This window comes from Streptomyces sp. NBC_00887, assembly GCF_045207585.1.
The window spans coordinates 7,090,153-7,205,495 of the sequence record NZ_CP108788.1; the positions used below are offsets into that span (position 1 = coordinate 7,090,153).

A 115,343-nucleotide genomic window follows, 5' to 3' on the forward strand; every position below is an offset into this window, starting at 1 on the left:
CGTCCGCTCCCGTCGTCACCTCGCGGCGGCCTCCCCGGGTGCCGTCCGGATTGCGTGACCTGGCGGGCGGGCACCCCGATCCCGCCTGCCTTCCGGTGCTGACCCCGCCCACGAGGGTGGAGCCCGTGCCCGGATCGCACCGTGCCGCCCCGAGGCTCGCCGCACTCGAGGAGGCGGCCCACGACTGGTTCGCCCGCGACGGCGTGCCCACCGGTTCGGTGACGTTCGCCCACGGAGCGCTGGACTGCATCGCCCGGCTGCTCTCCACCGAGCTCAGGCCCGGAGACGCCGTGGCCGTGGAGGATCCCGGCTTCCACCACCTCCTCGACCTCGTCCCGGCACTCGCGCTGCGCATGCTGCCGGTCGCGGTCGACGACGAGGGCATCCGCCCCGAGGCGCTGCGGGCTGCCCTGCGCGCGGGGGCACGCGCGCTGGTGTGCAGCCCCCGCGCCCAGAGCCCGCTCGGCGGGCGCTTCACCGTAGGGCGCAGGGACGAACTCCTCTCCGTGCTAGGCGACTTCCCCGACGTGCTGGTCGTGGAGGACGATCACAACGCGGACATCGCCGGCGCGGCCGCGGTGAGTCTCACCTCCGGCGCACTGCCCCGCTGGGCGCAGGTGCGCACCGTGTCCAAGCACCTGGGCATCGATCTGCGCTGGGCAGCCCTCGCCTGCGACCCCGCCACCCTCGCGCGCCACGACGGCCGGATGCTGCTGACCTCCGGATGGGTCAGCCACATCCTGCAGGCGACCGTGGCGGATCTCCTGACCGACCCGGCGGTGACCCGGCTGGTGGCAGGGGCCGCCGACACGTACACCGCTCGCCGCGATGCCCTGGGCGCCGCGCTGGGGCAGCACGGCATCTCCTCCCACGGCGTGAGCGGCCTCAACGTGTGGGTGCCCGTCCGGGACGAGTCCGCCGTCGTCAACGGGCTGCGCACACGCGGCTGGTGGACCGCGGCGGGCACTCGTTTCCGTATCGCGTCCCCGCCCGGTGTGCGCGTCACCACCGCCACCCTGACCCCCGCCGAATCCCAGCTTCTCGCCCGCGACTTCGCGGACACCCTCGCGGAGTCACAAGCGGTGTACGGCGGTTAGGGCTGCCCGGTAGTGGCGGCGGCCGTCAGCGCAGCACCAGCCACAACTCCGCGCGTACGTCCATGTCGTCCAGGTCCGCCTCCAGCAGCTCCGCGCAGCGTGCGATGCGCTGGCGGACCGTGTTGCGGTGGATCCGCAGGGCCACGGCCGTCCGGTCCCAGCTGCCGTGCAGGCTCAGCCAGCACCGCAGCGTCTCGGCCAGGGGTGCGGTGAGCGGGGCCAGGAGGGTACGGGCGTGTGCCTCGGCGAGGTCGGCGGGGACCAGGGCCGCCAGGCCTCCGGAACCGGCACGGTGCGTGACCAGCGGGGAGCGGGTGGCCTCCGCGCGGCCCAGGGCGCGGGCCGCCTCGGTGTCGGCGGTGGGCAGGGCCGTGGCGGGGGAGGGGGCCGACGCGCCGAGGATCCAGCCCGGCTGCGCCGTCGCCCCGCGGCCACCGGTGAGCAGGACCCGTACCGTTTCGCCGTTCGCGTCGACCAGGGCGGAGCCCAGCGACGCACCGAGTGCTCCCGCGGTGAGCGGGTCGGGGGCCGTGCCGTCCGAGCGCCGGGCATGGACCACCGTCCAGGGTGCGCCGTCCTCCGAGAGGAGCGGCGCCACCTGCTCCGGGGGCGCCCCCAGCAGCATCCGTACGAGCGCCGCCGCACGGCCCGCCGCGTCCGCGCCCTGGTGCGGGGCGGTCAGCAGGGCGAGCAGGACGACGGCGATCCCGGCGACGGTGTGGTCGCCGGGATGGCGCCGACGGGTCGCCAGAGCCAGGGCCAGCCCCTGGCCGCCGCTGAGCGCGTAGGCGGCGAGCTGCGTGCCGTCCAGGGTGTCGGTCGCCGAAGCCGGGGAGGCCCGCCGGCCGGAGGAGACCACCCGGGACAGCTGGGCCAGGGCCGCACGCTCGTCCGGCGACTGCCGGCCGCCGGCCGTGTGCAGCTCCTCGCCCTCCCCGGTGAGCAGCACCACCCGGCCCTCCAGCTGTACGGCGAGCTGGTGGAGCACCGCCGGCACCGGGTCGGGTCGTGCGGCTGCCGTCGCCAGGGCCTGCTGGGCGCGGGTCACCCGGCGCAGCTCGCGGTGGCGGGCCTCCGCCATCAGCCGCCACACCGCCCGCGCGATCGCCGTGAAGGGGGTCTGAGGGGGCACTTCCAGCAGCGGCAGACCGTGCCGGTCGCATGCCTCCACCAGCGCCGCCGGCACCGTGTCGTGCACCGGTGCCACCCCGAAACCGAGCGCCGCCGCCCCCGCCTCCACCAGCCGGGCCACGTACGTGTCCGGGTCGGTGAGCAGCACCCCGGCACTCAGCAGAAGCTCGCCGCCGAGCAGATACGGATACGGGTCGGCCATCTCCGAGGTGTGCACCCACAGCAGATCCGCGTGGTCCGGACCGGCGATCCGGCGCAGCCCGAGTTCCTCCCTGGCCAGCAGTTCGGCCAGCGGGATGGGCGGGGTCGGCGGCCCGGCGGGGGAGTCCGGCATGGACGGTCCATCCATTCGAAGTGCTGGGAGTGGATAAAACGTACACTTCAGCGTCGGCTTCCGGCCACCTACCGTTCTCGACGCACGCCCCGTGTACCGAGACGAGACGGAGGAAGCCCATGGCTGTCGACTACGCAGTGATCGTCGTCTATCTGGCCGGCATGCTCGCCATGGGCTGGTGGGGCATGCGCCGCGCCAAGTCCAAGAGCGAGTTCCTGGTCGCCGGTCGGCGGCTCGGCCCCTGGATGTACTCCGGCACCATGGCGGCGATCGTCCTCGGCGGCGCCTCGACGATCGGCGGGGTCGGCCTCGGCTACCAGTACGGGCTCTCCGGCGCCTGGATGGTCTTCACCATCGGCCTCGGGCTGCTCGCCCTGTCCGTCTTCTTCTCGGCCCGCATCGCCCGGCTGAAGGTCTACACGGTCTCCGAGATGCTCGACCTGCGCTACGGCGGCAGGGCGGGGCTCATATCCGGCGTCGTCATGTGGTCCTACACGCTGATGCTCGCGGTCACCTCCACGATCGCGTACGCCACGATCTTCGACGTCCTCTTCGACCTCGACCGCACCCTCTCGATCATCCTCGGCGGCGCCATCGTCGTCGCGTACTCGACGCTCGGCGGCATGTGGTCGATCACGCTCACCGACATGGTGCAGTTCGTGGTCAAGACGATCGGCGTCCTGCTGCTGCTCCTGCCCATCGCGGTCATCAAGGCGGGTGGCTTCAGCGAGATGAAGGCCCAGCTGCCCACCGAGTACTTCGACCCGCTGGGCATCGGCGGCGAGACGGTCTTCACGTACGTCCTGATCTACACCTTCGGCATGCTGATCGGCCAGGACATCTGGCAGCGCGTGTTCACGGCCCGCAGCGACCGCACGGCACGCTGGGGCGGAACCGTCGCCGGTACCTACTGCCTGGTGTACGCGGTCGCCGGGGCCGTCATCGGCACGGCGGCCAAGGTCATGTACCCGAACCTGCCCAGCGCGGACGCCGCCTTCGCGACCATCGTCAAGGACGAACTGCCGGTCGGCGTACGCGGCCTGGTGCTGGCAGCCGCGCTCGCCGCGGTGATGTCGACGTCCTCCGGTGCGCTGATCGCCTGCGCGACCGTCGCCAACAACGACATCTGGTCGCGGCTGCGGGGAGCGGTCGGCACGGGGGACGGCGAGGAGCGTGACGAGGTGAAGGGCAACCGGGTCTTCATCCTGATCATGGGTATCGCCGTCATCGCCATCGCCATCGCGCTCAACAACGTCGTCGAGGCCCTGACCGTCGCCTACAACCTGCTCGTCGGCGGGCTCCTGGTGCCGATCCTGGGCGGCCTCCTGTGGCGCAGGGGCACGGCCGCGGGCGCGCTGGCCTCCGTCTGTGTGGGCGGCGTCGCGGTGATCGGGCTGATGGCGACGTACGGAATCCTCGCCAACGAGCCGGTCTACTACGGACTGCTCGCCTCGCTCGCCGTGTACGTGATCGTCTCGCCGGCGACGAAGCCGACGGACGCCGCGGTGCTCGTCGCCTGGCGCGAACGGCTGGCGGGCAGGAGTGCGGACGCCGAGCCGGCGCCCGCCCCGGAGCCGGCCACCACCTGAACCCCCTCGTCGTCCCCGATCGCCGGGCGGGCCCGAGCGCAATCCGGGCCCGCCCGGCGATCGAGGACGGAACCGTTGCCGTGGGGGCCGGCACACCGTCGCACCCCGCACACTGGATACCGTACGAAAACCGAAGGAAAGGCACTCCGACCATGAGCAGCAACGAATCGCCGCGCGGCCCCGTCGACTCCTCCCGCGTCCCGCGGTACGCCGGTCCCGCGACGTTCGCCAGGCTGCCGCGGCTCGACGAGGTCGGCACCACCGACATCGCCGTGGTCGGCGTGCCCTTCGACAGCGGCGTCTCCTACCGTCCCGGCGCGCGCTTCGGCGGCAACGCCATCCGCGAGGCCTCCCGCCTCCTGCGCCCCTACAACCCGGCGCAGGACGCCTCCCCGTTCGCCCTCGCCCAGGTCGCCGACGCCGGTGACATCGCCGCGAACCCGTTCGACATCAACGAGGCCGTCGACACGGTCGAGGCCGCCGCCGACGACCTGCTCTCCACCGGCGCCCGCCTGATGACCCTCGGCGGCGACCACACCATCGCGCTGCCCTTGCTGCGTTCCGTCGCCAAGAAGCACGGCCCCGTCGCCCTGCTCCACTTCGACGCGCACCTGGACACCTGGGACACCTACTTCGGCGCCGAGTACACCCACGGCACCCCGTTCCGCCGGGCCGTCGAGGAGGGCATCCTCGACACCGAGGCGCTCTCCCACGTCGGCACACGCGGCCCGCTGTACGGCAAGCAGGACCTCACCGACGACGAGAAGATGGGCTTCGGCATCGTCACCTCCGCCGACGTCATGCGGCGCGGCGTCGACGAGATCGCCGACCAGCTGCGCCAGCGCATCGGCGACCGGCCGCTCTACATCTCCATCGACATCGACGTCCTGGACCCGGCGCACGCCCCCGGCACCGGCACCCCCGAGGCCGGCGGCCTGACCTCGCGCGAACTCCTGGAGATCCTGCGCGGCCTCTCCTCCTGCAACCTGGTCTCCGCCGACCTGGTCGAGGTGGCCCCCGCGTACGACCACGCGGAGATCACCTCCGTCGCCGCCTCCCACACGGCGTACGAACTCACGACGATCATGGCCCGCCAGATCGCGGCGGCCAAGGGAGCACAGGGCAAGTGAGCCACGACCACGACGACCGGCCCGGGCTCACCCCCGCGCAGGCCGAAGCGGCCCTGAGCCCGCCGACCGGACGCAACGGCGGAGACCTCGTGATCGAGACCCTCCGGGGCCTCGGCGCCACCACCGTCTTCGGACTGCCCGGCCAGCACGCGCTCGGCATGTTCGACGCCCTGCGGCGCTCCTCCCTCGCGTACATCGGGCTGCGCGTCGAGAACAACGCGGGCTTCGCCGCCGACGCCTACGGCCGGATCACCGGCGAGGTCGCCCCGCTGCTCCTCTCCACCGGACCGGGCGCGCTGACCTCCCTCGCCGCACTCCAGGAAGCGGCGGCGGCGTCCGCACCCGTCCTGGCGGTCTCCAGCCAGATCCCGACCGCCGGGCTCGGCGGCGGACGCCACGGCTACCTGCACGAACTCCGCGACCAGAAGGCGTCGTTCCGCGACATCGTGAAGTCCGTGCACACCGTGCGCACGGCCTCGCAGATCCCGTCCGCGATCGCCGCCGCCTGGGAGTCCGCGCTCACCGCTCCGCACGGGCCTGTCTGGGTGGAGATCCCGCAGGACGTGCTGCTCGCCGAGACGGTCCTGCCGGTGGTCAGCGCACTCGACGCGACCCCGCGCGAGGTGTACCCGCGCCCCGAACTGACCGTCGCGGCAGCCCACCTGCTGTCGAACGCCGAGCGGCCCGCGATCATCGCGGGCGGCGGAGTCGTACGGTCCGACGCGACCGGCAAGCTGCGCGCGCTCGCGGAGAAGATCAACGCCCCCGTCGTCACCACGTTCGGCGGCAAGGGCGCCTTCCCCTGGGAGCACCCGCTCTCGCTCCGGTCCTGGCTGGAGGACCGGCACACCACGGACTTCCTGGAGTCCGCGGACGTGCTGCTGGTCGTCGGCTCCGGGCTCGGCGAACTCTCCTCGAACTACCACACGTTCGCTCCCCGCGGCCGGGTCATCCAGATCGAGGCCGACGCCGGGAAGCTGGAGTCCAACCACCCCGCGCTCGGCATCCACTCCGACGCCCGCGAGGCCCTCGACGACCTCCTGGACGCGGTGGAGGCCCGCGAGGACGGGACCGCGCCCGAGCGCGTCGCGACGGTGCTGGGGGCCGTCCACGACAGGATCGCCGCCCAGGACCTCACCCTGGAGCAGCAGGTGCTCGCCTCGGTCCGCGAGGCACTGCCCGACACCTCGCCCAGCTTCTGGGACATGACGATCCTCGCCTACTGGGCCTGGTCCGCCTTCGACGCCCGCCACCCCAACACGATGCACTCGGCGCAGGGCGCGGGCGGCCTCGGCTACGGCTTCCCGGCCGCGATCGGCGCAGCGGCGGCCGACCGTACGAAGCCCGTGCTGGCGGTCTCCGGCGACGGCGGCGCGATGTACTCGATCGCCGAGCTCGCCACCGCGCGGCAGTACGACCTGCCCGTCACCTGGCTGATCGTCGACGACGGCGGCTACGGCATCCTGCGCGAGTACATGACGGGCGCCTTCGGCGAGGCCACGGCGACGGAACTGACCCGGCCGGACTTCGTCGCCCTGGCCGAGTCCTTCGGCGTCCCCGCGGTCCTCACCACGCCGGAGTCCCTGGCAGCCGACCTGGGGAAGGCCCTGGCGAGCCCCGGCCCGTCGGTGGTCGTGCTCCCCGCCCTGCTGAGGATGTTCGAGCCGACACACCTGTGAGCACCTGCTGTCCGGGCACCCGGGTGAACCGTGCCCCGGGTGCCCGGACGGCCGTGCCTCCGGGCACCACGGGCGCCTACAGCGACTGGAGGGTCTTCTCGATCTCGGCCTTCTGGGCCTCGGCACCGAGCTGGAACTGCTCCCGCTGCCCGGCGTCGAGGGCGAACGGAGGTTCCTTCCGCGTCGGCAGGAGATCGGGGATCGACCGGAAGAGCACCGCCGCCTCCGCTCCGTTCCCCTTGTTGTGCGCAGTGATCAGGTACTTCCCGGCCCGCCACAGATGATCGTTGAGCACCTTCGAAGGTGATCTCAGGATGTCCTTCACCGTCGCGGGCCTGCCCAGCGAATGATGCGGTCCGTCGCTGTACCTCTGCAGCGCCGCAAGCGCGGCGTAGAGCTGTCCGCAGCGGAATGCCTCCGCGTGCCCGCTGTTCGCCATGGAGCCCTTGTCCCCTTCGTCACCCGTCGATCCTGAGTCCGTCGGCGAACATGACTACCCGGGTCACCCACCGGCCGAACCCGCCCGCCCCGGCGTGCGGAAGCCCGGCCGAAGGCGCCCCTCTCACCCCCGGGTGGTCCTAGGACCACCCGGGTACCGTCTCCGACCATGGGCCGAGAATTGTTGCAGCGGGATGAAATCCGCAGCTGACCGCGTTGGTGACGTGCGGTAGGTCAAGTGGGACAGCGGGGCGGACTGGAGGCACGGGGTGGCGGGCACGAAGGTGCAGGGCGCGGAGGAACAGGGCGCCGACCGACAGGGGTGGGGCCGGCGGCTGACCGGATACGCGTGGCGTTACCGGCGCAATGTCGTACTGGCGCTCGGGTCGTCGCTCGCCGGCATGGCCGTGATGGCCCTCGTCCCGCTGATCACCAAGGTGATCATCGACGACGTCGTCGGCGACCACACCCGTTCCCTCGGCGTCTGGACCGGCCTCCTCATCGGCGCCGCCGTCCTCGTCTACGCCGCCACCTTCGTCCGCCGCTACTACGGCGGCCGGCTCGCCCTCGACGTACAGCACGACCTGCGCACCGAGATGTACACCACGATCACCCGGCTCGACGGGAAGCGGCAGGACGAGCTGTCGACCGGGCAGGTCGTCGGGCGTGCCACCAGCGACCTGCAGCTGATCCAGGGGCTCCTCTTCATGCTCCCGATGACCATCGGGAACATCCTGCTCTTCATCATCTCCCTGGTGATCATGGCGTGGCTCTCGCTGCCCCTGACCCTCATCGCCCTCGCCGTCGCCCCCGCCCTCTGGTTCATCGCCCGCCGCTCCCGCACCCGTCTCTTCCCCGCCACCTGGTACGCGCAGAGCCAGGCCGCCGCAGTCGCCGGAGTGGTGGACGGGGCCGTGTCCGGAGTCAGGGTCGTCAAGGGATTCGGGCAGGAGGAACAGGAGACGGGCAAGCTCCGCGAGGTCAGCCGCAGGCTCTTCGCGGGCCGGCTGCGCACCATCAGGCTGAACTCCCGCTACACCCCCGCCCTCCAGGCCGTCCCCGCGTTCGGCCAGGTCGCCATGCTGGCACTCGGCGGCTGGCTCGCCACCCGCGGCGAGATCACCCTCGGCACGTTCGTCGCCTTCTCCACCTATCTCGCCCAGCTCGTCGGCCCCGTCCGGATGCTCGCCATGGTCCTGACCGTCGGCCAGCAGGCACGGGCCGGTGTGGAGCGCGTCCTGGAGCTGATCGACACCGAACCGTCCATGCAGGACGGCACGAAGGAACTCCCGGCCGACGCCCCCGCCCGCGTCGAGTTCGACGACGTGCGCTTCGGCTACGACGAGGAGCGCCCCGTACTCGACGGCTTCTCCCTGACCATCGAGCCCGGCGAGACGGTCGCCGTCGTCGGCGCCTCCGGCAGCGGCAAGTCCACCGTCTCGCTCCTGCTGCCGCGCTTCTACGACGTGACGCACGGCGCCGTCCTCGTCGGCGGCCACGACGTCCGCGAGCTGACCCAGAACTCTCTCCGGGCCGCCATCGGGCTCGTACCGGAGGACAGCTTCCTCTTCTCCGACACGATCCGCGCCAACATCGCGTACGGATTCCCGGGGGCCACCCAGGAGCGGATCGAGCAGGCCGCCCGCGCCGCCCAGGCCCACGGCTTCATCTCCGAGCTGCCCGAGGGGTACGACACCACGGTCGGCGAGCACGGGCTCACCCTCTCCGGCGGCCAGCGCCAGCGCGTCGCGCTCGCCCGCGCCATCCTCACCGACCCCCGGCTGCTCCTCCTCGACGACGCCACCTCCGCCGTCGACGCCCGGGTGGAGCACGAGATCCACGAGGCCCTGGCACAGGTCATGGCCGGTCGCACGACCCTGCTGATAGCGCACCGCCGCTCCACCCTCGGCCTCGCCGACCGCATCGCGGTCCTCGACCAGGGGCGGCTCGCGGACATCGGCACGCACGCGGAGCTGGAGCAGCGCTCCGCGCTCTACCGCAGGCTCCTCACCGACCCCGACGAACTGGGCGGCACCTCACCGGGCCACCGGCCGGTCATGACCGGGGCGCCCGAGGACGACGACCGCGCGCTCCAGGACGAACTGGAGGCCGAGTTCGACGCGGAGCGCGGCGTCACCCCCGAGCTGTGGATCCGCAAGGAGGAGCAGCGCGACACGGCCGCGGCCGGCATGCCCGCGACCCCCGAGCTCCTCGCCCAGGTCGCCGCGCTGCCGCCCGCCACGGACGCCCCGGGCATCGACGAGGCGAGCGCGGTCCGTCCCGAGGAGTCGTACGGGCTGCGCAGACTGCTGCGCGGCTTCGGGCTCCCGCTGCTGGTGAGCCTGGCACTGGTCGCCGTCGACGCGGGCATGGGCCTGCTCCTGCCCGTACTGATCCGGCACGGCATCGACGACGGCGTCACCAAGATGGCGCTCGGCGCGGTCTGGGCGGCGGCGGGCCTCGGCCTGCTCGCGGTCCTCGTGCAGTGGGCGGCCCAGATCGGCGAGACCCGGATGACCGGCCGTACGGGCGAACGCGTCCTGTACTCGCTCCGCCTCAAGATCTTCGCGCAGCTCCAGCGGCTCGGCCTCGACTACTACGAGCGCGAGCTGACCGGCCGGATCATGACCCGGATGACCACGGACGTGGACGCGCTGTCCACCTTCCTCCAGACCGGTCTGGTCACGGCCTTCGTCTCCGTCGTGACCTTCCTCGGCATCACCGTCGTCCTGCTCGTCCTCGACATCCAGCTGGCCCTGGTCGTCTTCGCGACGCTGCCGTTGCTGATCGTCGGCACGTTCTTCTTCCGTCGCAAGAGCGTCAAGGCGTACGAGCTCGCCCGGACGCGCATCAGTGTCGTCAACGCCGACCTCCAGGAGTCCGTCTCCGGCCTGCGGATCGTGCAGGCGTTCCGGCGCGAGCAGGACGGCGCCGAGCAGTTCGCGGCCCGCAGCGACCACTACCGCCAGGCCCGGGTGCGCGGCCAGTGGCTGATCTCCGTGTACTTCCCGTTCGTGCAGCTGCTCGCCTCCGTCGCGGCGGCCGCCGTGCTGATCGTCGGCGCGGGCCGCGTCGACAGCGGCACGCTGACCACGGGGGCGCTGGTCGCCTACCTCCTCTACATCGACCTGTTCTTCGCCCCCGTGCAGCAGCTGTCCCAGGTCTTCGACGGCTACCAGCAGGCCACGGTCTCCCTCGGCCGGATCCAGGAGCTCCTCCGGGAGCCCACCTCCACGGCCGACCACGAAGCGCCGCAGGACGTCGCCTCGCTGCGCGGCGAGATCGTTTTCGAGGACGTCTCCTTCGCCTACGGCTCCTTCGACGGCGGCAAGGGCGAGGAGGAGGCGCTCACCGGCATCGACCTGCGGATCCCGGCCGGTCAGACGGTCGCGTTCGTCGGCGAGACCGGAGCGGGGAAGTCCACGCTCGTCAAGCTCGTCGCCCGCTTCTACGACCCGACGAGCGGGCGGGTCACGGCGGACGGCACGGATCTGCGCGCACTCGACATGACCGCGTACCGGCACCGGCTCGGAGTCGTACCGCAGGAGGCCTACCTCTTCGCCGGCACGGTCCGCGACGCCATCGCCTACGGCCTGCCCGACGCCACCGACGCGCAGGTGGAGGCGGCGGCCAGGGGGGTCGGCGCGCACGACATGATCGCCACCCTGGAGGACGGCTACCTGCACGAGGTCGCCGAGCGCGGCCGCAACCTCTCGGCCGGCCAGCGCCAGCTGATCGCCCTCGCCCGCGCCGAGCTGGTCGACCCCGACATCCTCCTCCTCGACGAGGCGACCGCCTCCCTGGACCTCGCCAGCGAGGCACTGGTCAACCAGGCCACCGACCGGCTGACCGGCCGCCGCACCACGCTCGTGGTGGCACACCGGCTGACGACGGCCGCCCGCGCCGACCGGGTCGTGGTGATGGACCACGGCAGGGTCGCCGAGGACGGCACGCACGACGAACTGCTCGCCAGGGACGGGACGTACGCCCGGCTGTGGCGCACCTTCATAGGGGAGGACATAGGGGAGGACACCCCGGCGGGCGTGTGACACCGTCCGGCCGCTCCACCGATTCCGGAACCTTTCGGCCCGCCTCGGCGTCGTACGCACATACGTACAGGTGTCTGGTGAGGCTCGGAATGTTCGATGGAACAGACGGAACAGGTGGGGTGGACGGCGTGGTGGGACCGCTGAGGGCGTCGAGACCGTCGGGAGGACCCGCCGGGAGGCGCGTGGGGGTCCTCCTGTTCGTCCTGCCGCTGCTCGGAGCCGTCGGACTGGTACTCGGAACGTCGGGGGCGTCCCCGGCGCACGCGGCGTCGGCCTGTTCCGGACGGCTGGTCAAGACGGTGACGTTCTCCACCGGTTCACTGCGCGTCTACGAGAGCCGCGCCTACGCGTGCGCCGTCACCGTCGCCGACAAGCCGGGTGCGCGCCGCGACATGCGCGTGTCCCTGCAGCCGCGCGGCGGCCGGGCGGCCGTCGACAGCGGCAGGTTCACCAAGCTGGCCGGGCCGGTCACGGTCCACGCCCTCAACCGCTGCGTCCGTGCGTCCGGTTCCATCGCGGGCAAATCGGCATCCACGGGGTGGATCCTGTGCTGAGGTACAACTGGGTCTGGCGTTGCAGGTGTTACCCCGGCTAGGTTCGCGGCGACTGTCGTGAATCAAGGGGAGGGTGCATGCGCAAGGCGCTCAGAGGGGTTCTGTCGCTCGCGGTGCTCATAGGCACAGTGAGTGCGACCGGGGCCTCGGCCGGTGCGGCCACCGCCGCGGAACCGACCGCGAAGCAGAGCAGCGGCTCGACCAGCAGCAGCGAGGACATCAAGGACCGCATCCTGGCCATCCCGGGCATGAGTCTGATCCAGGAGAAGCCGTACCCCGGGTACCGCTTCTTCGTCCTCAACTACACCCAGCCGATCGACCACAAGAGGCCGTCCAAGGGCACGTTCCAGCAGCGCATCACCCTGCTGCACAAGGACACGAGCCGCCCGACGGTCTTCTTCACCAGCGGCTACAACGTCTCGACCAACCCCAGCCGCAGCGAGCCGACGCAGATCATCGACGGCAACCAGGTCTCGCTGGAGTACCGCTACTTCACCCCGTCCCGCCCCGCGCCGGCGGACTGGTCGAAGCTCGACATCTGGCAGGCCGCCAGTGACCAGCACCGTGTCTTCACCGCGCTGAAGAAGATCTACTCCGAGAACTGGCTGACCACCGGCGGCTCCAAGGGCGGCATGACCGCCACCTACTTCGAGCGCTTCTACCCGAAGGACATGGACGGCGTCGTCGCCTACGTCGCGCCCAACGACGTGGTCAACAACGAGGACTCGGCGTACGACCGCTTCCTCGCCCGCGTCGGGACCAAGGAGTGCCGCGACCGGCTCTCCGGCGTCCAGCGCGAGGCCCTCGTCCGCCGTGAGCCGCTGGAGAAGAAGTACGAGGCGTACGCCGCCGAGAACGGCTACACCTTCAACACCGTGGGATCGCTCGACAAGGCGTACGAAGCCGTCGTCATGGACTACGTCTGGGCGTTCTGGCAGTACAGCATGCTCGCCGACTGCGAGGCCATCCCGGCCGACGCCGCCAAGGCGACGGACCAGGAGATCTGGGACTCGATCGACGGCATCGCCGGCTTCTCGGCCTATGCCGACCAGGGCCTGGGGACGTACACGCCGTACTACTACCAGGCGGGCACGCAGCTGGGATCGCCCGACATCGAGCAGCCGTGGCTCGGCGGCCTGAGCCGTTACGGCTACCAGCCGCCGCGCAACTTCGTACCGCGCGACATCCCGATGAAGTTCCAGCCGTCGGCGATGCGGGACATCGACAGCTGGGTCAGGAACAACGCCCGGCACATGCTGTACGTCTACGGGGAGAACGACCCGTGGGGTGCCGAGCCCTTCCGCCTCGGCAGGGGCGCGCGTGACAGCTACGTCTACACCGTGCCGGGTGGCAACCACGGCTCCAAGGTCGCCGGTCTCGTCGCCGCCGAGAAGGCGAACGCCACCGCGGCCATCCTGCGCTGGGCCGGAGTGGCCCCCGCTGCCGTCGAGGCAGACCCGGCGAAGGCGAAGCCGCTCGCGAAGTTCGACGCGCGTCTGGACAAGCGGGACGCCGAGCTCGAGCGGGGCACACTGCGGCCGTAGTCCCTCGGGCGTGCCGGTCGGGCAGCGGTCCGACCGGCACGCCGACGTGGGCTGTGCGCACCGGGGTTCACACCCGGCGCGCGCAGCCCACCGGCGTTTCCCCGCCCAACTGCACGAAGAGATCCGTCGTGTCCGGGCACAGACCGCGCCGCTCCACCGCGGAGCCGACCTCGAACTCCGGTGGCCGCTCGCCCGATCCGTCGCAGGCCGTCTCCCTGACCTCGCCCTTGCGCGAGCCGTGGACACAGTCCCCGACGACGGTCAGGGGGCCTCCGCCCTGCCCCGGATCACCCGGATGCGGGGACTCCAGATTGCGCATGCACGCGTACCCGCCGGGCACGGCGGGCTCCTGGGACGGGCCGCTCGGCGAGATGTGCAGGACGAAATCGGTCGAGGGCGGGCAGGCCGGACCCTCCGACGGCCCGCCCGTGTACCGCGTCAGTACCCGCGCCGCAGCCTTCTCGCTGCGGCACGACACCTCACGGACCACGTCCCCGCGCGAACTGCAGTCCGCGGGCCCCAGGAACACCACCCCGTGGTCCGACGGCGCGGTACTGTCCCGCAGCCCGTCGGCCCCGGTCCCCGAGGCGCCGCCCACGGGCTGCTGGCAGGCCGCCAGGGACAGCGCCGCGAGTGCGGACAGCAGGACGCGCAGGACCCCCGGGACACGGTGCTCGTACATGGTCGCCCCCCCCGATACGTCCGTGAAGACGTACACCCAGCGTGACCCGCCGGAGCGGGCACACGCCAGGCGAGCGGGGGGCTTTGCGCTCTTCGGTGTCGGTACGCCTAGGGTGCGGCGTACGTCTGGTACGACAGTCCGTAGCCGACCGGGTACAGCGCCTGTGCCGGGACGTCCGCACGCTGCACCGGGACCGGCAGCCTGCCCCGGGGTTCTGCCCGCCCCGCGATCACCCGGACGGCGGCCCGGAGTTCGACGTCCGTCCAGGAGTACGCGGCGAGGCTCGCGGTGTAACCGGTGCCGGCCAGCTGGGCGATGTCGTACGGGTTGCGGATCGCGACGGTGATCACCGGTACCCCGGTCGCCGCGAGGGCCTGGACGAGGGTGCGCTGGGAGCTCGTCGCGGTGACGTTGTACGTCCCCACGACCACCGCGTCCTTGCCCTGCGCGGCGGCCACCGCTTCGGCGATCCTCGCCGGGGCGGGAGCGGTGCCGGTGGACAGCGCGGTGGCCGTGTACCCCAGCTCCTCGAACGCCGTGGCGAGCGTCGTGGTCGGTGGTCCGGTCGTGCCCGAGGGGGAGGCGGGGTCGGCGCCGACCACGAGCAGGTTCCGGTGGGAGCGGCGGGAGAGAGGCAGCAGCGAACCGGTGTTGGCGAGCAGCGTGGTCGTGTGCTCGGCGATCCGGTCGGCGGCGGCGAGATGGGTACGGATGCCCACGGTGCGGTCCACGCCCCGGTGGGTGACGTAGGGGTCCCGGAACAGGCCCAGCTTCGACTTCAGCCGCAGGATGCGCAGGATCGATTCCTCGATGCGGGCCTCGCTGATCTCACCGTTCCGCACGGCGTCGATGACGGCGTTCCACGCCACGGAGAGGTTCGGCGGGTTGAGCAGCTGGTCGACGCCTGCCTGAAGGGCGAGCACGGGGACGCGCTCGTCGCCGTACTTCGTGCGCACGCCCTGCATGCCGAGCGAGTCGGTGACCACGACACCGTCGTAGCCGAGTTCCTCGCGCAGGATGCCGGTGAGGATCGGCCGGGACAGGGTGGCCGGATCCTCCGACGGGTCCAGGGCGGGCACCACGATGTGGGCCGTCATGATCGAGTCGATGCCCGCGGCGACGGCCGCCCGGAACGGCGGGGCGTCGAGCTCCGCCCACTGTTCGCGGGTGTGGTGGATGTAGGGCAGCCCCGTGTGGCTGTCGGTGCTGGTGTCGCCGTGGCCGGGGAAGTGCTTGGCCGTGGAGGCGATTCCGGAGCTCTGGTAGCCCTTCACCTGTGCGGCGACCAGGCCGGCCACCGACTCCGGGTCGGAGCCGAAGGAGCGTACGCCGATGACCGGGTTGGCCGGGTTGACGTTGACGTCGGCGTCCGGCGCGTAGTTCTGGTTGATGCCGAGCGCGGCCAGTTCGGCTCCGGCGATCCGGCCGGCCGTGCGCGCGTCGGAGCGCGAGCCGCTCGCGCCCAGCGCCATCGCGCCGGGCATCAGGGTGGCGGGCTCGCCGACGCGGCAGACGATCCCGTGCTCCTGGTCCGTGGAGACGAGGAGCGGAAGGGGAGTGGGCCCGGCGAGCCCGGCGCGCTGGATGCCGTTGGACAGGTCGGCGATCTGGTGCGGGTCGCGGGTGTTGTGCGCCCACGCGAAGTAGATGATGCCGCCGACGTGGTACGTGGAGATCAGCTCGGCCGCGGTGCGCACGCCGATCTCGGCGAGGTTGGCGTCGATGTCCGCCTGGTCGGGAGCGGTGGCGGAGTGCCCGTACACCCGCATCACGAAGAGCTGGCCGACCTTCTCCTCCAGGCTCATCCGGGCGATGAGCCGCTTGAGGCGGCTGTCCGTGGAGGTGCCCGTGGATGCCTGGGCGGTCCCGGGAACGGCGGCGACGCCCGTCGCGGCCGCGGCGACGGTGGCCGCGGTGGCGGTGAGAAGAGTGCGTCTGGAGGTGCGGTGGTGCACGTGAGCTCCTTCCGGTGCTGAAAGAAACTTCCAAGAAGGTACGGATATATGGAAAGTAACTACCAGTCAAGAGGACCACCCGATAAAGGCAGTGACACGCGGGGGGACGGGTGGACATGCCCGGACATGGCCCACACCGTGCCGTGCGGCGGGGACGCGAGCCCGGCATGATCCGAACGAGAGGCCCTACGTCAGTCCCGCCCCCGCGCCGTGCCCCTGAAGTGCCGCCACCGCCGCGGTGATCGCCGGTCGCCGTGCCGCCTCCGTGCGCCACAGCGCGTACAGCCGCCGCACCGGTACAGGATCCAGCCGCACCTCCACCACGCCCGGCGGGAGCGGCCCCCGCCCCAGTCGCGGAATCATCGCCACGCCGAGCCCGGCGGCGACCAGGGCCAGCTGCGTGTGGTTCTCCTCGGCCCGGTGGCGGATGTCCGGCTCGTACCCCGCCGCCCGCAGCGTCCGTACGAGCCAGTCGTGGCACACCGTGCCGGGCGGCTGGCACACCCACCGCTCCTGGGCCAGCTCCTCGCGCCGCACCGCCGTCCGCCCGGTGAGCGCGTGCCCCTCCGGCACCAGCAGGTCGCACCGGTCGTCGCCGATGACCGCCTGCGCCACCCCTTCCGGCGCGGGCAGCGGCGCGATGTCCCAGTCGTGTGCCACGGCCAGATCGATCACGCCCTTCGCCACCAGGTCGACCGACAGGTGCGGATCGACCTCGGTGAGCCGGGCGTCCAGCGAGGGGTGCTCCTGCTGCAGCTGCGCCAGCACACCGGGCAGCAGACCCCGCGCCGCGGACGCGAACGCGCCGATCGACAGCCGCCCCGTCGGCAGCCCCCTGCGCTCCTCCAGCGTCGTCTCGGCCTGCTCCACGATGGCCAGCAACTGCTGTGCCGTAGCGGCGAGATGGAGCGCGTCCTCGGTGAGCGCCACCCCGCGCCCGCGCCGCTCGAGAAGAGTCGTCCGGGTCTCCCGCTCCAGCTTGGTGATCTGCTGGGAGACCGCCGAGGCCGTGTACCCGAGCGCCTCCGCCGCGCCCGCGACGGAGCCGTGGACGGAGATGGCGTGCAGGGCGCGCAGCCGGGACAGATCGAGCACGGGAGCCTCCCGGGAGAGCGAAGCATGAGCAGTGCTTAATCCAACCATGAAGAAATCCGCGCTGGTGCTACACGGTCCCCGCATCGGATCCTCGGTGCATGCGTCCCCTCCACATCGCCCTGGCCGCGCTCGTCGCCGCCGTCTGGGGCGTGAACTTCGTCGTCATCGAGGTCGGCCTCGCCCACTTCCCGCCCCTGCTCTTCTCCGCCCTGCGCTTCCTCGTCGCCGCACTGCCCGCCGTGTTCCTCGTCGGACGGCCCACCGTCGCGTGGAAGTGGATCATCGGCGTGGGCCTCGTCCTCGGGGTGGCCAAGTTCGGGCTGCTCTTCATCGGCATGGACCGCGGGATGCCCGCCGGGCTCTCCTCCCTCGTCCTCCAGGTCCAGGCGGTCTTCACCGCCCTGTTCGCGGCCCTGGCGCTCGGTGAACGGCCGGGCAGGGTAAGGGCGCTGGGGATGGGCGTGGCCCTCGCGGGCATCGGGGTCGCGGCCGTGGACGAGGGGGCGGGCGGGCCCGTGCTCGCCTTCGTCCTGGTCGTGGCGGCGGCGGCCTGCTGGGGCGTGTCGAACGTCCTCACCCGCAAGGCCGCCCCGTCGGACTCCCTCAACTTCATGGTGTGGGTGTCGACGGTGCCCGTGCTGCCGCTGCTCGGCCTGTCCCTGCTCATCGAGGGCCCGGACCGCGATGCCGAGGCCCTCGCGGCGCTCGACCGGAGCGGCGTCGGCATCATCGTCTACGTCGCCTGGATCACCACGGTCTTCGGCTTCGGGGCCTGGGGCTTCCTCCTCCGCCACCACCCGGCCTCGTCCGTGGCCCCGTTCACCCTGCTCGTACCGGTCTTCGGCATGTCCTCCGCCGCACTGTTCCTCGGCGAGTCGGTGAGCCCGCTGCGATGGTGCGCGGCGGCGCTGCTGGTCGGCGGAGTGGCACTGACGTCCCTGGCAGGGCGGCGCGCGGCCGCTCCGCAGGCGACGGAGGCGCAGCCGGCACCGGTCTGACCCCTACTGCTTCGGTGCGCCCAGCCGCAGCAGGTACTCCCGCCCACCGGCCAGCAGCCCGGGCAGCTCCGGTGCGCCGGGGTGCCAGCGCTTCTCGTACTCCCAGCAGACCCAGCTGTCGGCGTCCAGCGTGTCCAGGCAGGCCCTCAACGGCAGCACGCCGTCACCGAGGGCCAGCGGCGCGGTGTCCTCGGCCGACGCGATGTCCTTCACCTGTACGTATCCCAGGTGCGGGGCGAGTACCGCATGGCTGGCCACCGGCTCCTCGCCCGCCAGCCAGGTGTGCATGACGTCCCAGATCGCACCGATCCGACCGTGCCCGACGGTCCCCACCACACGGGCCACGTCGGCCCCGGCACGGTGCGAGTCGTGTGTCTCCAGGAGGATCCGTACACCCATGTCGGCGGCGTGCGGAGCCGCGGCGCCCAGCCGCCGGGCGGCGGTCGCGTCGGCCTCGGCGGGATCCTGGCCACCGCCGCCGGGGAACACACGGACGTTCGCCGCCCCCAGGTCGCGCGCCAGCTCCACCAGCCCGGCGAGCTCGGCCAGGACCGGTTCGTCGTCACCCGCGGCGGCGATCCGCACGTACCCGGCGAGGGTCAGGACCTCGACCCCGCCGTTCTTGAACTCCTCGACCACGGAGGCCCGTTCGAGCGGCGTGAGTCCCAGGTGAACGGGCTCCTCGGGGTGGGTGCGCAGCTCCACCCCCTGGTACCCGTGCCCGGCTGCGAGCCGGACCACCTCGGCCACGGGCAGCCCCGGCACTCCGAGAGTCGAAAAAGCGAGCTTCACGATGTAGTCCTTCCGTCGATGCCGGGCTGATCGGTACCCCCGTTCCCGCGAGGGAATCCTCACCCCACCCGCGGCGGCGCCGTCGAGCCGCGGACCATCAGTTCCGCCGAGATCGTCGCTATGCCGCCGGTCGGCGGCTTCTCCTTGCCCATCGCCAGCCGGCCGGCCCGTGCCCCGGCCTCGAACAGCGGCAGCCGTACGGTCGTCAGGGCCGGTACCGCGTCCACCGAGAACGGCAGATCGTCGAAACCGGCCACCGAGACGTCCTCGGGGATGCGGAGCCCGCGCTCGCGGATCGCCGCAGCGGCACCCAGTGCCACGGTGTCGTTGGCGGCCACGACGGCCGTCACATCCGGTTCCCTGCGCAGGAGTTCGAGGGTGGCTTCGTAGCCGGACCGGCGGTCGTACGGGCCGTGGACGGTGAGCCGCTCCTCGTCCCCGTACAGCTCCGCCGCCTTCATCGCCTCGCGGTGGCCCTCCAGGCGGTGCCGTGTGGTGGTGCGCTCCTGCGGCCCCGCGACGTACGCGATGCGCCGGTGGCCGAGCGAGACGAGGTACTCGGTGAGCCGCCGGCCGCCGCCCCGGTTGTCGAAGGCGAGCGAGGCCACTACCGCGTCGGTGTCCGGCAGCGGCGGCCGCCCGCAGAACACGATGCGGGTACCGGCGTCCGCGAGCTTCGCCAGCTTGACGGCCATCGCGGCCTGATGGGCGGGGTCCTCCAGGGCGCCACCGGTCAGGACGACGGCTGCGGCGCGCTGGCGCTGGAGCAGGGTCAGGTAGGTGAGTTCACGCTCGGGGGAACCGCCGGTGTTGCAGACGACGGCGAGCTTCTCGCCGCCCCCGCGGCCCGATCCGTCGCCGGGTCCGCCGATCTCGGTCTGCGCGGCCCCGGCCATGATCCCGAAGAAGGGGTCGGCGATGTCGTTGACCAGGATCCCGACCAGGTCGGACGTCGAGGCGGCGAGCGAACTGGCAGGGCCGTTCAGTACGTAGTCGAGGTCGTCGACCGCACGCAGGACCCGCTCCCGGGTGGACGCGGCCACCGGGTAGTTGCCGTTCAGCACGCGGGACACGGTCGCCGGGGACACCCGGGCGCGAGCCGCCACGTCCGCCAGGGTGACTGTCATCGCTCTCCTCCGAGGAGTTGTGGCGCGACCCCTCTTGTCCGGGCCGCTGTCGGCAGGCTAGCGTCATACCAAATAGAAAGCGCTTGCTACGGCTTTATGGAGGGAACTTCGTGACACGCAGGACAGTGCGCATCGCCATGAACGGCGTCACGGGTCGCATGGGATACCGGCAGCACCTGGTGCGCTCGATCCTCGCGATCCGCGAGCAGGGCGGCCTCGACCTCGGCGACGGCGAGGTGCTGTGGCCCGAGCCCGTCCTCGTCGGCCGCCGCGCCCACGCGCTGGAGGCACTCGCCGCACAGCACGGTCTGACCGAGTGGTCGACCGATCTGGACGCGGTACTCGCCGACGAATCGATCGACATCTACTTCGACGCCCAGGTCACCTCGGCCCGCGTCGAGGCGATCAAGAAGGCCATCGCGGCCGGCAAGCACATCTACACCGAGAAGCCCACCGCCACGGACGTCGAGGGCGCCCTGGACCTGGCCCGCCTCGCCCGCGACGCCGGGATCAAGCACGGCGTCGTCCAGGACAAGATCTTCCTGCCTGGCCTGCTGAAGCTGAAGCGCCTCATCGACGGCGGCTTCTTCGGCGAGATCCTCTCCGTGCGCGGAGAGTTCGGCTACTGGGTGTTCGAAGGCGACTGGCAGGAGGCCCAGCGGCCGTCCTGGAACTACCGCGCGGAGGACGGCGGCGGCATCGTCGTCGACATGTTCCCGCACTGGGAGTACGTGCTCCACGAGCTGTTCGGCCAGGTCACGAGCGTATCCGCGCACGTGCAGACACACATTCCGCAGCGCTGGGACGAGCAGGGCAAGCCCTACGCCGCCACCGCCGACGACGCCGCCTACGGCACCTTCCAGCTGGCGAGCGGCGCCGTCGCCCAGATCAACTCCTCCTGGACGGTCCGCGTCAACCGCGACGAACTCGTCGAGTTCCAGGTCGACGGCACCCACGGCTCCGCCGTCGCCGGACTGCGCAACTGCCGCGTCCAGCACCGCTCGGCCACCCCGAAGCCGGTCTGGAACCCCGACCTCCCGGTCACCGAACCGTTCCGCGACCAGTGGCAGGAAGTCCCCGACAACGCCGTCTTCGACAACGGCTTCAAGGCCCAGTGGGAGCTCTTCCTGCGCCACATCGTCCTCGACGAGCCCTACACCTGGGACCTGATGGCCGGTGCCCGCGGTGTCCAGCTCGCCGAGCTCGGCCTCAAGTCCTCCGCCGAGGGCCGCCGCTTCGACGTGCCGGAGCTGAACCTTTGAAACCTCCCCCTCGTGAACGAGGGGGATTCCTGGCTCACTTCGCCTGCGCCTAGCAGGTGGCAGGGCTTACAAGATCAGCACCAGCCGGGTTGAGACCAGCCCGGACGAGCATCACGCGGGCGGAGTTCTTGTCTCTGGGCGAGACAGCTCCGCACGCGGTGCACGTATACGTTCTCTCGGAAAGGGGTAGTGCGTGCTTGGCTCTCGCTCCGCACTGTGCGCAGTCCATCGTGGTGTGCGCGGGGTGGACCAGGTGCACGGCACGGCCGTGCTTGCGGCCCATCTCTATCAGGGCACGCTTGGTCGCGCCGATCGCGGCGTCCGCCGCCTTCCTCGCCAGGGTGGACTTCGCGAGGAACTTCGGCTTGAAATCCTCGACAGCGATCGCGTCATGGTCGGCCGCGACCTTCTTGGCCCACTTGCGAGAGGTGTCCTGCCGCTGGTCGGCGACCTTCTTGTACAGCTTGGAGCGGAGCTTCTTCGCGTGCCGGTAGCCCTTCGAGGCGGTGTGGCCCTTCCTCGGCTTACGCCGGGCCATCATCCGGTCGTAGCGGGTCAGCTTCTCCTGCGCCTTCCTGCCGTGCTGCGCATGAGGCAGGTCGTGTGCGTCGGATGTGGTGGCCGCGGTCTCCTTGACGCCCCAGTCGACGCCGATCACGCGCCCGGTGGCGGGCAACGGCTCGCTCTCGGCCGCGACGACGAAACTGGCGTACCACGCCCCGGTACTGTCCTGGTACACGCGCACGGACGTCGGGTCGGCCGGAAGGTCCCTCGACCACACCACGGTCACCACGATGCCGCCCGCCAGGTGCAGTCGGCCGTCCTTGATCCGAAAGCCGCGCCGCGTGTAGTTGAGACTCGGCAGAGCCTCACGCTTCTTCTTCGGCCCGGGCATCCCGGCACGCTGCCGCATCGGCAGCTTCGCCCTGATGTCCTTCAGCGCCTTCGCGCGGGACCTGCCGAAGTCCCGGATGACCTGCTGCTGAGGAACCGACGCCCCCTCACGCAGCCATCCCAGGGTGGCGCGGGCCTCGGTCAGCATCCTGTCGAGCTGCGCCGGACCGCACGTCACCTTCTCTCCGGCCGTCCTGTTGGTGATGTGGACCCTGCGGGACACAGCAACGCACTCGTTCCACACCCAACGGCACCGCGCCCACTCGCCTTCAAGTCCGGTGAGTCCGGTGGACGACACACGCAAGCGGAAGGTGTACCGGGCATGCCCGGACCCTTCCGCTGCCCCCCGCGCCCTCGTCATGGTCAAGACGCTAACCCCACCCACTGACAATCAACCGAAAGTACAGGTCACAGCACATGGGCAGTGAACTCCGCCGCTCCACGGCTCCGCCCCAAGAACCCATTCCTCCCCGGCCCGAATGCCAGGGCCTCCAGGGAGAAATCAAGTGACCATCCACCTCCCGCAGGGCCCGTACGAGCCGCGCACCACTCCGCTCGACCTCGCACCGGGCGGCGCGGCGCTCGCCTCCCGTACGGTCTTCTCGGCCGCCCACGTCGTCGCGGACCCGTACGCCGACGTGAGCCCCGACGCTCCCGCCGCCGTCGACTGGGACGCCACCCTCGCCTTCCGCCGCCACCTCTGGTCGCACGGCCTGGGCGTCGCCGAAGCGATGGACACCGCGCAGCGCGGCATGGGCCTGGACTGGGCGGGCGCGGCGGAACTGATCCGCCGGTCCTCCGCCGAGGCGAAGTCCGTCGGCGGCAGGATCGCCTGCGGTGTCGGCACCGACCAGCTCACCGGCCCCGCGACGCTCGAAGAGGTGCGTGCGGCGTACGAGGAGCAACTGGCCCTCGTCGAGGAGAGCGGCGCCCAGGCCATCCTGATGGCCTCCCGCGCCCTCGCCGCCACCGCGAAGGGCCCCGAGGACTACCTGGAGACGTACGCCCATCTCCTGCGCCAGGCCACGGAACCGGTCGTCCTGCACTGGCTCGGCCCGATGTTCGACCCCGCGCTGGAGGGCTACTGGGGCTCCCCTGACCTCGACGCCGCCACGGACACCTTCCTGAAGGTCATCGCGGAACACCCGGACAAGGTCGACGGCATCAAGATCTCGCTCCTGGACGCCGAGCGCGAGATCGACGTCAGGCGCCGCCTTCCCGGCGGGGTGCGCTGCTACACCGGCGACGACTTCAACTACCCCGAGCTGATCGCCGGGGACGACCGGGGCTTCAGCCACGCGCTGCTCGGCATCTTCGACCCGCTGGGCCCGCTCGCCGCCCATGCGGTACGGGTCCTGGACACCGGGGACGTCGAGGGCTTCCGCGCCCTCCTCGACCCGACGGTCGAGCTGTCCCGCCACCTCTTCGAGGCCCCGACCCGCTACTACAAGACGGGCGTGGTCTTCCTCGCCTGGCTGGCGGGCCACCAGGACCACTTCACGATGGTCGGCGGCCTGCAGTCCGCACGCTCGCTGCCGCACCTGGCGACCGCGTACGAACTCGCCGACCGGCTCGGCCTGTTCCCCGACCCGGAGCTGGCCGAGACCCGGATGCGCGCCTTGCTGGCCGTCCACGGAGGAGCACGATGAGCACCGCCCTTTCCCGCCTCTCCATCAACCAGGAGACCATCAAGCAGTGGTCCCTGCCCGAGCTCACCGAGGGTTGCGTCAAGGCGGGCATCGGACAGGTCGGCCTGTGGCGGGCGCCCGTACAGGAGTACGGGGTCGAGCGCGCCGCACAACTGGTGAAGGACGCGGGCCTCACCGTCACCAGCCTCTGCCGGGGCGGCTTCCTCACCGCGGTCGACCCCGCCGAGCAGGCCCGAGCCCTGGACGACAACCGGGCGGCGGTCGACGAGGCCGCGGCCCTGTCCACCGACACCCTGGTCCTGGTCTCCGGCGGACTTCCGGCCGGTGAGAAGGACCTGTACGCCGCCCGGGAGCGGATCGCCGACGCGCTGGGCGAGTTGGGCCCGTACGCGCAGGGGCGGGGGGTCCGTCTGGCGATCGAGCCGCTCCACCCGATGTTCGCCTCGGACCGCTGCGTCGTCTCCACCCTGTCCCAGGCCCTCGACCTCGCGGAGCGCTTCCCGGCCGAGCAGGTCGGCGTGGTCGTCGACGCGTACCACATCTGGTGGGACGACCAGGCTCCCGCGCAGATCGCCCGGGCGGGCGCGGGCGGCCGGATCCACTCCTTCCAGCTGGCCGACTGGATCACTCCGCTTCCGGCGGGCGTCCTGGTGGGGCGGGGCCAACTGGGCGACGGGTGCGTGGACTTCAGGGCCATGCGCCGGCAGGTCGAGGCCACCGGCTTCGACGGCCCGATCGAGGTCGAGATCTTCAACGAGGACCTGTGGGCGCGTGACGGCGCCGAGGTACTGGCAGAGGTCGCGTCCCGCTACCTGGAACATGCCTGCTGAGAGCCTGTCCGGCGGACATGGGTAAAGAGAACGTCAAGGCGTGCAACCTTTGCCCGCCTTCCCCGGTCGTACTCAGCGTCGGGACTTCCGGGGAGGGATCCGGGGGGATCGGGAAGACCCGACGGAGGGGGAAAGCGAGGGGGGTCCGGCCTGGTGGCCGGACCCCATTCCGCTTCTTCCGGAACGCCGGCGCCGAGGCGGGGCCCGCCGCCTGTCTGGCAGGATCGCCGGCATGGCGAAGGATTCACCGGTGACCTACAGGAGCGTCGGCGCGCTGCTCCACCAGACCGGCATGGTGTCCGCGGAGACGATGCACAGGGTCCTCGAAGGACTCGCCGCCTACGCGGACGACGCGCTGGCCCCCGCCGAAGTGGCCGGTGCCTTGGTGGAATTCGGTGCGGCGGTCTCGGTGCACGTCGACGACATCGACTCCATCTACGAGGACTACGCCCCCCTGCTGGCAGCCGCCGCCGAGGTCGCCGGCGGCAGAGTCACCGTCACCGACGTCCGGATCGTCAAGGGCGAAGGCGGATTCGAGGGTGGCCCCCGCTGTGATCTTCTGGAGTTCGAGAGGAACGGCACGCTCGTCTCCCTCGTGGCCGAGCACTTCTCGGAGGACTACTACGACCATGAGACGGCCTACCTGGCCATCAGGGAAACCGCCCATGACGACGACCCTCGGTCATGGCGCAACGTCGACTTCGCGCGGGAGCCGGGCTCCATCCACGACAACATCATCGTCCTGGCCACGCCCGCACAGGACGAAGCGCTCCACGAGCATCTGGGTCTGACGCTCTTCTGAGTGGGCGCGTGGCGGGTCCGCCCGGACGGTCAACGGGTCTTCCTGAACAGCGCGGTCCAGAGGAACTCCTCGCCGAAACAAGGGGAGTCCGCCGCTTCGTCCCGCATCCGGCGCAGTTCCACCTCCGTCAGTTCGGAGAAGATCCAGCGCAGCGATTCCGGCGTGTAGGCGAGCCCGCCCTGGAGTCCCGCCTCACGGTAGAAGTCCGCGTCGGGCAGCTCGGAGCCCATCGCACCCGAGGCGAAGCAACTGAGGGACAGGTGCCCACCGGGGGCGAGGACACGGTCCACGAACGCGAGGTAACTGACGCGGCGGTGGGGCGGCAGGTGGTGGAAGCACCCGGAGTCGTGGACGAGGTCGTACGGCCCGGCCGGTGCGTCCTCCGCGAAGGCGTCGCCGCGGTGGAAGCGGATGTCCGCCCCGGCCTCGCGGGCCCGCTCCCCGGCCCAGGCGATGGCCTCGGGCGACAGATCGACCGCGTCCACCTCGAATCCCCGCGAGGCGAGGTGCAGCGCGTTGCGCCCCGGCCCGCAGCCGAGGTCGAGCGCCCGGCCCGGGGCGATCAGGCCCCGGTCGAGGTACGAGACGAGGCTCTCGTCCGGCTTCGCCACGAAGAACGGCACGGGCTTCGACCGGTCCGCGTAGAACCCGTCCCACCATGAACCCGCCCCGCTGGTCCACCGGTCGGCCCCCGGTGCGAACAGGCTGTCCATGAGCTCCAGTACGTCGTCCACCGAGCGTATGTTCCGGTCCATCCGGACTCCCTTCCCGAGGCCCCAATTCTAGGCGGAGTCGTTGCATCACTCCAGGTCAAAGCCGCTTTATGGCGAGTCCGGGCGGGCGGCTGCGCGCCTCTCGCAAGGGGGTCGGGCGGTAGGGGTACGGAAGGCGCGGGAGTGCTCCGAGAGGCCCGCCTGCGGGCCTGGACGGGGCGCCGGACGGGGCGCCCGGAGGTCTTTCTCGACCGAATTCCCCGTTGCCGGGCCGACCGCGCCCGGCTCAGTCGAACAGGTCGACCAGCCCGTTCACCCAGATCGCCACGAAGGCGGCCACGAGGAGGAACGTCCCCGCACACCCCGCGACGCGGCGCACGCCGCCCGTATCCGGCTCCTCCTCCTCGCCGGTGAAGGTGTCCCAGTCGACGGCACGGCCCAGCGACTCCGCGCAGGCGGTACGGACAGCGGTCAACTGCGCTTCGGCGAAGGCGGATCCGGCCAGCGATTCATGCCCCCGCCAGGCCAGTGCGCGCATACGGCGGGCAGGCAGGTCGTACCGGTCCTCGAAGGCAGCGGTCTCCACCGGATCGCGGTCCTCCTCCAGGTACATCCACCGTCCGGCCTGCGCCGGTTCGCCGTACAGCCGGTAGATCTCCGCCAGACGCCGGCGCACCTCCGCACTCGCGGGGTAGGCCTGGACAAGCCCGCGAAGCCGCGTGCGTGCCATGGGTATGCGTCCGGCGGCGAAGTCGGCGTCCGCGCGCGCCAGGGTGTCGGTCAGTGCCATGCGCACATCATCGGCCACCGGGAGCGGTCCCCCGAACGGTCGCCCTTCCTGGGGCCGCCCGCAGGCCGCCCCCAGGAGGCGACCGGGCCCCGTCCGGCTGTCGGTGCCGACCGGTGACGTCGTCTATGTCCGACATGGCGGTCCGTGAAGGGGTCCCGGAGCGGATCCCGCATCGCCGAACACATATGACCTGAGTCACGATGGAGCGGGGCCCTCCCTCGGGAAGGCGCTGGGAGACGGCACTCCTGCCGCTGTACACGCGGACTGCGGGTAGTTCGCCACGGCCAGTTCCCTGACGGTGACCGCAGGCTCCGACGTGCCGTCCAGTGCGACCTCGAAGGCGAAGCACCCCGTCACAAATGTCTCGCCGGCGAGGAAGAACCTCGGCCCGACGCCCAGCAGTTCTGCCGTCACCATGAGATCAGGGCCCTGCCGCTCGATGCCGACCAGGCCGTGAGCCGGCTCTCCCCGTGGGAAAACCCGAGCGATCTCGCTGTCGTCCGGCATGCCGTCGGCCGCTGCCCCGGCGAGCCTTTCCTGCCGAGCCTCAGCAGCACTCCGCATATCGGCGCGGGCCTCTCCCTCGGCGCGGTCGTCCGCCGTGGCCGCCCAGACCCACAGTCCGATGAAGCACACAAGGAGCAGCACGAGCACAGCCAGGCAACCGTTGAACAGGCATCCCCCGGCCGTTCCACTGCGCACCCCGTCGCGTCTTCCCATCGCCCGAGCATGCCGGTGCCCCGACCGGCCAGGGGGCACGAGTCCAAGCCGTTACTCACTCCACCCCTGCCCGAGACCACTCGCCCCGAGTTCGAGGGGTTCAGGCAGGGCGCCGCCGCGGAGCGAAGCCTCGCGGAACACGGTCGAGCCCGCTCTGTCGGTGGCGGGCGATAGCCTCCCGAGGACTGCGGATACCGGATGAGCAGGTGGGGTTGTGCCCAGTAGGGGAGTTGACGCCAAGCGGGGCAGCCGCGACGGTGTGTGCGAAGTGACGGGTGTCCTGGAGCGGATCACCTACGCCAACGAGGAGAACGGGTACACGGTCGCGCGCGTCGACACCGGGCGCGGTGCCAACGACCTGCTCACCGTCGTCGGTTCGCTGCTCGGTGCGCAGCCCGGCGAATCACTGCGCATGGAGGGCCGTTGGGGCTCCCATCCGCAGTTCGGCAAGCAGTTCACCGTCGAGAACTACACGACGATCCTCCCCGCCACGATCCAGGGCATCCGCCGCTACCTCGGCTCCGGTCTGATCAAGGGCATCGGACCGGTGATGGCCGACCGCATCACCACTCACTTCGGCGTCGACACCCTGGACATCATCGAGCAGCAGCCCAAGAGGCTCGTCGAGGTGCCCGGCCTCGGCCCGAAGCGGACGAAGATGATCGCCGCGGCCTGGGAGGAACAGAAGGCGATCAAGGAGGTCATGGTCTTCCTGCAGACCGTGGGCGTCTCGACCTCCATCGCCGTCCGCATCTACAAGAAGTACGGGGACGCCTCGATCTCCGTCGTCAAGAACCAGCCCTACCGGCTGGCCGCCGACGTCTGGGGCATCGGCTTCCTCACCGCCGACCGCATCGCCCAGGCCGTCGGCATTCCGCACGACAGCCCGGAGCGGGTCAAGGCCGGGCTCCAGTACGCGCTGTCGCAGTCCACCGACCAGGGGCACTGCTTCCTGCCCGAGGAGCGGCTCATCGCGGACGGGGTGAAGCTCCTGCAGGTGGACACGGGGCTCGTCATCGAATGCCTCGCCGAGCTCGCCGAGGACCCGGAAGGCGTCGTACGGGAGAAGGTGCCGGGCCCCGAGGACGGGCTGCCCGTCACCGCTGTGTACCTGGTGCCCTTCCACCGTGCCGAGATCTCACTCGCCGCCCAGGTGCAGCGCCTGCTGCGTACACCGGAGGACCGGATGCCGGCCTTCCAGGACGTGGACTGGGAGAAGGCACTGTCCTGGCTCGCGCAGCGCACGGGGGCCACTCTGGCACGCGAGCAGGAGGCGGCCGTCCGGCTCGCGCTCAGCCGGAAGGTGGCCGTCCTCACCGGCGGTCCCGGCTGCGGCAAGTCGTTCACGGTCCGGTCCGTCGTCGAGCTGGCCCGCGCCAAGAACGCGAAGGTGCTGCTGGCCGCACCCACCGGGCGGGCGGCGAAGCGGCTCTCGGAGCTGACGGGTGCCGAGGCGTCCACCGTGCACCGGCTGCTGGAGCTGAAGCCGGGCGGGGACGCCGCGTACGACCGTGACCGGCCGCTGGACGCCGATCTGGTCGTCGTCGACGAGGCCTCGATGCTCGATCTGCTGCTGGCCAACAAACTCGTGAAGGCGGTGGCACCCGGTGCCCATCTCCTGCTGGTGGGCGATGTCGACCAGTTGCCCTCGGTCGGCGCGGGGGAGGTGCTGCGGGATCTGCTCGCCGAGGGCGGCCCGGTGCCGGCCGTCCGTCTGACCACGATCTTCCGTCAGGCCCAGCAGTCCGGCGTCGTCACCAACGCCCACCGGATCAATTCGGGAGTGCCCCCGCTGACCGAAGGGCTGAGCGACTTCTTCCTCTTCGTGGAGGACGAGACGGAGGACGCCGGGGTGCTCGCCGTGGACGTCGCGGCCCGCCGCATCCCCGCCAAGTTCGGCCTGAATCCCCGCCGTGACGTGCAGGTTCTCGCCCCGATGCACCGCGGCCCCGCGGGAGCGGGCCATCTCAACGGGCTGCTCCAGCAGGCCATCACGCCCGGCCGCCCCGATCTGCCCGAGAAGCGGTTCGGCGGCCGGGTCTTCCGGGTCGGCGACAAGGTCACCCAGATCCGCAACAACTACGACAAGGGGGAGAACGGCGTCTTCAACGGCACGGTCGGCGTGGTCACCGCCCTCGACATCGACGAGCAGAAGCTGACGGTCCTCACGGACGAGGACGAGGAGATTCCGTACGATTTCGATGAGCTCGACGAGCTCGCCCACGCCTACGCGATGACGATCCACCGCTCCCAGGGCAGCGAGTATCCGGCGGTCGTCATCCCCGTGACCACCAGTGCCTGGATGATGCTGCAGAGGAATCTGCTGTACACGGCGGTGACACGGGCCAAGAAGCTTGTCGTACTGGTCGGTTCACGCAAGGCCATCGGTCAGGCGGTCCGCACGGTTTCCGCAGGCAGACGCTGTACGGGGCTGGATTTCCGGCTCCGTGGTGCGCCGGTCGCAGACTTCGTCGAAAAATGATCGATCAAAACGGTGGGAAACATCACGGAGGCCTTCCGGAACCGGATTCCAGGGGGCAGGATGAGTAAGTTGGCGGCACTCAGTGCCGCCAGTAGGTCCAATGGACGACCCCGAGTGCACTCTCCTGAGCCAAATGGGGGAGGGTGGAGACAGTCAGGGCACCTCGAAGAAGAGGCACTACGTCGGTGAGGGATGACGTGAGCGACAACTCTGTAGTACTGCGGTACGGCGATGACGAGTACACCTACCCGGTGATCGACAGCACCGTCGGCGACAAGGGCTTCGACATCGGGAAGCTCCGGGCCAATACGGGCCTGGTCACGTTGGACAGTGGATACGGCAATACGGCCGCGTATAAATCCGCCATCACCTACCTCGACGGCGAGCAGGGCATTCTGCGCTACCGCGGATACCCGATCGAGCAGCTCGCGGAGAGCTCGTCGTTCATCGAGGTCGCCTACACGCTGATCAACGGTGAGCTTCCGAAGGTCGACGAGCTGTCGGCCTTCAAGAACGAGATCACCCAGCACACGCTGCTGCACGAGGACGTCAAGCGGTTCTTCGACGGCTTCCCGCGCGACGCCCACCCGATGGCGATGCTGTCCTCGGTCGTCAGCGCGCTGTCCACGTTCTACCAGGACAGCCACAACCCGTTCGACGAGGAGCAGCGCCACCTCTCGACGATCCGGCTGCTGGCCAAGCTCCCGACGATCGCGGCGTACGCGTACAAGAAGTCGATCGGTCACCCGTTCGTCTACCCGCGCAACGACCTCGGCTACGTCGAGAACTTCCTGCGCATGACCTTCTCGGTCCCCGCCCAGGAGTACGTGCCGGACCCGGTCGTCGTCTCGGCGCTGGAGAAGCTGCTCATCCTGCACGCGGACCACGAGCAGAACTGTTCGACCTCCACCGTGCGTCTGGTCGGCTCCTCGCAGGCGAACATGTTCGCCTCGATCTCCGCCGGCATCTCGGCCCTGTGGGGTCCGCTGCACGGTGGCGCCAACCAGTCGGTGCTGGAGATGCTCGAGGGCATCCAGGCCAACGGCGGCGACGTCGACTCCTTCATCCGCAAGGTGAAGAACAAGGAGGACGGCGTCCGGCTGATGGGCTTCGGCCACCGCGTCTACAAGTCCTTCGACCCCCGCGCCACGATCATCAAGGCCGCGGCGCACGACGTGCTCTCCTCGCTCGGCAAGTCCGACGAGCTGCTCGACATCGCGCTCAAGCTCGAGGAGCACGCGCTTTCCGACGAGTACTTCGTCTCGCGCAACCTCTACCCCAACGTGGACTTCTACACGGGTCTGATCTACCGGGCCATGGGCTTCCCGAGCGAGATGTTCACCGTGCTCTTCGCGATCGGCCGGCTCCCCGGCTGGATCGCCCAGTGGCACGAGATGATCAAGGAGCCGGGATCGCGTATCGGCCGCCCGCGCCAGATCTACACCGGCGAGGTCCTGCGCGACTTCGTCCCGGTCGAGAGTCGCTGAAGCCGGCTCCCGCACGAAACGCTTGTAGTACCCGGCCGCACCGGCCGACTGCCTTCGCCCCGCGTACCGCGCTCGCTGATCAGAGCGCGGTGTCCGGGGCGATTCGGCGTTCCGGGGGCTCCGCGGGGCTGCCGCGGTTGCGCCATGGGGTTGCCGCAGGGCGCTCCGAGGTGGCCGGGGCGGCACATGAGGTGGTCAGGGCGGCGCACGGGGTGGTCAGGGTGCGAGAAACGCCCCGCCGCCGATCCCCCCACGGGTCGACGGACAGGGCGCTTCCCATATCCCGGAGCGGATTCCCCCCACGGGATCCGGCCGGGCGTCTGCAGGGAGCCGAGGCTCCCGTTGTTTTGCTGGTGGTGCGTATTCAGTTCGGTCCTGCCGTGCGGTCTGCCGGGGTACGTACGAACGGGAGGGCCGCTCAAAGCTCCCCGGTGCACGTGCCCCGGCCAACGCTTGCCAGGAGCGTCCCCCAAGACACTCCACCGGACGTCCCCCAAGACATCCATGGCATCGCACTCTTAGACTCACCAACCCATCAGATGGTTACCCTCGAATCGGTGTGATCTAAGTCTCTTTGTGGAAATTACGTGAAGGAGCGCAACCGCAGACTGTTCGCCACGACGAAGACCGACGAAAACGCCATTGCCGCACCCGCGATCATGGGGCTGAGCAGCCCGAACGCAGCCAGAGGCAGCGCGGCAACGTTGTACCCGAAGGCCCAGAAGAGGTTGCTTCTGATGGTCGACAGCGTACGCCGTGACAGCCGGATGGCGTCAGCGGCCACCTTAATATCTCCACGAACGAGTGTGAGGTCGCTCGCCTCGATCGCCGCGTCCGTCCCGGTACCCATCGACAGACCCAGATCGGCCACGGCGAGCGCGGCGGCGTCGTTGACCCCGTCGCCGACCATGGCGACGGAACGGCCCTCGGCCTGGAGGCGCCGGACGAGCTCCACCTTGTCCTGCGGCATGACCTCCGCGTGGACCTCGTCGATCCCGACTGTGCGTGCCACGGCGTCCGCGACGGCACGGTTGTCGCCGGTCAGCAGAATCGGCCGGAGGCCCAGGGCGCGCAGCTCCGCGACGGCCGCCGCGCTGCTCTCCTTCACCGCGTCGGCCACCTCCAGGACGCCCCGCGCCTCGCCGTCCCAGGCGACGGCGACGGCCGTACGGCCCTGGCTCGCGGCCCCGGCCATGGCGTCGGCCAGCGGTGGTGTGAGCGCGATCCCGGCGTCGGCGAGCAGTCTCGGGCGGCCCGCCAGCACCTGGTGTCCTTCGACGGTGCCCCGTACCCCGAGGCCGGGGACGGCGGTGAAGGAATCGGGGGAGGGGAGGGGGGCCGCGGTGCGGCCGGTCGCACCGGCGGCGATGGCCTGGGCGATGGGATGTTCGGACGCGTGCTCGAGGGCGCCCGCAAGGCGGAGGACGTCCGTCTCGGTCGTGCCGGCGGCGGTGTGGACGCGCCCGAGGGTCATCCGGCCGGTGGTGACGGTGCCGGTCTTGTCGAGGACGATCGTGTCCACGCGGCGGGTGGTCTCCAGCACTTCCGGGCCCTTGATGAGGATCCCGAGCTGGGCGCCGCGCCCGGTGCCGACCATGAGGGCGGTGGGCGTGGCGAGTCCCAGGGCGCAGGGGCAGGCGATGATGAGGACGGCGACGGCCGCGGTGAACGACGCGGTGATGTCGTCGGTGGCGAGCAGCCAGGCGACGAGGGTGCCCAGGGCGATCAGCAGGACGACGGGGACGAAGACCGCCGAGATCCGGTCGGCGAGGCGCTGGGCCGCGGCCTTGCCGTTCTGGGCGTCCTCGACGAGCTCGGCGATCCGGGCCAGCTGGGTGTCGGCGCCGACGCGGGTGGCTTCGACGACGAGCCGTCCGGACACATTGAGCGTGGCTCCGGCCACGGAGTCGCCCGTGGCGGTGTCCACCGGCACGGACTCACCGGTGAGCATCGAGGCGTCGACGGCGGAGAAGCCCTCGACGACGGTGCCGTCCGTGGCGATCTTCTCGCCGGGACGGACGACGAAGCGGTCGCCCACGGCGAGCCGACCGACCGGGACGCGTACCTCCGTACCCCCGCGCAGGACTGTCGCGTCCTTCGCGCCCAGGTGCATCAGTGCGCGCAGGGCGGAGCCCGCCGCCCGCTTGGACCGTGCCTCAAGATAGCGGCCCAGCAGGATGAACCCGATGACCCCGGACGCCACCTCCAGATAGATCGTGGAGGCGGGGTCGGCGCGGGAGACCGTGGCATCGAACCCGTGCCGCATGTCCGGCATGCCCGCGTCGCCGAAGAACAGCGCCCATACCGACCAGCCGAACGCCGCCAGAGTGCCCACCGACACCAGGGTGTCCATCGTCGCGGCACCGTGCCGGAGGTTGGTCCAGGTGGCGCGGTGGAAGGGCAGGCCGCCCCAGACGACGACCGGGGCGGCGAGAGTGAGGGAGAGCCACTGCCAGTTGTCGAACTGGAGCGCGGGAACCATGGCCATCAGGACGACCGGCACGGCGAGCGTCGCCGACACCAGCAGGCGCTGGCGGAGCGCGGCGAGGGCTTCCGCGGCTGTTCGGTCGGCCGCGTCCTGGGAGCCTTCGCGCTCCCGGTCCGGCGCGCCGGATTCCCGGCCCTGCGCGGCGGCCGTCGCCTCCTCGTCGTGCGAGGTCTCCACGCCCTGCGAGGCTTCTCCGCCCTGCGAGGCTTCCCCGTCACGGGAGCCGGGGGTGGCCGGAGGCGGCTCGGGGGCCGGGCGGGGGACGGGCTGCGCCGTGTAGCCCGTCCTCTCGACCGTGGCGACGAGGTCGTCGAGCGCGGTTCCGGCGCCGAAGGAGACGCGGGCCTTCTCCGTCGCGTAGTTGACCGTGGCGGTGACACCGTCCATCCGGTTGAGCTTCTTCTCGACGCGGGCCGCACAGGAGGCGCAGGTCATCCCGCCGATCGTGAGCTCGGCCTCGGAGGTCTCCGCGGCCGGGGCCGCGGCTGCTGTGGTGCTGGCCATGTCCGGACTCCTGGGTGAAGCAGGTCGGGCCGCTCCCTACCAGTATCTGCCGCATCTGGTGAGGGAATCGGCCCGAGGGAGAATGGTGCGTGGTGCGGGTCCGGTGGAGGACCTGCTCCAAGGATGCCGCAGGCCGCTCGGGCCCCGGATCGCTCAGGCGAGGCCCACGAGCTCGTAGCCCGCCTCGTCGACGGCGGCACGCACCGCGTCCTCGGCCAGCGGGGCCCTGGATGCGACGGTCACCCGGCCGGTGGAGGCCTCGGCCTTCACCGAGCTGACCCCCTCGATCCCGGAGATCTCCTCGGAGACGGCCCCTTCGCAGTGACCGCAGGTCATGCCCTTCACCTCGTACACGGTGGTGACGCCGCCCACCTGGACGTCGGCCGCCCCGTCCTGGCAGGAACCGGTGGACGAGCAGCAGGAGCCGGCGGTCCGGGGGGTCTCGGTCTCGGCGGTCATGACGTTCTCCTCTTCGCGAGCACACATGGACGTGGCGTGAGGGGACACCGGAAGGCCGGTGCGCCCCACCCATCCGCCACTATACCCCTAGGGGGTATCAAGATCGCGCGATGCCGCCCCTGCGGGTCCCTCGCAGACCAGCGGATCCAGGTAGCGGTACATCACCGTCTTCAACTCCCTGATGTACGCCTCCCGTTCGTCTCCTTCGTGGGACATGATCAGGTCAAGTCCGGCCTTGAAGAGGATGAAGGACATGGCGGCGATACGGGTGACCTGGTCGGCCTGGAGCTCCGGGAGGTAGGAGCCGATGAGCTGCTCGACCCTGGTGGTCATCGTGGCGTGCAGGATGTCGTGCTCCTGGGTGATCACGCCGGGGATCTCGGAGCCGTGGGTGAGGACGGCGAAGGCCGGGTTCTCGCAGTTGAAGGCGATCAGCGGGTCGAGGATCGCGTCCAGTATCCGGTCGAGGGGGAGCTCGATGTGGCTGGGGACGAACGCGGCGCCGTACGTCTCCCGCCAGCGGTGCATGAGCCGGTCGCCGAGCTCGACGGCGATGGCCTCCTTGTTGGGGAAGAACTGGTAGAGCGTGCCGGGTGATACGCCGGCCTCGCGTGCGATGGCGTTCGTGCTGGCCCCGTTGTAGCCGCTGGTGCAGAAGACGCTCGCGGCGGCGTCGAGCAGCTGGGCGATGCGGGCCTCGCCGCGTGCCTGGCGGCGGCGCGGCCGGGTGGTCCCGGCTTCCTTGGCGCTCTGTGCGGGCGAGGTGGCTTCTCCGGCCCTGGCCTCCGACACGGTCAATCCCCAGCTTTCAAGACGCGGTTGACAAACACGAGCACCCGCTCGCATTCTTGGGAAACGCGAGCGTTGACTCGTGTTTGCCAGTGTAAGTGGCAACGACTGACCCGTGCTGCCTCGTGCTGCCCGGGTCTGGGTGAAGGGGACACCGCACCATGTCCGAAGTCAACAGATCGGAGCGTGTCGGGGGCTGGACCCGCTTCGTCACCGCACGGCCACGGCTGGCGCTGCTGGCCGCCCTGGTCATCACGGCGCTCGCCGTGTTCGCGGGAAGCGGTGTGGCCGACCGGATGGGCAGCGGCGGCTGGGAGGACCCCGACGCCGAGTCGACCTACACGACCCAGGTGCTGGAGCGCGAGTTCCCCGCTTCGCAGCCCAATCTGCTGCTGCTCGTCGACGGCGGGAGCGCCTCGGTCGACGATCCCGCGGTGGCCGCGGAGGCTGCCCGGATCACCGAGAGGCTGGCCGAGGAGGAGGGGATCACGGGCGTCGGCTCGTACTGGCAGAGCGCGTCCCCCGCTCTGCGCTCCGAGGACGGCCACGAAGCGATCGTCGCCGCGCGGATCGAGGGTGACGAGAAGGCCGCCGGTGAGATCCTCGACCGCATAGCTCCCGCCTTCCGCGGTGTGCACGGCCCGGTGGAGGTCTCCGTCGGCGGGCCCGTCGCGGTGCGGCACGAAATGCAGACGATCATCCAGGACGACCTGCTGCGGGCCGAGCTCATCGCCCTGCCGGTCACGCTGGTGCTGCTGGTCATGGTCTTCGGCAGCGCGATCGCCTCTCTGCTGCCGCTCGCTGTCGGAATCGTCGCAATCCTGGGAACCAACGCGGTGCTGCGAGGCATCACCGAGTTCACCGACGTCTCGGTATTCGCCCAGAACCTCACCACGGCTCTCGGCCTCGGACTGGCCATCGACTATGCCCTGTTCATCGTGCGCCGGTTCCGCGAGGAGCTGGCCACGGGGGCGGACACCCGTACGGCCATCGGCACCACGCTGCGCACGGCGGGGCGCACGGTGCTCTTCTCCGCGCTGACGGTGGCGGTGTCGCTGGCGGCGATGATGGTCTTCCCGCAGTACTTCCTGCGTTCCTTCGCCTATGCGGGCATCGCCGTGGTGCTGCTGGCCGCAGCCGCGGCGCTGATTCTGCTGCCGGCCGCGCTGATGCTGCTCGGGCCCCGGGTCAACTCGCTCGACCTTCGCCGTCTGCTGCGGCGCCGCGCCGGAGACGAGCAGGCCGGGCCGGACGCGGCAGACAGGGCGGGCGGGGTCCCCGGCGGCTCGGGCGCGGGATGGGGACGCTTCGCGCTCCTGGTGATGCGCAGAGCACCGGTCTTCGCCGTCGTCACCACGGTAGGGCTCGTACTCCTGGGGCTGCCGTTCCTCGGGGTGAAGTTCGGTACGGCGGACGACCGCCAACTGCCCACCAGCGCCGAGTCCCGTGTCGTACAGGAGCACATACGGGACGGCTTCCCCGGCAGTCCGGGCGGCGGCCTCGAAGTGCTCGCGGAAGGCGCGGCGACGCCCGCCCAGTACGCCGACTTCCGTACCAGGATCGCCGCGCTCCCCGGAGTGCAGCGTGTGGACGGCCCGGTCGCGGGAGACGGGTCCGCGTACTTCGCTGTGCTTCCCGACGGGGAGTCCGTCGGGCAGGGCGCCCAGCAGCTCGTCCAGGACCTCCGGGCCGAACCCGCCCCGTTCGATACCTCGGTGACCGGCACGGCGGCAGTCCTGGTCGACTCCAAGGACGCCATCGCCGACAGGCTGCCCTGGGCGGTGGGGATCATCGTCGTGGTGACCCTGCTTCTGGTCTTCCTGCTCACCGGCAGCGTGCTGATACCGATCCAGGCGGTGGTGCTCAACGCCCTGAGCCTGACCGCGATGTTCGGAGCGGTGGTCTGGGTCTTCCAGGACGGGAATCTGTCCGGCCTGCTCTCCTTCACCAGCACCGGTGACATAGAGACGACCCTGCCCGTGCTCATGTTCTGCGTCGCCTTCGGTCTCTCCATGGACTACGGCGTGTTCCTGCTCTCCCGGATCAAGGAGGAGTACGACCGCACCGGCGACCACGAGCACTCGGTGACGTTCGGACTGCGGCACACAGGCGGGCTGATCACCGCCGCCGCAGTCATCCTGGCGGTGGTGATGGTGGCCATCGGCACCTCGCGGGTGACCAACACCAAGATGCTCGGGCTCGGTATCGCGCTGGCCGTGCTGATGGACGCCATGGTGGTGCGCAGCCTCCTGGTGCCCGCGGTCATGAAGCTGATGGGCCGGGTCACCTGGTGGGCCCCCGCGCCGCTGCGCGCCTTCCACCGGAGGTTCGGGCTGAGCGAGGGGGAGTCCGCACGGACCCCGGCCGAGGACCCGGCCGCCGAGGAGATACCCGGGACATCCCGGGCCGGGGACGAGGAGCGGGACAAGGTCACCGTGGAAGCGTAGATTCGCCGGACCCAGCAGGTGGGGTACGAGCGAAAGGCGGGGCCGATGCGGGCAGTGGTGTTCGAGGAGTTCGAGCAGGAGGCCCGTGTCCAGGACCTCCCGGATCCCGCACCTCCCGCCGGGGGAGTCGTGGTCCGGGTCGGGGCCACCGGGCTGTGCCGGAGCGACTGGCACGGCTGGATGGGTCACGACCCGGACATCCTCCTCCCTCATGTCCCCGGCCACGAGCTGGCCGGGGTGGTCGAGGCGGTGGGCTCCGGTGTGGACAACTGGCGCCCGGGTGACCGGGTCACCGTTCCCTTCGTCTGTGCCTGCGGCCACTGCGCCGCCTGCGCGGCCGGCGCCCAGCAGGTCTGCGAGAGGCAGACCCAGCCGGGCTTCAGCCACTGGGGATCGTTCGCCGAGTTCGTGGCGCTGGAGCGGGCCGACGTCAATCTCGTCGCCGTGCCGGAGGGCATGCCGTTCGGCACGGCGGCGGGGCTCGGATGCCGGTTCGCCACGGCGTTCCGGGCCGTGGTCGGCCAAGGCCGGGTCTCACCGGGGGAGTGGGTCGCCGTGCACGGATGCGGCGGGGTCGGGCTGTCGGCCGTGATGATCGCGGTGGCGTGCGGGGCCAGGGTCGTGGCCGTCGACGTCTCGCCACACGCCCTCGAGCTGGCGCGGGCCTTCGGTGCGGCGGAGTGCGTGGACGCCTCCGCGTACCCCGTCGGCGCGGACGAGGCCGTACGCGAACTGACCGGCGGCGGTGCGCATCTGTCGCTCGATGCGCTGGGTTCCCCGGTCACCTGTGCGGCGTCGGTGCGGAGCCTGCGCAGGCAGGGCCGCCACGTCCAGGTCGGGCTGCTGCCGTCGGCCGCCGGAGACCCGGTCGTTCCCATGGCACGGGTCATCGGCCTGGAGCTGGAGATTCTCGGCAGCCACGGCATGGCCGCGCACGACTACCCGCCCATGATGGACATGGTCCGCGCAGGCACCCTGCGCCCCGACCTGCTGGTGACCTCCACCATCTCCCTGGACGCCGCCCCGGCGGCCCTGGCCGCCATGGGCGGAGCGCCGGGGGCGGGCGTGACGATCATCGAACCGGCACAGCGGGAGTGAGGTCTCAGCGGCCCCGGTTGCTGGGGCGGGAGGCGATCCAGGCGAGGACCGTGTCCACGTACCAGTAGGGCTTTCCGTGCTGGACATCGTCGGGCGGGGGAAGGAGTCCGTGTTTGCGGTACGAGCGGATGGTGTCGGGCTGGACCCGGATGTGCGCGGCAATGTCCTTGTACGACCAGAGCCTTCTGTCCGTCATGAATGACACCTCTCTGTACCTCCGTACTACGCACCGCGGCGGCGGGGACCGTCGGGGGAGCCCCGGTGCGCACGCTGACGTCCACTCAGTCTCTGCAGGGCCCAACGACGGGCCGACGGGCTGGGCAGGGGCCGTCGCGCGCCTGTGACGCAAACCCTGCGGAACGGAGATATACGTGACGAAGAAGTGACTGCCGTGACGGAGGGGATCGGAGGGAGCAGGAGGGATCAGGCGGAGGGCCGCGCGGGGCCACAACTGCGGAGGAACTCGCGGGTGCGGCGGGCGATGGGAAGGGGCTTGTCGGGTGGACACGGGTACATGTCCTGCTCGACGATCGCGAAGAGGTCGGTGCCCAGGGCGCGCGCGGCCTCCAGTACGGGCTCCAGTGCGGGCACCCCGCCCGGCGGCTCGCACATCACACCGCGCGCCACCGCCGGGCCGAACGGCACCTCGTTCGCCACGACATCGGCGAGGACCACCGGATCGACCTGCTTGAGGTGGAGGTAGCCGATCCGTTCGCCGTAGGTCTCGATGAGCTTGACGCTGTCCCCGCCGCAGTAGGCGTAGTGCCCGGTATCGAGGCAGAGCGAGACCAGTTCGGGGTCGGTGGCGTCGAGGAAGCGGTTGACGTTCTCCTCGCTGTCGATGTGCGTATCGGCGTGCGGGTGCACCACGATCCGCAGTCCGTAGCGGTCCCGCACCTCGCGGCCCAGTCGCTCCGTCTGGGTGGTGAGATCGCGCCACTGCGCCGCCGTGAGCATGCGGTCCTCCAGCACTGCGCCGCTCTTGTCGTCCCGCCAGAACGACGGGATGACCACCAGGTGTTCGGCGCCCATGGCCCGGGTGAGTGCCGCGATGCCGGCGACATGCTCCCAGGTCCGGTCCCAGACGTCGGGGCCGTGGTGCAATCCCGTGAAGACGGTTCCTGCGGAGACGGTGAGGCCGCGGCGGGCGGTCTCGTCCCTGAGCCGGGCCGGATCGGTCGGCAGATAGCCGTACGGGCCGAGCTCGATCCACTCGTAGCCCGCTTCGGAGACCTCGTCGAGGAACCGTTCCCAGGGCACCTGCTGCGGATCGTCGGGGAACCACACCCCCCATGAATCGGGTGCCGAGCCGATGCGGATACGAGCCGGAGCCGGTACGGAGGAGGTCATATCGCCCACCATTCAGCCCTCCGAGGGGAGTGTCAAGAGTTCGTCCGAATGTCCGGACAAAGTGTTGACAGGGTCCTTGGTGCGGGTTAGACCTGGGGGCAGCCGAAGGGATGCGTATGCCTGAGCCGTACGACGTGATCACCATGGGGCGGATCGGGGTGGACATCTACCCACTCCAGACCGGCGTACCGCTGACCAGGGTCGAGACCTTCGGGAAGTTCCTCGGCGGCTCACCGACCAATGTCGCCGTCGCCGCCGCCCGCCTGGGCAGGCGCACGGCCGTGGTCACCAGGACCGGCAAGGACGCCTTCGGCGACTACCTCCACCAGGCGCTCGGGGAATTCGGTGTGGACGACCGGTGGGTGACACCCGTCGCGGAGTATCCGACCCCGGTCACCTTCTGCGAGATCTTCCCGCCTGACGACTTCCCGCTCTACTTCTACCGGCAGCCCAAGGCGCCCGACCTCGAGATCCACGCGGAGGAACTCGACCTGGACGCGGTGCGTGCCGCGCGGGTCTTCTGGATGACCGGCACCGGGCTCTGCGCCGAGCCCAGCCGCACCGCGACCCTCACCGCACTCCGCGCCCGGAGCGAGGCACAGGCGGCGGAGGACGGTGCGGCACGGGCGGCCGGGACCCCGTGCGCCACGGTCTTCGACCTCGACTGGCGGCCCATGTTCTGGGACGGGTCACAGACGGCCGGGCACACCTCGACGGCACCCGCCCGCTACCGCGAAGCCCTTGCGCACGCCACGGTCGCCGTCGGCAACCTCGACGAGTGCGAGATCGCCACCGGCGAACGCGAACCGCATGCGGCCGCTCGCGCCCTGCTGGCAGCCGGGATCGAACTCGCCGTCGTCAAACAGGGCCCCGCCGGCGTCCTCGCCGTCCACCGCGACGGCACCACCGCTCAGATCCCGCCCCTCCCCGTGGACGTCGTCAACGGGCTCGGCGCCGGGGACGCGTTCGGCGGCGCCCTCTGCCACGGGCTGCTCGCCGGCTGGGAGACGGAACGCATCATGCGCTACGCGAACGCCGCAGGGGCCATCGTCGCGTCCCGCCTCGCCTGTTCGTCCGCGATGCCGTTCCCGTACGAGGTCGAACATGCCCTCGCCGCCGGAGCCGTCACCGGAGCCGTGACCGGAACGGGAGAACCGGGAACGCCCGGAGCACCTACAGAGACCGGAGCCACCGGAGCCGCCCCATGACACCGCCCGCCGCCTCCGTCGCCGATCTCGTCCGGCTGCGCACCCATCACCCCGAGGCCGTCGCCGAAGCAGCCGCCCGACGGGGCAGACGTCCCCTGGTCGGCGCCACGGGGCGCCTGATGATCATCGCAGCGGACCATCCCGCCCGCGGCGCCCTGGCCGTTGGCGAGGACGAACTCGCCATGGCCAACCGCTTCGACCTCCTGGAACGGCTCTGCCTCGCCCTCTCGCGACCGGGCGTCGACGGGGTCCTCGCCGGCGCCGACGTCCTCGACGACCTGCTGCTGCTCGGCGCCCTGGAGGACAGGGTCGTCATCGGCTCCATGAACCGCGGCGGACTCGCGGGGGCCGCCTTCGAGCTCGACGACCGCTTCACCGGCCACCGCCCCGTCGACCTCGCCAGGTACGGCTTCGACGCCGGCAAGCTGCTGCTGAGAATCGACTACGGCGACCCCGGCTCCCTGGACACCCTCCACACCGCCGCCCGTACCGTCGACGCGATGGCGGCCCACCGGTTGCCCGTCTTCGTCGAGCCGTTCCTCTGCCACCGCACCGAAGGCAGGCTCCGTACCGACCTGGGAGCGGCAGCCGTCACCACCTCCATCGCCATCGCCTCGGGGCTCGGTGGCACCTCCGCGTACACCTGGCTCAAGGTCCCCGTCACCGACAACCCCGACCACATGGCCAGGGTGATGGAGACCTCGACGCTCCCCGCGGTCCTGCTCGGCGGCGAGGTCAAGGGAGACCTGGACGGTGCGTACGAGAAATGGCGCGGGGCGCTGCGACTGCCGACGGTCCAGGGGCTGGTCGTCGGGCGCTCGCTGCTCTATCCGGCCGACGGGGACGTGGCGGGCGCCGTCGACACCGCCGTGGGACTTCTGTGAGCGACGGGCAGGGATACGGGTAGGGATGGAACATGACGACGCGTGAGGAGCAACAGCGGTACCACCTCCGGGCCGGCGACGCCGCGAGCGGCCCCTACGCCCTCCATATCGACCCGAAGCGGGCCGGATGGGACCGGTCGAGTCTGCGTGTGCTGGAGCTCGAGCCCGGTGGTGTTCATACCTTGGTAACCGGGGAGAGCGAGTGGGTCGTCCTGCCGTTGGCCGGTGGCTGTACGGTGCACACGGCGGATGACGTATTCGAACTCGCGGGCAGGGAAAGCGTGTTCCGTTCGGTGACGGATTTCGTCTATCTACCGCGTGACGCCCGCGCACAGATCGCCTCCGGCGCAGGAGGCCGCTTCGCCCTGGCAGGAGCGAAGTGCGAGCGACGACTCCCCGCTCGCTACGGCCCCGCGCCGGAGGTACCGGTCGAGCTCCGCGGCGCCGGGAACTGCTCGCGCCAGGTCAACAACTTCGCCGCCGCGGACACGTTCGAGTGCGACCGCCTCATCGCCGTCGAGGTCCTGACCCCCGGCGGCAACTGGTCCTCGTACCCGCCCCACAAGCACGACGAGCACCACCCCGGCGTCGAGTCCGAGCTCGAGGAGATCTACTACTTCGAGGTCGAGGGCAACGGGCTCGGCTACCACCGCGTGTCGCCGTCACGCGCAGGCGGTACGGACGTCCTCGCCGAGGTGGCCACCGGTGACGCCGTCCTCATTCCCGACGGCTGGCACGGTCCGTCCATCGCCCCGCCCGGCCGGACCCTCTACTACCTGAACGTGATGGCGGGCCCGGGGGAGCAGCGCGAGTGGCTGATCCGCGACCACCCCGGCCACAGCTGGATCCGCGAGACCTGGCCGGCCCAGCCCGTCGACCCCCGGCTTCCGCTCCACGGTCCGGAGGCCGCCAGGTGACCCCGGCTTCCGCTCCACGGTCCGGAGGCCGCCAAGTGACCCCACCACGCACTCCCGGCCCGGAGGCAAGCCGTTGACCATGTCGCACGCCACCCGCAGACTCACCACCGCACAGGCACTCGTCGCCTTCCTGGCCCGCCAGTACACCGAGCGCGACGGCCGCCGCCAGCGGCTGATCAGCGCCACCTGGGGCATCTTCGGCCACGGGAACGTCGCGGGCATCGGCCAGGCACTCGTCGAATCCGGCTCCGCGATGCCCTACTTCCAGGGCCGCAGCGAACAGGCCATGGCGCACGCCGCCGTCGGATACGCCCGCCAGTCGGGCCGGCTCTCCGCGCACGCCGTCACGACCTCCATCGGCCCCGGCGCCACCAACCTCGTCACGGGCGCAGCCCTCGCCACCGTCAATCACCTCCCGGTCCTGCTGCTGCCCGGCGACACCTTCGCGACCCGCCCCGCCGACCCCGTGCTGCAGCAGCTCGAGGTGCCGCACGCGGGCGACGTCTCGGTCAACGACTGCCTGCGCCCCGTCTCCCGCTACTTCGACCGGATCACCCGCCCCGAGGCGCTGATCCCGGCCGCCCTGCAGGCCATGCGGACCCTCGCCGACCCGGCGGACACCGGCGCCGTCACGCTGGCGCTGCCGCAGGACGTGCAGGCCGAGGCGTACGACTGGCCGGCGGAGTTCTTCGCCGAGCGCGTCTGGCACGTGCGCAGGCCCGCCCCCGACCTGGCCGAACTCGAACGGGCCGTCCGGGCCGTCCGCACCGCGCGCCGCCCCCTGATCGTCGCGGGCGGCGGCGTCCGCCACAGTGCGGCGCAGGAGACCCTCGCCGCCTTCGCCGCGGCCACCCGGATCCCCGTCGCCTCCACCCAGGCCGGCAAGGGCTCCCTGCGCCACGACCACCCCGCCGACGTGGGCGGCATCGGCCACACCGGCACCGCCACCGCCGACGACCTGGCCCGCGAGGCGGACCTCGTGATCGGCATCGGCACCCGCTACACGGACTTCACCACCGCGTCAGGCACCCTCTTCGCCGACCCGGCGGTCCGCTTCCTCAACCTCAACATCACCGGCTTCGACGCCCACAAGCTCGCCGCCCTCCCGCTCGTCGGAGACGCCCGGACCTCCCTCGAAGCCCTCGGCGCCGCGCTCGCCGCACGCGGCTACCACGTCGACGCCGCCTTCGAGACCGAGTACACCGACGCCAAGGACCGCTGGGAGCAGCGCGTCGACGCGGCCTTCACCGCCGCCGATCCGGACGCCCGCCCCACCCAGGCCCAGGTCCTCGGACTGCTCGACGCCCTCGTCACCGAGGACGACATCCTGATCAACGCGGCGGGCTCGCTCCCCGGCGACCTCCACAAGCTGTGGCGGACCCGCTCGCCGCAGCAGTACCACGTCGAGTACGGCTACTCCTGCATGGGATACGAGATCCCGGCCGCCCTCGGCGTCCAGCTCGCCGCCCCCGGCCGCCCCGTCTGGGCCCTGGTCGGCGACGGCACGTATCTGATGAACCCCACCGAGATCGTCACCGCCGTGCAGCAGGGCCTTCCCATCAAGCTCGTCATCCTGCAGAACCACGGGTACGCGTCGATCGGCGGCCTCTCCGAGTCCGTCGGCGGCGAACGCTTCGGTACGGCCTACCGGCACCGCGCCGCCGACGGCGGCTTCACCGGTACCCCGCTCCCCGTCGACCTCGCGGCCAACGCGGCCTCGCTCGGCATGCGCGTGCTGCGCGCGAAGTCCGTGAAGGACCTGCGCCGTGCCCTCGCCGAGGCACGCGGCGCGGACCGTCCCACTTGTGTCTACGTCGAGACCGAAACGCCAGACACAGTGTCGGGGCCCCCTCCCGCACAGGCGTGGTGGGATGTTCCTGTGGCCGAGACCGCGACCCGCCCGTCGGCGGTGGAGGCACGCAAGGAGTACGACCGGCAGACCGCTGCCCGACGCCGACACCTCTGAAGGAGACCCCGTCATGAAGACCGTCAACCACTGGATCGGTGGCAAGACCGTCGAGGGCACGTCGGGCAACTACGGGCCGGTCACCGACCCGGCGACCGGCGCCGTCACGACCCAGGTCGCACTCGCCTCGGCCGACGAGGTCGACGCCGCGGTCGCCGCCGCGAAGAGCGCGTACGAGACCTGGGGCACCTCCTCGCTCGCCGCCCGCACCGCCGTCCTCTTCCGCTACCGCGCCCTGCTGGACGCCCGCCGCGACGACATCGCCGCGCTGATCACCGCCGAGCACGGCAAGGTCCACTCCGACGCGCTTGGCGAGGTCGCCCGCGGCCTGGAGATCGTCGAGCTGGCCTGCGGCATCACGACCCAGCTCAAGGGCGAACTGTCCACCCAGGTCTCCAGCCGGGTCGACGTCTCCTCGATCCGCCAGTCGATCGGCGTCGTCGCGGGCATCACCCCGTTCAACTTCCCGGCGATGGTCCCGATGTGGATGTTCCCGCTGGCCATCGCCTGCGGCAACACCTTCGTCCTGAAGCCCAGCGAGAAGGACCCCTCGGCCGCCAACCTGCTGGCCGAACTGGCCGCCGAGGCGGGCCTGCCCGACGGCGTCCTGAACGTCCTGCACGGTGACAAGGTCGCCGTCGACGGCCTCCTGGCCCACCCCGACGTCGCCGCCGTCTCCTTCGTGGGCTCCACCCCCATCGCCCGCCACATCCACGCCACGGCCTCCGCGAACGGCAAGCGCGTCCAGGCGCTCGGCGGCGCGAAGAACCACATGCTGGTCCTCCCGGACGCGGACCTGGACGCCGCCGCCGACGCCGCGGTCTCCGCCGCGTACGGCTCCGCCGGTGAGCGCTGCATGGCCATCTCCGCCGTCGTCGCCGTGGGCTCCGTGGCCGACGACCTGGTGGCCCGGATCAAGGAGCGCGCCGAGAAGATCAAGATCGGCCCGGGCAACGACCCGACGTCCGAGATGGGCCCGCTGATCACCGCCGCCCACCGCGACAAGGTCGCCGGCTACGTCACCGGAGCCGCCGCCCAGGGCGCCGACGTCGTCCTCGACGGCACGGGCCACACGGTCGAGGGCTTCGAGGACGGTCACTGGATCGGCCTGTCCCTCCTCGACCACGTCTCCACGGACTCCGACGCCTACCGCGACGAGATCTTCGGCCCGGTCCTGTGCGTCCTGCGCGTCGACACGTACGAAGAGGGTGTCGCCCTCATGAACGCCTCGCCGTTCGGCAACGGCACCGCGATCTTCACCCGCGACGGCGGCGCGGCCCGCCGCTTCCAGCTGGAGATCGAGGCCGGCATGGTCGGCGTCAACGTCCCGATCCCGGTGCCGGTGGGCTACCACTCCTTCGGTGGCTGGAAGGACTCGCTCTTCGGCGACCACCACATCTACGGCAACGACGGCGTGCACTTCTACACCCGCGGCAAGGTCGTCACCACCCGCTGGCCCGACCCGGCCGACGCGCCGTCCGGCGTGGACCTCGGATTCCCCCGCAACCACTGAGACCCACACACCCGTTGCCCCGCCCGGACGCGCCGGGCGGGGTCCGGGAGCGTGGGGCCCGACGCGTGCGCGTGGAGGAAATCCGCTGGCGGGCCGGGAGCGCCGGATGCTGGGATGGCGGCATGACCGCATCGGCGACCGCCCGTGAACTGCCGGTTCCTCAGAACGAGATCCGCGCCCAGCACACCGACACCACACTGACCGTCTACCAGGCATACCCGCCCTCCATCGGCCTCCCGGCCGCCCGTGACGGACGTTTCCCCGCAGTCTGGAAGCGCGACCGCATGACGTGGATCAAGCCGAGCTTCCTGTGGATGATGTACCGCTGCGGCTGGGCCACGAAGGACGGTCAGGAGACGGTCCTGGCCGTCGAGATCACCCGCGACGGCCTCGACCGGGCGCTCGCCGACGCCGAACTGTCCCACTACGTGGCGGGCGTGCACGCCGACCACGCCACCTGGCGGCGCAACCTGCGCCGCGCACCGGCCCGCGTCCAGTGGGACCCCGAGCGCGACCTCCACCTCAATCCACTGCCGTACCGGTCCCTCCAGCTCGGCCTCTCCGGCGAGGTGTCGCGCCGTTACGCCGACGAGTGGACGGTCTCCATCCGGGACGTCACGCCGCTGGTCCGCGAGATCCACGGGCTGGTGCGGGCGGGACAGGACGACGCGGCGACCGCGCTGCTCCCCCGGGAGCTGCCCTACAGCCCCGGCACCGCCTCGCCGGTCCTCGGTTCACCTCCCTCCGCGAGCCAGAACGGGTAACCGCGTGGATGCCGGGCTTCAGCGGGTTCGGGCCCGTTTCCGCGTCGGCTTGCCTGTGCCGGACTCAGCAGCCGGTTCGTGCATCGCGGCGAGCCGCTGTGCGGCGAATGCCCGGTTGGTGATCGTCTGGCGTCGATGTGTGTCGGGCAGGTCCGGCATGGCCAGCAGCCTGTCGCATGCCCGCAGGGATCCGGTCAGGTCGCCCACCCAGTACGCAGTGATCGAAAACTCGAACAGCAGTCCCCACCGGTAGACCCACGGCTGCACGAACAGCAGGTCGTCCGGCGCCTTGTGGCCGAGCCCCGATCGGGCCATCGCGTGCGCGGATCGGTAGCGGCGCATCGAACGAAGCCGCGAGGCGAGCTCGTAGCAGGCTTCGAGACGTTGCGGACGGCTTTCCCAAGCTCGGGAGAAGGCGTCCATGGCCCCGGGCCAGTCGCCGGACCCGGCCTTGAGGACACCGACCTGGAGCAAGGCGTAATACACCTCCTCGGCCCAGCCGCCCATCTGGGCGCGGCGTTCGTACAGGGTGATCGCATCTTCGGTGTCGCCCATGTCGCGCCTGGTCTGTGCGAGGTAGAAGACCGTGCGCACGTTGTCGGGGTCTCGTTCGAGTTCGGCACTCAGCAGGCGTGCGTCTCGCTCGTACTTCTGGTGCCGAGATCCGCCGTCAGCATGATCCTCGATCACCAGCGCGTCCAGATTCTCCTGGTGGTCGGTTTCGCCGGTGGTCGGGTACTCGTGGGTGACGCCCTCGTAGCGCCACGGAATGTCGCCACGGAGGAGGTGCTTGAAGCGGTGCTCGGTTCTCCCTTCGTACCGCAGCATGTATGAGGTCGCGGTGAGAGGAGGCAGGGGGAACTCCTGGCGGATCACGTGGTCGGCATCGACGGTGAGCAGATAGTCGGCTTTGGCACGCGCATGCTGGATGTTCAGCGTCCGGTTGTGCCCGAAGTCGACCCAGGGCTCCTCGTGCAGTTCGCCGGGAATACCTGTGAGCGCCGTACGGATGAGCTGCTGAGTACCGTCCGTCGAGCCTGTGTCGGAGATGACCCAGGTGTCGATCAGGTCACGCAGGGGGGCCAGGCATCGTTCGATCACGGCTGCCTCATTTTTGACGATCATGCAAAGGCAGATTGACGGTTTCACGGCATCACCATTCCCGACGGATTTGTGCGCGTGACTCTATGCACCGCTCTGACCAGCCAATTTGCGGCACGCCGAGGGGTCGCCCCAAGAGCGTGGAGACGTGCGCCCATCGAGGGAATGCCGTGCCGCCAATATGCTGATATCCAAAAAATGTCTTCATTCTGTGCGCCTGCATGCCGAAAAAGTCAAGAGGGCGCGAACACGCGTCCCGACAATCACTCGATCCAGTTCAGAAAGAGCAGCGCATGCAGTCTGACCGCAGAACCAAATCGGATTTGGGGCCCCTCCCGCGGCGCAGAAGGCGGGTGGCAGGCGGCGCGATGGCGTCCTTGGCGCTCGTCCTGGTGGGGATGTCGAGCCCCGCACTGGCCGTGGCTGAGAATCTGGAGAACGCTCCTCGCCGCAGCGTCGTGAACCCCTCCGACAAGGACACGTGCAAGCCGAAGCCCCACAAGCCGAATGCCGGTGCGCACGAGCAGGGTGGGGACAGGTGCAGGCCGGGCGCGGTGGGTCCGACCGGTCCGACCGGTCCGACCGGTCCGACGGGTCCTCCTGGTGAGGACGGTACGGATGGCGTGACGGGTGCGACCGGTGCGCCCGGTGACACGGGTCCGACCGGTCCGACGGGTCCCCCCGGTGAGGACGGCACGGACGGCACGGACGGAGCCACCGGAGCCACCGGAGCTACTGGAGCCACCGGAGCCGCCGGCCCGTGTGTCGACATCGACTCCTACGCTCCCTCGAACACCGAGGACATGCACGCCGTTCTCATCGGTGGGGTCGCGTATGCCGGTCAGGCGACGACGACAGGGGGGACTCCTGCGTGGCAGGACCTCACGGACGCTCTGCCCGGAGGCCGACCCTCGAACTTCCCCGCGAACGCCTGTGCGATCTCGATCGAGGACCAGGGGAACGACTCGTACATCAAGGTGCTCACCCTGGACGGGCACGTGTGGCAGACACACGGAGACACGATGGGCCAGACCTTCGTCTGGGACGAACCGTGGGTGGACCTCCTGCCGCCTCCGGACCCGGGTGATCCCGACCTCGCGGCCCGGCAGAAAGAAACTGAGCGGAGCTGACCCGAACGTCGCCGTCAAGCCGGACAGGTCGCCCTGACTCTGTCGGGATTCCCACCCCGTGTGCCGTGTCCGACTTCGCCGGGCACGGCACACGGCCGGCCGGTGGTGCAACGGCGCTCAGGGCCGAGCGCCGAACTTCCAGGTGAGCATGGCGAACACGCCGTCCTCGCATGCCCCCGCCGACCGGTAGGTCGCCATCGCCGCGTCGTTGTCGCGCTCGACGCCGACCCACATGTCGTAACAGCCGCGCTCCCGGGCGACGGCCGCCAGTGCTTCGGTGAGCGCCCGGCCGATGCCCCGGCGGCGGTACGCGGCATCCACGGAGAGCTCGTACAGACACATCTCCGTGCCCTTGTCGGGGTGCAGCATCTCGATGCCGGAGACGAAGCCCGCCGGGACGCCGTCCACGTACGCGACCAGCATCAGGTGGCCGTGCGCGGCGAGGAAGCGGAAGGCCCACTCCTCGCGGGCGGGGCCGTCGTAGAGGTGCTGGGCCGCGAGGAGTTCGGCGACGGTGGTGGCGCGACGGATGTCCATGGGCGGGCCCTTCGTGACGGTGATGTACCACGTACGTAGTACGCGGCGGTCCTGCCGTACCTCTCAGGGATGCGGGGTACCTCACCCTGGCGGCACCTCAGGGCCGGGTGCGCGCCCTTTAGGGTCGAGTCATGGAGAAACCGACTTCCCCGTGGCGGCGGCTGCCCCGTACCCGAGGCCGGTGGGCCGCGGTCGTCGCCGCGCTCGCCGTGCTCGTGGGTGCCGGTACCTGGAGCGCCGTTGCCGATGACAGTGTGCCGTCCGTGCACCGCGAGGACCGGATGTTGCGGATGAACGGGGTGTCCGTCGACACCTCGTACTTCACGACCGGGGGTTCGCAGCGCAGGCCCGCCGTCGTCATCGGGCACGGCTTCGGCGGCAGCAAGAACGATGTGCGCGCCCAGGCCGAGAAGCTGGCCGCCGACGGGTACGCCGTCATGACGTGGTCGGCCCGCGGGTTCGGGAGGACCAGCGGGGAAATCACCCTCAACGCCCCCGACGGCGAGGTCAAGGACGTCTCGGGGCTCATCGACTGGCTGGCGGGCCGGCCGGAGGTGGAGCTCGACGCGAAGGGCGACCCGCGGGTCGGTGTCACCGGCGCCTCCTACGGGGGCGCGGTGTCGCTGCTCGCCGCCGGCTACGACAAGAGGGTCGACGCCATCGCCCCGATGATCACCTACTGGAACCTGGCCGACGCCCTCTTCCCGGACGGCGTGTTCAAGAAGCTCTGGGCCGGGATCTTCGTCACCACCGGCGGCGGCTGCCAGAAGTTCGAGAAGCAACTGTGCGACATGTACGAGCAGGTCGCCGTCAGCGGCACACCGGACGCGGCCGCGCGTGAGCTCCTGACGGAACGTTCCCCCGTCGCGGTGGCCGACCGCATCGACGTGCCCGCACTCATCGTGCAGGGCCAGAGCGACTCCCTGTTCCCGCTCGGCCAGGCCGACGCGATGGCCAAGGCCATCAGCGAGAACGGCGCGCCCGTGGCCGTCGACTGGATCTCGGGCGGACACGACGGCGGTGACATGGAGGGCGACCGCGTCGAGAACAGGATCGGCGCGTGGTTCGACCAGTACCTGAAGGACGACAAGGGTGCCGACACCGGCCCCGCCTTCCGTGTCACCCGCACCGGAGGAATCGACTCCACCGACGGGGCGGCCCTCAAGCGCGGCGCGGACGGCGACACCTACCCGGGCCTGGTCGGCGGCGGTGAGCAGATCGCCCTCGGCGAACGGCGGACCCAGACCTTCCGTAACCCCGCAGGGGCCAACCCGCCCTCCGTCTCGGCCCTTCCCGGCATCGGCGGCGGGCTCTCCCAGCTGTCCTCCCTCGGCGTCGGCCTCTCCCTCGACTTCCCCGGCCAGTACGCGCGCTTCGACTCCGCGCCACTGGACAAGTCCCTCCGCGTCACCGGCTCACCCACCGTCCGCGTGAACGTGAAGGCGGACCGGGGCGACGCCGTGCTGTTCGGCAAGGTGTACGACGTCTCGCCGGACGGGAAGCAGCAGGTGCTGCCCTCCCAGCTCGTCGCGCCCTACCGGATCGCCCCCGAGGAACAGGGGAAGCCCGTCGAGCTGACCCTGCCCGCCATCGACCACGAAGTCGACTCCGGGCACCGGCTCCGCCTCGTCCTCTCCGCGACCGACCTCGGCTACGCGTCACCCGCCGAGCCGGCCACGTACACCGTCTCCCTCGACGGGCCGCTGACCGTGCCCACCGCGCCCGCCGTCAGCACCGCGGCGGCCACCCTGCCCTGGTGGACGTGGGGACTGCCCGCCGCAGCCGTGGCGATCGCCGCCGTACTCCTGCTCACCGCACGCAGGCGCACGGCGACCCCCGCACCCGACCCGGCACTCGAGGGCGTACCGCTGCTGATCACGGACCTGTCCAAGAAGTACGCCAAGTCCTCCGACCGGTACGCCGTGCGCGACCTCGGCTTCCAGGTGGAGAAGGGCCAGGTCCTCGGCCTCCTCGGACCGAACGGCGCCGGGAAGACCACCACGCTGCGCATGCTGATGGGGCTCATCACGCCCGACGCCGGAGAGATCCGGGTCTTCGGGCACGCCATCCGGCCCGGCGCCCCCGTGCTGTCCCGGGTCGGCTCCTTCGTCGAGGGCGCCGGCTTCCTGCCGCACCTGTCGGGCCGCGCCAACCTGGAGCTGTACTGGCAGGCCACCGGACGGCCCGCCGAGGACTCGCACATCGACGACGCCCTGGAGATCGCCGGGCTCGGCGACGCCCTGGCCCACGCCGTGCGCACCTACTCGCAGGGCATGAGGCAGCGGCTCGCCATCGCCCAGGCCATGCTCGGCATGCCGGACCTGCTCATCCTCGACGAACCGACCAACGGCCTGGACCCGCCCCAGATCCGCGAGATGCGGGACGTGATGATCCGGTACGCGGCCGGAGGCCGCACCGTCATCGTCTCCAGCCACCTCCTGTCCGAGGTCGAACAGTCCTGCACCCACCTCGTGGTCATGGACCGAGGCCGGCTCGTCCAGGCGGGTCCCGTCGCCGAGATCACCGGCTCCGGGGACATGCTCCTCGTCACCACCGCGGACGAGGTCACGGAACCCCTCGTGGACAAGGTGGCGGCCCTGCCCGGCATCGGGTCCGCCGCCCGCGTGGACGACGGCCACGGACTGCTGGTCCGCCTCGACGGTGCCACAGCGGCCCAGCTGGTAGCCGACCTGGTCCGTCTCGACGTACCGGTGACGGGTGTCGGGCCGCACCGCCGCCTGGAGGACGCGTTCCTCACCCTCATCTCCGGAGGATCCGCATGAGCTCCGCCACCGAAGTCCGGGGCCACGCCGAAGCCCCCGGCTACCACGCCCGCCGCACCCTGCCCCTGCGCGTCGAAGCGATGCGGCAGCTCCGCAGGCGACGCACCCTGCTCATGGGCGGGGTGCTGGCCGCCCTGCCGTTCATCCTGATCGTCGCCTTCGCGATCGGCGGCACCCCGGGCGGCGAAGGGGGCGGTGGCAGGGGCGGCTCGCGGATCAACCTCATGGACGTCGCCACCGAGTCCGCGGCGAACTTCGCCGCGACCTGCCTGTTCGTCTCCGCCGGCTTCCTGCTGGTGGTGCCGGTGGCGCTGTTCTGCGGGGACACCGTCGCCTCCGAGGCGAGCTGGTCCTCGCTGCGCTACCTGCTCGCGGCCCCCGTACCCCGCTCCCGGCTCTTGTGGAGCAAGCTCGTCGTGGCGCTCGGCTTCAGCCTCGCGGCGATGGTGCTGCTGCCGGTCGTCGCACTGGCCGCCGGAGCCGCCGCGTACGGCTGGGGACCGCTCCAGCTGCCGACCGGCGGCGCACTCTCCACCGCCGACACCGTGCCGCGCCTCGCGCTCGTCGTCGGGTTCATCTTCGTGTCCCAACTCGTCACCGCGGGACTGGCGTTCTGGCTGTCGACCAAGACCGACGCCCCGCTCGGCGCAGTCGGCGGAGCGGTCGGCCTGACCATCGTCGGCAATGTCCTGGACGCCGTCACCGCGCTCGGCTCCTGGCGGGACTTCCTGCCCGCGCACTGGCAGTTCGCGTGGGCCGACGCCCTCCAGCCCGATCTCGAATGGAGCGGGATGGCGAAGGGCGCAGCCATCTCGGTGACGTATGCCCTGATTCTGTTCGCGTTCGCGTTCCGGGGGTTCAGTCGTAAGGACATCGTGTCCTGAACCTGATGTTCCGCCCTCTCTGTGCTCGTCGTTGCGGCATCGAGACTGATCCGCAACGCGTTCGACGACTCCGACCGACCGCCTCACACGTCCCATTCACAGATGTCGACGAACGACGACGTGGGGGTACCGATGACTCGTAGGACAAGGACATCCCGGGGCGCCGGGGTACTGGTCGCTCTGTTGGCGGGCGGGATGCTGCTGACCGGCTGCGGAGGCGGTTCGACCAGCGAGACCTCTGCGGACAAGGCCAGCGGCAGCGGCGGACCGCGCGGAGTGCAGCCCGCGCCCGACGCGCCGTCCGCCGCACCCGAGCAGCAGGAGGACGGCGCGCAGAACAAGGAGGACGGCGATGCGCGAGAGGTCGCGCCGCCCGACTACCTGTCGACCTTCGCCCTGGACGTGGACACCGCCAGCTACGGCTACGCGCGCCGTCTGCTCGGTGACGGGAAGATGCCCGCGTCGGACACCGTGCGGCCGGAGGAGTTCGTCAACAGCTTCCGGCAGGGCTACGAGCGGCCGAAGGGCAACGGTTTCTCGGTGAACGTCGACGGCGCGGCGGTCGGCGCCGGGGCGACCGACTGGTCGCTCGTACGGGTCGGCCTGGCGACCGGGGCAGCCACCGACGCCGGGGAACGCCCGCCCGCCGCACTGACCTTCGTCGTCGACATCTCCGGATCGATGGCCGAACCGGGCCGTCTCGACCTGGCGAAGAAGTCGCTGGGCATCCTCACCGACGAAATGCGCGACGACGACTCCGTCTCCCTGGTCACGTTCAGCGGGGAGGCCGAGACCCGGCTGGCGATGACCCGGCTCGGCGGCAACCGCACCAAGATCCGGGACGCCGTCGACGAGCTGGAACCCGCCGACTCCACCAATGTGGCAGCCGGCGTCGAGCGGGGCTACGACGAGGCGGTCAAGGGCCACCGCAAGGGTGCCAACAACCGGGTCGTCCTGCTCTCCGACGCCCTCGCCAACACCGGTGAGACCGACGCCGACGCGATCCTGGAACGGATCGGCGACGCACGCAAGGAGTACGGCATCACCCTGTTCGGCGTCGGCGTCGGCAGCGACTACGGCGACGCGCTGATGGAACGCCTCACCAACAAGGGCGACGGGAACACCACCTACGTCGGGGACGAGACCCAGGCGAGGAAGGTCTTCGTCGACCAGCTGCCCGCCCATGTCGAACTGCGGGCCCGCGACGCCAAGGCCCAGGTGGCCTTCGACCGCAAGACCGTCCAGCAGTTCGAGCTCATCGGCTACGAGAACCGCAAGGTGGCCGACGACGACTTCCGCGACGACAGCGTCGACGGCGGCGAGGTCGGCCCCGGCCACACCGTGACGGCGCTCTACGCCGTACGCCTCCGCGACGGCGCCTCCGGGCACGTGGCGACGGCGACGGTGCGCTGGCTGGACCCGAAGACCCGGAAGGCGCACGAGGAGACCGGCTCGGTGGAGACCGGTGCGATCGACGGGAAGCTCTGGGGCGGTGACAGCCCTCGGCTCCAGGTGACGGCGGTGGCCGCGTACTTCGCGGACGTGCTGCGCGGCGGCGACCTGCCCGGCACCCCCACGCTCGCCCAACTCGCCACCCGGGCGGGCAAGCTGGCGGACAGTACCGAGGACAGTTCGGTGGCGAAGCTCGCGACGGCGATCGAGCAGGCCGAGAGGATGAGGAGCGGCGACGAGGAGACGCCGGCCGGCGGCGACGGGGAGGGCGAACTCGGCTGACCGCGGGACGGGGCCCGCACGGAGGTGCGGGCCCCGTCCTCGCCCACGCGGAGGCTGTGCGTCGCGTGGCTCGCACGGACGTGCGGAAAACCCTGTACGAGCACCGCGCCCGCGTCATCATGAGCCCCATGACCTTCGTGCTCCTGCTGGCCGCCGTGCTCACGGCCGGCCTCTATGCCGGCTTCATGGTGACGTTCCTGATCGCGGTCATGCCCGGCCTCGCGGCCCTGCCGGACGATCAGTTCACCTCTGCGATGCGCCGCTTCAACGAGAAGGTGCCCGGACCGTTCTTCCTCGTCCTCTTCGCCGGGGTGATCGTCTTCCCGGCCGCCGTGCTCGTCGCGGGGACGTCCCACTGGCCGACGGTCCTCGGCGCGCTCCTCTGCGCCGTCGCCGGCCACCTGATCACGATCGCCGGGAACATCCCGCTGAACACGGCGCTCGCCGGGTCGGAGGGCGGCGACGACAGCGCGGCGCGCACCGCGTTCGAGTCCCGGTGGAACAGCCTCCACCAGGCCAGGACCGCCTTGTCGCTCGCCGCCTTCGTCCTGCTCGTGGTGGCCGTTCTGTAGGTTCGGGCCTGCGGAGAGCGGGCGGACAGGCGGCAGCCCGTCCGGTACCGGTCGCTGCCGGCATGTCAGGGGCCGGGACTCCCCTGACGAGGAGCCCCGGCCCGTGGCCGGGCAGACCCTAGGCGAGGTGGAAGACCTCCGTCAGCGGGGCCATCGCCTCGTCCGGCGCCTCGGGCTGCTCGAAGAACTCCGCCATCTCCCGCTGCCACCGGTCGTTGACCTCGGTCGCTGCCATCGCCTCACGTGCCGCGTCGAAGTCCTCCGTCTCCAGGTAACCGACGAGCAGTCCGTCCTCGCGCAGGAAGAGCGAGTAGTTGTGCCAGCCGGCCTTCGACAGCGCGGCGAGCATCTCCGGCCACACCGCGGCGTGCCGCTCGCGGTACTCGTTCTTGCGGTCCTCGCGGACCTTCAGCAGAAAGCAGACACGCTGCATGAAGAGGGCTCCCGCGCTCAGAAGTTGAACTCGTCGATGTTCTTCGCGTCGAAGACCGTCGGCTCGCCGAGGATGACCTCGCCGTCCTCGCCGATCGTGTACTCGCCGAGCTTGCCCGCCTTGAACTTCTCGCCCTCCGCGCCGGTGATCTGACCCGACGCCAGGGCGGCGGCGGCGTACGAGCCGAGGTAGCCGAGCTCCTCCGGGTTCCACAGCGAGAACTGCTCGACGGTGCCGTCCTTGACGTACTTGCGCATCTGGTTCGGCGTCCCCAGGCCGTTGAGGACGACCTTCCCCTTGTACGAGGAGTCGCTCAGGTAGCGTGCCGCGGCGGCGATGCCGACCGTCGTGGGCGAGATGATGCCCTTGAGGTCGGGGTAGGCCTGCATGAGGCCCTGCGTCTGCTGGAACGACTTCTGGTCCGCGTCGTCGCCGTACGCGACCTTGACGAGCTCCATGCCCTTGTACTTGGGGAGCTTGAGCTCCTCCTTCATGAACTCGATCCAGGTGTTCTGGTTGGTCGCGTTCTGCGTGGCCGAGAGGATCGCTACCTTGCCCCTGTAGTTCAGCTGCTCGCCGAGGTGCTGGACCAGGCTGCGGCCGATCTGCTCGGAGCTGGCCTGGTTGATGAAGAGCTGACGGCAGTCCTTCGCCGTGTCGGAGTCGTACGCGACGACCTTGATGTCCTTCTTCATGGCCTGCTTGAGCGGGCCGCACACCGCGTTGGGGTCGTTCGCCGCGACGAGGATGGCGTCCTGGCGCTGCTGGATCAGGGTGTTGATGTAACTGACCTGCGAGGAGGCGCTGGCGTCGGACGGGCCGACCTCCTTGCCCGTGCCGCCGTACTCCTTCGCCGCGGCGATGCCCGCCTCGTCGACGATCTTCTCGTACGGGTTGTTGATCTGCTTGGGCAGGAAGGCGATCTTCAGGCCCTTTTTCAACGGCGCGTTCGGGTCGGCCTTCGCGGAGCCGGCGGCCTTCTCGGTACCGGTGTCCTTGCTGTCCTTCGTGGTGCCGGAACAGGCGGTGAGGGCGAGCGCGAGGGAGACGGCGGTGGCGGCGGTCGCGACGGCGCGGCGCCCGGCGGCATTGCGGAGCATCATGGCGGCGTTGTGCCTTTCGGAGGGTACGGGGGAAGGGGCGGTGGTGACGACGCGGTTATGACGACTGGGGCGCGGGGGTGTTCGCGGCCCGCCTGTGCCGTCGTTCGGTGACGGTGGCGATGACCCGTGGGGTGAGGACGGACGCCACGAGCAGCAGACCGGTCACGATGACCTGCACCTCGTTGGCGATGTCGTTGAGGGTGAGCAGGTTCTTCAGGACACCGATCAGCAGGACACCGGCGACCGCGCCGAAGAGCGTGCCCTTCCCGCCGTCGAAGTCGATGCCGCCGAGCAGCACGGACGCGATGACGAGCATCTCGAAGCCGACTCCGTTGTCCGCGCGGGCACTTCCGTACCGGAGGGTGAAGACGACACCCGCGAAGGCGGAGAACAGCCCGGTCACGACGAAGAGAAGCAACTTGATCCGCTTGACCCGGATGCCGGCGAAGTACGCGGCCTCCTCCTGGGCGCCGATCGCGAAGAGCGAACGGCCCAGGCCGGTGGCGTGCAGCACCACCGCGGTGACCGCGGCCAGCACGACGAAGAGCAGGACCGGGTAGGTGAGGAAGGTGCCGGCCACGGTCGTCGTGTCGACGGCCCAGTCCGCGTACGTCTGCGGGAAGTCGGTCACCGCGTCACTGCCGAGCGCCACGGAGGCGAGGCCGCGGTAGAGCGCCAGGGTGCCGATGGTGACGGCCAGGGACGGCAGCCCCACCTTGGTGACCAGCCAGCCGTTGAGGAGGCCTCCGGCGACGCCCACCAGGAGCACCATCGGCACGATCGTCTCGAAGGCCCAGCCCGCCTCCCACAGCGCACCCGTCAGCGCGCTGCCCAGGCCCAGCATGGAGGCGACCGACAGGTCGACCTGTCCGGCGACGACCAGGAGGGTCATCGGGAGGGCGATGATGGCGACTTCGGCGATGTCGTTGAAGGCGAACGCGAGGTTCTCCGTCGAGCCGAAGCCCTCCGTGCTGCCGAGGCCGACGACGAGGACGGCGACCAGCAGCACGCCGACGGCGGTGTCCCAGCGCAGTGCGAGGCTCCTCAGGGTGCCGGCCGGGGGCCGGGGCGTCTTCTTCGTGCCCTGTGCGGCCTGCTTCTCAGGCGCCGTGGTCATGAACGGGCGCTCCTCTTCCTCAGTGCGGCGGTCATCCGCAGGTTCACGATCCGGTCGACGCTGATGGCCAGCAGGAGGAGCGCGCCGGTGATGGCGCCCTGCCAGAAGGAGTCCACCTTCAGCACGACCAGGACGCTGCCGATGGTGGTGAGCAGCAGGGCGCCGAGTGCGGCGCCCCAGACGCTGCCGGTGCCGCCGGTGATGGCGACACCGCCGACGACGACGGCGCTGACGACGGTCAGTTCCCAGCCGTGCGCGTTGTCCGCGACGACGGTGCCGAAACGGGCCAGCCACAGGGCACCCGCGAAGCCGGCGACGGCTCCGGAGAACGCGTACGCGGCGAGCACCCGACGGCGGATCGGGATACCGGCGAGACGGGCGGCCTCGGGGCTCGAACCGATCGCGTACAGCTCACGCCCCGAGCGGTAGCTGCGCATGAAGTACGCGGTCGCGGCGAGCAGTACGAGTGCGATCAGCGGCAGGTACGGCACCCCGAGCAAGCTGCCGCTGCCCAGCCCCAGGACTGCCTCCGGCACGTCGGACGCACTGATCTGTTCTCCCTGCGCCCACCAGTAGTCGACGCCCTGGATGATGTAGAGCATGCCCAGGGTCACGACGAGCGCGGGGACCTTGCCGAAGCTGACGAGAGCGCCGGAGACCAGTCCGCAGACCACACCGATGGCGATGCCGAGCAGCATCACGGTGAGCACGCCGTGGTCGGTTCCCGCGACGAACTTGCCGCAGGCGAAGGCGGAGAGGCCGACGACGGAGCCGACCGACAGGTCGATGTTGCGGGTGAGGACGACGGCGGACTGGCCGACCGCGAGCAGCACCAGGATCGAGGCGTTGAGCAGCAGGTCCTTGATGCCCTGGTCGGACAGGAAGCGCGGGTTGGCCAGATAGGTGCCGAGGATCAGCAGGACCAGCGCCCCGGCGATGGAGATCTCGCGGGCCCGGAAGACCGTGTCCACGAGGGAGGCGGCACTCCGTTGCGGTGCCTTAGCCGTGTCCGGAGGGCTCTCGACGGTGGTGGTCATGCCGCTGCCCTCTCGTTGCGTCCGGTGGCCGCCGCCATGACCGACTCCTCGGTGGCGCCCTCGCGCGGGATCTCGGCGACGAGCCGGCCCTCGTGCATCACGAGCACGCGGTCGGCCATGCCGATCACCTCCGGCAGGTCGGAGGAGATCATCAGTACGGCGAGGCCGTCCGCCGCGAGCGAGGACAGCAGGCGGTGCACCTCGGCCTTCGTGCCGACATCGATGCCGCGGGTCGGTTCGTCGACGATGAGCACGGCCGGGCCGGTCGCCAGCCACTTGGCCAGCACGACCTTCTGCTGGTTGCCGCCCGACAGCACGCCCACGGTGTCGGCCAGCCGGTTGTACCTGAGCTGGAGGCGCACCGCCCAGTCGGCGGCCCGGTCGTGCTCCAGGGCCCGGCTGACGAGCCCGCGCTTACGGACCTCGTCCAGGCCGGTGAGGCCGATGTTGCGCTCGATCGACATATCCATGACCAGCCCGCGCTGACGCCGGTCCTCGGGTACGAGCGCGATCCCGGCGGCCATCGCGGCGGTCGGCGAACCCGGCCGTAGCACCGTGCCGCCCACCCTCACCTCGCCCGCGTCGGCACGGTCCACGCCGAACACCGCCTGCGCGACCTCGGTGCGCCCGGCGCCGACGAGCCCGGCGAGCGCGACGATCTCGCCGCGGCGGACGTCGAAGGACACATCACGGAAGACGCCCTCGCGGGTCAGCCGGTGCACCGACAGCGCGACCTCGCCGACCTCCGCGTCCTGCTTGGGGTAGAGGTCGCCGAGGTCGCGGCCGACCATCCTGCGCACCAGGTCGTCCTCGGTCAGCCCCTCCAGAGGCTCCGTGGAGATCCACCGGCCGTCGCGCAGTGTCGTGACGCGCTGGCACAGCTCGAAGATCTCGTCGAGCCGGTGCGAGATGAACAGCACCGCCGCGCCCTCGGCGCGCAGCGTCTGCACGACGGAGAAGAGCCGGGCCGTCTCGCTGCCGGTCAGGGCGGCGGTCGGCTCGTCCATGATCAGGACGCGGGCGTCGAAGGAGAGCGCCTTGGCGATCTCGACGATCTGCTGGTCGGCGATCGACAGCCCCCGGGCCGGCCGGTCGGGGGCCAGATCGACTCCGAGCCGGCGCATCAGCCCGGCGGTGCCGGCGTGCACGGCCCTGCGGTCGATGCGGCCCAGCGTCCGCCGCGGCTGGCGGCCCATGAAGATGTTCTCGGCGATCGACAGGTCGGGGAAGAGCGTCGGCTCCTGGTAGATGACCGCGATGCCGGCGTCACGGGCGTCGGCGGGGCCGTGGAAGACGACGGGCCGCCCGTCGAGCCGCACCTCGCCGCTGTCCGGGCGGTGGACCCCGGCGAGGGCCTTGATCAGGGTCGACTTGCCTGCACCGTTCTCCCCGGCGAGTGCGTGTGCCTCGCCGGGGAACAACTGCAGGGACACGTCCTGCAGGGCCCGTACGGCACCGAAGGACTTGCTCACGCCCTTCAGGGCCAGGACCGGGGCCGGGTCCGGGGCGGACTGGTTCATGGGACTCCTCAGCGGTGGGACTGCGTCGCTCCACTCGTCGTGAAAGGTTTCAATGAGGTTGCTCGGAAGCTAAACGGGGATTGCGGGCGCAGTCAATGGGTTGATGGCGAGAAGTTCATGCCGGCGGGGGGATGCGTGGCCTGAATGGGATGAATGGGGAGAACCCTTGACAGTCTTCGAGGTCAGCAACTATGTTTCGCGTCTCTGAATCGATTCACATAGCGGTCGTGCATCGCTCCTCCTGCGCGTGCGCACCAGGTGTCCCGAGCCCATGTCGCGGCGGGTGGCGCCCATGGATGGCATCGTTGTCGGACGCATCGTCGGGTGCATTGCTCCGGTGCGGCTCCAGCACGGTTACGGCGCGGTTCCAGTGCCCCGATCAGTGCCCCCGAAGCAGTACCCGTACGCCTCGGTCGAGGGCGGATACCGGCCGGATGCCGCGGCCCGGGCAGCGCGGCAAGTCCCGCCCTGCCGGGGACGGGTGCGTCGATCCGGTGCCGGCCGACGCGTCGGTAGAAGCGCAGATCCTCCGCCCGGACCGAGTGCCGCGGCGACCTGCCCGTAGCTGCGGTCGCGGGAAGGGGGGCGGGCGTCGTCCAGGCGGTGACGAAGCCGGTCACGGTGTCCGCGTCCGGGGCGAGCGCGGCGGTGAATCCCGGTCGCTCCGCGTCGGTGGCGAGCCGCCCGGTGTACGACGTGGCCGCCGCGGGGCCCTCGTTCCACGGGGGCGCCGGGAACACGTCCGCGTACACGCGCCGTATCCCGTCGGCGTAAGCCGGGACGCCCGCGCCGTCCACGGTCCTGACGTGCATGGACTGCCCCTCCCGCCGCCGTGTCGTGCCGGGGGCCAGGACAGGGGCGGCGGGCTAGCCGGTCCGGGCCACCAGGTGCGTGGTGAACCAGTCCTGGGCCAGATCCGCCACCAGGCCCAGCGCGCCCGGCTCCTCGAAGAGATGGGTGGCGCCCGGGACGATCTCCAGCCGGTTCTCGCAGGACAGTGCCGCCTGCGCCTGCCGGTTCAGATCGATCACCGTGGTGTCGTTGCCGCCCACGATGAGCAGCGTCGGCGCCCGCACCCCGGACAGGTCCGCCCCGGCGAGATCGGGTCGCCCGCCGCGGGAGACCACGGCGCCGATGCCGGAGTCGGCCGCCGCGGCAGCCCGCAGCGCCGCCGCCGCCCCGGTACTCGCCCCGAAGGAGCCGACGGGTACGGACACCCTGCGCCGCAGCCACTCGGTGGCGCCCGCCAGCCTCCCGGCCAGCAGACCGATGTCGAAGACGTTGGCCCGGTACGTTTCCTCCCCCGGCGTGAGGAGGTCGAAGAGCAGGGTGCCGAGGCCCGCCCGGTTCAGGGCCGTGGCCACGGAGCGGTTGCGCGGACTGTGGCGGCTGCTGCCGGAACCATGGGCGAACACCACGACCGCCGCAGCGCCCTCCGGGAGTACGAGGTCCCCGGCGAGCCCGACGCCGCCCGCGTCCACCTCGACCTGTTCGGAGGAGCCGCGGCCTTCGGGAGTCCGCGCCAGCAGGGAGACGACCTCCTCGTCGGAGGTCTGGGAAAAGTCCCGGTACCACTCACCGACAGCGGAGAAGAGCTGGGGTGTGGACAGGCACACGACCTCGTCCACCTCGGAGCGCAGCCGGTCCGCCACATCCGGCGATGCCACCGGAACGGCGAGCACGACATAGGCGGCGCCCTGTGCCCGTACCACCTGGCACGCCGCACGCGCGGTCGCGCCCGTGGCGACCCCGTCGTCCACCACGATCACCGCCCGGCCCTCGAGCGGGAGTCGCGGCCGGCCGGCCCGGTACGTACGTGCCCGCCGTACGAGCTCCGCCTCCTCGGCGCGCTCGACCGACACCAGGTCCTTCTCCCGGACCCCGGCGTGCCGGACGATCTCGTCGCTGATGACCCGGACCCCGCCCTCGCCGATGGCACCGAAGCCGAGCTCCGGGTGGTACGGGACCCCCAGCTTGCGGACCACGATCACATCGAGCGGGGCACCGAGGAACTGCGCCACTTCGAATGCCACCGGAACCCCGCCCCTGGGGAGTCCCAGGACGACGGGCCGACGCGTCTCCAGGTGTCCGAGCGCCTGGGCGAGCCGCCGCCCGGCGTCCGTGCGGTCGGTGAACAGCACAGTGGTTCGCCTCCAAGGAGGGGATACCGGAACGAACACACACCCCCACCTTCGAAACAATCCCATTTGCACCTGTTCGGCAAGTCGGGGACGGTCGATCGTATGGAACGAATCGGAGCGGTCCTGGTCGACATCGACGGCGTACTCACGGTGTCCTGGAAGCCGTTGCCCGGTGCCGTGGAGGCGATGGAGCAGCTGCGGGCAGCGAGAATCCCTCTGGCACTGGTCACCAACACCACCTCACGGACACGCGCCGGGATCGCCGAACAACTGGCCGGGTCGGGCTTCCCCGTCGGCGCCGACGACATCCTCACGGCCCCCGCGGTGACCGCCGCGTATCTGCGCGAGCACCACCCCGAGGCCCGCTGCCTGCTGATCAACACCGGCGACGTACGGGACGACCTGTCGGGTGTGACGCTCGTCGAGGAGGAGGACACCGAGGGCGCCGTACCGGACGTCGTCGTCCTCGGCGGAGCGGGCGCCGCGTTCACGTACGCGGCACTCAACCGGGCCTTCCGCCACGTACAGCAGGGTGCCCGGCTGGTGGCCATGCACCGGAACCTGTACTGGCGCACCGCCGACGGGCTCGACCTCGACACCGGGGCGTTCCTCGACGGTCTGGAGCGGGCGGCCCGCACGGAGGCGGAGATCACCGGCAAGCCCGCCGGGGCGTTCTTCGCCGCGGCCCTCGCCCACCTGGGCGCCGACCCGTCCGAGTCGCTGATGGTGGGCGACGACATCGAGTCGGACGTGCTGGCGGCCCAGCGCGGCGGAATCACCGGCGTACTGGTCAGGACCGGCAAGTACCTCCCCGAGACCCACGCGGCAGCGGACGGAACCCCTGACCACGTCCTCGACTCCTTCGCGGACGTGCCCGCGCTGGTGGAACGGCTGGGGCACACCTGAGGCTCCCGCCGCCCCGCGCGCGGGCACGGGGCGGCTGGTGGGGCCACGCGGTCCGCTCAGCGGACCTCGACGAAGACGGGGTTGGAGTAGAACCACAGGTCGTCCCAAGGGCTCTCCAGCCCGTCGGCGAGCGGCTCCGCCTCGTCCGTGCAGGTGCCGCGTACCCGGGCGTACAGGTCGCCCTCCACGTTGCGCAGGGTGTGCCGGACGACGTACTCACCCTTCTGCCGGTGCCAGTCACCCGGACCGAACCGCGCGACGACCTTCGTCGTCGGGTTGGTGTCCGTGTCGAGGCCGGTGGCCGGGCCGGTGACCTGGCCGACGATCAGGTCGACGCGCCGGACCTCCGGACGGTCACCGTTGGCGTTCCTTCCGTCGAGCGGCCGGAACCTGATCTCGATGTCGACGTCCGTGCGGTTGCGCGCGCTCACCGTGAGCGTCTCGCCCATGGCGGCCGCGCGACCGCGGTCGCCCGCCGTGAGGCCGAGGCCGGTGATCAGATCACCCGTGCCGACCCAGATCCGGCCGTTGCGGAGCCCGTCCATGATGTCGGCGTAGTCCTGCCTGGCCAGCACATGGGTCTTGCTGTACTCGCCCGGCCAGAAGTCGGAGCCGCCACGCGTCCAGTGGACGTGCGAGTCAGAGGTCGCGGTGATCCACCAGCGCCGGCCCTCGCCGAGCAGCGAGTCCCACAGCCCGCCGACGAGAGCCGTCATCTGGTCGAAGCCGCCATGGGTCGGATGGTTGCCGTACCCGCCGCGGGCCCCTCCGTTGAGCGGGCCCGCCTGGTGGCCGGGAGCGCCCTCGAAGCCGATGTAGACGTCCGGTGCCGCGTTGTTGCCGTTGCGGAACTCCCTCGGTGTGTCCTGCCCGTAGACGCCGAGGCCGGTCGCCGAACGTGAGGCGTGGTGCGCGATCACGAGGGGCTTGCGCCGCATGTCCTTCGCGGCCTTGAGGAATTCGACCATCTTCGCCTCGGTGTCCCGGCCCGCATCGGCGGGAAACGGGTCGTACTTGGCGAAGCGGCTCTCCAGCTCGAACAACTGCTGGGCCTCGTCCCGGTGGTGCGGGATCATCAGCGTGTGGTGGTCCATGGCGGGGGCGTCGAACTCCATCCCCCAGAACTGCAGGACCTCGGGCACGAGTGCGCGCGAGCGCAGGAGATCGGGATAGGCCTGCTCGAGGTTGACCTTCGAGTGCGTCGGTCCTCCGTGGTCCGTGCACATCATCCAGTCGAGACCGAAGTTCTTGGCCATGATCGCGTTCGTGACGATCGGGTAGACCGCGTCGGCCCCCTTGCGGAACACCGGCGGATTCTTCGTCGTGTCGAAAGCCCCGCTGTACTCCGAGTGCACATGGTGATCACCGGCGCGCCACACCCGGTCACGGGAGTCGCCCGCCTTCCCGCGCCGGTCCTCGACGCTGTCGGCGAACGCGGTGCCGCCGCCCACCAGCGGGCTCGCGGCCGCCAGGGTCGCCCCGACCCCCGCGTACTTGACCAGCCGGCGCCGTGAGATCGCCGCGCCCTCGGGGTCTTCGGAGTTCTTCTTGTCCGTCACAGTGAGCCTCTCGTTCAACCGCGCTGGGGGGCGAGGGCCGAGTCTCGGTGACGGAACCGAACGCAGCATGAACACAGACCGCGGCCACGGGGAACAGCTCTGCTCCGGGCCGCGTGGCGATGCGCTCGCAGGGCCGGGGGCAGGTAACCGGACGCAGCGGGGGCGTTGTCGGTGCTGCTGGCTAACCTGCGGCGCATGGGAAATTTCGGAGGTTCACTTGCGATCGGATCCGCGGCAGAGCTCCGTGATCTGCTGAAGGCGACGGGCTTCGTCGGCGTCGAGGACACGGACGTTCCGGCGGAGGGCTGGCAGGTGTCGGAATTCGCCGACGCGGACGAGCGCAGCCTGCCAGGACTCGTGGAGAAGGCTGGGGCACCCGCGGTCATGGTGTCCTTCCTGGACAGCGATGTGGGGTTCGTCGAGGCTGTGACACCGGACGGCACAGCCTGGACAGGACTGCTCAACCGCGGGATGGCGGAGAGCTACGACATACCGCTGGAGGACTTCCCGGTGGACACTGCGGTGGAGGGCGCACTCGCGTGGTCGGCCGCTGCGGGGCTGACCTCGGAGGCGGAAGTCGTCCGACAGGCGCTCACCGGGTCCGCCACCTGCGCGGAAGAGCTGTACGGGCTCCTCCTCGTCGGCCTGGGAATCCCCGGGGCCCGCTCGGCCGCGTAGCTCGCTGTCGGCCGGTTGCTCCGGCAGCGGACGGCCGTCGACGACGTGCTACATGAGGCGTTCTCGCCCGGGCAGTGCCGAAGACCCGTCATCGGCGGATTCCTCCTCGCGGCACGCCTGCCGGGCCGGCCGCCCCGCTGGACTCGACCCCGTGGGGAGCCGGAGCCGGATCGACAGCTGTGGCACCTCGCCGTCCACTCGTCGTCGCTGCGTTTCAGGACCAGGCCGACGGACCCTTCCTCAACGACCTTGGGGACCATTGGTACAGCCGTTGGCGTCAAGCACTTGATCTTGGTCGTTCAGCACACATGATCGGCTCGCCGGGGGTGTTCAGCGGAAGATCCACGACCACGTGCGGCCTGAGCTCGCGCGGTGGTGTCAGGAACGAAGGGTGCGCAGGCCGGTGCGGATTTCGCTGACCAGGATCTCGGGCTGTTCCAAGGCCGCGAAGTGCCCGCCCTTGTCGGCCTCGCCGTAGTGGATCAGATTGCTGTAGGTGTCTTCGATCCAGCTTCGTGGCAGGCGTGGGATGTCCCTCGGGAAGACGGTCACCGCGACCGGAAGCGTCAGCTTCGGGCCGGCGAGAGTGCCCGATCTGTTCTCCCAGTAGATGCGACCGGACGACGCTGCGCTGTTGGTGAACCAGTAGAGGGATATCGCGTCGAGCATGTCGTCCATGCTGAGGGCGTCCTCGGCGAGCCCGTGGTTGTCGGTCTTGGACTGGAACTTCTCGTAGATCCAGGCTGCCTGACCAGCGGGAGAGTCCGCCAGGGCGAATCCGACAGTCTCCGGCTTCGTGCGCTGAAGGTGGTTCGACCCACCTAGATCGTCGGTATAGAGGGCGAGGGTCTCCACGGCGTAGCGCTCTTCGGGCGACAAGGTGTCGGGTATCTGTGCGGGAAAGGCGTACTGGGTGTTCAGATGAATTCCGAGAAGTCCCTCAGGTTGCATGGCCCCGAGGGCGGTGGTGACGACGGCACCCCAATCGCCGCCTTGCGCGGCCCATCTCGTGTAGCCGAGACGCTTCATCAGCTCCACCCACGCGCTTGCGATGCGCGATACGGTCCACCCTGTCTCCGTGGGCTTCTGGGAGAACCCGAACCCGGGGAGCGACGGGACGACGACGTCGAATGAATCGGCGGCGTCTCCTCCGAACGAAACCGGATCGGTCAGCGGGCCGATCAGCTTCAGGAACTCGACGATCGAGCCCGGCCATCCGTGCGTGAGTACCAGCGGCATCGCGTCGGGGTTCTTGGACCTGACATGGATGAAGTGGATGTCCAGCCCATCAATCTCGGTCAGGAATTGGGGGAAGCGATTGAGCTCGGACTCGAAGCGCCGCCACTTGTAGCCGCGCTTCCAGTAGTCGACCAGAGCTCTGGCGTTCTCTACGCGCACCCCTTGCGACCAGTCGCCCACCGTTTCCGGATCCGGCCATCGAGTCCGGGCCAGTCGCTGCTTCAGGTCGTTGATCTCCGAATTCGGGATCGAGACGGTGAACGGGCGGACGAGGGCCGTCCCCGCGTCGGCTCCAGTCACCGAGCCCGTCGACGCCCACGCCTGGGCGGGGTTCGCCCCGCCCACGAGGCCGAGTGCGACGCCGAGGGACAGGGCTTTTCGCCTGCTGAGATTTTCCATTGACTTACCTGCTTTCCCTGAGAGGGTCAGACGGTTCTGGATTTCCTTCGCAGACCTGCCAGTTGTGTGACCAATGCGTGGTGAGCCTGGTCGCACAGATGTGATTTTCCACTAACTGGCGAGGTGTGTTGTCGTCGGTAATGGTGGTGACCGAGGGCTCGTGGCCCATGTCGGCCGCGGTCCGCCCAGTCCCCCTCCGGGGCGGCTGCCTTCTTCTCCTGGGCTTCGAAGCGCAGCGCAACGCTTCGTTGCACACCACTGTGCAATGTACTTCATTGCACAGTGGTGTGCAACAATGATGTCGTGCCTACCGAGTCCTCCCGCGTGCGCTCGATGAACGAGACACGCGATCGCATCCTCGACGTCGCCCTCGACCTGCTGGGAGAGAACCCCGACGCCGGCATGGGCGACATCGCCTCCGCTGCCGGCGTCGTCCGTCGCACCGTCTATGGCCATTTCCCCTCGCGCCTCGACCTGGTTCGGACACTCACGGAACGGGCCGTCACCGAGATGACAGCCGTGCTCACCGAAGTCACCGCCTCCGACGCAGGAGCGGACGCGGCGTGGGCCGAATTCATCGCCCGCCTCTGGCCGGTGGCGCACCGGTACCGCGTGCTGCTGGCGCTGCGCCGTGGCGAGTACGGCGAGGCGATCCACGGCCTGCTCGGGCCGGTCGACGAGCTCCTCGCCGACCTCGTGAAACGGGGCCAGGACAGCGACGTGTTCGCACAGCACCTGCCGGCGGGCATTCTGAGCCAGGTTGCCTACGGCGTCGTGTTCAGCATCGCGGACAGCGACCTGTCGAACGGGACCCTCGGCGCCCGAGCAGCGACGATCACGAGCCTGCTGATGCTGGGAGTTCCCGAGACGCGCGCAACTGCTCTCGTGGGCGACCATCCCTGACCCGCTGCACTCGAGCGGAGCCGCGGATCGTCCTACTCCGGACACGACATCGACACCGCACCCCGCCAAGAATCGGTGAGAACAGCGTGATCGCGACGATGTGAGTAGCACGGTGCGGCTGGAGAGTGTGCCCGCGCAGACTGGCTCCCTCTCAGGCCCGTCGCCGACTTCTCACCAATGACCATCTGTGAGAGTTCTGCGAGAGCCCCAGAGTGATCACGTTTCCGCAGGTCGCCACTCGCAGAAGCCCCCTCAAGACCTGCACGTTGTGCGAGGCACTTCTGAGAGACTTCCCGACGCAGGTCCCGTACGCGAGTTCCTGCACGCGTGGTGGGTCCACAGCCTCACCGATCCGGATGCGGTCGTCCCGGCCCACGAGGTCTTCGTGATGTGTGCAGAGGCGTCCGGAACGGTCGGACCCTGGCTGACCGAATGGGAGAAGCAGACCGGCCACCCCAGCGACCGACGTCTCGTGGAGGCAGCGGCTGAATGGGAGTACGAGCTGTTGGGGGACAGCCTGCCGTGGAGCGGCTCGTACGGGCACGACGAGGAGGAGATGCGCACCGAACCGGTCGCATGGCCCCTCGGTCACGCCGCGGTACGGCTGCGCGAGTCGGGCGCGTCGGAGGATCTGCAGCACCGGATACGGCTGCTCGGACTCACTGACGAGGACCGCTGGGTGGATCCGCACTGGCCGGGCCACCGCCACTGACGACCGACGGGTGCGACGGCTCCCGTGCCGGGTGCAGGAACCGGACGGAGCGCGGCGTTCAAATCCCGTACCCCGATGGCTCGGCTCAGTTGCTGCCAGGCCGGTCGTGGATCCTGTCGTTCAGTCCAGAGTTTTGCCGGCACAGAGCTGCCACCGTCGGTCCGCCACAGATACCCGGGACTCGGCGCGTAGACCTGGGAGGACGGAGCCGGGGAATGAAAGCGCTGGGTGCGCGGAAGCGGCACCTCGACCGGTCTGCCGTCATGAATCATCCACAGGTCGAAGCAGTCGTCCTCCTCGTCGTGGATCAGGATCTGGACCTGGACCTGGCCCGGGTTGGGCCACGGAAGTGATGCGAGGTGTTTCAGCAGCCCGGTGCGCGGCTCCACACGGTTGAACTCAACGACCCACCCTCCGAACCCCCGTCATCCGCCGCGGGTTGGGCCGCTGGACACCCGCAGTGGTGCTGTTCGTGGACGTCATCCTCTCGGTGAGGTGAGCCGGTGAATCCCTTGCTCGGGGACGGGCTGGTGGTGCAAGATCCGTCAGCTGCCAGGTCACGGGGATCAGGGGCTCGGCCTGCGGGGGTTGTTGTGGCTGGTACGGACCGACCGATGAATCTGCTGGGGGAACCCGATGTCCGCGCGAGCCGCCGACGGCAGTGGCTCGTCGCCCTTGCGGGCGTCTGCCTCATGCCCTTCATTGCAGCCTGTGCGAACGGAGACAGGCCCGGACCGTCGAGCGTCACCGAAGCCCAGGCGCGACAAGTCCTCAAGAACGTGATTTCCGACATCGCGGACAACACCACAGAACACTTCTGCGAGAAGTCCACTGTTCAGGTTGAAAGCTGTGAATACATGCTGGACGAGGCGCGGGCCGAATGCCTCTCTCCTGGCGCAGCGCCGAAAGTAGTGAAATCCGCCCGAGTGCCCAGGAAGCCGAACCGTGACGGCGGATGGGTCCTGGCAGTGGAGGGCCGGACGGCAGGCGGGCAACGATACGTCTCTCACTTCTTCGTGACCGCTCCGAACGGAACACCCCGCGCATCCATCGGCATCTACTGGACCGGAATCGGCTTGGGTGACCGCCCTTCCGGCAAGTGGCGCACTGTTCTTCCTCAGTCCGAATGCCTGAAGGGAGCTCGGACGTAGCTCAATGGCGGAATGCAGAACCTCGGAGGTGCGTGCGGTCAAGCATTGACCTGCGCCGTTGGCGCCGCTCGAACCCTGTCGGCCCTACCGAACCGAGCGGGCGGCCGAGCCGCAGTCGGGGGCGCGCGATGATGATCAGCCACGTCCGACGGCCACCCGCACCATGCGTGCCTGTTCCGGGCACCAGGCGCTCCCCCTGGGGGAACCGTTCTCACCGCTGACTCGTCGTACTGGCGACATTCTGGGGGAGAGATGAAGCACGACGCGAAGAGACGACGGTTGTTTTCTCTTTTCGCCCTACCCGGTCTGCTGGTCACCGGCTGCGCGGGCTTCGGCGGAGAACGGCCCTGCACCCTGATCGGCGGGGAGTCGGGAGTCGTCGTGAGCTGGGAACCGGCGGACTTCGCCGACTCAGGGAGTCAGGGTTCGGACACGGACTCGGGCTCGCTCGTCACTCGGTTGTGCGCACAAGAGGTCTGCGAGAGCGGGACCGTGGCGAAAAACAGCGACGATTCGGCGCCCCATCGGAGCAGCGTGGCGCTCGACGGGGACATCGGTGAGGTGACCGTGCAAGTGCGGTTCACGGTCACTTCGCGGGACGACGGCAAGCGCGTCATCTTCGACGAGCGTACGGATGTCGAGTTGCGCAAGTCCCAGCCCAACGGGAAGGGCTGCGGCCCGACAATTTTCCGGGCCGGGCTCACGGCCGACCCGGAGCGGGGACTGATCGCCGACAGCAGTCGAAGACGTCAGTTCACCGGCACTCGGCTTGTCCTGGATGGTCCGGCCTGGAACGACGCCCAGCTTGAGCTGCGCAAACGAGCTGTCCGCATGCCTGGCTGACGTCGCCGCCGAACGGTCCGCGAATCTGATCGGACGACGGAGAGCGGTACCCGGGATCTGGCCGTTCTGGCGACGATGAGCCCTGAGCTCGGGAATCACCGGGCGGAGTACGGCGGTCAAGTTTTGACCTGCGCAGACGGGGCCCTGTGCGAGCCCAGGACGAGGGCCTGGTCGACCGTTGCTGACCGATGTTCGTCAGTCCTTCCGGCACGACTCCGGCACGCAGACCTCCGCGTCCCGAAGCAACTTGACCGGGCGTCCGACCTTGGACCGGTGCCGCTGTCACCTGCGCTGGAGGGTCCGCGGCTGTCCGCGCCGGTCCGCCGTTGTTCAGCCGGTGTTGTCACGCAGTCAGCAGGCCAGCCATTACCGTCGACAAACCGCAGCCCAGGCATGGAGATCACGACCTGCACCTGGGGTACCAACCGATCTCGGCATGCCTGGCGTTCCGCCGGAGCGCACTCGATCGTGTGAGCATGAAGCCCCGGGAGCGTGCTCTCACGTCACGGCAACGAGCGTGTGAGCCAGACCACTTCACCGTTGTCTTCCGTGGCTACGTGATCCCGCTCGAACCCGAGCCTCTCAAGGACGCGGAGCGACGGTGTGTTCCACGCGCCGACGGTGGACCAGAGCCGTTTCCGCCCGGTCGCGAGAGCGGCATCGAGCACCGCGCCGGCCGCCTCGGTGGCGTAGCCACGCCCATGCGCGCGCTGGAACAGCTCATACGCGATTTCAGGCTCCTCCGGAGTGGAGCGGCCGATGATCAGCCCGCAGTAGCCGATGAAGTCGCCTTCGTCACGGCGCTGGATGGGTAGCAGGGCGATCCCCGTAGTCGCCGTCGCGGTGAGCAGCTCCGCGATGGACGTCCGGATGTGCTCAACCGTAGGGGCCCCCTTGCCGCGTTCGGAGAGGAGGGCGCAGAACTCAGCGGCGTCCGACTCGGCCCAGACCTCGGACGCGCGCTCTGCGACTTCTTCGGGCATGAGCCCACTGCCGTGGACTCGTAGAAGGTGCGGTCGGTGCCGCCAGAGGGCTTGCAGTTGGAGGCCTGGGCAGCGATGCCGCTCAAGGTGTTCTTGTAGACCCTGCGAGTTCGTCGACGTGGGAGTACCACCGCGCATCCACCGTGGCCACCCGCAGAAGCCCGGTGACAGCCGGACAGCGCCGGACCCTCCCCACCGTGACCTGGGGGCGGTCCGGCGCTTACGCGTTTGCTACGGCGCCCTCGCTACCGTGCTGTGACCTGCAAAAAAGACCCTCCCGAGGGAGGGTCTGACGTCGTACGGGATGTGTGCCCCCGGCAGGACTCGAACCTGCGGCCAAGCGCTTAGAAGGCGCTTTGGCGCAGGTGATCCCGCACTCCCGTGACCTGTGGGAATGCCGTTGCTGCCGAGTCTGGTTGGATGCGCTTCGACACGCATTCGACAGGGGCTATGACTGGCGTTGCACTTGGTCCCGACGATGCCTGCCCCCGCGCACCTCATTCGTCGTCGGTGCGTTCCAGCACCAGGGCGACTGACCCGCCCTCAAGGCCGTTGCTGCCCTCCAGGTGCAGGTGGCTCCCGTTCGGAATACCGTCCTGGGCGAGCGTGACATCAGCGGAACAACTCCGGCACGGGGCAGATCACCAAGGGATCGCCGGGCCGATCCGCCCAGTTCCACCAGACGTGTCGACTGGCGCACCGCCACAGCGATCGGCAGGTCCGCTGGCCGTCGTCCTTGCGTTTGGAGAGCACAACGCCACCAGACTTCAGGGGCTGCCTGCACTCGGGGCAGACCGGAACGTCGCTGGTCATGCGCCGCACACTAGCTCGAGCGCTGTCCCTGATCAGTGCAGTCGACCTCTCAACTGGTGGTTGTACTCAAGGTGGTCGATGACCTCACCGCGGATGCGTGCCCCGAGAACGGGCAGTTCCATCCCCTCGGGCATGGCAGTGATCTCGGCGAGCACGATGGCGTTCGGAACTCCGTCGACCCGGATGAAGACGCCGAAGGGCTGGCGCCCAATCACTTCTCCTGCGATGGAGGCCCCCAGGGGGAGGGCTGCAAGCGTCGCCGTCCAGACTTCCTCCGGCGACTGCCCTGGCGGGTCGGGGCGGCGCGTTGGCCAGTTGTACTCGTCCATAGGCAGATCATGACCCGCCGAGGAGCCCGCGACTACTGCGTTGTAAGCCTGGCGCCGATCACAGGTAGGTTCTTGGCTGGTCAACAGGCACACAACAGCACTGAGCCAAGTGGCGCGTGCCTGCTCCGCCGCAGACCTGAATTGACCGTGGCTGACCGCTCGATCTGGCACGGATCTGGCACGCGCGACGTCGTCGGCACCTGCCTTGCAAGTTCGACCGGATGTCCGTCCCACCCGCTCGCGCAACGGGCGCAGACGTTGTTTCGCCGTCGCCGATGTCAGCCATCGATGTCATTCCTCCTCCCGGCTTCGCCACGGCCTCCGGTAAACAGACGAGGCTTCCCTGGTTCCGGATCCGGTTCGTCCCTGGCCCCTTGGCTTCCTCTCCGTGCTTCGTCAAGACACACCGCCGGGATCCACTCGCGCCCGCCTTCGTCGATGTCAGATGGGGATGACAGAGCATTCCACCGACCGGCGAGACAGCGTCCACACGCGCCAACGGATCCGGTACACCCAGCAGCCACTCCAGCCCGCACTTTGTGCAGAGTGCTAACCGGTGGGACCATAGAGACACACCATTCCTGTGGGCTCGTTCACCCATCATAAATCCCACTCTACGCACGTGGGGAATGAGTGAGCAATGTGTCGATTTACGTGCCGAACGCTTCAACGATGCGGGTGCTCCTGTTTGTCGGTTCGGGGATTTCCAGAGCCATGGAAGGCGTCGGCTCTTGGAAAGAACTGCTAACTCGTGTAACCGAGCAAAATGACTCCATACCATCAAGCCGACGCAGCGAGATCTACGCACTGCTGTCTAAGCCTAACGCAGAATATGAAGCTGCCGACGAGTTGGCATGCTGCATCACAGCCGATGAACTCAAACGTCAGCTATGTGAAATCGTGAGAGCCTCGCAGCAGCAGCTAATGGTGAAGAATCCACCTCTGACGAAGTGGGGAGAAGTGTTTGGAAGAATAAGCCCGGAAGGGATAATTACCACCAATTGGGATACCCTTTTGGAAACGGTGGTGCCCGGAGCGGAAAAGTGTACGTGGCCAGATGACATCGAGAAGGTGCGTGAATGCTTCCGGACGCACAGGAAGTTCGTATTGCATCTGCATGGCGACATAGATAATGGAAATATAGTCGCAACATCCAGTGACTGCGAAAGTGTGGCGAATACTCTTTCTGGACATAGGCCGCTGCTGGCAAACTTGATGTCCTTTCACGTCCAAATCGTGATCGGGTACAGCTTTCCCGACCGTCACATTGTTCGCGTCTTTAACCGGGCCACCAGTGGCGCCAGTGAAGATCCTCGAATTGTGTACGTTCTGGACAGGGCCGAGTCTGGGAATATACTCCCCAAGGGCGCCCAGGTCCTGCAGTATGCCGACCACGGGGAGTTCCTGAAAGCGCTAAGCAGCGTGGCTAGCAATTTCGATCCAACTCCTGCACTATATAGGCTGGCTGAGCCGCAAAGTATCGAGGGTCTGCATGAAATAATCGCACCCCAGATTTACACCTGGCACACCTTGGACACCGCCTATCGGTATCTGGCCCGAAACCCCGATAGGTTGAACATGACAGGGAAGGCTGCCGAACTCCTCATAGAGGATCCATGCAGCCCGAGCAGTGGGATACTCGCAACTCTCCTATCCAAGATGCCGGAATCCTGGGATCCGGACTCCAAGACTAAGCGCCGCATGACCCAAGTGGTAAACGAAGCCATTAGGGAGGGTAACACTGAGCTTGTAGGGATGGTTGAGCCACTCTCGGTCGCGCTTTCCCTAAAAGGCGAAATTGCCGCCCATCGGAAATACCTTCAGGCAGCAATAGAATCCCACCTTTGGAGAAATGCCGACTACCAGCGAGTTTACCGCTATTACGATAGCCGCGTAAATGTCCAGGTTGATGCCATCGAGAGACACAAGAACGATAACCGAAGAGAAGGGGCATTGCTGGCTAACGACGTAACACGAATACTCACTCTACTGGAAAGCGGGGACGCAAACCTGGGCCATTTGATTCCATGGGTAGAGGATGCAATCGGTGCTCTAGAGCGGTCGCGCAACCGGAAATACGCTATGAAGATCCAATCCAGCCTGGATGCTATTCTAAGAGCGCGGATTTAACGTAATCGCCCGAATGCTCACTGCGAGTGGCCGCTATAGGTCGGTGGAGCGGGTTTGGCCGGTGTCCTGCCCGGTTTGGGGTCGAGCATGATCAGGGGGCCGTACGCTGGTTGGCAACTCGGGCAGGCTGTGATCCTGCCCGGAATTTGAACGAGTGGCCCCCTGGTCTTGCTCGACGCGGGCCCCGAACCGGGGAGGTGGCTAAAGCCGTGGAGCCGACCGCCCCAACCACAGCGGGTTTCCCCGCCCTCGTGCCGGCCGTTTCTCACGGGTGGCGCCCGCGCTCGGTGCGCCGCCGCCCGGCCGGGGGCAGCCGGGGCGGAGACAGAGGCTGCCCCCGGCCGGGGGCTGCGGCGCGCGTCGCGCTTGCGCGGCGCCTTGATGAAGTAGAGAAAGTCTTACCGCGCTGCTTGAGCCAGAGTGTGTCCGGCCTCGGTTGATGCTTGGCGGTCCCGCAGACCAGAACACCTGAGGCTCAGATGCCGCCAGAGTCACTTGGTCGCTGGTGCCCGCACTCCAACTTCTCGCCGCTGGCGTCGACCACCTCGTAGTCGAGCATCATGTTGTAGGGGTCGCCGTCCTCGTAGAGCCACACCGTGATGAGACCCGTCGCGATGACCACTGAGAACTGCACGTTGCCGTCGCCCATCGGCACCACTTCGAAGGCGTCTGCGGGCTTCATCCAGAACTCTTCGCCATACGGCTCGACGAACAGGCAGACATCCGTGTCGCCCGCGTTTTCCACCGGCAGGCTGTTCTTCACACGTTCCGGCCGATGAGGTGCTTGCCGTCATGGCTCCGCACGTGCGGGCCGGCCCCGTCCAGGGCATCGAGCAGGCGGATCGCGTAGACCTCGGACATGCGCTCGGTGATCTGCTCCGGCGTGAGCCAGTCGACCGCGGTTGATTCGGCTGATGTGCGCTCGGTGCCTCCGGAGGGCTTGCACCGGAAGACCATGGCGACGATGCCTCTGGCCGTGTTCTTGTAGACGCCCGTGAGCTGGTCGACCTCGACGTGAATGCCGGTCTCCTCCCAGATCTCGCGGCTGACGCCTTGCTCCGGGGACTCTTCCAGCTCCAGCACTCCGCCCGGCAGCTCCCATGTCCCGTTGTCCGCACGGCGGATCGCCAGGAGTCGGCCGTCCTCGCGCACGACTGCCCCCGCCACGGACACACTGTGCTTCGGCGTTGACGTGGCTTCCTGGGCGCTGTTACTCATGTACAGGAGCATAGGAGAGTGAGTAGGTCGATGGGAACAGCAGTAGGAGGTGGCAGGGCCGTACCTCGGTACGTTCAGATCGCCGACGAGATCGTTCAGCAGATCCGGGCGGGTGTCCTGAAGCCTGGCGACATGGTGCCGAGTGAGTCCGAGTTGGTTGACCGCTACGGGGTGTCCGGCGGCACGATCCGCAAGGCCATGGTGGAGGTACGCGCGAGCGGCCTGGTGGAGACCCGGCATGGCAAGGGCTCCTTGGTGAAGGCCCGGCCCCCGGTGCGTCATCGGTCCTCGGACCGCTTCCGGCGCTCGCATCGCAAGGGTGGCAAGGCCGCGTACCTCGCAGAGTCGGAGCAGGCCGGCGCGACCGCCAAGGTGAGCGTGCTGTTCATCGGCCCGGCCGACGCACCTGACGACATCGCGGATCGCCTCGATGTCGAACCCGGAACCAAGGTGCTGGCCCGCCGCCGCCTCTACTTCCGCAATGGCACTCCGGTCGAGACCGCTACGTCGTACCTGCCGTGGGACGTCGTGAAGGACATCCCGGAACTGTTCGCTGAGAACCCCGGACCCGGTGGGATCTACGCCCGACTTGAAGACGACGGTCACGTCTTCGCGGAGTTCGTCGAGACCCTTCAGGCGCGGCCGGCCTCGAAGGCGGAGTCCTCCGAACTCGCGCTGAGTCCCGGCGCCCCGGTTGTTCACCTCATCCGAGATGCCGTGACTGAAGAGGGTCGTGTGGTCGAGGTCTGCGACACCCTCATGGCTGCTGACCAGTTCGTTTTCAGTTACCGGATCCCTGCCGCCGACTGACGCCCACTCAACTCCCCTCAACCCGCTGCGATTTCTTCTTCGCGGCGGGTTGACTCATGTACAGGAGTCCTGCACTCTTCTTCATATCACTCATGTACATGAGTGATGGAGCTCGGCACCTATAGAGGAGTGATCTGCTGTGCGTCAGATTCCCGTCGACACCACGAACGCGACCGTGATGGTCGCCAAGGCTCCCCAGCCGAAGATCAAGGACCGCCGTACCGGTGAGATCGCGCTCGACAAGGACGGCGTGACCCTGATGACCGTGGAGGTCATGTTCTCCACGCCGGACGAGGTGGAGATCCTCAAGCTCACCGTTCCCCAGCCGGGCGTCTCCGAGGACCTGACCATGGGCACCCCGGTCGCGCTGACGGGGCTGGTCGCCTCGGCGTGGGAGAACGAGTTCAACGGACAGAAGAAGCACGGGATCGCGTTCCGCGCGGTCGCGGTCACCTCGCTCGCCGCCGCTGCGTCGAAGTCGAAGGCGGCCTGATCATGACCGGGTTCACGGTCGCCCTGGTGCTGGTTGTCGCTGCCGCAGTGATCCTGCGGTGGCGGCGCCCCGCCTGGTACTGGCTGGCCTTCGGCGCCCTCTTAGCCGCTCTGCGGGTGTCGGTCCGCTACGTCTCCGTGATGGATGCGTGCGGACTGACCGTCCCGCCCTCCCGCTGGCGCCTGGCGCTCGCCCGGATGACCAACCGGCCCCCTCCGGAGTCCCGCGCCCCGCGCATCCTGCGCATCCGCCCCACCCGCACCGGCCTCGTGCTCCGCCTCAAGCTCCGCCCCGGACAGGACGCCTTCGACGTCTCCGCCGCCACTGACCGGCTGCGGCACTCCTTCGGCATGTACGGCGTGACCTCCCGAGAACTGCGCTCCGGCGTCGTCGAAGTACGGATGACCGGCTACGACGTCCTCAAACGGGTGCAGATGCCCGCCAAGACCGACCCGGCACCGATGCGGGTCCCGGTCGCACTGCGGGAGGACGGGGCAGTCCACTACCGCGACTACCGCAGCGTTCCGCACGGGCTCACCCTCGGCGCCACCGAATCGGGGAAGTCCGTCTACCAGCGCAACCTGGTCGCCGGCCTCGCACCCATGAACGTCGCGCTGGTCGGGATCGACTGCAAGCAGGGCGTCGAACTCTTCCCGCTGGCCCGCCGGTTCTCCGCACTCGCCGACAACCCCGACACCGCCCTCGACCTCCTCGAAGCCCTCGTCACGCACATGGAGGACGTCTACCAAGTGATCCGGGCGGAACAGCGGGTCACGGTGAACGTGCCGGACGCGGAGATCGCCGCCGACATCTGGGACCTGCCCGACCACCTACGCCCCGTCCCGGTCGTGATCCTGGTGGACGAGGTTGCCGAACTCGCCCTCTTCGCCTCCAAGGACGAGGAGAAGCGTAGGGACCGGATCATCACGGCTTTGGTCCGGCTTGCTCAACTGGGCCGGGCTGCCGGGATCTACCTGGAGATCTGCGGGCAGCGCTTCGGCTCCGAACTCGGCAAGGGCATCACGATGCTCCGCGCCCAGCTCACCGGCCGCACCGCCCACCGCGTGAATGACGAGTCCTCCGCCAGCATGGCCTTCGGCGACATCGCCCCCGACGCCGTCCTGGCCGCCATCCAGATCCCCACCGAGACTCCCGGCATCGCCGTCACCGGTGATTCCTCCGGCGGCTGGGCCCGCATCCGCGCCCCGCACACCTCGCTCCGAGCGGCCGTGAACGTCTGCAACCGGCACGCCGACCGCACCCCGGACCTGCCCGCCCTGGCAGCCTTCCGGCCGGTCGTCGGTGCCCTGGCCCCGGCCCCCGAGCCGCTTGCCAAGGCCGCTCCCGCCACGGCCTGATCCGTCCCGCTCCTCGGTTGGCGTGACCGCATCGCGCCAGGTCCCTACCCGCCCCATGCCTGAAGGAAGGGAGACCGACTCCCCATGTGTGAGCACATCGAGGACTTCCACCGCACCGTGCTGATGCTCGGCGCCCTGGCCCTGTACGCCAACACCCCTGGTGCCGATGACGGGTTCATCGACTCGATCGGCCCGTCGCTGGCCGCGTCGCTTCCCGAGCCCCCGCCGGGCATGTTCCCGCCCGGCTACGACCCCGCCGACGGCCCCGACTACCCCGGCGGATCGTGATGGCCCGCCCTGCGTTCCGCGTGGACGCCGTCCTGGTCCAGGCCGTCATCGCCGGTGCCCTGTCCTTCGCCCACCTGCATGACCTCGCCGCCGCCGCTGGTCAGGACGGCTGGAAGGCCTGGGCCTACCCGATCAGCGTTGATCTGCTGCTGGTTGCTGCCTGGCGGCGGCTGCGGAGTGAGGGTCCGTCGCGGCTGGCTTGGTGCTGGTTCCTGATCGCGCTGTTCGCGTCTCTGGGTGCCAACGTCGCGACCGCCGGATTCCTCGACCTGGCCCATCCGCCGGCCTGGCTGCGGTTCGGCATCGCGGGCTGGCCCGCCCTCGCCTTCCTCGGCGGCACCCTCCTCGCCCACTCCCACACCGCCCAAGAGCCAGAGCCGGAGTCGGTTCCGCCGACACCCACAGCCCCGGAACCCGCTCCGAAAGTCGAGCGGGAATCGGCCCCCGATACACGGCCGGAGCCCGAGCCCATCGCCGCGGCTGCCGAGGACACCCCGGCCCTCGCCCCCGCTACCTCCGTCGTCCCGGCTGGTCCGCCGGTCCCGGCCGCGCTGGTGGACCACGCCCGCAAGCTCGCCGACGAGCACCACGCCCGCACCGGCGCCCGGATCGACACCGAGACCCTGCGCGCCCGGCTCGGTGTTCCCCCGCAGCTCGCCGAGACCATCGCCGCCCAACTCGCCTGAACCGAAGGGAGAACCACTTCCATGCCTGCTCGTGACCACTTCCACTCCGTGATGCGGATCGGCCCGGTGCAGATCGGCACCCACCGCGACCGCCACGGCCGCACCAAACACGCCGCTGTCTGCAGCGCTGACCGCTGCGGCTGGTCCGCCGACTACTCCAGCCAGACCGCCGCACAGCTCGCCGCCCGCACCCACCGCTGCACCGCCCGATAGGAGAACGGCCCCGTGGACGTCCCCCTCTGGTTCGCCCTGATCGTCGTCGGCTGGCTCGGCATCAAGCTCATCCGCCCGCCGCTCTGGCTCGTCGCGGTCCTCCTGCTCGGCGGCTACCTCCTTGCCGACAGCCTGCTCGCTCCCGTCATCGACACCGCCGTCAAGTAGTCACCCGCGAAGGGAGATCCACCATGTTCAAGCCCAAGGTCCCCACCATGCCCCAGCCCACCGGCCTCATCACCCCGCCGGCCGTCGTCGAGCCGACCGCCGTGGTCCAGCACCCCCAGCAGAGCCCCGTGCCGCTGGCTGTCCCGACCGCTGCGGCCCGGCCGACCGTCCAGCTCACGCCCGGCGCCGTCATCGCTTTCCTGGGTGGTGGGACGGCCGTCGTCCTGGTCGTCGGCGCGGTCCTGGTCTCGATGCTCCTCGCGGTCGCCATCACCGGCGCATCCGTCGCCATCTGCGCCCTGGTCATCCGCTCGCTGATGGCCTCCGACAACCGGCACCGCTGACCGGCCTCCGGGCGGTGTCACAAGCCGCCAAGCATCGCCACTGCCCGGACGGCCCACGCAACCCCTTCCAACCGCATCGAAGGAGACCCGTGGACACCCAAGCGCTCGCCCTGGCCTTACCGCTCATCGGCTGGGCCTCGCACACCGCACTGCTCACCCACCGGCTCGCCACCGCCCGCCGGGACCCGCTCACCGGTCTTCGCACCCGCGCCGGATGGACCGCTCTCGCCGAGCGCGTCATCCGCCGGCACCGAAACGCCGTCGTCCTCCTGCTCGACCTCGACGACTTCAAGAACCTCAACGACTCCCACGGCCACGCCGCCGGGGACGTCGCCCTGGCCGTCACAGCCGAACGTCTCGCCACCTGGTGCGGCCGCGACGGCATCGCCGGACGCCTCGGCGGAGACGAATTCGTCGCCATCGCCCGCCAGGACATGGACCTGAGCAGCCTCCACCGAGCGCTGCGCCAGCCGATCACCTACGCCGGACACCGGCTCCCGGTCTCCGTGTCTGTCGGTTCCTGCCACGTGAGGGACCTGCCGGTCCGCAGCCTCTCCGACGCGCTCGCTGCCGCTGACTGCGCGATGTACGCGGCCAAGGGAACGGCCGGGCGACGCGGTACCCGTCCGCTTGCCCGCTGATCCAGCTATGACCGGCCTCCGGACGGCGCACAAGCCGCCAAGCATCGCCGCCGCCCGGACGGTCCGGCCCCTTCCAACCGCGATCGAAAGGACCACCATCATGGCCCAGCACAGCCCTGCCCCGACGCGCATCTGCCCGGACTGCGACGGCTTCCCCGCCGTCGCCATCGACACCGGAACGCTCCTCGACGACGGCACCCGCGCCACCCTCACGATCACCTGCCGCAGCTGCCAAGGCACCGGCTCGACCCCCACCGCCGCCCCGGCCCCGGTCGTCCAGCGGGAGCACGCGTGACGGACACGATCCTCGCGGGCCTGGACCCGGCCACCCTCGGCAACCTGCTGCGGGTGGCCGGGTCCACCGGCTTCGACCGCTGGCAGGACCAGATCCGCCGCACCGGCGGCTGCTCCAACCCCATCCACCTCTCCGGCTGGACCCTCACCAAGGACAAGACCACCGGCCAGACCCTGCACCGCTACTCCACCGAAACCGAGCCCGGCGGAAGGCTCCGCGTCGCCTGCGGCAACCGCCGCGCCTCCCGCTGCCCGGCCTGCGCCTGGACCTACTCCGCCGACACCTACCACCTCATCCGCGCCGGACTCGCGGGCGACCAGGACAAGAACGTCCCCACAACCGTCCGCGACCACCCCCGCGTCTTCGCCACCCTCACCGCCCCGTCCTTCGGCCCCGTCCACAACCGCCCCGACTCCGGCCGGTGCCGCTGCGGCACCACCCACCGCCCCGACGACGAGGCCCTCGGCACGCCGCTCGACCCCGAGTCGTACGACTACGCCGGGGCGGTCCTCTTCAACAACCACGCCGGGGACCTCTGGCAGCGCTTCACCAACCGCCTCCGCCGCGAGATCGCCGCCCGCGCCGGCCTCACCCAACGCGAACTCAAGGAAACGGCACGGGTGTCGTACGGCAAGGTCGCCGAGTTCCAGAAACGCGGGGCAGTCCACTTCCACGCCGTCCTACGCCTCGACGGCCCCGAAGGACCCGACAGCCCACCGCCCTCCTGGGCCTCCGTGCAGCTGCTCGACGACTCCATCCGCGCGGCCGCCGTACACGCCTACACGACCATCACCGTCCCGGCCGCCGCCGGCCAACCCGCCCGCCCGCTCCGCTGGGGCACCCAGCTCGACATCCGCCCCATCCGCGCCTTCGACGCCGGTACCGACATCACCGAACAGGCCGTCGCCTCCTACGTCGCCAAGTACGCCACCAAAGCCGCCGAGACCACCGGCACCATCGACCGCCGCGTCGGCAACCGCGAAGCCCTGGTCCTCCTCGACATACCCGACCACCCGCGCCGCCTCATCGAAGCCTGCTTCGACCTCAATCCGCTCTACCCGGACCGGCGACTGAGCGCGTGGGCCCACATGCTCGGCTTCCGCGGCCACTTCTCCTCCAAGTCCCGCCGCTACTCCACCACCCTCGGCGCACTCCGCCAGATCCGTGCCGACTACCGCGCCGCCCAACAACGCGAAGAACTCGGCCTGCCCGACCCCGACCAGGACCCAACCGTCCTCGTCCTCACGGACTGGCAGTACGCCGGACAGGGCCACAGCCCCGGCGAATCCGTCCTCGCCGCTTCCATCGCCAGAGACCTGCAACTCAACCGAGAAACCGCCCGCGAAGCACTGATGACAGAGGAGGGGATGTGAGGTGACAGCGACCCTGCGTACGCGAGGAATGCTGACCCTCGCTGAGGTTTGCGAGGAACTTCAGATCTCGCGCTCGACCTTCTACGACTGGCGACAGAAGCACCGTGCGCCGCGCTGTATCAAGCTCCCGAACGGTGACTTGCGGGTCCGCCGGGGCGATTTGGACCACTGGCTCGACGACCGCGAGGACGGTGCTTGATGGCTACCAGTTATGACGTCAGGATCTACAAGATCCTCACCTATAAGGGGAGCCGCAAGACCTCGTACACCGTGCGCTGGATGGTGGCGGGCAAACCGTTCCGGGAGCCCTTCGGGACCACGGCCCTGGCAGACTCCTTCCGCTCCGAGCTGGTGTCCGCGACCCGTCGTGGTGAGGCCTTCAGTCTGACTACTGGTCGGCCCATCTCTCATCAGTCCGGTGCCGGCGCCGTCAGCTGGTACGACTTCGCGATTCAGTTCGCAGACGCGCAATGGCGACGGACGTCCGGCAACAACCGTAAGAACGTGGCCAAGGCGCTGATGACGACGACGATCGCGCTATTACGCGCACCGCTGCCGAGCCGGTTCGCGGCGATCGATGTCCGGACCGCCTTGCGGGAATTTGCCTTCAACACCCGGCGCCGGAATGAGGCTCCGCAGGAAGTGGCCGCAATCCTCAGGTGGGTGGAGCGCAACACGTTGACGATGGCGGCCTGGGAGGATCCGCAACAGGTGGAGGAGGTGCTTCATGCCTTGGACTCCAGACTGGATGGCACAGCCGCTGCGGCCTCCTCGTCAAAGCGCCACCGCAGGATCTTGAACGTCGCTATGGAGTACGCCGTGAAGAACCGCGTACTCCGCTCCAACCCTCTACCGAAGGGGCGGGGGACTACCCCCAAGACCTCCTCCGCGCTGGACAAGCGGTCCCTCATCAACCCGACCCATGCCGCGGGCCTGCTCGGGTGGATATGGCGTCGTCCTCGTGGTGGCCGGCGGCTGCACGCGTTCTTCGCCACCATCTACTACACCGGCGCTCGGCCCGAAGAGGTCGTCGCCATGCGGGTCCTGGACGCGCGATTGCCGGGAGAGCACGACGATGACCAGTGGGGTGAGCTGCTCTTCCACACGGCTCAGCCGGAGGTCGGCAAGCAGTGGACCGACACCGGGGAAGTCCATGAGAAGCGAGGGCTGAAAGGAAGGGCCACGGACGACACCCGCGGCGTGCCCTGTCGACCAGCCCTCACGAAGATCCTTCGCGAACACATTGCGGCGGAGAAGCTCCAGCCTGGTGATCTGCTCTTCCCGGGGGAGAACGGTGGCCTGCTCTCCGGGTCGGTCTTCCGGCGGGCCTGGCGGACCGCGCGCAAGGAAGTTCTTGCCCCGGAGGAGTTCGCCTCGCCGCTCGGCAAGCGGGTCTACGACCTGCGACACACCTGCCTGACGACATGGCTCAACAATGGGGTCCCGCCGGCGCAGGTGGCCGAATGGGCGGGCAACAGCGTGCCGGTGCTGCTCGCCACGTACGCGCGTTCCATCTCCGGACAGCTCAAGGACCATCAAAAGCGCATCGAGTCCAGCGGTGACCTCCCCGACCTGACGGCAGAGGGCTGAGCCCCACCCGGAAAACTTCGACACGTATTCGACAGAGCCACCCGCAGAAACCCGGTGACAGCCGGACAGCGCCGGACCCTCCCCACGGTGACCTGGGGGCGGTCCGGCGCTTATGCGGTCGCTACGCGGCCCTCGCTACGGTGCTGTGACCTGCAAAAAAGACCCTCCCGAGGGAGGGTCTGACGTCGTACGGGATGTGTGCCCCCGGCAGGACTCGAACCTGCGGCCAAGCGCTTAGAAGGCGCCTGCTCTATCCACTGAGCTACGGGGGCCGGTGTCGGCCTCGATGGTGCCGGAGAGCGCTGAATCAAGCCATCCGTGACCATGCCGGGACAAGGATAGGGCTCAGATCGCCTCGTCCCGGTTGCTTCACCTGCGTGGCACGATGTGGAGGTTCAGTGAAGCGAACCGATAATCGCAGGTGGGTGCGATTCATGCACCGCTTTTGACGCCTCACGCCCCGGGTGTTGTGCACTCGTTATGCCTGCGCCCCACTCGTCCCCTCTGTCCCCGACATGGATCCGCCGCGCAGAGGGTGCCTATACGCTTCAAAAAGGCGTCAAAATTGGGCATTCTTCACATGTGGTAACCATGGACGTACGGCCCCAGCTCATCGACGCACTTTCCGCCCTGCGCGACCGTGTCGCTGCCGTGCGTCTTCCACTCCCGCTGCCGGGAGCCGCGCGCTCCCGGCAGACGAGGACCGAACTGCTCGCCCAGCTCGACGACTACCTGGTGCCCAGGCTCAAGGATCCTGATGCGCCGCTCCTCGTGGTCATCGGTGGATCCACCGGCGCCGGTAAGTCGACGCTCGTGAACTCGCTCGTGGGATGCCGGGTCAGCGAGGCCGGTGTGCTGCGGCCGACCACCCGCACCCCGGTACTCGTCTGCCACCCGGACGACCACCACTGGTTCGCGGGGGTACGCGTGCTGCCGCAGCTCACCAGGGTGTGGCTGCCGCCGGGGCAGGCCCCGGACCCGGACGGGCTCGACCACCTCGGCCCGGAGGGCGAGGACGACACCGTGCTGCGTGTGGAGACCGCGGCGACCCTGCCCCGGGGACTCGCGCTGCTGGACGCCCCCGACATCGACTCGATCGTCGTACGGAACCGGGTCCTCGCCGCCGAACTCATCTGTGCCGCCGACGTATGGGTCATGGTGACCACCGCGGCCCGGTACGCCGACGCGGTGCCGTGGCATCTGCTGCGTACCGCCAAGGAGTACGACGCCTGCCTGGTCACCGTCCTGGACCGGGTTCCGCACCAGGTGATCGCCGAAGTGTCCCGGCAGTACGCGGCGCTGCTCACCCGGGCCGGACTGGGCGAGGTGCCCCGCTTCACCATCCCGGAGCTGCCCGAGTCCGCGGGCGGCGGCAGCGGACTGCTGCCCACCACCGCCGTCGCGCCCCTGCGCGCCTGGCTCACCCACAGGGCACAGGATCCGGCGGCCCGTCAGCAGGCGGTGGGGCGTACGGCGTCCGGGGTCATCGACTCGCTCAACGCGCGGATGCCCGAACTGGCCGGGGCGGTCGCCGCGCAGTACGCGGCGGCGGTGCGGCTCATCGGCGTGGTCGAGGAGGCGTACGGGGCGGAGTCGTCACGCGTCCGCAGGCGGCTCCAGAACGGTGCCGTGCTCGCGGGTGACGCGCGTACCCGGTGGCGCGGATATCCGCTGTACAGCACCGCCGGGGAACTGCTCGACGCACTCGTGGAGAGCCTCGCGGCCCTGCTCCAGTGCGCCGTGGCAGCCGCCGACGAGCAGATCCGCACCACCTGGCAGCGCGAGCCCGCGGCAGGGGACTTCAGGTTCGAGGAGGCGGGCCGGGAAGCCGGTGGGTGGGGACCGGCCGAGGACATCCAGGGTCGGATCGCCATGGCCGTACGGCGCTGGCGGCGCGTTCTGGAGGAACTGGCCGAGGAAGAGACGCGGCTGCTGGAACGCAATGCCGCACCCGACGCCGAGACGGTGGCGGCGCTGCTTGCGGCCGCCCTGCTCGGCGGGCGCCGGGCCCGGGGTGCCGGGGAGCAGCTCGCCGAACGGATCGGCGCCCAAGGCGCACTGAGGCTGCGCGACAAGGGCGGAGTGCTGCTCACCAGCTATCTGGACCAGGTCCTGCACGGCGAACGCGACCGGCGGCTCGCCCCCCTCGACGCGCTCGAAGTGGCCCCCGAACCGCAGGCCGAACTGATCGCCGCGCTGTCCGTACTGCAGAAGAAGAGGTGGAAGCGATGACCGCTGTCACTGACCAGGGCCGGGACCGGGGGCAGGGTCCCGAGCACGGAAGGCCCGACGGAGCGGCCGATGGGGCGGCCGGTGGGGTCGAGGGCGCCGAAGGAACGGAGGGGGCGGCAGGTGGGCGCTGGGACGACGGACTCATCGCGCGACGGGCCGCGGACGCCCTGAAGGAGGGCGCCGAGAGGGAGCGTCCGCCGGACGACGACGTACGGCCCCAGGTCGAGGCGTACGGACTGCCGGGCAGCCCCCTGCGCCCGCGACTCGACGCGCTGCGCGAGCTGGTCGGCCTCTCCCGCGCCAGGCTCGACGGGGACGTCCTCGCCGAGGCGGGGCGCGTCCTGGACGAGGCGTCGGCCCGGCAGCGGCTCTCCTCACGGCACACGGTCGTCGCCATCGCCGGGGCGACCGGCAGCGGGAAGTCGACCCTCTTCAACGCCCTCGCGTGCTCACAGATCTCCGAAACCGGGCTGCGCAGGCCGACCACGTCCGCGCCGATCGCCTGCAGCTGGACCGACGGAGCCGCCGGGCTGCTGGACCGGCTGGCCGTTCCCGGCCGGCTGCGGCGCAGGCCCGTGCAGGGAGGTACGGACGTCGACGAGGCGCTGCAAGGGCTCGTACTGGTGGACCTGCCCGACCACGACTCGGCCGCGACCGGCCACCGGGAACAGGTGGACCGGGTCCTCGCGCTGGTCGACGCGGTGATCTGGGTCGTCGACCCGGAGAAGTACGCCGACGCGGCCCTCCACGAACGCTATCTGCGACCGCTCGCCGGACACGCGGAGATCACCTTCGTCGTTCTCAACCAGATCGACCGGCTCCCCGGAGAGGCCGCCGACCTGGTCCTGGACGATCTGCGCAGGCTGCTCGACGAGGACGGCATGGCGGTGGGCGAGCACGGCGAGCCGGGCGCCACCGTCATGTCCCTGTCCGCCCTCACCGGCGCCGGGGTGGCGGACCTGCGCGAGCTGCTCGGCCGGTTCGTCCAGGACCGTACGGCGGCCGCGGCACGGCTCTCCGCCGACGTGGCCGCGGCAGCGGCTCGGCTCAGGCCCGTGTACGTCGCCGAAGGGCGCCCCGGGCTCGGTGAACGGACGCGTGAGGAATTCGCCGACCGGCTCGCGGAAGCCGTCGGCGCGGCCGCCGCGGGGCAGGCGGCGGAGCGCGAGTGGCGCAGGAACGCGGGAAGGGCCTGCGGGACGCCGTGGCTGCGGCTGTGGCGCTGGTACGAATCCACCCGGCAGCTCGGCGGCCTGGACCTGATGGCGCAGGCGCTCGCGCCACCGGAGGAGGAACTCACCGCCCGGCAGCGCGTGGAGCAGGCCGTACGCACCCTGGCGGACGACGCCGTCGTCGGGCTGCCCGCGCCCTGGGCCCAGGCCGTGCGCGAGGCGGCGGTGAGCGGGGCGAAGGGCCTGCCGGAGGCGCTGGACGAGCTCGCACGCAACGCCCAGGCCGGCGCGGGAGCGGCCGGCCGGGGGCGTGCGGGAGGCGGCGGGCACAAGGGTGCCGCGGATCCCGGTGCGGCTACCTCGGGCGCGAGGGGCGCGGGGGCACAGGGGATGCAGGGAACGCAGGGCGGGCCGGCCGGGTCGAGGGCCCAGGGCTCAGGGCCGCTCGGCTCAGGACCTCTTGGCTCAGGACCTCTCGGTTCCGGGGCTTCCGCCAGGGGCGTCGCTCCTGCCGCGGGGGCGCTCGGCGGCCGGCCCGTCAGGCCTCCACGGCCCGCGTGGTGGCCCGCCGCGGTGCTCGCGCAGGCATCGATGACGCTGCTTCAGATCTTCGGCGGACTGTGGCTGCTCGGTCAGATCATCGGCGTACTCGAACCGGGCCTCGTCGCCCCCGCGCTGCTCATGCTCGGCGGGGTCGTCGGCGGACCGCTCGTGGAGTGGTCCTGCGCGGCTGCCGCGCGGGGCCCGGCGCGACGGTACGGGCAGGAGGCCGAAAGGCGTCTGCGCGAGGCGGCGGCCGGATGCGGCCGGGCCAGGGTCCTGGACCCCGTTGCGGCGGAACTGGCGCGCTACCGCGAGGTGCGCGAGCGGTACGTGGCGGTGACGGAGTTTTCCACAACCGGCCGGTAGTCCACAGGCGCCGGCAGGATTCCCGATTTCCGTCCAGCATGGGATCACACCGGATCCCACCGGACCGGTGCAGGACGGATACGGGGGACGAAATGAACGAGACCTTGGTGACGCTGGTGGGAAATGCCGCGACCGGAGTGGAGTTCAGGGAGACGGCCACGGGGGGAATGGCGCGATTCCGGATGGCGGCGACTCCGCGTCGATGGGACCGCGAGAAGCAGCACTGGGCCGACGGGCACACCAGCTTCTACACGGTGTGGGCGTGGCGGACGCTGGCATCGAATCTGGCCGGTTCCGTCTCCGTCGGAGAACCCCTCGTCGTGCACGGCCGTCTGAAGGTTCGTGAGGAGGAGCGGGACGGAACCTGGAAGACCTCTGTGGACATCGAGGCCGTGGCGGTGGGACATGACCTGACCCGGGGGACAGCCGCCTTCCGGCGTGTGGTGAGGGGGGAGCCGTCATTGACGGCCCGTCGGACGCGCCCGAAGGGGAGTGCGGCCGGCAGTGAGGCGCATGGCGGCGAGGCAGGCGGCAGCGGGGCGGACCGGAGCCAGGCAGGCGGCAGCGGGGCAGGCAGGAGCGGGGCAGGCGAGGGCGCGGCGGTCAGGTTCCCGCAGGAATCGGCGCATCGTCAGAAACAGGCCACGGAGATGGTGTCCGTGTCCTGAAATAGGCAGGACGCGCCGGAGAAGGCGATAACGATTACGAGTCGGAATGGTTATCCAACGGTATGACGGGGGACTGTCCCTCGCCCGTTCCTTAGGATTCCTCAGTACTCATGCGGCACTTGAGTCTGCTGGCGAGGCAATCCCCACACACGCACCATGCGTGAAGGCCTCGCACGGAGGGGAATTCTGTGTTTTCTGTGTTTTCTGCGTCCGCAGCGTCTGCTTCGCCGTCCACTGCGGCGACGGAGCACTCCGCACGGGGCCGAAGCCGGGGTCGGATGCGCGACCAGGTGCCGGACCGGAGCCGGAGAGACCGCCGAGGACGCGGTCTCGCCCGGTGGGCCGCCGCGGCGCTGGCGTCCGGTCTCGTCGCGGCCGGCACCCTCGGCGGTGCGACGACGGCGGCGGCGGAGGAGACGGGTCAGCACCAGGGCGGCGCGACCGCGGTCCTGGACGGCCTGAAGACCTTCGACCGTGCGCTGCTCCACACCGGCGGCGAGGGCGGCCAGGAGCGCACGACTCAGGAGCTTCCCGCAGGTCTGTTCGAGATGACCGTCGAGGGCGGCGGCCGGCTCAAGACCTACTGCATCGACATCCACAACCCCACCCAGGACCAGGCGAAGTACCTCGAGACCCCCTGGAACCAGACCTCGCTAGGCGCAAACAGGAACGCCGGGAAGATCCGCTGGATCCTGCAGCACTCCTACCCCCAGGTCGACGATCTCGCCGCCCTCGCCGACAAGGCAGGCACCGGGCCGCTCACCGAGCGGACCGCTGCCGCGGGCACCCAGGTCGCCATCTGGCGCTACTCGGACAACGCAGAGGTCGAGGCCGCCGACAAGCAGGCCGAGAAGCTCGCCGACTGGCTGGAGGACGAGGCCGTCAACATGGCGGAGCCCAAGGCATCCCTCGCCCTGGACCCGGCCGCGGTCTCCGGACGTGCGGGTGGGCGGCTCGGCCCGGTCACGGTCCGCACCGACGCGGGCCAGGTCTCCGTCGCGCCGCCCGCCGACGCCGCGGCCAGCGGGATCACCATCACCGACAAGGACGGCAAGCCCATCACGGAGGCGGCCGACGGCACCGGCCTCTACTTCGACATCCCCGAGGACACCGCGGACGGCTCCGCCGCACTGACCGTCCAGGCGACCACCTCCGTGCCTGTCGGCCGGGCGTTCGCCGGGGTGACCAGGAGCCAGACGCAGATTCTGGCCGGCTCCAGCGAGTCCACGGTCTCCGCGACGGCCACCGCGACCTGGGCCGAGACGGGCGCCGTGCCCGCTCTCACGGCGAAGAAGAACTGCGCCAAGGGCGGCGTGGACATCACCGCGGCCAACAAGGGGGACGCCCCGTTCACCTTCGAGCTCGTCGGCTTCGAGCACACCATCGAGGCGGGAGCCACCAGGACGGTGACGATCCCGGTCGCCGAGGACCAGGCGTACGACTTCACCATCACCGGGCCCGGCGGCTTCCGGAAGAACTTCAAGGGCGTCCTGGACTGCGCCACCGCGGGCAGCACCGCGACGGGAGACGGCGTGGGCACGCAGAGCGCCAAGCAGCCCGTGCCCGCCTCGACCGGCACCAGCTCCACCGGCATCGAGGGCGATCTCGCCGAGACGGGCGGGTCCAGCGCCACGCCGCTCATCGCGGGCATCGCCATCGGCCTCCTCGTCCTCGGCGGCGGCGCGGTCTTCCTGCTCCGCAAGAAGAAGCCGGCCGGCGAAGGCAATGACGGTGGAAACGCCGAGTAAGTGACCGCTCGCGCATCGTGACGATGCGCCGGTGACGGGCCCGGTGCGCACGCGCGCACCGGGCCCGGTGCGTTCCGGGCGGCAGGACGGGGGTACCGGGGGGCGGACTGGTTTCCGTCAGGGTGCGTACGTCAGGCAAGATGGGTGTATCTGCCCACACCTCTATTGCTGCCGGACGGTTTCTCTTGGCTGAGTTCATCTACACCATGCGCAAGACGCGCAAGGCGCACGGCGACAAGGTGATTCTCGATGACGTCACCCTGAACTTCCTGCCCGGCGCGAAGATCGGTGTCGTAGGACCCAACGGTGCCGGTAAGTCCACGGTGCTGAAGATCATGGCGGGCCTCGAGCAGCCGTCCAACGGCGAGGCGTACATCACGCCCGGTTTCAGCGTCGGCATCCTCATGCAGGAGCCGAAGCTCGACGAGTCGAAGACCGTCCTGGAGAACGTCCAGGACGGCGCCGCCGAGATCATGGGCAAGCTCAAGCGCTTCAACGAGGTCGCCGAGCTCATGGCGACCGACTACTCCGACGCGCTCATGGACGAGATGGGCAAGCTCCAGGAGGACCTGGACCACGCCAACGCGTGGGACCTGGACGCCCAGCTGGAGCAGGCCATGGACGCCCTGGGCTGCCCGCCCGGCGACTGGCCCGTCAACAACCTCTCCGGCGGCGAGAAGCGCCGTGTGGCGCTCTGCAAGCTGCTGATCGAGGCCCCGGACCTGCTCCTCCTCGACGAGCCCACCAACCACCTCGACGCCGAGTCGGTGAACTGGCTGGAGCAGCACCTGTCGAAGTACCCGGGCGCCGTCGTGGCCGTCACCCACGACCGGTACTTCCTGAACAACGTCGCCGAGTGGATCCTCGAGCTCGACCGCGGCCGCGCGATCCCCTACGAGGGCAACTACTCCACGTACCTGGAGCGCAAGGCCACCCGCCTCAAGGTCGAGGGCCGCAAGGACGAGAAGCGCCAGAAGCGGCTCAAGGAAGAGCTTGAGTGGGTCCGCTCCAACGCCAAGGGCCGGCAGACCAAGTCCAAGGCACGCCTCGCCCGTTACGAGGAGATGGCGGCCGAGGCGGACAAGATGCGGAAGCTGGACTTCGAGGAGATCCAGATCCCGCCGGGCCCGCGTCTCGGTTCCATCGTCGTCGAGGTCGAGAACCTCTCGAAGGCCTTCGGCGACAAGGTCCTCATCGACGACCTGTCCTTCACGCTGCCCCGCAACGGCATCGTCGGCATCATCGGCCCGAACGGCGCGGGCAAGACCACGCTGTTCAAGATGATCCAGGGCCTGGAGACGCCGGACTCCGGCGCCATCAAGGTCGGCGACACGGTCAAGATCTCCTACGTCGACCAGTCCCGCGCCAACATCGACCCGAAGAAGACCCTCTGGGCCGTCGTGTCGGACGAGCTGGACTACATCAACGTCGGCCAGGTCGAGATGCCCTCGCGGGCGTACGTCTCCGCGTTCGGCTTCAAGGGCCCGGACCAGCAGAAGCCGGCCGGCGTCCTGTCCGGTGGTGAGCGCAACCGCCTCAACCTGGCGCTGACGCTCAAGGAGGGCGGCAACCTGCTGCTCCTCGACGAACCCACCAACGACCTCGACGTCGAGACCCTGTCCTCGCTCGAGAACGCGCTGCTGGAGTTCCCCGGTGCGGCCGTGGTCATCTCCCACGACCGCTGGTTCCTGGACCGAGTCGCCACGCACATCCTGGCGTACGAGGGCGACTCCAAGTGGTACTGGTTCGAGGGCAACTTCGAGTCGTACGAGAAGAACAAGATCGAGCGCCTGGGCGCGGACGCGGCCCGTCCGCACCGTGCCACGTACAAGAAGCTCACGCGAGGCTGATCGTGGCTCGTCACATCTACAGCTGCCCGCTGCGCTGGTCGGACATGGATGCCTTCGGCCACGTGAACAACGTGGTCTTCCTCCGCTACCTGGAGGAGGCGCGCATCGACTTCATGTTCCGGCTGGCGCCGGGGGACGGTTCGCCGTCCTTCGCCGGCGGGTCCGTCGTGGCACGGCACGAGATCGACTACGTGCGACCGCTGGTCCACCGGCACGCGCCGGTGACCGTCGAGTCGTGGGTGACGAAGATCGGTGCCGCGTCGCTGACGATCGCCTACGAGATCAAGGACCCCGAACAGGTCTACGTACGGGCGTCGACGATAGTCGTGCCCTACAACCTGGTGGAGGAGCGGCCCCGGCGGATCACCGCCGAGGAGAAGCTCTTCCTGCAGGAATACCTCGATCAGGAACCTGCCGCCGCATGACGGTGCCCGTACGGTCTCTGCAGTTCGCCGACGCGAGGGAGGCGGCGGATCTCGCCGCCTTCCTCGGCCGGCTGCTCCACTACGACCGGGCCGCCGCTGTCCGCCTCCAGGCGGGCGGCGGCGCGCTGGCGGTGTTCGGCCGGCCGCCGTCGTTCGAGGTCCTCGCGATCCGTACGGCCCGGCTGTCCGGCACGCACGACTTCGACACCACCGTCTCGGCCGGTGAGCTCCTCGAATCCCTGGACACCGGGGAGAGCGACGAGGTGAGCGCCGGATCGGGCGCCCTGCCCGCACCCGTGACCGGTCCGCCGTGGACCGGAGTGCTGCCGCCGCGCCGCGGCTGGGAGGAACGGCCCGGACTGCCGGGGCCGTTGGTCCTTCGCGCCGCGCTGACCGAGGCCGTCGCGGAGTTCCGGGCGCGTGACGAGGCGCTGCCCGAGGACCGCCGTACCCGGGCGGAACGCGATCTGATCGGACGCGACATCTGGTCCCGCACGGTCGGCGACACCGAACTCCCCCTGCGCGCCGTCCACGCCGCCCAGTCCCTGGGCTTCCTGAAGCCTGCCCCGGACTTCCCCGTCGCGCTGCTCGGTGCCGGATCGTGGCTGCGGCTGCGCACCCCGTTCGGCTCGATCGCCCTGAGGGGCGCGGGCGGCGGACTCGGCAACCTCGCGGTGACGGTCCAGAGGGCCTGAGCCCGCGCACTACTCCGCCGGTGTGTCCTTCGGTCCGTCCGGCCACACCCCGATGTGGTCCTGTTCCAGCTCCAGCATCACCCGGTGCTCCATGCCCAGCGCCTCGGTGTAGTCGGCGGGCAACTGCAGCCGGCCCGCCCGGTCGAGCATCGCGTACTCCCGCGCCACCTGCGACTCCTGGCCCGTCGCCGCGTCGACCTCCGTGCGCCGCAACACCTCGGAGGACGTACGGCCGTCACGGATCGCGACCGTGCGGCGTACCTCGCCCGCCACCGCGAGGTCATGGGTGACGATCACGATCGTGGTACCGAGCTCCTCGTTGGCACGGCGGAACGCCGCGAACACCTGCTCACCGGTGGCCGAGTCCAGCTCACCGGTCGGCTCGTCGGCCAGCAGCACCGACGGGTTGTTGGCCAGGGCCACCGCGATGGCCACCCGCTGCTGCTGGCCCCCGGACATCTGCGCGGGACGCCGGTCGCGGCAGTCCGCGACATCGAGCATCTGCAGCAACGACTCGGCACGCGCGGCCCGTTCACGGTTCCGGCCGCCGCCGCGCAGCTGCATCGGGAGGGTGATGTTCTGAACGGCGGTCAGATACGACAGCAGGTTGCGGGAGGTCTGCTGCCAGACGAAGCCGACCACATCGCGGCGGTAGCGCAGGCGCTCCTTCGACCCCATCGCCAGCAGATCGCAGCCCGCGACCTTCGCCGACCCGGCGGTGGGCACGTCGAGACCCGCCAGGATGTTCATCAGGGTGGACTTCCCGCTGCCGGAGGCGCCCACCAGCGCCATCAACTCGCCCTCGGTGACGAGCAGGTCGAGCCCCTGCAGGGCCTGCACCTCCACCCCGTCCGTGGAGAAGATGCGCACCAGCCGGTCGCAGGCGATCAGCGCGTCATGCCCGTACGACGGCCGGTCGCGGCGTGCGGAGGCCCGCTGTTCGAGCTCCGCCAGGGTGGTCTCTGTCGACGACGTCATCGGGTGTCTCCTGCCCTGAGTTCCTTGATCGATCCACGGCGGCTCGCCCACCAGGCCTGGACGCCGGCCACGGCTGCGGCGAGGACGACCACCCCCAGCGCCGGAAGGGCCAGCGACCAGAGGTCGGCCCGCAGTGAAGCGGCGTTCGATGATCCGGATTCCCCGCCCGCCAGCGCCAGCGCGGCCAGGTCGACTCCGGGTGCCAGCAGGGCGATGGTCGTCCAGCCGACGAGGAGCCCGCCGAACGCGGCCAGCAGCGCCTGCGGCATGGCCTCGAACGCGAGCAGCCGCCGGCCCTGCCGGGTGGTGAGCCCCATGGTGCGCAGCCGGGCCAGCAGCGTCCTGCGCTCCGGTGCGGTCTGCAGCAGGGAGAGGAGCACGGCGAGCAGCGCGTATCCGGCGCCCGCCGCGACAGCCGCCCCGTAGATCCGCTCGGCGCCCGACTGCATCGGGGTGTCGACGAACGCCTTGCGCTCCTCCGAGCGCAGCCGGACGGTGAACTGGCCCGCGCCCTGCGCGGCGGCCCGCAGCTCCTCGCCGTCCGCCGCCGCGCCCGTGACCATCAGGGTCGTGGGCTGCCGCGTCGGGAGCCCCGCGGAGTCGACGATCAGGAAGCCGGAATCGGTCACCGCGGACGTGCGCGAGCGGACGGCGGCGACCCGCACCGTGATGTCCCCGCCCTCCGACCGGATCGTGTGCGGCTCGTCGCCGAGCAGTTCCGCCACCTCGGGGGAGGCGATCGCCGGCAGTACGTCGCCCTGTTCCCGGCGGGCCTTCAGCAGGCCGACGGGCAACGCCGGCTGACCCGATTCCCCGGCCAGCCGGGCGTACGAACCCGGCTCCACGCCCAGCAGTGTCGCCCGTTCGGTGTCCCCTCTGACGTCCAGGTCGGCGGCCAGCGGAACGCTGTACTCGATGCGTACGGCCGCCACGTCCCGGACACCGTCCATGCCCCGCACCGAGCGGACCAGGCTGTCCGGGACCGCCGTCAGCCCGACGTTCTCGCCGCTGATCCGGGCGTCGGCACCGACCGCCCGCAGTGCCGCGGCGTCCCGCGCGTCGGCGACCCCGGCCAGCACCGAACCACCGAAGGCCGCCGTCGTCAAAGCGATCAGCAGGGCCAGCAGCGGCAGGGTGCCGCTCGCGCCGGTCCGGCCGGCCCGGGCCAGCGACAGGAAGCCGACCGCTCCGCGCAGCCGCGCGACAGGGCGGGCCGCCAGCCGCAGCGGCAGCGGATAGAGCCGTACGAGAACGAGAGCGGCGATCAGCCCCACCAGGACGGGGGCCGAGCTGACCAGCAGATCGGCGTCCGAGCCCGTTGTCGTACCCCGCCGGCGCAGGGCGGCGACCGCGCCGACCGCCAGGACGAGCAGGGTCAGTTCGGCGACCGTACGCCGCCGCGACGGCTTGGCGTTCACGACGTCCTCGCGGGCGCCGTGCAGCAGCGGCCTGCGGTGGTACAGCGTCGTGCGGAGCGGCAGCGCCACGCAGACCAGGACCGCGACCGAGGCGGCACCGACGACGGAGGGCCACCAGCGGGCCTCGCCGATGACGATGACGAGGACGGCCGGCAGCAGCCCGAGCGCCGCCGCGGGCAGGACGGCCACCGCGGTCTCGGCCAGCAGCCGACCGCCGATGCCCCGCAGCGAGCCGCCCCGGGAGCGCAGCAGGGCGAGTTCGCCGTGGCGGCGGGCGCCGATCAGCCCGCCGGTCATCAGCAGGACCACGGCGGCCACCGCTCCGATCCCCACGGCCGCGACCGTGACGACGGGGCTGATCGCCGCACGCATCGACGTGTAGGCGTCGAGAATGGCGTCCAGATCCGTGGTGAGCGTCGTGTTGGGCCCGGCCAGCGTGCGCAGTTCCAGCAGCTCGGGGCCGTTCTCCAGCGAGGCGACCGCGTCCCGGAGGCGGGGGGCGTCGGCGGCGGTGAGTCCGGAGGGGTCCGGGGCGACGCGCCAGTAGAGCTCCGGCTCGCCCGCCGTGTCCAGCAGCGCCGGTCCGGTGTCGGGAGCCAGGAGGAGCGTCCCCTGCCAGTAGAAGACCGGCGTCCGGGAACCCGGGTCCGCGACCAGGGACGGGGCACGGTGGAGGGGGTCGACCGACCAGTAGCCGCTCTTCGGCTGCAGCGGGGTCACGAGCCCCGTGATGCGTACGGTCAGCGACTTCCCGCCCTGGGTGGGCACCGAGAGGGTGGAGCCCACCTTCATCTTCAGTTCCGCAGCGGTTTCCTCGGTGACGGCCGCCTCCACCTCACGGGTGGCGGCTGTCACCTCGCCGCGTGCGACGGGCCAGCCGCCTTCGGCCAGCCTGCTGTGCTCGCGGAGCGCCGACGGGGCCGCGTAGAACAGCTTGGCGGGCATCGCGTCCGGGCGGGGCAGCCAGGCCTCCTGCGCGACGATCGGCTTCGACGTGTGCACCCCGTAGGAGGAGCGCGGCAGATCGGCCCGTACGGGTGAGGGAAGGCCCTTCACCAGCGCGCGGTCGACTCCGGCCAGCGCCTCCTCACGCATGGACTGCTCGCGCACCGCACGCGGTGCGGCGAGCGAGGGCGGGGGCGTGGTCACCTCGAGCACGCTCAGCCCGGGTGACGCGGTGCCGATGTCGTGGCGCAGTGCCTTCGCTTCGTACGCGTCCACGGAACGCGGGAACGCGGCGGCGAGGAACGCCGTCAGGAACACCAGGACCGCGAGGGCGGCGCTGATCCCCGGGGCGGTACGCAGCCGCGTACGGACCCACGGGGCGCAGGCGGCCGGAATCTTGGCGGCGGTCATGTCAGTTGTCCCCCTGGTGGCGCAGCGAAACGGCGGGGTCGGCCCGCCTCAGCGTGATGGCGGCCACGATCAGCAGCGGGAACGCCGCCACGGCGGCCAGCAGCACGGCGACCTGACCGGCAGGAAGCAGCACCAGGACATCAGGCACCGGCCGCGCCGCCCGGCCCGTCAGCACCACGAGCGGCACCACGGCCCTGGTCAGTACAGCCCCCAGAGCGAGCCCGATCAGTAGCGCGACGGCGATCAGGATCCCCTGCTCCGCGGCGACCATCCGGGCCAGCCTGCGGCGGGGCGTGCCCAGGGCACGCAACACCGCGAACTCGGCGGACCGTTCGCGCTGCGAGCCCACGAGGCCGACCGCGTAGCCGACTGCGGCCAGCGCGGCGGCGACCGCGGCGACCGCCAGCAGCGCGGACTGCGGACCCGCTCCCAGCGGGTCGTCCGCCAGTTCCTGGGCCGTCTCGTCGCGCACCAGCACCTGGGCCGGGTCCGTACCCGGCAGCTTGCGCAGCTCGGCCGCCACGTCAGGCCCGTCGCCGGGTGCCGTGCTCAGCCACCACTCGGTGGGCGCCAGGGCGGCTCCGGACCGGTGGGCGAGCACCTCGGACACGGCCCTGAGGTCCAGGAGCAGGCTCCCGCCGGGCTTCGTCGACGACTCCGCACCGCTCACGGCCACGGGAGCACCTGTGGTGGGCAGCTGCCGCACCGCCTTCGCCAGGGTCACCCGGACCGTCTGGCCCGCCAGCGTGAGGTCGACGTCCTGGCCCAGCTTCGCCCCCGAGTACGTCAGATACGCGTCGGTCGCCACCGCCTTCAGCGCCGGAGCCGGTGCACGGATCGCGGTGATCCGGAGCGTGCCGACCGGGCCGCCGCCGAAGAACGGCTCCGGCGTCAGGACGGCCCCGGTGCCGTACCTGAAGGAGGGCGCGGCACCCGAGCCGGTCACCGTCCGCGGTGTCTCGCCCGGCCTCACCTCCCCGGCTTCGGTCACGGTCGTGGCAGCCCGCCAGCGGACCCCGTCAGGGACCGGAACCGGCTCCTCGCTCCCACTGCCGGTCCGCGCCCTGAGCCCCGTCACCGAGACCAGTCGTCTCTCGGCGCGGTCCGCGGGCACATCGCCGTCCACCTCGAAGCCGGTCACGGCCAGTTCGCCCGACGGCGACACGGGGACGGAGACGGTGTGCTCGCGCCCGTCGACGGGAACGGCTCCGGCACCGATCCGGTAGCCGATGCCGTAGCGGTCCTCCAGAAGAACGCTCACCAGCGGAGCCGAACCGGCGGGCTTCCTCACCCCGGGCGCCGCTTCGTCGAGGATCCGGAGATCGAACACCGCACGTGTGCTGCCCTTCGGCAGCGTCACCCCGGTACGCGCAGCCTTCGGCGGGGTGATCGCGTCGAACACCTTCTGTGGTGCCGAGCCCGCGAGGTCCCTCCGCATCAGCATCCGCTCGTCCGCGTGCGCGGTGTCCAGCGCCAGCACCTCGGCCGTCCGCCCGCCGGACAGCTCGGCCGTCGCACGGAACGCCGGAGCCGCCTCGCGCACGCCGGGCAGATCCGTGTACGGCGCCGCCTTCGCCGGGTCGTTGCCGAGCCCCGCCACGATCCGTACCGAAGCACCGGACCGGAAGTCGGCCTGGTCGCTCTGCGAGCGGTCCCACGAGGCGGCCTGGCCGATGGCCAGCATGCCCGTCGCCACGGCCAGCACCAGCAGCAGTACCGGCCCCGCACCACGCAGGGGACGGCGGCTGAACTGCCAGCCGGCCAGCGCCGAGGACAGTCCCCGCCCGCCCGCCGCACGGCGCTCCGCGAGCCTCGCCGCAGGTGGCAGCAGCCGCAGAGTCAGTACGGTTCCCGCGAGGAGGGCGAGCGCGGGCGCGGCGACCAGCAGCGGATCGATGCCGAGATCGCCCTCCCGGTCGCCACTGAGCGCACCGCTGCCGGACAACCCGGTCTGCCGGTCGAGCTGCCAGTACGCCACAGCGGCGACCAGCAGCAGCCCGAGGTCGGCGCCCGCGCGCACCGCAGTGGGCAGCGCCGCGGCGCGGGAGCCCCGCCGCCCGCCCGCACTCGCGGCCAGCGCCGGTGCCACCACGGCCAGCGCGCAAGCCAGGGCGACGGCGGCGGCCACCAGCCACACCGAGCCGGTCACACCGTCGCCGAGCCGCAGGCCGATCCGGGTCAGCCCGCTCCGGTCCGCGAGCAGCCGGGTCAGCGGTCCGGCGAGCAGCGGGGAGACGAGAGCGGCCGGCGCGGCGAGCAGCAGTGCCTCGGTCGCGGCCAGCGAGGCTATCCGGCCCCGCGAGCCGCCCCGGGCCCGCAGCAGTTCGGTCTCGCCGGCTCGCTCGCTGCTCAGGAGCCGGGCCACGAGCAGCAGGGCGTAACCCGCGAGCAGGACCAGCTGGACGGCGACGATCATGATCGTCGAGCGGGACACCAGCAGCGCCCGGTCGATCTGTTCGAGGACGGTGGGCAGTGAGGTCCGCACCGTGACCCCGCCGTCGAACACAGGGGCGGCCGACAGCGCCTTCGGACCGTCCGTCGAGGTGCGGTGCAGGTCCCCGGTCCGGCCGGTGGTCACCGTACGGAAGTCGGCGCCGGCCAGCCAGGACACCCCGCCGGGACTGAGCCGGCCGGAGGTGAGCACCGCAGGGTCGGCGAGCAGCGGACCGTACGTGGTGAAAACGACCTTGCGGACCCCGCGCCCGCCGAGCGCGTCCAACCGCCAGTACGGGTCGGCCTGGTCGGACACCTCGTACAGACCGGTGATCTCGACCTGGAGCGGTGCCCCGCCCAGCCGGTCGGCGAGGGTGAGACGCGCGCCGGGCTTCAGCTTCAGTGCCTCCGCGGCGGTACGGGGGAGCGCGACCTGCACCGGCCCGGCAGCGTCACCGGCTCCGGCGACAGGCATGCGCCCCTCGGCGAGGCGGACGCGGCTGCGGTCGAGCGAAGCGAGGTGCGTGAGGTCGGGTTCGCCGCGCCGCCCGGCCGGATCCTGGAGGCCCCGCGGCAGCGCGTACGGCCCCGAGGTCTCCAGCGTCCGTACGGTCACCGGCAGCCCGTCGAACGTCGCGCGGGCCGCCCTGCGGACCGTCTCGTCGGCCTCCTCACGCCGCTCGCGGTCCACCTCGGCGGACACGGACAGCGAGGCGGACTCGGCGGAGCGGTGGGTCAGCGTGTGCCGCAGGGCGGCGTCCCCGACGGAACCGGAGAAGGCGGTCAGAGCGGCCAGCACACAGGTGGTGAGCAGCACGGCCAGGAGGGCGGCCGCGAGAAGCAGCCGGTGCGCACGCACACGCAGAAAGACGAACCCCGTCACCCGATCCCCCGAACCCTCAGCAGCCGCACGCCCCCCGACGTTCCCAGGATGCTTTCAGAGTGCACGGGCTCCTGGAAACCGCTTGCGGTCGCTATTGATGGGATCGTGACCGTTATCCGGCGGCGGAGCACCGGATTCCGCACGTGCGCGGTGAGGGGGTCTTCAGCCCTCGGTGTTGATCATCGAGGCGGCTGCGTACGTGAGGTAGTCCCACAACTGCCGCTCGTGCGCGGGGGACAGCCCGAGCTCGTCGAGCGCCACCCGCATATGGCCGAGCCAGGCGTCGTGCGCCGCACGGTCCACCCGGAACGGAACGTGCCGCATCCGCAGCCGGGGGTGGCCCCGCTCGTCGCTGTAGGTGCGCGGGCCGCCCCAGTACTGCATGAGGAACAGGGTGAACCGCTCCTCGGCCGGACCCAGATCCACCTCCGGGTACATCGGCCTCAGCAGCGGGTCGTCCGCGACCCCCTGGTAGAAGCGGTGGACCAGGCGCCGGAAGGTCTCCTCGCCGCCGACCTGCTCGTAGAAGGTCTGCTCCTGAAGCGTGTCGCGCGGAATCTCTGTCACCCGTCCATGGTCGCAGACGCGCCGACCGGGTACCGGAGTCCTAGGACCCCGGTACCCGGCGGGTGGGAACCGGCTCAGTCGCGGCGCACCGTGATCGTCGTCCAGGCCCCGACATGCACCTGGTCGCCGTCCTGGAGCGGGACGGGCACATAGGGCTGGATCGGATCCTCGGCGCCGTTGAGCGTCGTGCCGTTGGTGGAGTTCTGGTCGACGACTGCCCAGCTGCCGTCCGGCTGCTGCACCAGCACGGCGTGCTGGTGCGAGACGCCCGGGTCCTCCGGCGGCACGGCGAGATCGATGTCGGGGGACTCGCCGGTGCTGTGCCGGCGGCGGCCGATCGTGATCTGGCTGCCGGTGAGCGGAAGGTGCTGCTCCGGGGAGTACGCGGGCAGGTTGAGTCCGGTCGCCTCGGGGCCGCTGCGCTGCATCATCGCCAGGAAGTACTCGCGGTCCGGGGCGATCACGGCCGACCAGCTGACCGGCTGCCGGTTCTGGCCGGGGACGGGGCCCTGTCCCTGAGCCTGACCGGGTCCCTGGCCGGGGAAGAGCTGCTGCTGCGGGGCCTGCGGCGTCTGCGGTCCCTGCTGGAAGCCCTGCGGGGGTTGCTGCTGCTGCGAGGGCGGCGGCAGCATCCAGTCGTCCCCGCCGGGCTGCGGAGCCTGCGGATGCGGCGGCGCGGACTGCTGCTGGAACGACGGGGGCGACGGCGGACCCTGGTGCTGCGGCTCGAACGGCGAAGGGTGACCCTGCTGTCCCTGAGGCCCCGACTGCCCCTGCTGTCCCTGCTGTCCCTGAGGCTCGAACGGCGAGGGCTGCCCGGGCTGACCCTGCTGCCCCTGTCGCTCGAAGGGGGACGACGACTGCTGCTGGAAGGAGGGCGGGGGCGGCGGGCCCTGCTGGAACGACGGGGGAGGTGGCGGGCCCGGCCGGCCTGCCTGCTCCGGTGAGAGCGGCTCGGCGGGCCGGTTCATCTGCGAGGGCCGCGAGCTCTGGTACTCGAACGGGTCGTGCTGCTGCGGGCCCTGCTGGGCCTGGAAGCCGGGCGGCAGATTCAGCCCGGGGACCGGGCCCCCGACGCCACCCTGCGGGGCGAGCGGGGTGTACGACGTCGCCGTGTTCGTGAGGAAGTTCCAGCGGCACTCCTCACAGAACGGCGCCATCGGTTCACGCGGGGTGCGGCACTGCGGGCAGAGCTCGGCCTGGGCGGTCGGCTCCCCGGGACCCTGCGGGTACCCGTAACCGGGCGCGGGCGGCGGGGGAGGCGGCGGGGGGACAGCGCCCGCGGGCGCGCCCGCCCCGGCCATGCGATGTCCGCAGACCTCGCACCAGTCCTCGGAACCCGACTGGTGTCCGTTCGGGCAGGTCGGCATGTCGGCGCTTCCCCCTCTCCTCGTCCGGCCCGGAGGCCGTCATGCTCGTAGGTGCGCCGTCCGGTCGGCCGGGTGGCCTCCGCACGGCTGATTCGCTGTCGTACGTACTGTTATTTCTTGACGCGAACGGTCTTGGTGGAGCGTGTTTCGAGTGTCATCTCGTCCGCTTCCGCCACCCTCGCTTTCAGTCGCACAGTACCGGTCGCTGCATCGACAACGTCGACCACCTTCGAAAGCAGTTTCGCAGTATCCGCGTTTCCGGAGGCCGATGCGAGCTGCACCGCACGGCCGAGTTTCGCCGTCGCGCCGTCGAAGTCTCCCGATTTGCGCGCGTCCAGGCCCTGTTGGATGACTTGCGCCAGTTCTGCCTGACCTGTGTAGTGGGCAACCTGCGGGTTGATGGACGTGGACGCCGCCATGTCGTCCGTCCAGACCGCCCGTACGAGGCCCTGGGACAGGGTCTGCGGGGCCTCGCCGGCCGAGGGGGCGGGAAGGATCAGCGAGACCCGGGCCGCCAGCATCTCCTGGCCGATGCCCGCCTCGGGAACCCGTACACACACGTGATAATCCCGGGACTCGTCGCCCCAGGAGCCCGTCGGATAGTCCCCGGCGCGGGGGCCCGCCACCGTGCGGCGGTCGGTCAGTTCGGCGACCGTGGGGGCCACCTGCTTGACGAAGCCGATCTCGACCCCGACGGGCGTCCAGAGCCGCAGCGCCACGTCCGCGACCTCCTTGCCCATCGCGTTCTCCATCATCTGCGTGAAGTCCGCGGCGAGTCCCGCCGGGTCGGCGACGATGTCCGCCGTGCCGAGCAGCGCGGAGGCGATGGCTGTGACCTCTTTCACTTCCCAGTCGGTGCCCACCCCGCGGGCGTCACAGGTGAAGCGGCCCGCACACGCGTCCAGGGCCGCCCGCAGGTCCTCCGGCGACTCGTGCTCGTTACGGCCGTCGGTGAGCAGGATGCCGTGCCTGATGTCCACATCGGCCGCGCCCAGCAGCCGGTCGGCCAGCCGCAGCCACGTACCGATCGCCGTACCGCCGCCCGAACTCAGCCGCCGCAGGGCGTCCTTCGCCTGGGCCTTCGTCTGCGCGTCGGCGGTCGCGAGCCGTCCGTCGCCCGGGTACACATCCTTGGCCACATGGGTTCCGGCGACCACCGCGAACTGCGTGCCGTCCCGCAGGGTGTCGATGGCCGCCGCCGTCGCGTCTCGGGCGTTGCGCATCTTGGTCGGCGGGTACTCCATCGAGCCGGAACAGTCGACCATGAGCACCACCGCGGCGTCCGGCGCCTGTCCCGGGGTGTGCACGGCCGCCGCGGACGCACCGGTCAGCGGCACACGGCCGGTGGTGCCACCGCCCGTCGAGGTCACGGTGACGATCGCGTTGACCTCGCGCCCGCCCTCGGGCAGATATTCGTTCTGGTACACCTCGACGGAGAACTGCGGCACGTTCGACTTGGAGAAGTTGGCCATCTGATCGGCTCCTTGAGGATCCACGTATGTCAGATGAAGACAGATATGCGGACAGAGTTCAGGACGGGAGGGGCAAGAAGAACTGGAAGGGTGAGGAGAGGGCGGAAGACGGCTGGCAGTACGGAGTGACAGGTGGACCGACGGTGACCGGCGGACCGAACGCGGCTCAGGCGGTGCTGTAGGCCGATCCTGCCCCTTGCGTCGGCACGGCGAACGGGAGCAGGGCCACTGTTACGTTGTCGTGGCCCCCGCCGTCGAGCGCATGACCGACGAGTACCTGGGCTCCGTGCAGCGGCCGTTCGTACGCCTCGGGCGGCACGGCCGTGGCCATCTCCACCGCCGACTCGGCGTAGTTCCACAATCCGTCGGTGCACACCACCACCAGACCGGGCCGGTCCGGTTTGAAGGAAGCGGTGTGCGGCTCCAGCTCGTACGCGTCGGCGCCGAGCCAGCCCGTGATGGCGTGCGCGCGCTCGTCGGCGTACGCCTCCGCCTCGTTCATCAGGCCCGTCGCCACCATCTGCGCGGCCCACGAGTCGTCCTCGGTGAGCCGGGCGGGCGGATTCGTGCGGTCCTCGGGCACCCAGTAGACACGGCTGTCACCGACCCACCCGACGACCAGCAGGCCGCCCGCCATGATCGCGCCGACCAGCGTGCAGGCCGGGGCGTTCTGATGACGGTGCGGATCGTGCTCCATCGCACGACCGGGCTCCTGCGCCAGGGAGTTGACCGCCTCGGAGGCGGCAAGAATCGCCTCGTGCATCGCCTGCTGCGGATGCGTGCCCCGCGGCAGCGACTCCAACAGTGCCTCGTTGGCGGCGGTCGCGGCCGCGGCCGAGGCCTCGTCCGGCCGGCTCGCCGACGACACTCCGTCGCACACGATCGCCACGACGGCCGGTGACCCGTCCGGCAGCGCGGTGGAGGACACCGCGAACGCGTCCTCGTTGCGGTGATGGCGCAGGCCGCGGTCGCTGACAGCCGCCACGGAACCGAGCTCCTGCTCCATGTGGTCGCGCTCGCGGGGCTGGGCGTGGCCGCAGTTCTCGCAGTAGCCGTCGGTGTCCACGTGACCTGAGCGGCACGCCACACAGACCTTGACGCCGACCGGGACACCGGCACCGGAATGCTCCGAGGTCCGGGGGTCGGGTGCCGCCGGCCCGGGAGCAGCCAGCTCGAAGTCGCCCGAGGCGGCGTCGGGGCGGTCCACGTCGGGGCGGTTCGCGTCCGGGTGCTCCGCGGCGGGGGCGTCGGGTTCGTCGAAGCGGACGGCCGAGGGGGCCGTGGTCGGCAGGGGCTTCCCGCCCGAATCCAGGCCCGGAAGGTCGGCAGGACGGTGCGTCGGCGCGGGCAGGTCCGAGCTGTCGACCTCGGAAGCGGGCGGCCATTCCACCGGACCGGCGCCCGCGCTCTGCGCGGGGACGGTGATGGCGACCGTCGGACGGTCGCCCGGCGGGGCGGGCACGGCCGAGAGGTCGTACCCGCACGCCCCGCAGAACAGGTCGCCCGACTCCAGCGGTTCCTCACAGCTGGGGCACCCCGGCAAGGACGCCTGCTGGTGGATCTGTGACATCTTCACACCCAGGTCCGGGGGCGGAAACGGTTGGCCCGCTCCACCAGTTCGATCCTCTCGTCGCCCCGCTGCGCGAGCCGGGCGAGCATCCGGTACGAGCGTTCGAGACCGAACCTGAGGCCTCGCTCGTCCAGCTCACTGTCCAGCAGCGTCCTCGGTCCCGCGGTCGCGGGGGAGGCCGTGGCCGGTGACTGAGCTGTGGGACTACCGGAGAGTACCCAGTCAAGTGCCGTCCCCAGCACCTCGGTCGACAACTGCTCGCGCCGGACCGCGTCCAGCCCGTAGCCCTTGAGCGAGGTCACCTGGTCCGCCGCGGCGTGGAGATCATCGATCAGCGGATCCTGCGGGAGCCGCTCGCGCAGCCTGGCCCGCACCGCCGCCACCCGCGCAGCCGTGTAGTGGATCGACGACTCCGGTACGGACTCCAGGGTCCGTACCGCCCCGACCCGGTCACCCGCGGCGATCTGCACCCGGGCGAGCCCGAACGCGGCGCTGACGAAGCTCGGATCGGTCGCCCACACCAGGCGGTAGTACTCCGCGGCATTGTCCAGCTGGCCCAGCACCTCCGCACAGATCCCCAGAGCCAGCTTCGGCGCGGGCTCACCGGGGAACGCGTCGTAGACCGCGTCGAAGGACAGCGCCGCGATCTCGTTGTCGCCGGTCACCAGTGAGGTGACACCGCGGTACCAGACCACCCGCCAGTCGTCCGGGTGCACGGCCTCCAGCGCCGCCAGTGCCTGGGCGCCGGCGCCGAGTTCGTTCATCTCCAGGCGGGCGCGCAGCTCGCGCAGCCGGGTCTCCAGCGACGCGGCGGGCACGGTCTGCAGAGCGGAGATCAGTTCGGCGGGTGCCGACGTCATCAGCCCTGCGAGGAAACCGGCGTTGGGATCGTTCGCGTCGACCCGGGGGACCGGCAGGGCGAGCGAGGTCGCCCGCGCGTCGAAGACCGCGAGCCGGGGCCCCGACCGGCCGGTGTACGCCCCCGGGAACATGACGGGAGGATCCGGGACCGCCGCGCGCGGGGCCGGAACAGCCGGCTGCGCCGGGGCGTACGGGAGCGCGCTCCCCCCGCCGCCCGACGGGCCGCCCCCGCCGGCCCGGACATGGGTGTCGGGCGCGTACACCGCACCGGCGCCCGGAGAGCTCCACGGGGTGGCGGCCGGTGCCCCCGTGGCGCCCGCGGGCCGGGTGCCGACCGGCAGCGCGCCGGCCACAGCGGTCGCCATCGCCCCCTGTGCGGGGGGCACGGCCGAGCCGTTCCGCCGCAGCCCGAAGCGCCCGCCGCCGGCCGGAGCCACCCGGACGCCCAGCCGCGACACCTCGTCCGTCAGCTCCGCGAACAACGCGGTGTCCGTGACCCGCAGTTCCGTACCGAAGAGTGTCGAGAGCGACGGACGCGGACGCCCCGTCTGAAGGGCCACCACCTCCCGGAGCACGCCCGTCAGCTGCTCGGCCATCTCGGTGGCCGAGGCGAACCGTCTCGCCGGATCCGGGTCCGTGGCCCGCACGAGCAGCCGGTAGAACGACTCGTACCGCCGGAACACCTCGATGTTGTCCGGGTCGGGCAGCGAGTCCACGAAGACGTTCGTGTACCCCTGGAAGTCGAAGGTGAGCACCGCCAGCGTCCGCGCGACCGTGTACAGGTCGGAGGCGACGGACGGGCCGACCTCGGCCACCTCCGGCGCCTGGTAGCCGACCGTGCCGTAGATGGCCGACTCGTCGTCGTCCATCCTCCGCACGGCGCCCATGTCGATCAGCTTGAGCTGGTCCTCGGTCTGGATCGCGTTGTCGACCTTGAAGTCGCAGTACAGGAGGTTGCGGCTGTGCAGATGGCCGAGTGCCTCCAGCGCCTCGATGCCGTACGCGCACGCCTGCTCGACCGGCAGCGGATCCCGCTTCCCGGCCGGTGTGCGGCGGTCGTTGGCGATCTCCTTGAGCGCCTTGCCGCCGACGTACTCCATCACGATGTAGCCGTCGAGCGAGCCGGTCCGCTGGTCCAGGTGCTCCACGAAGTTGTAGATGCGGACGATGTTGGAGTGCTCGATCTCCGCGAGGAAGCGCCGCTCGGAGATGGCCGCGGCCATCGCGTCCTGGTCACCGGTGTCCAGCAGGCCCTTGAGGACCACCCAGCGGTCGGAGACGGCACGGTCCACGGCGAGGTAGACCCAGCCGAGACCGCCGTGCGCCAGACAGCCGGCGACCTCGTACTGCCCGTGGACGATGTCGCCGCTCTGCAGCTTCGGCACGAAGGAGTAGGGGTGACCGCACTTGGTGCAGAACCCCTCGGTCCGGCCCGGCCGTTCGCCGCGGGCCCGGCCCACCGGCCCGCCGCAGTCGGAACGGGAGCAGAACCGCTTCCGCTCAGGGACCTCGGGGTTCTCCATGACCGCGGTCCGCGGATCGGGCCGCGGCACATCCGGCACGAGCACCAGACCGGCACCCAGCCTGCCCCGGCTCGAGACGCCCGTCGAGGCGCCCGAGGAGCGCACCGACACCGAACGGGACGCCGAGGCGCCCGACAACGAGCGGGAGAGCCGTCCGGAGACCGAACGCCGCGAGGTCGACGAACGGGACGAGGACCGCGAGGACGCACGCGAACTCGAACGCTGCGAGCTGCTGCTGCTTCCCCTGCCGCCGCCCGCGATCCCCGTGGGCGGCGAGCTCAGCATGCCCGTCGAGGACACGACCGGGGCGAGGCCGCAGGTGCCGCAGTACAGCTCACCGCCGCCCATGTCCTCGTAGCTGCCCTCGCAGCCGGGGCGCTGGCACCGCGGACTCCTGGGTTCCTGCGCCGCAGAAGGCGGCTCCACCGGGGCGAGGCCGCAGGTGTCGCAGTACACCTCACCGCCGCCCATGTCCTCGTAACTGCCCTCGCACGCGGGGCGCCGGCACTGCGTACTCACGATGTCTCCCCCTGTTCGCCCCGGCCCTGTCCGTCCCGGCTGTGCGGCGTCAGCAGATCCGCTGCCGCCTGCTGATACCGCAGCACGGACTGTTCGGCGACGCGCAGATCGCACGGCGCGCTCCACAGCACCCGGCGCGCCGCGTCGTACCGCTCGATCAGCACCGGGTCCTCCGCCATGCCGTGCCGGGCCACCTTCGCCTTGTACGCGTCGAGCCTGCCCCGCAGTTCCGCACGGACCGCGAGCGGCGCCGTGACGGACGTCAGGGACTCCCGCGCGCGCAGCAGTTCGTCCTCGGCCTCCCGCTCCAGCGAGTCGAGCAGCGGCGAGAGGCGGTTCCACTGGGCATGCCTGCGGTACTCCGACGCCGCGGCCAGCCGCTCCTGCAACGCCGTCGACGGGCCACTGACGGCGGGCACCTCCGAGGCGGCGATCTTCGCCAGCACCTCGCCGCGCGCCGAACGTGCCTCGGCGAGGGTACGGTCGGCGCGCGACAGCACGTCGCGGAGCTGGACCAGTCGCTGCTCGGCGTCCTGCCGGACCGCGAGCACCGCCTCGATCTCCCGCCGTACGTCCTCCAGGGCGCGGGCCGCCCGGTCGTAGCGCGTGGTGTCGGGGCGCCCGCCGCCGGGCGCCGCGCTGCCGGGACCCGGCAGCCAGAACGCCAGCGGATCGGAGATCACCTGCACCCGCAGGGTGGTCAGCTCCTGGGTGATCGACTCCAGGTCGTCACCCGCCGGATGCTCCCCGGGCCGCACACCGACGGAGTGCGCCAGTGAGCGGGTGCGGCGCAGCTCCGCGGCCAGCAGGTCTATCCGGGCGGGCAGCGCCGACCATACGGAGTCCGAGGCGACGACCATGTCCAGCGAGCGTGCGTACAGGTCGTTCATCCGGGCGACGAGCTCCTCCAGCGTGAACCGCTCGGAGAGCCTGGCCGGACCGGTGAGCCCGGGCTCGGGGCTGACCGACGCCCCGTTCGCCACGGTCACACCGTCGCCGCGCAGCAGCTCGGTGAGGGCCACCAGGTCGTCCTTGCCGGGGTAGCGGCGCCTGGACCGGATCTCGCGGGCCGCGGTGAGCGCCCCCGCGTAGGCGTCGAAGTACCCCCACAACAGGGTGATCGACTGCTCGGCGGAGGCCCAGCGGTCCTTGGTGACACCGGTCAGATCGGCGCCCTCCAGGAGCCGGCGGCCGGCATGGTCCTGCAGGGCGAGGAGCGAGGTCTCGATCGCCTCGTGCTCCGCACCGAGCCGGGCCAGCGCACGGTCCGCCTCGTCCCGGTCCATGACCGGGCCGGGGGGCCTCCCCGCGAAGCTGGGGAAGGATCCCGCGACGCCCATCGATCACCTCTCCGCTCTTGCGCCGGGCACGGCCCGGCGGTTCAGTTGGTCCGGTACTTGGGCGCCGGCGGCGCCGTGATCCCGGGAAGTCCCGTAGCCAGCCACGTGCGGTACGACCGCATCCAGGGGCTGTCGGCACCGCCCTGGCGATAGTCGACCAGCACCTTGTTGACCCGGGCCACGAGATCGTCGGCCCCGAGCTTCGCCGCGACGCCGTAGTACTCGGTGGTGAACGGCTTGTCGCCCTTGAGCTCCACCGCCGGGTCCTGAGCGGCCTGGCCGGCCGCCAGCGCGTTGTCCGTGACGACCGCGTCCACCTCGCCGAGCTGCAGCCGCACCAGGCAGTCCAGCTGGTTGGGGACGGTCAGCTGGTCCAGGTCCTGCTCGGTGCCGTCGTTCTCGTCCTTGAAGGTCGCACCGTAGGACTCCTTCTCCAGCGCCTCGTACGCCGTCGAGCCCTCGGCGGTGCAGACCCGCTTGCCGGCGAGTGACGTGTCGTACCCCGTGATCGTCGACTCCTTGGGGGCCAGGACCTGCTGGCCCGCCTGGAAGTAGGCGGTGGAGAACGAGACCTGTTCCAGGCGCTTGCAGTTGATCGTCATCGTCCGCACGACGACGTCCACCCTGTCGTTCTCCAGCGCGGCGATGCGCTGGTTCGTGGGGATCGCGCGGAAGATCACCGCGTCCGGATCGCCGAGGATGTCCTTCGCGATGGCCCGCACCAGATCGATGTCGAAGCCTTCGAGGGTGCCGGACTCCGTCTCCGGATTGCGGTACCCCCACTGGAAGCTGTTCTGGTCGACACCGGCGATCAGCTTCCCGCGCTCCCGGATCTTCTTGATGGTCGGGCCGTCCGCGCTCGACGGCGCCAGGCTCGCCTCCGGATCCGTGCACGATTCGGCCTTGGCGGCCACCGCCGACGTCGCCCCCTGCCCCGTGCTCTGCCCGCCCGAGGAGCCCCCGCCGTGCGTCAGCGGCAGCAGGGTGAGCGAGGCCGTGAGGGCACAGGCCACCGCCATGCCTGTCACACCTCCCCAGCCGCGCAGCCTGCCGCGGGCGGCCCAGACCTCGGCCCTGGTCATCGCTGCCCCTCTCACCGGTACTCCGAGAGCCTGCGGTTGACCCCGGCGATCGCCGCTACCGCACCCAGTACGGCGAGGACGGCTGCCCCGATCGGCATCCCGCCCAGCGCCCCGCGCCCGTCCTTCGCCGCCGCGGTGAACTCGCCCTGTTCATGGGCGAGCGCCTGCTGCAACGCCCGGTCCACCAGTTCGAAGCACTCTCCCGTGGAGCCCTTCGCACCGATGATCTGCTGCAAGGCGCTGTTGTAGTCGCCCTGGTCGTCCGTCGCGCGGGCCTTCCTGTGGCGGCCCTGCCACTCGTTCACACTGCTGATGGCCTTCGCCACCGGATCGCTCCCCCGGGAGTCGTCGGCGAGCTTCTCGGCGCTCTTGAGCTGCGATCCGAGGGACTTCATGCCCGTGCTGTAGTCCGTCTCGTACTTGTCCTTCTGCCCGTCGGCGGTCAGGACCGCGCCACGGGCGACCAGCGTGAGGTTCTCATTGGCGCGCGCCTTCAGCGAGTTGATCCGCGCGTTGTTGAGGACATCGAGGGACTCCTGCCCGTGGGCCATCGCCTCACGCAGTTCGGCCCGCGCCACCGTGTGTCCCACGGCCAGCCACAGCAGCACCACCGTGGCCGCGGCGGTCGCGGCGAGCAGCCCGCGGTTGAGGACACGGTTCGTCCTGCGGTAGTTGCGCCGCTGCATCCACACCAGTGCGGACAGTGCCACGATCCCGGCACCCAGGGAGAAGAACGGCCACTGCCGGGCGTCGGTCGAGTCGGTGCCGAGCCGGCCGGTCTCCGCCGCGTACAACCGCTCGGCTGCCGGGAGGAGTTCGTTCGTCATCTTCTGGTTCGCGTACCGGAGATAGGCGCCACCGAGCGGCAGCCCCTGCCGGTTGTTGGCGCGGGCACGCTCGATGAGACCCGTGTACTCGGGAAGCAGCTTGTTGAGCGTGGTGATCTCGTTCCACGACGACGACGACGCGTCGGTGCTCGCCGCGGCCTTCACCAGGAGCCTGGCGGCTTCCCTGATGTCCTTCTCGTACTGCTCGTGGACTGCCTCGGGCTCCTGCGCACCTGCCAGGAAGCCGCTCGCCGCCATCGTGTCCGCGTCGGCGAGCGAACGGTAGATGCTCGCCGCGTCCGCGCTGAGCGGCTGACTGCGGGTCACCACGTCGTCGGCGGCCGAGGCCCGCCCGGAGACCTCCAGGGCCGTGACCGCCCCGAACGCCACGACCAGCAGCGCCAGTACGGCACCGATGATCTGCAGCCTGCCCGGCTCGGTCATCGCCGCGGCGCGAAGCCGATCGGCGGCCACCGCCCCGGCACCACGACGCTGCGTGGGTACGGTCGTCACCGCCGCCTCGCGATCCGGCGCACGCTCCCGCTGCGAGTCCCCGTTCGGCGGGTATGTCACTTGACCTCCCCCTCGGTCACTGACGGTGGCCCCGACCCCCGGCCGATCGGAGGACTGGTACCCGGCCAGAAGTATGGCCGCAGGGAGCGGCATCCACCAGGAATGCCTGGATCCCGCATCGATCCCCGAAGTCGATCAGGTGCATTGGATCAGGACGAACGCCCCCGATCAAGACAAGTCCCCGCGCAATTCCTGATGCATCCCCCGAAGCGGATCGATCTCCCCATCATGAACACGTTCGGGACATCTGATCGGTTCCCGTGCTGACGGGGCGTCTCGCGGTGCCGGAGCCGCGGACGCCCCATCAGGTCCGACCGGTGCGTCAGTTGTAGTGCGTACGCAGCCTGCTGTGCACCTCCGGCGCCGCCCCCGTGCGGTCCAGACCCAGCAGAGCGGCCCCCAGCACAGGGGGTTGCGAGACCACCCGGACCACCGCCTTGGGGGCGCG

At 70.4% G+C, this 115,343-nt stretch carries 97 protein-coding genes and 1 tRNA gene (2 of these 98 only partly in view); 55 read left to right on the forward strand and 43 right to left on the reverse strand.

Annotated features, from left to right (window positions below):
• A protein-coding gene (locus OG844_RS32380; RefSeq protein ID WP_406395099.1) for a GntR family transcriptional regulator crosses the window boundary here: on the forward strand, window positions 1-1,097 show its 3' portion. Its footprint begins 223 nt before the window's first position; the window shows 1,097 of its 1,320 coding nt (coding positions 224-1,320); its start codon lies off the left edge, out of view; the stop codon is at window positions 1,095-1,097.
• 25 nt (window positions 1,098-1,122) lie between these two features.
• Here OG844_RS32380 and OG844_RS32385 read toward each other — a convergent pair whose 3' ends face one another.
• Window positions 1,123-2,562: a PucR family transcriptional regulator gene (locus OG844_RS32385; RefSeq protein ID WP_406395101.1), complete on the reverse strand. Its 1,440-nt coding sequence runs from the start codon at window positions 2,560-2,562 to the stop codon at window positions 1,123-1,125.
• A gap of 119 nt (window positions 2,563-2,681) precedes the next feature.
• On the opposite strand from OG844_RS32385, the gene OG844_RS32390 reads away from it, so the two are divergent.
• From OG844_RS32390 to OG844_RS32400, 3 genes are all read left to right on the forward strand, one after another.
• A complete protein-coding gene (locus tag OG844_RS32390) occupies window positions 2,682-4,151 on the forward strand; it encodes a sodium:solute symporter (protein ID WP_406395103.1) in 1,470 nt (489 codons plus the stop codon).
• A 152-nt stretch (window positions 4,152-4,303) separates the two neighbouring features.
• A complete protein-coding gene (speB, locus tag OG844_RS32395) occupies window positions 4,304-5,281 on the forward strand; it encodes an agmatinase (RefSeq protein WP_406395105.1) in 978 nt (325 codons plus the stop codon).
• Complete coding sequence (locus OG844_RS32400) at window positions 5,278-6,960, forward strand: thiamine pyrophosphate-binding protein (RefSeq protein WP_406395107.1); 1,683 nt, start codon at window positions 5,278-5,280, stop codon at window positions 6,958-6,960. The genes speB and OG844_RS32400 overlap by 4 nt, the downstream gene beginning before the upstream one ends.
• A gap of 76 nt (window positions 6,961-7,036) precedes the next feature.
• Here OG844_RS32400 and OG844_RS32405 read toward each other — a convergent pair whose 3' ends face one another.
• On the reverse strand, window positions 7,037-7,399 hold the full coding sequence (locus tag OG844_RS32405) for a hypothetical protein (protein WP_406395109.1): 363 nt from the start codon (window positions 7,397-7,399) through the stop codon (window positions 7,037-7,039).
• 268 nt (window positions 7,400-7,667) lie between these two features.
• On the opposite strand from OG844_RS32405, the gene OG844_RS32410 reads away from it, so the two are divergent.
• The 3 genes from OG844_RS32410 (at window position 7,668) to OG844_RS32420 (ending at window position 13,545) form a co-directional block, all read left to right on the forward strand.
• Window positions 7,668-11,447, forward strand: a complete 3,780-nt coding sequence (locus OG844_RS32410; RefSeq protein ID WP_406395111.1) for an ABC transporter ATP-binding protein — start codon at window positions 7,668-7,670, stop codon at window positions 11,445-11,447.
• Window positions 11,448-11,536: 89 nt separating this feature from the next.
• Entirely contained in the window at window positions 11,537-12,001 is a 465-nt protein-coding gene (locus OG844_RS32415) for a hypothetical protein (RefSeq protein ID WP_406395113.1), read from the forward strand.
• Between the two features lie 77 nt (window positions 12,002-12,078).
• Window positions 12,079-13,545, forward strand: coding sequence for a S28 family serine protease (locus tag OG844_RS32420; RefSeq protein ID WP_406395114.1), 1,467 nt, complete (start codon window positions 12,079-12,081; stop codon window positions 13,543-13,545).
• A gap of 67 nt (window positions 13,546-13,612) precedes the next feature.
• Here the strand turns inward: OG844_RS32420 and OG844_RS32425 are convergent, their stop codons facing one another.
• From OG844_RS32425 to OG844_RS32435, 3 genes are all read right to left on the reverse strand, one after another.
• Window positions 13,613-14,227 carry a hypothetical protein gene (locus tag OG844_RS32425; protein ID WP_406395116.1) on the reverse strand — a complete coding sequence of 205 codons (615 nt, stop codon included), beginning with the start codon at window positions 14,225-14,227 and terminating at the stop codon, window positions 13,613-13,615.
• 107 nt (window positions 14,228-14,334) lie between these two features.
• Window positions 14,335-16,182, reverse strand: coding sequence for a glycoside hydrolase family 3 protein (locus OG844_RS32430; RefSeq protein WP_406395118.1), 1,848 nt, complete (start codon window positions 16,180-16,182; stop codon window positions 14,335-14,337).
• A 186-nt stretch (window positions 16,183-16,368) separates the two neighbouring features.
• A complete protein-coding gene (locus OG844_RS32435) occupies window positions 16,369-17,277 on the reverse strand; it encodes a LysR substrate-binding domain-containing protein (protein ID WP_406395120.1) in 909 nt (302 codons plus the stop codon).
• A 98-nt stretch (window positions 17,278-17,375) separates the two neighbouring features.
• Between OG844_RS32435 and OG844_RS32440 the strand changes: the two genes are divergently transcribed.
• Entirely contained in the window at window positions 17,376-18,275 is a 900-nt protein-coding gene (locus OG844_RS32440) for an EamA family transporter (protein ID WP_406395122.1), read from the forward strand.
• Window positions 18,276-18,278: 3 nt separating this feature from the next.
• Here the strand turns inward: OG844_RS32440 and OG844_RS32445 are convergent, their stop codons facing one another.
• Together OG844_RS32445 and OG844_RS32450 are read right to left on the reverse strand one after the other, a co-directional pair.
• Entirely contained in the window at window positions 18,279-19,067 is a 789-nt protein-coding gene (locus OG844_RS32445) for a sugar phosphate isomerase/epimerase family protein (RefSeq protein ID WP_406395124.1), read from the reverse strand.
• Between the two features lie 59 nt (window positions 19,068-19,126).
• Window positions 19,127-20,194: a LacI family DNA-binding transcriptional regulator gene (locus OG844_RS32450; RefSeq protein WP_406395126.1), complete on the reverse strand. Its 1,068-nt coding sequence runs from the start codon at window positions 20,192-20,194 to the stop codon at window positions 19,127-19,129.
• A 110-nt stretch (window positions 20,195-20,304) separates the two neighbouring features.
• Here OG844_RS32450 and OG844_RS32455 point away from each other — a divergent pair, with 110 nt between their 5' ends.
• On the forward strand, window positions 20,305-21,456 hold the full coding sequence (locus tag OG844_RS32455; protein ID WP_383182500.1) for a Gfo/Idh/MocA family protein: 1,152 nt from the start codon (window positions 20,305-20,307) through the stop codon (window positions 21,454-21,456).
• A gap of 49 nt (window positions 21,457-21,505) precedes the next feature.
• Here the strand turns inward: OG844_RS32455 and OG844_RS32460 are convergent, their stop codons facing one another.
• On the reverse strand, window positions 21,506-22,711 hold the full coding sequence (locus OG844_RS32460; protein ID WP_406395128.1) for an RNA-guided endonuclease InsQ/TnpB family protein: 1,206 nt from the start codon (window positions 22,709-22,711) through the stop codon (window positions 21,506-21,508).
• Window positions 22,712-22,856: 145 nt separating this feature from the next.
• Here OG844_RS32460 and OG844_RS32465 point away from each other — a divergent pair, with 145 nt between their 5' ends.
• The 3 genes from OG844_RS32465 (at window position 22,857) to OG844_RS32475 (ending at window position 25,631) form a co-directional block, all read left to right on the forward strand.
• Window positions 22,857-23,999, forward strand: a complete 1,143-nt coding sequence (locus tag OG844_RS32465) for a dihydrodipicolinate synthase family protein (RefSeq protein ID WP_406395130.1) — start codon at window positions 22,857-22,859, stop codon at window positions 23,997-23,999.
• The gene (locus tag OG844_RS32470) at window positions 23,996-24,829 is read left to right on the forward strand and encodes a sugar phosphate isomerase/epimerase family protein (protein ID WP_406395132.1); all 834 of its coding nucleotides are present in this window, start codon (window positions 23,996-23,998) and stop codon (window positions 24,827-24,829) included. Before OG844_RS32465 ends, OG844_RS32470 begins: the two co-directional genes overlap by 4 nt.
• A 250-nt stretch (window positions 24,830-25,079) precedes the next feature.
• A complete protein-coding gene (locus tag OG844_RS32475) occupies window positions 25,080-25,631 on the forward strand; it encodes a hypothetical protein (protein WP_406395134.1) in 552 nt (183 codons plus the stop codon).
• Window positions 25,632-25,660: 29 nt separating this feature from the next.
• Here the strand turns inward: OG844_RS32475 and OG844_RS32480 are convergent, their stop codons facing one another.
• The 3 genes from OG844_RS32480 to OG844_RS32490 all read right to left on the reverse strand — a co-directional run bounded on the left by OG844_RS32480 (window position 25,661) and on the right by OG844_RS32490 (window position 27,854).
• On the reverse strand, window positions 25,661-26,386 hold the full coding sequence (locus OG844_RS32480; protein ID WP_406395136.1) for a class I SAM-dependent methyltransferase: 726 nt from the start codon (window positions 26,384-26,386) through the stop codon (window positions 25,661-25,663).
• A 244-nt stretch (window positions 26,387-26,630) separates the two neighbouring features.
• On the reverse strand, window positions 26,631-27,134 hold the full coding sequence (locus OG844_RS32485; protein ID WP_406395138.1) for a DUF6584 family protein: 504 nt from the start codon (window positions 27,132-27,134) through the stop codon (window positions 26,631-26,633).
• A gap of 195 nt (window positions 27,135-27,329) precedes the next feature.
• Window positions 27,330-27,854: a hypothetical protein gene (locus tag OG844_RS32490; protein WP_406395140.1), complete on the reverse strand. Its 525-nt coding sequence runs from the start codon at window positions 27,852-27,854 to the stop codon at window positions 27,330-27,332.
• 268 nt (window positions 27,855-28,122) lie between these two features.
• Here OG844_RS32490 and OG844_RS32495 point away from each other — a divergent pair, with 268 nt between their 5' ends.
• Window positions 28,123-30,336, forward strand: a complete 2,214-nt coding sequence (locus OG844_RS32495; protein WP_406396341.1) for an ATP-dependent RecD-like DNA helicase — start codon at window positions 28,123-28,125, stop codon at window positions 30,334-30,336.
• 197 nt (window positions 30,337-30,533) lie between these two features.
• Entirely contained in the window at window positions 30,534-31,823 is a 1,290-nt protein-coding gene (locus OG844_RS32500; RefSeq protein ID WP_406395142.1) for a citrate synthase, read from the forward strand.
• A gap of 583 nt (window positions 31,824-32,406) precedes the next feature.
• Here the strand turns inward: OG844_RS32500 and OG844_RS32505 are convergent.
• From OG844_RS32505 to OG844_RS32515, 3 genes are all read right to left on the reverse strand, one after another.
• The gene (locus OG844_RS32505) at window positions 32,407-34,815 is read right to left on the reverse strand and encodes a heavy metal translocating P-type ATPase (protein WP_406395144.1); all 2,409 of its coding nucleotides are present in this window, start codon (window positions 34,813-34,815) and stop codon (window positions 32,407-32,409) included.
• A gap of 153 nt (window positions 34,816-34,968) precedes the next feature.
• Window positions 34,969-35,274, reverse strand: coding sequence for a heavy-metal-associated domain-containing protein (locus OG844_RS32510; RefSeq protein WP_406395146.1), 306 nt, complete (start codon window positions 35,272-35,274; stop codon window positions 34,969-34,971).
• Window positions 35,275-35,361: 87 nt separating this feature from the next.
• On the reverse strand, window positions 35,362-36,072 hold the full coding sequence (locus tag OG844_RS32515; protein WP_406395148.1) for a TetR family transcriptional regulator: 711 nt from the start codon (window positions 36,070-36,072) through the stop codon (window positions 35,362-35,364).
• Window positions 36,073-36,224: 152 nt separating this feature from the next.
• Between OG844_RS32515 and OG844_RS32520 the strand changes: the two genes are divergently transcribed.
• On the forward strand, window positions 36,225-38,510 hold the full coding sequence (locus OG844_RS32520; RefSeq protein WP_406395150.1) for an MMPL family transporter: 2,286 nt from the start codon (window positions 36,225-36,227) through the stop codon (window positions 38,508-38,510).
• A gap of 45 nt (window positions 38,511-38,555) precedes the next feature.
• Complete coding sequence (locus OG844_RS32525) at window positions 38,556-39,608, forward strand: zinc-dependent alcohol dehydrogenase family protein (RefSeq protein WP_406395152.1); 1,053 nt, start codon at window positions 38,556-38,558, stop codon at window positions 39,606-39,608.
• 4 nt (window positions 39,609-39,612) lie between these two features.
• On the opposite strand, the gene OG844_RS32530 is transcribed toward OG844_RS32525, so the two are convergent.
• Both OG844_RS32530 and OG844_RS32535 read right to left on the reverse strand, forming a co-directional pair.
• The gene (locus tag OG844_RS32530; RefSeq protein ID WP_351171406.1) at window positions 39,613-39,804 is read right to left on the reverse strand and encodes a MerR family transcriptional regulator; all 192 of its coding nucleotides are present in this window, start codon (window positions 39,802-39,804) and stop codon (window positions 39,613-39,615) included.
• 227 nt (window positions 39,805-40,031) lie between these two features.
• Window positions 40,032-40,958, reverse strand: a complete 927-nt coding sequence (locus OG844_RS32535) for a sugar phosphate isomerase/epimerase family protein (protein WP_406395154.1) — start codon at window positions 40,956-40,958, stop codon at window positions 40,032-40,034.
• Between the two features lie 116 nt (window positions 40,959-41,074).
• Here OG844_RS32535 and iolC point away from each other — a divergent pair, with 116 nt between their 5' ends.
• The 6 genes from iolC (at window position 41,075) to OG844_RS32565 (ending at window position 48,210) form a co-directional block, all read left to right on the forward strand.
• On the forward strand, window positions 41,075-42,166 hold the full coding sequence (gene iolC, locus OG844_RS32540) for a 5-dehydro-2-deoxygluconokinase (protein WP_406395156.1): 1,092 nt from the start codon (window positions 41,075-41,077) through the stop codon (window positions 42,164-42,166).
• Entirely contained in the window at window positions 42,163-43,050 is an 888-nt protein-coding gene (locus OG844_RS32545; protein ID WP_406395158.1) for a deoxyribose-phosphate aldolase, read from the forward strand. The genes iolC and OG844_RS32545 overlap by 4 nt, the downstream gene beginning before the upstream one ends.
• 32 nt (window positions 43,051-43,082) lie before the next feature.
• On the forward strand, window positions 43,083-43,967 hold the full coding sequence (iolB, locus tag OG844_RS32550; protein WP_406395160.1) for a 5-deoxy-glucuronate isomerase: 885 nt from the start codon (window positions 43,083-43,085) through the stop codon (window positions 43,965-43,967).
• A 79-nt stretch (window positions 43,968-44,046) separates the two neighbouring features.
• The gene (gene iolD, locus OG844_RS32555) at window positions 44,047-45,933 is read left to right on the forward strand and encodes a 3D-(3,5/4)-trihydroxycyclohexane-1,2-dione acylhydrolase (decyclizing) (protein WP_406395162.1); all 1,887 of its coding nucleotides are present in this window, start codon (window positions 44,047-44,049) and stop codon (window positions 45,931-45,933) included.
• Window positions 45,934-45,946: 13 nt separating this feature from the next.
• Complete coding sequence (locus tag OG844_RS32560; RefSeq protein ID WP_406395164.1) at window positions 45,947-47,446, forward strand: CoA-acylating methylmalonate-semialdehyde dehydrogenase; 1,500 nt, start codon at window positions 45,947-45,949, stop codon at window positions 47,444-47,446.
• A gap of 122 nt (window positions 47,447-47,568) precedes the next feature.
• Window positions 47,569-48,210, forward strand: a complete 642-nt coding sequence (locus OG844_RS32565) for a DUF4291 domain-containing protein (RefSeq protein ID WP_406395166.1) — start codon at window positions 47,569-47,571, stop codon at window positions 48,208-48,210.
• Window positions 48,211-48,228: 18 nt separating this feature from the next.
• Here the strand turns inward: OG844_RS32565 and OG844_RS32570 are convergent, their stop codons facing one another.
• Window positions 48,229-49,335 carry a glycosyltransferase gene (locus OG844_RS32570; RefSeq protein ID WP_406395168.1) on the reverse strand — a complete coding sequence of 369 codons (1,107 nt, stop codon included), beginning with the start codon at window positions 49,333-49,335 and terminating at the stop codon, window positions 48,229-48,231.
• A gap of 344 nt (window positions 49,336-49,679) precedes the next feature.
• On the opposite strand from OG844_RS32570, the gene OG844_RS32575 reads away from it, so the two are divergent.
• Window positions 49,680-50,441, forward strand: a complete 762-nt coding sequence (locus OG844_RS32575) for a hypothetical protein (protein WP_406395170.1) — start codon at window positions 49,680-49,682, stop codon at window positions 50,439-50,441.
• Between the two features lie 117 nt (window positions 50,442-50,558).
• Here the strand turns inward: OG844_RS32575 and OG844_RS32580 are convergent, their stop codons facing one another.
• Window positions 50,559-50,978: a GNAT family N-acetyltransferase gene (locus OG844_RS32580; protein ID WP_406395172.1), complete on the reverse strand. Its 420-nt coding sequence runs from the start codon at window positions 50,976-50,978 to the stop codon at window positions 50,559-50,561.
• 131 nt (window positions 50,979-51,109) lie between these two features.
• On the opposite strand from OG844_RS32580, the gene OG844_RS32585 reads away from it, so the two are divergent.
• From OG844_RS32585 to OG844_RS32600, 4 genes are all read left to right on the forward strand, one after another.
• The gene (locus OG844_RS32585; protein ID WP_406395174.1) at window positions 51,110-53,761 is read left to right on the forward strand and encodes an alpha/beta fold hydrolase; all 2,652 of its coding nucleotides are present in this window, start codon (window positions 51,110-51,112) and stop codon (window positions 53,759-53,761) included.
• On the forward strand, window positions 53,758-54,645 hold the full coding sequence (locus OG844_RS32590; RefSeq protein ID WP_406395176.1) for an ABC transporter permease: 888 nt from the start codon (window positions 53,758-53,760) through the stop codon (window positions 54,643-54,645). The genes OG844_RS32585 and OG844_RS32590 overlap by 4 nt, the downstream gene beginning before the upstream one ends.
• Before the next feature lie 132 nt (window positions 54,646-54,777).
• The gene (locus OG844_RS32595) at window positions 54,778-56,379 is read left to right on the forward strand and encodes a von Willebrand factor type A domain-containing protein (protein WP_406396342.1); all 1,602 of its coding nucleotides are present in this window, start codon (window positions 54,778-54,780) and stop codon (window positions 56,377-56,379) included.
• A gap of 128 nt (window positions 56,380-56,507) precedes the next feature.
• Window positions 56,508-56,951 (forward strand): DUF1772 domain-containing protein, encoded by a 444-nt coding sequence (locus OG844_RS32600; RefSeq protein WP_406395178.1) that lies wholly within the window; start codon window positions 56,508-56,510, stop codon window positions 56,949-56,951.
• Window positions 56,952-57,069: 118 nt separating this feature from the next.
• Here OG844_RS32600 and OG844_RS32605 read toward each other — a convergent pair whose 3' ends face one another.
• The 5 genes from OG844_RS32605 to OG844_RS32625 are packed head-to-tail and all read right to left on the reverse strand — an operon-like array spanning window position 57,070 to window position 62,161.
• Entirely contained in the window at window positions 57,070-57,384 is a 315-nt protein-coding gene (locus tag OG844_RS32605) for an L-rhamnose mutarotase (RefSeq protein WP_406395180.1), read from the reverse strand.
• Window positions 57,385-57,401: 17 nt separating this feature from the next.
• The gene (gene rhaS, locus OG844_RS32610) at window positions 57,402-58,487 is read right to left on the reverse strand and encodes a rhamnose ABC transporter substrate-binding protein (RefSeq protein ID WP_406395182.1); all 1,086 of its coding nucleotides are present in this window, start codon (window positions 58,485-58,487) and stop codon (window positions 57,402-57,404) included.
• A gap of 55 nt (window positions 58,488-58,542) precedes the next feature.
• Window positions 58,543-59,604, reverse strand: a complete 1,062-nt coding sequence (locus tag OG844_RS32615; RefSeq protein WP_406395184.1) for an ABC transporter permease — start codon at window positions 59,602-59,604, stop codon at window positions 58,543-58,545.
• Window positions 59,601-60,641 (reverse strand): ABC transporter permease, encoded by a 1,041-nt coding sequence (locus tag OG844_RS32620; protein ID WP_406395186.1) that lies wholly within the window; start codon window positions 60,639-60,641, stop codon window positions 59,601-59,603. Before OG844_RS32620 ends, OG844_RS32615 begins: the two co-directional genes overlap by 4 nt.
• Window positions 60,638-62,161 carry a sugar ABC transporter ATP-binding protein gene (locus tag OG844_RS32625; protein ID WP_406395188.1) on the reverse strand — a complete coding sequence of 508 codons (1,524 nt, stop codon included), beginning with the start codon at window positions 62,159-62,161 and terminating at the stop codon, window positions 60,638-60,640. Before OG844_RS32625 ends, OG844_RS32620 begins: the two co-directional genes overlap by 4 nt.
• A gap of 603 nt (window positions 62,162-62,764) precedes the next feature.
• Between OG844_RS32625 and OG844_RS32630 the strand changes: the two genes are divergently transcribed.
• The gene (locus tag OG844_RS32630) at window positions 62,765-62,935 is read left to right on the forward strand and encodes a hypothetical protein (protein ID WP_406395190.1); all 171 of its coding nucleotides are present in this window, start codon (window positions 62,765-62,767) and stop codon (window positions 62,933-62,935) included.
• 92 nt (window positions 62,936-63,027) lie between these two features.
• Here OG844_RS32630 and OG844_RS32635 read toward each other — a convergent pair whose 3' ends face one another.
• The gene (locus OG844_RS32635; RefSeq protein WP_406395192.1) at window positions 63,028-64,302 is read right to left on the reverse strand and encodes a phosphoribosyltransferase family protein; all 1,275 of its coding nucleotides are present in this window, start codon (window positions 64,300-64,302) and stop codon (window positions 63,028-63,030) included.
• 102 nt (window positions 64,303-64,404) lie between these two features.
• On the opposite strand from OG844_RS32635, the gene OG844_RS32640 reads away from it, so the two are divergent.
• The gene (locus OG844_RS32640; RefSeq protein WP_406395194.1) at window positions 64,405-65,208 is read left to right on the forward strand and encodes an HAD-IIA family hydrolase; all 804 of its coding nucleotides are present in this window, start codon (window positions 64,405-64,407) and stop codon (window positions 65,206-65,208) included.
• A gap of 56 nt (window positions 65,209-65,264) precedes the next feature.
• Here the strand turns inward: OG844_RS32640 and OG844_RS32645 are convergent, their stop codons facing one another.
• Window positions 65,265-66,767: a phosphoesterase gene (locus OG844_RS32645; RefSeq protein ID WP_406395196.1), complete on the reverse strand. Its 1,503-nt coding sequence runs from the start codon at window positions 66,765-66,767 to the stop codon at window positions 65,265-65,267.
• Between the two features lie 195 nt (window positions 66,768-66,962).
• Between OG844_RS32645 and OG844_RS32650 the strand changes: the two genes are divergently transcribed.
• Window positions 66,963-67,445 (forward strand): hypothetical protein, encoded by a 483-nt coding sequence (locus tag OG844_RS32650; RefSeq protein ID WP_406395198.1) that lies wholly within the window; start codon window positions 66,963-66,965, stop codon window positions 67,443-67,445.
• A 378-nt stretch (window positions 67,446-67,823) separates the two neighbouring features.
• Here the strand turns inward: OG844_RS32650 and OG844_RS32655 are convergent, their stop codons facing one another.
• On the reverse strand, window positions 67,824-69,083 hold the full coding sequence (locus tag OG844_RS32655) for an epoxide hydrolase family protein (protein WP_406395200.1): 1,260 nt from the start codon (window positions 69,081-69,083) through the stop codon (window positions 67,824-67,826).
• Window positions 69,084-69,386: 303 nt separating this feature from the next.
• Here OG844_RS32655 and OG844_RS32660 point away from each other — a divergent pair, with 303 nt between their 5' ends.
• The 4 genes from OG844_RS32660 (at window position 69,387) to OG844_RS32675 (ending at window position 72,692) form a co-directional block, all read left to right on the forward strand.
• Window positions 69,387-69,986 (forward strand): TetR/AcrR family transcriptional regulator, encoded by a 600-nt coding sequence (locus OG844_RS32660; protein ID WP_406395202.1) that lies wholly within the window; start codon window positions 69,387-69,389, stop codon window positions 69,984-69,986.
• Window positions 69,987-70,254: 268 nt separating this feature from the next.
• The gene (locus OG844_RS32665) at window positions 70,255-70,698 is read left to right on the forward strand and encodes a hypothetical protein (protein WP_406395204.1); all 444 of its coding nucleotides are present in this window, start codon (window positions 70,255-70,257) and stop codon (window positions 70,696-70,698) included.
• Window positions 70,699-71,312: 614 nt separating this feature from the next.
• On the forward strand, window positions 71,313-71,849 hold the full coding sequence (locus OG844_RS32670) for a hypothetical protein (RefSeq protein WP_406395206.1): 537 nt from the start codon (window positions 71,313-71,315) through the stop codon (window positions 71,847-71,849).
• Between the two features lie 252 nt (window positions 71,850-72,101).
• Window positions 72,102-72,692, forward strand: coding sequence for a hypothetical protein (locus OG844_RS32675; protein ID WP_406395208.1), 591 nt, complete (start codon window positions 72,102-72,104; stop codon window positions 72,690-72,692).
• 503 nt (window positions 72,693-73,195) lie between these two features.
• On the opposite strand, the gene OG844_RS32680 is transcribed toward OG844_RS32675, so the two are convergent.
• Window positions 73,196-73,675 (reverse strand): GNAT family N-acetyltransferase, encoded by a 480-nt coding sequence (locus tag OG844_RS32680; protein ID WP_406395210.1) that lies wholly within the window; start codon window positions 73,673-73,675, stop codon window positions 73,196-73,198.
• A gap of 845 nt (window positions 73,676-74,520) precedes the next feature.
• Window positions 74,521-74,817: a hypothetical protein gene (locus OG844_RS32685; RefSeq protein WP_406395212.1), complete on the reverse strand. Its 297-nt coding sequence runs from the start codon at window positions 74,815-74,817 to the stop codon at window positions 74,521-74,523.
• Window positions 74,818-75,459: 642 nt separating this feature from the next.
• On the opposite strand from OG844_RS32685, the gene OG844_RS32690 reads away from it, so the two are divergent.
• On the forward strand, window positions 75,460-76,947 hold the full coding sequence (locus tag OG844_RS32690; protein ID WP_406395214.1) for an SIR2 family protein: 1,488 nt from the start codon (window positions 75,460-75,462) through the stop codon (window positions 76,945-76,947).
• 475 nt (window positions 76,948-77,422) lie between these two features.
• Here the strand turns inward: OG844_RS32690 and OG844_RS32695 are convergent, their stop codons facing one another.
• Complete coding sequence (locus tag OG844_RS32695; protein ID WP_406395216.1) at window positions 77,423-77,710, reverse strand: hypothetical protein; 288 nt, start codon at window positions 77,708-77,710, stop codon at window positions 77,423-77,425.
• Window positions 77,707-78,177: an NUDIX hydrolase gene (locus tag OG844_RS32700; RefSeq protein ID WP_406395218.1), complete on the reverse strand. Its 471-nt coding sequence runs from the start codon at window positions 78,175-78,177 to the stop codon at window positions 77,707-77,709. The genes OG844_RS32695 and OG844_RS32700 overlap by 4 nt, the downstream gene beginning before the upstream one ends.
• 18 nt (window positions 78,178-78,195) lie before the next feature.
• On the opposite strand from OG844_RS32700, the gene OG844_RS32705 reads away from it, so the two are divergent.
• From OG844_RS32705 to OG844_RS32765, 13 genes are all read left to right on the forward strand, one after another.
• Window positions 78,196-78,975, forward strand: coding sequence for a GntR family transcriptional regulator (locus tag OG844_RS32705; protein WP_403916741.1), 780 nt, complete (start codon window positions 78,196-78,198; stop codon window positions 78,973-78,975).
• Between the two features lie 139 nt (window positions 78,976-79,114).
• The gene (locus OG844_RS32710) at window positions 79,115-79,468 is read left to right on the forward strand and encodes a hypothetical protein (protein WP_406395220.1); all 354 of its coding nucleotides are present in this window, start codon (window positions 79,115-79,117) and stop codon (window positions 79,466-79,468) included.
• Window positions 79,469-79,470: 2 nt separating this feature from the next.
• Complete coding sequence (locus OG844_RS32715; protein WP_406395222.1) at window positions 79,471-80,826, forward strand: FtsK/SpoIIIE domain-containing protein; 1,356 nt, start codon at window positions 79,471-79,473, stop codon at window positions 80,824-80,826.
• An 84-nt stretch (window positions 80,827-80,910) separates the two neighbouring features.
• A complete protein-coding gene (locus OG844_RS32720) occupies window positions 80,911-81,114 on the forward strand; it encodes a hypothetical protein (RefSeq protein ID WP_397752314.1) in 204 nt (67 codons plus the stop codon).
• Window positions 81,114-81,800, forward strand: a complete 687-nt coding sequence (locus OG844_RS32725) for a DUF2637 domain-containing protein (protein ID WP_406395224.1) — start codon at window positions 81,114-81,116, stop codon at window positions 81,798-81,800. Before OG844_RS32720 ends, OG844_RS32725 begins: the two co-directional genes overlap by 1 nt.
• A 21-nt stretch (window positions 81,801-81,821) precedes the next feature.
• Entirely contained in the window at window positions 81,822-82,013 is a 192-nt protein-coding gene (locus OG844_RS32730) for a mobile element transfer protein (protein ID WP_384605837.1), read from the forward strand.
• Between the two features lie 12 nt (window positions 82,014-82,025).
• The gene (locus OG844_RS32735; RefSeq protein WP_406395227.1) at window positions 82,026-82,181 is read left to right on the forward strand and encodes a hypothetical protein; all 156 of its coding nucleotides are present in this window, start codon (window positions 82,026-82,028) and stop codon (window positions 82,179-82,181) included.
• 23 nt (window positions 82,182-82,204) lie between these two features.
• Entirely contained in the window at window positions 82,205-82,525 is a 321-nt protein-coding gene (locus OG844_RS32740; RefSeq protein WP_406395229.1) for a SpdD-like protein, read from the forward strand.
• Window positions 82,526-82,614: 89 nt separating this feature from the next.
• Window positions 82,615-83,166, forward strand: a complete 552-nt coding sequence (locus OG844_RS32745; protein WP_406395231.1) for a GGDEF domain-containing protein — start codon at window positions 82,615-82,617, stop codon at window positions 83,164-83,166.
• Window positions 83,167-83,266: 100 nt separating this feature from the next.
• Entirely contained in the window at window positions 83,267-83,461 is a 195-nt protein-coding gene (locus tag OG844_RS32750) for a hypothetical protein (protein WP_406395233.1), read from the forward strand.
• Window positions 83,458-84,834: a replication initiator protein RepSA gene (repSA, locus tag OG844_RS32755; protein WP_406395235.1), complete on the forward strand. Its 1,377-nt coding sequence runs from the start codon at window positions 83,458-83,460 to the stop codon at window positions 84,832-84,834. The genes OG844_RS32750 and repSA overlap by 4 nt, the downstream gene beginning before the upstream one ends.
• Before the next feature lies 1 nt (window position 84,835).
• The gene (locus OG844_RS32760; RefSeq protein ID WP_406395237.1) at window positions 84,836-85,033 is read left to right on the forward strand and encodes a helix-turn-helix transcriptional regulator; all 198 of its coding nucleotides are present in this window, start codon (window positions 84,836-84,838) and stop codon (window positions 85,031-85,033) included.
• Window positions 85,033-86,424 carry a tyrosine-type recombinase/integrase gene (locus OG844_RS32765; protein ID WP_406395239.1) on the forward strand — a complete coding sequence of 464 codons (1,392 nt, stop codon included), beginning with the start codon at window positions 85,033-85,035 and terminating at the stop codon, window positions 86,422-86,424. Before OG844_RS32760 ends, OG844_RS32765 begins: the two co-directional genes overlap by 1 nt.
• Before the next feature lie 199 nt (window positions 86,425-86,623).
• Here OG844_RS32765 and OG844_RS32770 read toward each other — a convergent pair.
• Window positions 86,624-86,696, reverse strand: a tRNA-Arg gene (locus OG844_RS32770).
• A gap of 319 nt (window positions 86,697-87,015) precedes the next feature.
• Here OG844_RS32770 and OG844_RS32775 point away from each other — a divergent pair.
• From OG844_RS32775 to OG844_RS32805, 7 genes are all read left to right on the forward strand, one after another.
• The gene (locus OG844_RS32775) at window positions 87,016-88,656 is read left to right on the forward strand and encodes a dynamin family protein (protein ID WP_406395241.1); all 1,641 of its coding nucleotides are present in this window, start codon (window positions 87,016-87,018) and stop codon (window positions 88,654-88,656) included.
• Window positions 88,653-90,737, forward strand: a complete 2,085-nt coding sequence (locus tag OG844_RS32780; RefSeq protein WP_406395243.1) for a GTP-binding protein — start codon at window positions 88,653-88,655, stop codon at window positions 90,735-90,737. The genes OG844_RS32775 and OG844_RS32780 overlap by 4 nt, the downstream gene beginning before the upstream one ends.
• A 92-nt stretch (window positions 90,738-90,829) precedes the next feature.
• Entirely contained in the window at window positions 90,830-91,405 is a 576-nt protein-coding gene (locus OG844_RS32785; RefSeq protein ID WP_406395245.1) for a single-stranded DNA-binding protein, read from the forward strand.
• A 278-nt stretch (window positions 91,406-91,683) separates the two neighbouring features.
• Entirely contained in the window at window positions 91,684-93,153 is a 1,470-nt protein-coding gene (locus tag OG844_RS32790; protein WP_406395247.1) for a Cys-Gln thioester bond-forming surface protein, read from the forward strand.
• 185 nt (window positions 93,154-93,338) lie between these two features.
• Window positions 93,339-95,003: an energy-dependent translational throttle protein EttA gene (gene ettA / locus OG844_RS32795; RefSeq protein WP_329210991.1), complete on the forward strand. Its 1,665-nt coding sequence runs from the start codon at window positions 93,339-93,341 to the stop codon at window positions 95,001-95,003.
• 2 nt (window positions 95,004-95,005) lie between these two features.
• Entirely contained in the window at window positions 95,006-95,428 is a 423-nt protein-coding gene (locus tag OG844_RS32800) for a thioesterase family protein (protein WP_329210993.1), read from the forward strand.
• Complete coding sequence (locus OG844_RS32805) at window positions 95,425-96,123, forward strand: hypothetical protein (protein WP_406395249.1); 699 nt, start codon at window positions 95,425-95,427, stop codon at window positions 96,121-96,123. Before OG844_RS32800 ends, OG844_RS32805 begins: the two co-directional genes overlap by 4 nt.
• A 9-nt stretch (window positions 96,124-96,132) precedes the next feature.
• Here the strand turns inward: OG844_RS32805 and OG844_RS32810 are convergent, their stop codons facing one another.
• The 12 genes from OG844_RS32810 to OG844_RS32865 form a co-directional block, all read right to left on the reverse strand.
• On the reverse strand, window positions 96,133-97,101 hold the full coding sequence (locus OG844_RS32810; RefSeq protein ID WP_406395251.1) for an ABC transporter ATP-binding protein: 969 nt from the start codon (window positions 97,099-97,101) through the stop codon (window positions 96,133-96,135).
• Window positions 97,098-99,875, reverse strand: coding sequence for an FtsX-like permease family protein (locus OG844_RS32815; protein ID WP_406395253.1), 2,778 nt, complete (start codon window positions 99,873-99,875; stop codon window positions 97,098-97,100). Before OG844_RS32815 ends, OG844_RS32810 begins: the two co-directional genes overlap by 4 nt.
• 1 nt (window position 99,876) lies before the next feature.
• Window positions 99,877-103,191 (reverse strand): FtsX-like permease family protein, encoded by a 3,315-nt coding sequence (locus OG844_RS32820; RefSeq protein ID WP_406395255.1) that lies wholly within the window; start codon window positions 103,189-103,191, stop codon window positions 99,877-99,879.
• Window positions 103,192-103,353: 162 nt separating this feature from the next.
• Window positions 103,354-103,758 carry a globin gene (locus OG844_RS32825; RefSeq protein WP_406395257.1) on the reverse strand — a complete coding sequence of 135 codons (405 nt, stop codon included), beginning with the start codon at window positions 103,756-103,758 and terminating at the stop codon, window positions 103,354-103,356.
• 74 nt (window positions 103,759-103,832) lie between these two features.
• Window positions 103,833-105,128: an FHA domain-containing protein gene (locus OG844_RS32830; RefSeq protein WP_406395259.1), complete on the reverse strand. Its 1,296-nt coding sequence runs from the start codon at window positions 105,126-105,128 to the stop codon at window positions 103,833-103,835.
• A gap of 110 nt (window positions 105,129-105,238) precedes the next feature.
• Window positions 105,239-106,600: a vWA domain-containing protein gene (locus OG844_RS32835; protein ID WP_406395261.1), complete on the reverse strand. Its 1,362-nt coding sequence runs from the start codon at window positions 106,598-106,600 to the stop codon at window positions 105,239-105,241.
• Between the two features lie 166 nt (window positions 106,601-106,766).
• Window positions 106,767-108,170 carry a PP2C family serine/threonine-protein phosphatase gene (locus tag OG844_RS32840; protein WP_406395263.1) on the reverse strand — a complete coding sequence of 468 codons (1,404 nt, stop codon included), beginning with the start codon at window positions 108,168-108,170 and terminating at the stop codon, window positions 106,767-106,769.
• A gap of 2 nt (window positions 108,171-108,172) precedes the next feature.
• Window positions 108,173-110,902, reverse strand: a complete 2,730-nt coding sequence (locus OG844_RS32845; protein WP_406396343.1) for a tetratricopeptide repeat protein — start codon at window positions 110,900-110,902, stop codon at window positions 108,173-108,175.
• A gap of 167 nt (window positions 110,903-111,069) precedes the next feature.
• On the reverse strand, window positions 111,070-112,413 hold the full coding sequence (locus OG844_RS32850) for a hypothetical protein (protein ID WP_406395265.1): 1,344 nt from the start codon (window positions 112,411-112,413) through the stop codon (window positions 111,070-111,072).
• Between the two features lie 41 nt (window positions 112,414-112,454).
• The gene (locus OG844_RS32855) at window positions 112,455-113,495 is read right to left on the reverse strand and encodes a glutamate ABC transporter substrate-binding protein (protein ID WP_406395267.1); all 1,041 of its coding nucleotides are present in this window, start codon (window positions 113,493-113,495) and stop codon (window positions 112,455-112,457) included.
• Between the two features lie 11 nt (window positions 113,496-113,506).
• A complete protein-coding gene (locus OG844_RS32860) occupies window positions 113,507-114,895 on the reverse strand; it encodes a hypothetical protein (protein WP_406395269.1) in 1,389 nt (462 codons plus the stop codon).
• 322 nt (window positions 114,896-115,217) lie between these two features.
• Window positions 115,218-115,343 carry the 3' portion of an N-acetylglucosamine kinase gene (locus OG844_RS32865; RefSeq protein ID WP_406395271.1) on the reverse strand. The gene runs 849 nt beyond the window's last position, so the window shows 126 of its 975 coding nt (coding positions 850-975); its start codon lies beyond the right edge, outside the window; the stop codon is at window positions 115,218-115,220.

Bases quoted from the DNA above. Each gene is read 5' to 3' on its own strand.
- OG844_RS32670 (WP_406395206.1), top strand. From the start codon at position 71,313: ATGAATCTGCTGGGGGAACCCGATGTCCGCGCGAGCCGCCGACGGCAG.
- OG844_RS32425 (WP_406395116.1), bottom strand. From the start codon at position 14,227: ATGTACGAGCACCGTGTCCCGGGGGTCCTGCGCGTCCTGCTGTCCGCA.
- OG844_RS32590 (WP_406395176.1), top strand. From the start codon at position 53,758: ATGAGCTCCGCCACCGAAGTCCGGGGCCACGCCGAAGCCCCCGGCTAC.
- OG844_RS32505 (WP_406395144.1), bottom strand. From the start codon at position 34,815: ATGGCCAGCACCACAGCAGCCGCGGCCCCGGCCGCGGAGACCTCCGAG.
- OG844_RS32470 (WP_406395132.1), top strand. From the start codon at position 23,996: ATGAGCACCGCCCTTTCCCGCCTCTCCATCAACCAGGAGACCATCAAG.
- OG844_RS32740 (WP_406395229.1), top strand. From the start codon at position 82,205: ATGTTCAAGCCCAAGGTCCCCACCATGCCCCAGCCCACCGGCCTCATC.
- OG844_RS32575 (WP_406395170.1), top strand. From the start codon at position 49,680: ATGGCGTCCTTGGCGCTCGTCCTGGTGGGGATGTCGAGCCCCGCACTG.
- OG844_RS32530 (WP_351171406.1), bottom strand. From the start codon at position 39,804: ATGACGGACAGAAGGCTCTGGTCGTACAAGGACATTGCCGCGCACATC.
- OG844_RS32720 (WP_397752314.1), top strand. From the start codon at position 80,911: ATGTGTGAGCACATCGAGGACTTCCACCGCACCGTGCTGATGCTCGGC.
- OG844_RS32560 (WP_406395164.1), top strand. From the start codon at position 45,947: ATGAAGACCGTCAACCACTGGATCGGTGGCAAGACCGTCGAGGGCACG.
- OG844_RS32855 (WP_406395267.1), bottom strand. From the start codon at position 113,495: ATGACCAGGGCCGAGGTCTGGGCCGCCCGCGGCAGGCTGCGCGGCTGG.
- OG844_RS32655 (WP_406395200.1), bottom strand. From the start codon at position 69,083: ATGGAAAATCTCAGCAGGCGAAAAGCCCTGTCCCTCGGCGTCGCACTC.
- OG844_RS32650 (WP_406395198.1), top strand. From the start codon at position 66,963: ATGGGAAATTTCGGAGGTTCACTTGCGATCGGATCCGCGGCAGAGCTC.
- OG844_RS32535 (WP_406395154.1), bottom strand. From the start codon at position 40,958: ATGACCTCCTCCGTACCGGCTCCGGCTCGTATCCGCATCGGCTCGGCA.
- OG844_RS32390 (WP_406395103.1), top strand. From the start codon at position 2,682: ATGGCTGTCGACTACGCAGTGATCGTCGTCTATCTGGCCGGCATGCTC.
- OG844_RS32850 (WP_406395265.1), bottom strand. From the start codon at position 112,413: ATGGGCGTCGCGGGATCCTTCCCCAGCTTCGCGGGGAGGCCCCCCGGC.
- OG844_RS32805 (WP_406395249.1), top strand. From the start codon at position 95,425: ATGACGGTGCCCGTACGGTCTCTGCAGTTCGCCGACGCGAGGGAGGCG.
- OG844_RS32810 (WP_406395251.1), bottom strand. From the start codon at position 97,101: ATGACGTCGTCGACAGAGACCACCCTGGCGGAGCTCGAACAGCGGGCC.
- OG844_RS32715 (WP_406395222.1), top strand. From the start codon at position 79,471: ATGACCGGGTTCACGGTCGCCCTGGTGCTGGTTGTCGCTGCCGCAGTG.
- OG844_RS32675 (WP_406395208.1), top strand. From the start codon at position 72,102: ATGAAGCACGACGCGAAGAGACGACGGTTGTTTTCTCTTTTCGCCCTA.
- OG844_RS32480 (WP_406395136.1), bottom strand. From the start codon at position 26,386: ATGGACCGGAACATACGCTCGGTGGACGACGTACTGGAGCTCATGGAC.
- iolD (WP_406395162.1), top strand. From the start codon at position 44,047: ATGTCGCACGCCACCCGCAGACTCACCACCGCACAGGCACTCGTCGCC.
- OG844_RS32490 (WP_406395140.1), bottom strand. From the start codon at position 27,854: ATGGGAAGACGCGACGGGGTGCGCAGTGGAACGGCCGGGGGATGCCTG.
- OG844_RS32780 (WP_406395243.1), top strand. From the start codon at position 88,653: ATGACCGCTGTCACTGACCAGGGCCGGGACCGGGGGCAGGGTCCCGAG.
- OG844_RS32640 (WP_406395194.1), top strand. From the start codon at position 64,405: ATGGAACGAATCGGAGCGGTCCTGGTCGACATCGACGGCGTACTCACG.
- OG844_RS32705 (WP_403916741.1), top strand. From the start codon at position 78,196: ATGGGAACAGCAGTAGGAGGTGGCAGGGCCGTACCTCGGTACGTTCAG.
- OG844_RS32525 (WP_406395152.1), top strand. From the start codon at position 38,556: ATGCGGGCAGTGGTGTTCGAGGAGTTCGAGCAGGAGGCCCGTGTCCAG.
- OG844_RS32565 (WP_406395166.1), top strand. From the start codon at position 47,569: ATGACCGCATCGGCGACCGCCCGTGAACTGCCGGTTCCTCAGAACGAG.
- OG844_RS32790 (WP_406395247.1), top strand. From the start codon at position 91,684: ATGCGCGACCAGGTGCCGGACCGGAGCCGGAGAGACCGCCGAGGACGC.
- OG844_RS32440 (WP_406395122.1), top strand. From the start codon at position 17,376: ATGCGTCCCCTCCACATCGCCCTGGCCGCGCTCGTCGCCGCCGTCTGG.
- OG844_RS32840 (WP_406395263.1), bottom strand. From the start codon at position 108,170: ATGTCACAGATCCACCAGCAGGCGTCCTTGCCGGGGTGCCCCAGCTGT.
- OG844_RS32405 (WP_406395109.1), bottom strand. From the start codon at position 7,399: ATGGCGAACAGCGGGCACGCGGAGGCATTCCGCTGCGGACAGCTCTAC.
- OG844_RS32605 (WP_406395180.1), bottom strand. From the start codon at position 57,384: ATGCAGCGTGTCTGCTTTCTGCTGAAGGTCCGCGAGGACCGCAAGAAC.
- OG844_RS32600 (WP_406395178.1), top strand. From the start codon at position 56,508: ATGACCTTCGTGCTCCTGCTGGCCGCCGTGCTCACGGCCGGCCTCTAT.
- OG844_RS32775 (WP_406395241.1), top strand. From the start codon at position 87,016: ATGGACGTACGGCCCCAGCTCATCGACGCACTTTCCGCCCTGCGCGAC.
- OG844_RS32460 (WP_406395128.1), bottom strand. From the start codon at position 22,711: ATGACGAGGGCGCGGGGGGCAGCGGAAGGGTCCGGGCATGCCCGGTAC.
- OG844_RS32385 (WP_406395101.1), bottom strand. From the start codon at position 2,562: ATGCCGGACTCCCCCGCCGGGCCGCCGACCCCGCCCATCCCGCTGGCC.
- OG844_RS32510 (WP_406395146.1), bottom strand. From the start codon at position 35,274: ATGACCGCCGAGACCGAGACCCCCCGGACCGCCGGCTCCTGCTGCTCG.
- OG844_RS32580 (WP_406395172.1), bottom strand. From the start codon at position 50,978: ATGGACATCCGTCGCGCCACCACCGTCGCCGAACTCCTCGCGGCCCAG.
- OG844_RS32785 (WP_406395245.1), top strand. From the start codon at position 90,830: ATGAACGAGACCTTGGTGACGCTGGTGGGAAATGCCGCGACCGGAGTG.
- OG844_RS32615 (WP_406395184.1), bottom strand. From the start codon at position 59,604: ATGACCACGGCGCCTGAGAAGCAGGCCGCACAGGGCACGAAGAAGACG.
- OG844_RS32625 (WP_406395188.1), bottom strand. From the start codon at position 62,161: ATGAACCAGTCCGCCCCGGACCCGGCCCCGGTCCTGGCCCTGAAGGGC.
- OG844_RS32585 (WP_406395174.1), top strand. From the start codon at position 51,110: ATGGAGAAACCGACTTCCCCGTGGCGGCGGCTGCCCCGTACCCGAGGC.
- OG844_RS32420 (WP_406395114.1), top strand. From the start codon at position 12,079: ATGCGCAAGGCGCTCAGAGGGGTTCTGTCGCTCGCGGTGCTCATAGGC.
- OG844_RS32730 (WP_384605837.1), top strand. From the start codon at position 81,822: ATGCCTGCTCGTGACCACTTCCACTCCGTGATGCGGATCGGCCCGGTG.
- OG844_RS32520 (WP_406395150.1), top strand. From the start codon at position 36,225: ATGTCCGAAGTCAACAGATCGGAGCGTGTCGGGGGCTGGACCCGCTTC.
- OG844_RS32415 (WP_406395113.1), top strand. From the start codon at position 11,537: ATGTTCGATGGAACAGACGGAACAGGTGGGGTGGACGGCGTGGTGGGA.
- iolB (WP_406395160.1), top strand. From the start codon at position 43,083: ATGACGACGCGTGAGGAGCAACAGCGGTACCACCTCCGGGCCGGCGAC.
- OG844_RS32680 (WP_406395210.1), bottom strand. From the start codon at position 73,675: ATGCCCGAAGAAGTCGCAGAGCGCGCGTCCGAGGTCTGGGCCGAGTCG.
- OG844_RS32835 (WP_406395261.1), bottom strand. From the start codon at position 106,600: ATGGCCAACTTCTCCAAGTCGAACGTGCCGCAGTTCTCCGTCGAGGTG.
- speB (WP_406395105.1), top strand. From the start codon at position 4,304: ATGAGCAGCAACGAATCGCCGCGCGGCCCCGTCGACTCCTCCCGCGTC.
- OG844_RS32595 (WP_406396342.1), top strand. From the start codon at position 54,778: ATGACTCGTAGGACAAGGACATCCCGGGGCGCCGGGGTACTGGTCGCT.
- OG844_RS32725 (WP_406395224.1), top strand. From the start codon at position 81,114: ATGGCCCGCCCTGCGTTCCGCGTGGACGCCGTCCTGGTCCAGGCCGTC.
- rhaS (WP_406395182.1), bottom strand. From the start codon at position 58,487: ATGATGCTCCGCAATGCCGCCGGGCGCCGCGCCGTCGCGACCGCCGCC.
- OG844_RS32545 (WP_406395158.1), top strand. From the start codon at position 42,163: ATGACACCGCCCGCCGCCTCCGTCGCCGATCTCGTCCGGCTGCGCACC.
- iolC (WP_406395156.1), top strand. From the start codon at position 41,075: ATGCCTGAGCCGTACGACGTGATCACCATGGGGCGGATCGGGGTGGAC.
- OG844_RS32765 (WP_406395239.1), top strand. From the start codon at position 85,033: ATGGCTACCAGTTATGACGTCAGGATCTACAAGATCCTCACCTATAAG.
- OG844_RS32750 (WP_406395233.1), top strand. From the start codon at position 83,267: ATGGCCCAGCACAGCCCTGCCCCGACGCGCATCTGCCCGGACTGCGAC.
- OG844_RS32485 (WP_406395138.1), bottom strand. From the start codon at position 27,134: ATGGCACTGACCGACACCCTGGCGCGCGCGGACGCCGACTTCGCCGCC.
- OG844_RS32450 (WP_406395126.1), bottom strand. From the start codon at position 20,194: ATGACAGTCACCCTGGCGGACGTGGCGGCTCGCGCCCGGGTGTCCCCG.
- OG844_RS32620 (WP_406395186.1), bottom strand. From the start codon at position 60,641: ATGACCACCACCGTCGAGAGCCCTCCGGACACGGCTAAGGCACCGCAA.
- OG844_RS32700 (WP_406395218.1), bottom strand. From the start codon at position 78,177: ATGCTCCTGTACATGAGTAACAGCGCCCAGGAAGCCACGTCAACGCCG.
- OG844_RS32845 (WP_406396343.1), bottom strand. From the start codon at position 110,902: ATGGGCGGCGGTGAGCTGTACTGCGGCACCTGCGGCCTCGCCCCGGTC.
- OG844_RS32815 (WP_406395253.1), bottom strand. From the start codon at position 99,875: ATGACCGCCGCCAAGATTCCGGCCGCCTGCGCCCCGTGGGTCCGTACG.
- OG844_RS32685 (WP_406395212.1), bottom strand. From the start codon at position 74,817: ATGGACGAGTACAACTGGCCAACGCGCCGCCCCGACCCGCCAGGGCAG.
- OG844_RS32830 (WP_406395259.1), bottom strand. From the start codon at position 105,128: ATGCCGACCTGCCCGAACGGACACCAGTCGGGTTCCGAGGACTGGTGC.
- OG844_RS32570 (WP_406395168.1), bottom strand. From the start codon at position 49,335: ATGATCGTCAAAAATGAGGCAGCCGTGATCGAACGATGCCTGGCCCCC.